Below are 115,343 nucleotides of genomic sequence, written 5' to 3'. Positions count from 1 at the left end.
GTTCGGTTGCGCAGCAATCGCAAAACCAGAGAGCACGGTTCACCTGACAGATTCCGGTTGCAGGACTCAGGGCCGCTTCGCAGCCCAACGGGGGCAAGCCCCCTCGCCACAGGGTTTGTGTGATGGCTACTTTTTGCGTAGTCGCATCAGCTCTGGCAATCCGATCTTAAGCAACCGCGCCGTCCGGCTCTTCGACAGTTCCTCAATGCCCTCGTGTTCGGTCAGGCGCGCCAGTTGCGCGGCCATGTTCATCACCAGTGCTTCGCGCGAATAAACCCCGCCACCGAGCTGGTAGACCGCCGCAATCAGCTCCCGCAGTTCCAGCGGCAGACGCCAGCGCGTGCGCAGCGCCGAACCGTAGCCCGCGCCGAACGCGGCCAGCGCCTCACCGACCTCTTCCCATTCATCCAGCTCGCCACCGGCCTGCTTCCATTCCTGCAAACAACGCAGCAACGCCAGATCGCCGAGGCGATGCAGCATCCCCGCGCAATAGCAGCGCTCCTGGTCCAGGTCCAGTAAACGCGCCAGGGTCCGGCCATATTCGGCCGTACGCAGCGACAAATCCCAATAACGTTCGGCATAGTCCGCCAACTGCGGATCACTGAGCCGCGCACAGCGCTTGAGGGCCAGGCCCAGAATCAGGTTCATGCTTTGCGCGGTGCCCAAGCGAAGCAGCGCCTGGGACAAGGTTTGCACCGCGGCGCCATGATGCTGGGCCGCACTGTTGGCGGCGGCGATCAGCACCGCAGTGATTTGCGGATCATTGCGGACCTCAGCTTCCAGCAGCGTCAGATCGAGACCATTGGGGTTAAGGCTGCGTTTAACCGCCAGTTGCACATCGGTCATCAACGGCGCGCCGTCCGTCTGCTCACGTCGACGTTCCAGATACACCGACAAGGTCATGCCCGGCGCCAGCGTGGGTGCCTCGCAGGACACTTCTTCCCCAGCGTTCAGTAGCAGTTCCTGCAAACGGTGAGTCAGGTTTTCCATATCCAGAGGTTTGGTCAGATACGCGGTGGGCGCCAAAGGCAAGGCTTCACGCACACTGGCACTGTCGTTGCGGTTGCTCATCAGAATGAACGGCAACGGCGGATTACGTTTGCGCTGACGCACGCTACGCAAGACGTTCAAGCCATCGATACCGGGCAATTCCCAGTCGACGATCACCAGATCGTAAGGCACGGTCGCCAGCAGTTCCATCGCCTGCTGGCCGTCGGCACACAGATCCAGCCGTGCGTCGCAACGCACATTCAACAACACCTGCTTGAGCAGGTCGCGGGACCAGGGGTCGGCCTCGGCAATCAGCACACGCGGTACAGCGGGTAAAACCACAGCGGTCATTCGCACACTCCAACGGCAATGCATGAACCTTAGTCAATGCTGGCCATTCGATACAACGCATTTATCCTTGATGTGTTTCAAGACCATAAAAAAACCCGCCGAAGCGGGTTTTTTGTCGATCAGGTCACACTTGGCGATCAGAGCTCAGAGAAACACTCTTCGATGATCGCCAGGCCTTTGTCCAGTTGCTCGTCCGGCGAAGTCAGCGGTACCAGGACGCGCAGAACGTTGCCGTAGGTGCCGCAGGACAGCAGGATCAGGCCCTTGTCGCGCGCCTTGGCCACAACCGCTGCCACTGCAGGCGCGTTCGGCTTGTGGCTGTCGCCGTCGACAAACAGCTCAACCGCGATCATCGCGCCCAGCGCACGGACTTCGCCGATCACCGGGTACTTGGCCTGGATGGCTTTGAGGCCAGTCACCAGACGCTCGCCAACCGCTTTGCAGCGATCCAGCAGGTGTTCTTCTTCGAACACTTCCATCACGGCCAGGGCCGCGGCGCAAGCGATCGGGCTACCCGCGTAGGTGCCGCCCAGGCCGCCTGGAGCAATGGCGTCCATGTATTCAGCCTTGCCGCACACACCGGCCAACGGGAAGCCGCCAGCGATGGATTTGGCGAAGGTGGTCAGGTCGGCGGACACGCCCATCTGTTCCATGGCGAAGAAAGTGCCGGTACGGCCAGCGCCGGTTTGCACTTCGTCAGCGATCAACAGAATGCCGTGCTGGTCGCACAATTCACGCAGACGCTTCATGAACGCTTTAGGCGCGACGTAGAAACCGCCTTCGCCCTGAACCGGCTCGATGATGATCGCAGCGATGTCACGCGGCTCGGCGTCGTTCTTGAAGATGCGTTCGATGCTGGCGATCGAATCGTCGACGCTCACACCGTGCAGTTCATTCGGGTACAGCGCGCGGAAGATGCCGCCTGGCATCAGGCCCATGCCGGCCGAGTAAGGCACGACTTTACCGGTCAGACCCAAGGTCATCATGGTACGGCCGTGGTAAGCGCCGGTGAACGCGATCACGCCAGCACGGCCAGTGGCGGCACGAGCGATTTTCACAGCGTTCTCTACAGCTTCGGAACCAGTGGTCACCAGCAGAGTTTTCTTGGCGAAATCACCTGGCACCTTGGCGTTGATTTTTTCGCACAGTTCTACGTACGGTTCGTAAGCCAGCACCTGGAAGCAGGTGTGAGTCAGCTTGTTCAGCTGCGCGGTCACGGCGGCGATGATTTTCGGGTGCAGGTGACCGGTGTTCAGCACGGCGATACCGCCGGCGAAGTCGATGAACTCGCGACCTTCAACGTCGGTCACGGTGGCGTTCTTCGCGGATTCGGCGAAGATCGGGTGAATCTGGCCAACACCGCGTGGTACAGCGGCTTCGCGGCGTTTCATCAGGGATGCGTTAGTCTTGCTCATAAAGTCCTCATTCACCGCTCATCGGGCGGCGTGGTTCAAGGAAAATGCGGCGGGGAGGCAACTACGGCAGCATGCGATGATCGACTGCCACAGCTTTCCCGGCCACAGAGAAAATTCCATTTGAAACGCAGAAAGGGACAGCGCTCTCGTGCCCTTTCCGCTTGAAGCAATGCCTTGCCGGCGCTTATCTATTAAGAGCTTAGATGCCCAGGCAGAGGTATTTGATTTCCAGGTAATCTTCGATGCCGTACTTGGAGCCTTCACGGCCCAGGCCCGACGCCTTGATGCCGCCGAACGGCGCGACTTCGTTGGAGATCAACCCGGTGTTGACGCCGACCATGCCGTATTCCAGGGCTTCAGCCACACGGAACACACGGCCCAGGTCACGGGCATAGAAGTACGAGGCCAGACCGAACTCGGTGTCGTTGGACATCGCGATCACTTCGGCTTCGTCCTTGAAGCGGAACAGCGGCGCCAATGGGCCGAAGGTTTCTTCCTTGGCCACGGCAGCGTTCTTCGGCACGTTGACCAGAATGGTCGGCTCAAAGAAGTTGCCTTCCATCACCTTGCCACCGGCCAGAACGGTTGCGCCTTTGCTGATCGCGTCAGCAATGTGTTCTTGAACCTTGGCCACGGCTTTTTCGTCGATCAGCGGACCCGTGGTGGTGCCTTCTTCCAGACCGTTGCCGATCTTGAGTTTGGCCACAGCCACTTTCAGCTTCTCGGCGAACGCGTCGTAGACCGAATCCTGAATGTACAGACGGTTGGCGCAGACGCAGGTCTGGCCGTTGTTGCGGTACTTGGAAATGATCGCGCCTTCGACGGCCTTATCCAGGTCCGCGTCGTCAAACACGATGAACGGCGCGTTGCCGCCCAATTCCAGGGAGACTTTCTTGATGTCCTTGGCGCATTCCGCCATCAACTGACGACCGATTTCGGTCGAGCCAGTGAAGGACAATTTGCGCACGATCGGGTTGCTGGTCAGCTCGCTGCCGATATCGCCAGCGCTACCGGAAACAACGCTGAACACACCGGCAGGGATGCCGGCACGCTGAGCCAGCTCAGCCAGTGCGAATGCGGAGAACGGAGTTTGCGAAGCAGGCTTGAGCACCATGGTGCAACCGGCGGCCAGGGCCGGGCCGGCTTTACGGGTGATCATCGCGGCCGGGAAGTTCCACGGGGTGATTGCAGCGGTCACGCCGATTGGCTGCTTGATCACGATCAGGCGCTTGTCTGGCTGGTGACCCGGAATCACGTCACCGTAGATGCGCTTGGCTTCTTCGGCGAACCACTCGATAAAGGAAGCGGCGTAAACAATTTCGCCCTTGGCTTCGGCCAATGGCTTGCCTTGCTCGAGGGTCATCAGGCGAGCCAGGTCGTCCTGGTTCTCGATGATCAGTTCGAACCAGCGACGCAGCTTGTTCGCACGGTCCTTGGCGGTCAGTGCACGCCAGGCCGGCAGCGCTTTGTCAGCGGCTTCGATCGCACGGCGGGTTTCGGCAGCGCCCATTTTCGGCACGGTGCCCAGAATTTCGCCCGTTGCCGGGTTATTGACCTTGATCGTCTGACCGTTGTCCGCATCAACCCAAGCGCCATCGATAAAGGCTTGCTGGCGGAACAACTGGGAGTCTTTAAGCTGCATGTCGGCTTTCCTTAACAGCACCGCGACCAGCGCGGAGCGAATTATGATTGTAGAAAGGCGCCCTATAGGCTGCCGTCAGGGAAATCATTCACCGGGTGTGGCGCATCAACCGTGGACATTTCGAACCACCAGCGCTGCAACACCCATCAAAGAGCGTTTGAAATCTCAAACGGATCGTAGGATCAAAGGGGGTAAAGGACAATAGGTCGTTCGAAAAAAGAACAAAAACGCCGCGTTTGTGGAAATTTTCAGATCAACGCGCCAAAAGCCTTCGCCCCAACAAAACCTTAGATCAACCACACCGAAGCGCCAAGCGAGGGTTTTGCAGGACGTTACAGCTTTATGGAATGCAGCGATTTCAACCGACACGCGCACTCACAATCCACGCCAAAACCCAGCATGGACGCCCCGAGCCGACCTAGGTATCATGGCGCCCGCTTGCACCAGTAGCTCAGCTGGATAGAGTACTGCCCTCCGAAGGCAGTGGTCGTGGGTTCGAATCCCGCCTGGTGCACCATTGATTTAAACGAGAAAGCCCCGGACTGTGATGGTCCGGGGCTTTTTTGTGGCCAATGAAAAGACAACCGAACGACGCTACTCCGTCGTCCAGTCAAACTCATCGTAATCGTCGTCATCCTCTTCTTCCTCCCCAGCCTCCTCCTCAAAAACCTCGTCTTCATCAACGACATCTTCTTCCGGCTGGTTCAGCAGAAACTCCTTACGCGCCTCGGTAATCGCCCGGCGTATTTCCGGGTTGTCGAGCAGTTGGGCAATGCGGTCAATTTTCGATGCCACGTTGTCCTCCAGCGTATTGGCAATGGCCCGATATTGCGCGTTTTTGCGGGGCAATGCCAAATGGCTGAGGGTTCAGGGGGTCATTTTTCCTGCAACTGTTCGAGTCGGGTGTCGAGATCGGCGTTCGGGTAGCGTTTGTGCAGGTTGTTGAACAGGCTGTCGGCCGCTTGCGACTGGCCGGATTCGCGCAGGCGCAGGACTTCGCGCAGTTGCGCGTCGAGGCCGTTGGCTGGCGCTGCGGCACGTTTGCTGAACTTGGTTTCGTCAGCGCTGAGCGCTTCGCTTTGCATCGGTTTGGCCATTTCCATCATCGGCGCCGGAGCCGGCATGGCACTGGCCGGGGCGGACAAGCGGTGCAGTTGTGCACCGCCCTCCTCGGCCATCGGCACGGCGAGACTTGGGGCCGGGGCGTAGTCGTACTGGCGCTGCGGTTCGGGCACGCGTTGCACCAGCGACAGCATCAAGGCGACGCCGACCAGACTGGCGAATGCCACTTGCCAGCGTGGTTTACGGCAGGCCTGAAGCCAGCGTTGCCCCAGCGTCGGTGACACGGCCGGGGTTTCTCGGCGTGCGGCATTCAAAATGAATGCATCGAGGTGCGCGGGCGGCTCGCCGTCATGCTGTTCGCGGACATGGTTGATCAGCGGATCTTCGGGTGTCTTGCGGGCGTCAGTCATGTCAGTACCTCCTCGGCCAGCAGCCGACGCAGTTTTTGCTGGGCGTAGCGTAAGCGGCTTTTGACGGTTTCCAGCGGTGTTTCGGTGAGGCTGGCGATTTGTGCCAGGTCAAGATCGCCGTGGGCGCGCAGCAGGAACACTTCGCGTTGTTCGGCGGGCAAGGCTTGCAGGGCGGTTTCGAGGCGCTGGGTGTCGCGGCTCAGGCTCAGCAGTTGCTCGGGGTCGGCGGCGTTGTCGATCACGGCGTGGGCCTGTTCGTCGTAGCTGTCGTGCAAAGGGTTGTGGATGCCATGTTTGCGCCAGTGGTCGATCAGTCGGTTGCGGGCAATCTGGTAAAGCCAGGTACGAAAATTCGCCCGGCCTTGTGGCTGACTGGTGCTGCGGATCAGGCTCAGCCAGGTGTCCTGGTAGACCTCTTCGGCGAGTTCGGCTTTGCCGCTGAGGCCGAGGAGGAATCGATAAAGTCCCTGGCGATGGCGGGCGTACAAGATCTCGAACGCCGGCCCGTCGCCCGAGCGATAGCGCGCCAGCAGCGATTCGTCGCTGCTGGCATCGGTGCTCATTTCAGGAGCAGTCATATCAGCGATGATCCCTTTCACTCGATCCGGTTGGCATTGGACACCTGATTCGATGCCGTGGAAGTACGCAGGCTCTGGGCCAACTCGACCAATTGCACGAACTCCGCGCGCAGACCAAAGCGGTCATCGCCCCGAGCGCCTCGGGCCAGGGCTTCGGTGTCTTTCAGGCTGAAATCGCCGGTGTAGCGTCCGTCCTTCAGTTGCTGAGAAAACGCTGCAACGGCCGCCGCAAATCGCAGGTCTTCACTGGCTGGCGCCGCGCTATTAACAATAGGATGCTCGATCAAGCGACTGTTCCCACCTTCAGGCAGTTGATATCGCACACGCAGCATCGCCATTTCCCCAGACTTCCCGGAAACGCCTGATGCAGCATCGCCATAGCGCAGCGGTTCCAGCCAACCCTTCTCGCCCTTCGGCACAATTTCGTACAACGCCGTCACTGTATGCCCTGCACCGATTTCGCCGGCATCGACCTTGTCGTTATTGAAATCTTCACGGTTCAACGCGCGATTTTCATACCCCAACAGCCGATATTCGCTGACCTGCGCCGGGTTGAACTCCACTTGCAGCTTCACGTTCTTCGCCACCACGTCGAGGGTCGAGCCGAGTTGATCCACCAACACTTTGCGCGCTTCACGCAGATTGTCGATGTAGGCGTAGTTGCCGTCGCCAGCGTCGGCCAGTTGTTCCATCAGGTGTTCATTGTAGTTATCCACACCAAAACCCAGGGTGGTCAGGGAAACGCCCGTCTTGCGTTTATCCACAGCCATTTGCTTGAGGCTGTCGAAGTCGCTGACGCCGACGTTAAAGTCACCGTCGGTGGCCAGCAGGATGCGGTTGATGCCTTTGGGGATGAAGGCCTGTTGCGCCATTTGATAGGCGAGCTCGATGCCCGACGCTCCAGCGGTTGAGCCACCCGCAGTTAATTGGTCGATGGCTGTACGAATTTTCGCTTTTTCCCGTCCGGATGTAGGCTCCAGCACCACACGTGTTTCGCCGGCATAGACCACCAGCGAAACCCGATCCTGTTCGCGCAGTTGATCGACCAGCAATTTCAGGGTGCTTTTGACCAGCGGTAAACCCTCACGGCGATCCATCGAGCCCGAAACATCTACCAGAAACACCAGGTTCGCCGGGGCCAGCTCGGCCACCGCACGGTCCGAGGCCTTGATGCCGATGCGCAGCAATCGGGTGTGCGGGTTCCACGGCGACGGCGCCAGTTCAGTGGTCACGCCAAACGGCGAGCCATCAGTGGGCAAGGCGTAATCGTAGGGGAAGTAATTGACCATTTCCTCCAGCCGCACGGCGCCTTCGGGCGGCAAACGCCCCTGATTGAGCAAGCGACGGACGTTAGCGTAAGCACCGCTGTCGACGTCGGCGCTGAAGGTTGAAACCGGCGTCTCGGCGACACTGTGGATCGGGCTGTCGGCAAGTTTTTGATACTGCTCGCGCGGCTCGTCGCGATAGCCCTGTGGATAACTGTCGGCACTCGGCATTGCCACGAAACTGGCCATCGGCGCCAGATGCGCCATGCGCTTGGCCATCGCCCCTCCCGCCATTAGCGCTTCGTGTTGAACCAGCACCTCAGGTTGCGCCGGTGGCGGCACCGCGGCGGATTCCGGAGGGGCGGGCACACCACAGCCACCGAGGGCCAGCAAAACACCGACCGCAACAGGGCGCAAGAAAGGCAGAGGAAGAGACATGGGGCTGACCTCGGGATGAAATTGAGCATTCATCCACTGAGACGGCCAGCCCTTCCGATTCGGGTTAATCCCGTTGAAAAAATTTACCGGGGATAAATCAAAACAGATTGAACGGCACGTTCGCCACCAGGCGGAACTCGTCGTAGCTGCCGTCGATCTGTCCGCCACTTGCCCGGTGGTTGTAGACAATGCTGCGCAACACGGTGTTTTTCAGCCTGCCGGACTGCACGACATAGGCAACCATCAAGCCGTTTTCGTTGTGCTTGGCACCGTCGAGCCCACGCACGTTGTAGCCGGTGTTGTGGCCGTTGCGATCACCGCTGTAATGCGTGCCGTCGATGCCCCAACCCTTGGCGTGCCAGAGGCTGGCGGTCAGGCCCGGGACACCATAAGTGGCCAGATCAAGGTCGTAGCGCAACTGCCAGGACTTTTCGTTCGGGCCGTTGTAGTCCGAGTACAGTGAGTTGGCCATGTAGTTGCCGGTGGACTCCCACACATAGTCAAAGTATTCGTCGCCGAACACCTGCTGCCACGCCGCGGTCAGGCCATGGGCGCCGTGGGCGGCCGTCATTGCCAGACTGTAGGCGTCGTTGTCGATGTAGCCCAAACGCTGTTCGCCCTGATCGCGGGTACGGTAGTAGTTGAAACTGGTTTTCAGGGCCAGATCCGCGCGATTGCCGACCACGTGGGTCGCGCCCAGATAATATTGTTGCCACATGTCTTCGAAACGCGAGCCGTAGGCGCTGAGTGTCAGCCCGGCCGGCGCGGTGGCGGTGCCTCCCAGGTAGCTGATGCGCGAACCGCTGTAGGCGCGATTGCCGAAGGTTGTAGTGAGGCGCTCGCTGCCGCTGCCGGTACGCGGGATGGCGCGCTCGAAACTGCCCGCTTGCAGCGCCAGCCAGTCGAGCTCGTTGCTGTTGATCGCAACGCCCTGAAAAGTCGACGGCAAGGCACGGTTGTCTTTGTAACGCAGGATCGGGTTTTCCGTGAGCATCCGGCCGGCCTTGAGTTCGCTGCTCGATACGCGCAGCTTCAAGTCACCCACCCCCAGACGACTCCAGGTCGGCAGGGCGTCGCCATCGCTGTCGACAAGCACACGGTCACCACCGTTGGCGACCGCGCCATGGCCACGCTCAAGCGTGACAGCGCTGAACAACGCCGCATCGACACCCACGCCGATCAAGCCCTCGGTGTAGCCGGAGCTGTAGTTGAGCATGGCGGTCTGCACCCACGTGACGCGCTCGCGGGTTGGCTCTGCGACGCCATCCTTTTTGATCACCAGGTGCGTGCTGCGCTGGGTGTGCTGATTGGAATAGTAGTGACGCAAATTAAGGTTCAGGTGGCTGCCATCCAGCAGCCCGGTGGCTTGATCCTGCGGCGCTACCGGTTCGGCGGCCCAGCCGGGCTGGACGACAGCCAGCATCGCGATCATTGCGCGAGGTGCATGTGATTTCATCGGAACGTGCCTGTAAAAATAAGGCGCACCGCGCAGGCGCCGGGCGCATGAGCGGTACACCACAACCATCGGGTATCAGCGAGGCGGCGCGGACGGCCAGTGTTTGATCGGACCGCGCCAGTTTTCGTAAGCCTTGGCGCACTTCAACAACCACTGATCGGCGAACCGTGGGGCAATCATTTGCAGGCCGATCGGCATGCCCTGCGTGGTAAACCCGCAGTTGATCGACAGGGCGGGTTGCTCGCCCATGTTCCACGGCACGGTGAACACTATGTGTTCGAAAGGCTGGCGCGGGTCGTTGCCCGGCGAAGGCCACTCGGCCGGGAAGCTGCTGACCTGATTGGTCGGCGACAACACCAGGTCCAGATCGTTGAACACCGTGGCGCAGCGCCGACGAATTTCGAACGTCTGGTTGAAACCTTCGACGGCTTGCACCGCGTTCATCTGCGCTGCCGTCGCGGCCCACTCTTCGATGTAGGGCAGAACCTTGCCGCGTTGCTCCGGGCTCAGGGCTTGCAACTGCGACAACTGGCGGGCACGCCAGAAGTCATCGAGACCATCGAGCAAGCGCCGATCCATCACCGGCCCGATCAATTCCACTTGTGCACCATTGGCTTCGAATAACCGTGCAGCCTGACGCACGGCGTCACACACTTCGCTGTCGGGCTGGAAGCCGCAACCGGGATCGAGCATCAGGCCAATTTTCAAACCTTGCATCGACGGCGTTTGCAGGTCCCAATCCAGCAACTGCGCCGCAAGGCTGGTAGCGTCGCGAGCATCCGGTTGCGCCAGATATCCCATCATCAATGCGCAGTCATCGACCGTGCGCGTCATCGGCCCGGCACAGCGACCGGTGTAATACGGATCAATGGGGATCCGCCCCAGGGTTGGCTTGAACCCCACCAGGCCACACCAGCCCGCCGGCAGCCGCACCGATCCACCGATGTCGGTACCGACATGCAGCGGGCCATAACCGGCCGCCGCCGCAGCGGCTGCGCCGGAACTCGAACCTCCCGGATTACAGGAAACGTCCCAAGGGTTGCGGGTGATGCCATGGAAACTCGACAGTCCCGACGACAGCATGCCGAAGTCCGGCACCGTGGTTTTGCCGAGGATGATCGCTCCGCTTTCACGCATGCGCGCAGCCGGCGGTGCGTCTTCGGTCGCGGCCACCAAGGTGCTGGCGCGAGACCCCTGAGGAATGCAATCGCCTTGGGTGGCGATCAGTTCCTTGAGCGTCACGGGCACGCCGTCGAGCCAGCCGCGCGGCGCGCCTTTGCTCCAACGTTCGCTCGACGCACGCGCCTGCTCGCGGACACGCTGCGGATTGAACGCGTAAAGTGCACCGATGCTCGGCTCCCAACGTTCGATGTGGGCCAGCAGGTGATCGTAATACTCCAGCGGGGACAACTCGCGACTGGCGAACAAGGCCAGCAATTGCGTCGCCGGTAAATCATGTAAATCCATCATCCAATAGCCATCCGTGCCAGACCCAGGGAGCCCATCCTGCAACGACTGCCTCAACGCTCCGGCACCAGCGACGGTGCGTTATGAACGGGCTCGCGCCCGCCAAAATACGTGGCGCAACCGACACCCACCGCGCCCATCACCACGCAGTACACCATGCACACCCAAGGGCTCCATGGCATCAGTGCGATCAGCAATAACGGTGTGGTGCTCGCCCACAGCGCGTAGGCAATGTTGTAGGTAAAGGAAATGCCCGACACACGGATATGCGCCGGAAACAGGCTGACCATCACCGACGGCACGGCGCCGACCACGCCGCAGCTCAAACCCGCCAGCGCATACGCCAGCCCCAGCCAACTGCCACCGCTGATCAGGCAGCCATAAAGCACGGCAATACCGACCGGCAGCAATACGCTGTAAAGCTTGACCGTGCGCCAGGCGCCGATGCGGTCGACGATCAACCCGGCGATCACGCAGCCAATATTGAGAAAGACGATGCCCAGACTGCTCAGACCAAACGTGTGGCTGGGGGTCATGCCAAAGCTCTTTTGCATGACGGTCGGGGTGATCACCACCAGCACCACCACCGCCGACGTCAGCACGCAGGTCAAAATGAAGGCCGGCCACAAGCGGTGCCGGTGCTCGCGCAACACGGTGCGCAACGGCAACTCGGCATCCGCCTCACGGCGTGCCTGCAACGCCACGAACACGGGCGTCTCGCTCAGCCAGCGACGCAGCCAGACGCCGATCACGCCGAACAACCCACCGAGCAAAAACGGCAAGCGCCAGGCGTAATCGAGAATTTCCGCGGGAGTAAACAGTTGCGCCAGCAGTGTCGCGGTCAGCGCGCCGAGCAAATAACCGAAGGTCAGTCCGGCCTGGAGAAACCCCAAGGCGTAGCCACGATGCCCCTCCGGCGCGTGCTCGGCGACGAACACCCAGGCGCTCGGCACTTCACCACCCACCGCCGCGCCTTGCAGCACCCGCAGGACCAGCAATAACAAGGGAGCGAAATAACCGATGTGTTCGTAGGTCGGCATGATGCCGATCAGCAGGCAAGGCAACGCCATCATCAGAATGCTCAGGCTGAACACCCGCTTGCGTCCCAACTGATCGGCAAAGTGCGCCATCAGGATCCCGCCCAGCGGTCGCGCCAGGTAGCCAGTGACGAAAATCCCGAAGCTTTGCAGCAGTCTCAGCCATTCCGGCATCTCTGGCGGAAAGAACAGTTGGCTGAGGGTCAGCGCAAAAAACACGAAGATGATGAAGTCATAGATTTCCAGGGCACCGCCAAGGGCGGCAAGGCCCAGGGTCTTGTAGTCAGACCTGGAAAACTGATGGGGTCGCGAGCCGTTAAGGGCAGTCATGGGCCAACTCTGAATAGACGAATGAGAGAGCGACGCCGGCCAGCGAAGTTCGCCATGAACCTGCCCACTCGTGCGCCACCTGATCAATTTCAGCAGCGCGATATCGTCCATGCAAAAGCGTCGTCGGACAACCAAACCCGAGCTCTGTGCTGCTTTTTAGTGGAAATCTGTACATTGAGTTTTCGTTCGATTAAACAATAATCAGGGCCTCCCTAACTCCCTGAATATTTGGCCAATCATGGAAGAAATTACCCGTAACTTCGTCGATTTTGCTAATCCAGACATAGAATCCATTGCCATCATCCGGGGACGCGTCCTTCAAGCCTTGCAGCAATATCTGCTCGAGCGCGACTTCAAACAGTTGATGCCGATCCTGATGTCGCCGATCACCGATCCGTTGAACCACGCGGTGTATCCGGCCGAAATCCAGTACGAAGAACGCCGTCTGAAACTGACGGCCAGCATGATCTTCCACAAGCAGTTGGCACTGACCGCCAAGGGCCACGAAAAAATCTTTATCGTTGCGCCGAACATTCGTCTGGAAAAGGCCGAGATCAAGGATTCCGAGAACCACCTGCTGGAGTTTTCGCAGTTCGATTTCGAGATCCGCGATGGCGACATGCACCAGGTCATGGCCCTGATCGAAGGCCTGATCAAGCATGTGTTCAGCGAAGTCAGCCAACACTGCGCCGCCGAGCTCGCACAGCTTGGCCGCCAACTGCCGCACTTCGCCACGGCGTTCCCGATCTACAGCTCCGACGAACTGCGCGCCGAGCATGGCGATGACTTCGAGAAAATCATGTCGGCGAAAGCGCATACGCCGTTCTTCGTCACCAACTACCGCCGCGAGTTTTACGATCGCGAAACCCCGGGCAAACGCGGTGCCTACAACAACTATGACCTGATCTATCCCGATGGCTACGGCGAAGCCCTTTCGGGTGCCGAGCGCGAGTTCGAATACGAGCAGATCGTCTACCGCATGAACGAGCTGTCGATGGACCTTGAGCCGTTCGCCAACTACCTGGAAGTCGCTCGCCGTGGCTTGTTGCACCCAAGCGCCGGTGGCGGCCTGGGCATCGAGCGCCTGCTCAAATTCATTTGCGGCAAGCGGCGCATCCGCGACGTGGCGCTGTTCGACCGCACCGTCGGTACCAGCTTCCTGTTCTGATCCGGACTGATTCACCACGCCTGCTCCCGCTCCGGCGGCGGCAGGCTGTGCCATGGAGAAACACAATGTCTGCACCACTGCGCATTCACTGGTGCTCACCGCTAGACAGCGGTCAGCAAAAGGCCTCGGAAAAGTACAACACCGGCGCCCTCGATTTTGCCGGTATCGTCGACTTTGCCCAGGAAGCCGATGAGCTGGGCATCGACTCGCTGTTGATGGGCATCAGCTATCACATGCCCGATCCATTGCCGATGATTGGCGCGCTGGTCCGCGAGACCGAGCGGGTCAAATTCATTCTGGCCTACCGTCCCGGCCTGGTGCCGCCTACCTTGTTCACGCAGATCGTCAACACCGTTTCGTGGATGTCCGACAAGCGCATTTCACTCAATCTTGTGGCCGGTATTTCGCCGGATGAGCAAGCCTATTACGGCGACTTCGTTGCCCACGACGGACGCTATGAGCGCACCGGCGAATTCCTCGACATCCTGCATCGATTCTGGAACGGCGAATCACCGCTGACCTATCACGGCGCCCACTACCGCATCGAAAAAGCTCAGTTGGGCCTGCCGTTCAAGGACGCTGAGCGTCCGCGTATTTACCTCAGCGGCGCCTCCGACATTGCTCAACAGATCGCCATCAAGCACAGCGATTGCTGGCTGCGTTACGGCGATACGCCTGAAGGCATTGCCGAGGCCAGCCGCACTGTTCTGGAGTCGGGTCGCTCGGTGGGTATCCGCATGCACGTGCTCGCTCGCGAAACCCGCGAAGAAGCGCTGGCGGCCGTCGAAAGCATGATGGAAAACCCTGACGAACAGCACCGTGAATGGGTCCGTGAATTTGTCGGCCGTTGCGATTCGGAAGCGGTGAAAACCTCGTTCCGCCTGGCGGAGAAAGCGCAGCACGACTGGCTGTCGCCGATGCTCTGGTCGGGCGCGGTGGCGTATCGCGGCGGCCCTGCGTTATGTGTGGTCGGGAGCTACCAGGAAGTCGCCGAATACTTGTTCGAGTACAAGAAAGTCGGCGTCAGCGAGTTCATTTTCTCCGGCTGGCCAACCCGCGACGAAATGCGCCGTTTCTGCAAGTACGTGCTGCCCTATTTGCGCGAACTGGAAATGGTCTGGGATCGCGATCATGCCTGAGGCCAGCGTCGATGCTCGCAGCAGTGCAATTCGCTGGTTCGGTGCCGGGCTGTTGTGCGCGTTGCTGGCAGAACAGACCGTGCTGTTTGCCGTGCCACTGATGATTTACCAACTGACCGGCAACGTGCGCTATTCCGGCGTCGCGTTTGCCCTTGAATGGTTGCCGGCACTGATCGCCTATCCGTTCGCCGGCCTGCTCGCCGACCGCTTCGGCGGTCGCCTGCTGTTTCGCGCAGCCAACACCGCGCGCGGCTTGAGTCTGGGCATCACTCTGTGGATCTGCTGGTATCAGCCGCAGTGGATGATCTGGGCATTGATCGGCAACGGTATCGTGCTCTCGGTGTTGATGGCGCCGGTGCGCATGGCGGTTGAAAAAAGCGTGCCGCTGATCGCCGGTCCCGAACGTCTCGCGCACTGTCAGTCGCTGGTGCAGAACATGGAGCTGCTGGCCATGGCGCTCGGCCCGGCACTCGCCGCCGGCCTGGCGATGTACACCGACAAACGCTGGTTGCTGGGCCTGGCAGCCGTGGCGCTGGTTGCCGCAGCGCTGTTCTGGAGAGGCCTGCCAACAGCACGAACACCTGCCAGCGGTCCGAGCAGCGTGTTCAAGGATCTGGCCCTCGGCTGGCGCCTGTTGCTCGGCAACCCGCCAGTGCTGACCCTGGCCGGCCTCAACTTCACCATCAACCTGGCATTCGCTGCGGTGCTGAGCGCCAACGCGTTTGTCATCAGTGGGGTATTCAGCGCCGCCGACGGTGTGTTCGGTCTGATGAACGCCGGGGCCGGCGCCTTGGGCCTGCTGAACTTCATTCTGGTGCCGCGGCTGTTGGCGCGCATGTCGATTTATCGACTGGGTGCGCTGGGCTTCGCCTTGCTGTGCCTGGGCTTGATTTGCATGGGCGTGGCCAACGGCGTGTTGCTGTATGCGCTGAGCTTTCTGCTGGCCATGGCCGGTTGTGCGTTGTTCAACGTGTTCAACCGTACGCAGCGGATCAAAGCGATCGAGAGAGCCCACCTGGGCAAAGTCATGGGGCCGTTTTATCTGGTCAACCTGCTGTCCTATCCGCTGGGCGGCCTGTTGACCGCCAGCGTCGGCCACGTTTACGGCGCACAGGTGCTGATTCTGGTGCTGGCACTGGTGCTGACCGTCCCCGGCACTCTGCTGTTCATCTTGACCACCCGGCGTTTCCAACTGGCCTTGGGTGGTCCGTCGCTCGCCATGGAGGCATCCCAATGAAAGCCCTGCCGCACTGCCTGCTCGCCACGGTCGAGTCCGACTCGCACATGTGGAACCTGGTGTATTTGCAACTGTGGCTCGCCGAGCATGGTTTGAACGTGAAAAACCTTGGCAGCTGCACGCCGATCGACGCCGTGCTCACGGCACTCGAGCAGCGCCGCACGCACCTGCTGGTGGTCAGCAGCGTCAACGGCCACGGCTACTCGCAAGGCCTGGAGCTGATTCGCCAGGTGCGCCGGAAGCACCCGCATTTGCCCTGCGTGATCGGCGGCAAGCTGACCACTTCCGAGGAGGAAACCCTGGTGGTTCGCCAACCGTTGATCGAGGCCGGCTACAACCAGGTATTCGTCGGCCCCGACGCGATCGACTCCTTCAGTGGCTACCTCGGCACGTTGCACGCACCCGCCGACGCTGAACCCGCACCCGCCATTAGCGTGCCGTCCTGGGGTTGATCCCCACCACGGCTGACTTCGCTCAATCAAGGATCACCACGATGCATATCGTTATCGTCAACCGCTGGCCGCGCTTTCGTGATGAGCGCCGCTGGGACAACGAACTGACTCGCTACGAAGACTTCTTCGATCATCAACAGCACCGCATCAGCTACGTGGTCGATGGCCTCGGCGCCCAAGGCGTGCTCGCCCCGGCGCAGCAGATTGCTCATCAAGTGCAGGTCGACGACGTCAATCAATATGAACAATTGCTGGGCGCGGTACAGGAAGTCATCGACCGCGTCGGCCCGGTCGATCAGTTGATCGCGCTGTCCGAGTTCACCCTGGAAATCGCCGCTCGCGTGCGCCAGACCCTGAACATTCCCGGGGATGGGCCGAACGAAGTGGCGGTATACCGCGACAAGGCCCGCATGAAGGAAATCCTTCAGGCCCAGGGCTTGCCGGTGCCGGCATTTGCGCGCTGCCACTCGGTTGAGCAGGCATTGCACTTTGCCCGCGAGATCGGTTTCCCGGTGATCGTCAAACCGGTGGACGGTGCCGCGAGCATGGGCGTGGAGAAGGTCGAAAACGAATCTGCGCTGCACGACCTGCTCAACACCATCGACCTCTCGCGTTACGAGATCGAAGCCTTCATGCACGGCCAGACTTATCACATCGATGGCTTCGCCGACGTCGATGGCAGCGTGCCGTTTCAAGTGGTATCGCGCTACATCAACAGTTGCCTGGATTTTACCAAGGCGCAGCCGTTGGGCTCGGTGATTGTCCAGGCGTCGCCGCTGCGCACGCGGATCGAAGCGTTCAGCCAACAGATCATGCGCGCACTGAATTTGCGCTGCACCGCGTTCCATCTGGAGATCTTCGTTGAGGCGGACGAGTCACTGGTGTTTCTCGAAGTCGGTGCGCGGGTCGGTGGCAGTGAAGTCCCGCACCTGATCAACAAGGTCTTCGGGGTCAATCTTTACGAGCACTGGCTGCGTCGCCTCGCCGGCGATCAGGTGCCGCTGCCGGCCAACGACGACGATCCAAGTGGCGGCTGGCTGGTCATTCCCAAACCCGCCCAGTTGCCGTGCCGCGTCGTGCACGCGCAAACGCTGCGCGGAACAGTGCCCAACCTGTGGCGCGAGTTGCTGCCCGAACCCGGACAAATCCTCGAAGCCGGGGGCAGCTATGACGCGTTGCACAGCGGACGTTTCATTTTTGTTGGCGGCAGCGAGAGCGCCACTGAAAGCAATATTCATCACGCCACCCAGACGTTCCAATTTCAGGCGGTACCGCTATGAACGCCACCTCCTCCCAAGCCTGGAACGACGAACCGTTGCTGGGTGAGCTGAATCACTATCTGCGCGCCGACGAACGTCGCGCCGTCGCGACCATCGGCGACCGCTTGATCGATGCCGCCGGCGGTCTCGACGGGCTGCCTGATTACAAACTGATGGTTGCTTACGGCGGTGGCAAGGACAGCTCGTATACCGTGGCGATGCTGCGCGCTACGCAGTTGCATCTGTCGGTGCTGCACGGCCGCACCTTCCAGTTGCGCATCGCCAACATGCGCCACGCCGGTGTCCCGGATGCGGTGATGGCAAACATCGATCGGGTCTACCGCGCCTTGCACCTGTTCGACGACCCTCGGGTGGAAATGCTGGTGGTCGATCACCAGCAGATCCGGCCGTTTGAGCGTCATCTGCCGTTCCCTGACGACGTGCAGGCGATGAACCGTTTCGACGTGTTAATGAATGGCCATCGCACCGCCGGCGACGGGCGGCCGACTTTCTGCAACAGCTGCAACCTGGCCGTGGCTGATTTCTACGGGCGGGCGGCGTGGTGGCAGGGCGGCGTCAATGCGGTGGTTACCGGCGATTCGCGCAAGGAACAGAAACACTATTTCACCTGGATCATGCGCCTGGCGCAGCGTCTGGGCCTGAATGTCGACGAGTGCCGCCGCCAGGGTTTTCGCGGACTTCTGCAAGCGCTGGATGGCGTGGCCCAGAGCTATTTCGTCGAGCTGTTCGGCGAAGGTTTCGATCAACAGCGCGAGGAGCGTCGCGTCGCCTGCGGTGATGAACATGCCGATCCGGCGTTCGTCAGCATTTACGATCTGGTCAGCTACAAGGTCGAGGATCACTGGGAACTGATTACTGAGTTTCTCGATTTCCGCTTCGAAGAACTGGCGTTCAGTTTCACCGAATCGGACTGTGCCAACCCGATGTTGATGGCGCACTTTCGTGGCCTCAAAGCCGAGTACGTGCAGGGCCGCAGTTACAACCAGGGCATAACCGAATACCTCGAACTGGCGCAGGCGCTGATGCGCAAAAGGAAATGCCCCAGCGCCTGATCGATCTGGCCATGGCCGCGTATGCCGACGAACAGGGCATGCAAGCACGCCGCACCCTCGCCGCGCGCTTCGCCGAGCAGGCGTTTGGCCTTGATGAAGCGCAATTGGTCTGCATGCAGTTTGCCCCGTTCGTTGACCGTGGCCGCGAGCTCTCCAGCTTTCTCGGGCTCTGCCACGCGCAGCATCTGGTCAACCTCGACGACCTGCACCGGATCCTCGCCGGCGAGCACAACGAGCCGACCCTCAGCCAATGGCTGAGTCAGGTCAGTGGATTGCCGTTGCCGGCATTGCGCAGCCTGTACGCGCATCAACGGATCGATTTTGACAGCGACGCGACGCTGATCGCCCGGGTTCGTGCCGGCGATCCGCACAAAGGCCGGATCAGCCGCTACGACCCGGCCACCGGCGAAACCGTAGTCGAACTGGTTTCGGGACGCTGAGGCATGACAGCGTTCAGCGGCGGCCATTTTCAACAATTCATCGAGCGTGCCCGCGCCCGCGACGAACTGGTGGTGCAACCGCGCATGGGCTTCGGCGCGCTCAATCAGATGCGCGCCGGACTGGCCAGTGTCGCCGCCCTGCCCTGCGCGGCCATCGGCACGATCACCCTCGACAGCTACACGCGAGTCGGCGATTACCAGAGTGCTTTGCAGTGCCTCAACAGTTCGGCGCCGATGAACGGTTTCCCGATCATCAGCCACCCGATAGAGGCGGTGCGCAGCATGCTCGCCGGGCTTTACGGCGCCGAATTTCCGATCCAGATCCGGCACGGCACCGCCAAACCGCAAAACGTGTTCCAACGCCTGGCCGCATTGGGGCTTGATGCTACCGAAGGCGGGCCGGTGTCGTATTGCATGCCGTACAGTCGCTTGCCGCTGGCCGAGGCGGTCAGCGCCTGGGCCGAAAGCTGTCAGCTCCTTGCGGGTGCGACCGAGCATGCGCACATCGAAAGTTTTGGAGGCTGCCTGTTGGGGCAGCTGTGTCCGCCCTCGCTGCTGATCGCCATGACGCTGCTCGAAGCGTTGTTTTTCCGCCAGCACGGGGTTCGCGGAGTCTCGCTCAGCTACGCCCAGGGCACTTCGATGGAGCAGGATTTCGGCGCGTTACGGGCACTGCGCGAGCTGGCCGCCGAGTATCTGCACGGCGCTCACTGGCATGTCGTGGTGTATTCCTACATGGGCGTATTCCCGACGACAAACCATGGCGCGCGGCGCTTGATTTGCGACAGCGCGCGCCTGACCCGCGCTGCCGGTTGCGAGCGGCTGATCGTCAAGACCGTCGCCGAATCGCGGCAGATTCCTTCCGTCGACGACAACCTCGATGCCCTGCGTATGGCCGCCGACGTGGCGGCCGGTGACCTACCGACGATCGATGCGAGCAGCGCCGGCTACTACGAGGAAACCCTGTTCGAAGCCCGACGACTGGTGGAAAGCGTGCTCAATCTGCATGCCGACATCGGCCTGGCATTGATCCAGGCCTTCGCCCGCGGCTTGCTCGACATTCCTTACTGCCTGCACCCGGATAACCCCGGCCGCGCCACCACCCGTATCGATGACAACGGCGCGCTGCGCTGGGGCAACATCGGTGGCCTGGCGTTGCCGCGCGCCAGCGGCTGGTCGCTGAACGGCCCCGGTGTCAGTTCCTCCGAACTGTTTCAGATGTTGCATTACACGGTGAATCGTTATGACCAACCCTTGCATTGATTCCAGCCTCGCACCGTTGATTCTGGTCGACGCGTACTCCACCGGCTCGCTGCTGGCCCGTTCACTGGCCGGGCAGCGCCGCCTGCTACATGTGCGCTCCCGCGCGCAGATGCCCGGCGCGTTCGCCGCGAGCTGCCCTCAGGAGCTGTTTGCCGAGGACTACAGCGTCGCCGACGAAGGCCTTGAGGCGTTGGTCGCCAGACTCGCCGCACAACAACCGGCGGCGGTGCTGACCGGCAGCGAATTCGGTGTCGAACTGGCCGATCTGCTTGCCGCCCGCCTCGGCCTGCCGGGCAATGATCCGGCCACCTCCGCCGCCCGTCGCGACAAATCACTGATGGCTGAACGCGTGGGCGAGGCCGGGCTGCCGGTAGCTGCGCAGTTGCGCACCAGTTCACTGCCCCGCGCGCTGGCGTGGTTCAAGGCTCGGGGCGGCGCCAGTGTTGTCGCCAAGCCACTCGACAGTGCCGGTTCCGACAACGTGTTCATTTGCCATGACGCGCAACAGTTGCAGGCCGCCATCGAGTCGATCCTCGGCGCCACCAACCTGATGATGCTCAACAACCAGTCCGTGCTGTTGCAGGAATACCTGAGCGGCGACGAATACGTGATCAACAGCGTCAGCCATGGCGGCGAACACTGGATCACCGACGTCTGGAAATGCACCAAGACGTTCGCCGCCGACGGCCGCAAAATCTACGACCGCGAAGACCTGCTGCCGGCCGAGGCCCGCGAGCTGCCGGCGATACTCGACTATGTCGAAGGCGTGCTCGATGCATTGGGCATCGTGCACGGCCCGGCGCATACCGAACTGATCCTGACCGCCAACGGCCCGCGCCTGCTGGAAACCGGCGCGCGCCTCTCCGGCCTGGCCTGCCCGCCAGCCCTGCAAGCCGCGACCGGCAATGATCAGGTGGCCCTGACCTGCCTCAGCTACGTGCAACCGCAACAACTGGCGCAATGGCCAAAACGCTATCGACTGTTGCAGCACGCCCGTGGTTTGAACCTGATCGCCCACCGCCCAGGCGTGTTCGCGCAAAGCACGGCGCGCCAGCGCCTGGAAGCCTTGCCGAGTTTTCATAACGTCAGATTCCGCTTCGGTGAAGGGGCAAGGATTGCCCCCACCGTCGACCTCAACAGTTCCCCGGGGGCGGTGTTTCTGCTGCACCCGCAACTCGAACGCATCGACGCCGACTACGACGCCTGGCGTGGATGGGAAAGGGATTGGTTGTAACCACATACAGCCCCGACCACGGGGCGCAACAAGGAAGAGAGCCATGAGCCTGCATACCCGAACCAAACGCCTGACCGTTCCCCAACTGGTAGCGATGAAAGGCCAACAGAAAATCGTCTCGCTGACCGCCTACACCCGCTCGATGGCCGAGTTGATGGACCCGTTTGTCGACTTCGTGCTGATCGGCGATTCCACCGCCATGGTCGGCTACGGTCGTACCTCGACCCTGGACATGAGCCTGGAAGAAATCATCGGCCATACCCGCGCGGTGGTGGCCAGCACCCGGCAGGCCTGCGTGATTGCCGACATGCCGTTCGGCAGTTATCAGGAATCGCCGCAACAGGCCTACCGCAATTGCGCCGAAGTGCTGGCCCGCACAGGCTGCGATGCGCTCAAGCTCGAAGGCGGCAAGGCCTTGGCCAGCACCGTGGAGTTCCTGGTGCAGCGCGGCATTCCGGTGATGGCGCACATCGGCCTGATGCCGCAATACGTCAACGTCATGGGAGGTTTCAAGACTCAAGGTTTGAATGATGCGACCGCTGCGGCCATCGAGGAAGATGCTCGCGCGCACCTCGCGGCCGGCGCGTTCAGCTTGTTGCTGGAAGGTGTGGCCGAACCGTTGGCCCGGCGCATCAGCGATTTCTCGCCGATGCCGACCATTGGCATCGGCGCCTCGCCAGCCTGCGACGGGCAAGTGTTGGTGACCGAGGATGTGCTGGGACTGGGCGGCGACTATGTGCCGCGCTTCGTCAAACCCTATGCGGACGTCGGCGCACTGATCAGCCAGGCTTGCGAAGCGTTCGCCAAAGAAGTCCGCGATGGCACCTTCCCCGAGCCCAAGCACTGCTACGGCGTCAATTGAACGCCGGGGCCTCAGCTCTCATCCTGGATCGCCTGAGTCAGCATCTTCAACGCGTGGATAATATCCTTGCTCCAGTCGATGGTGTAGCTCAGGCGCAGGTGATGCTGCCAGGCCCCTTGCTGGCTGAATATTTCGCCGGGAGCGATGACGATGCGTTTGGCCAACAGGCGCTCGAACACTCGGCGCATGTTCACCGGCCGCGTGGCTTCGACCCAGAATGCAGCGCCGCCCAGCGGCGCGACAATACGCAACTGGCCTTCGGTGTGTTCGTGCAGCATGTCTTGCATGCGTTGCATGCGACCGATCAACAGACTGCGCAACATCTGCGTGTGCTGATCGATCCGCCGCGTGGTGAACAACCGGGCAATCGCCTTTTGCCGAATTGGCGACAAACGAAAGGCCCGCTCGAGAAACAGACGATGCAGTTCAGGCCCCTGAAACCGACTCAATACATAGCCGTACGGGGCTTCCGAGCCGATGATCTTGTCGAACGTCGAAAACACCACCAGCCGCTCCGGGTCGGCAAAGTCCCGATAACGCGTGGCGTCCGGCTCGAAACAGAAATCGCCGTAGCTGTCATTTTCAAACAGCCAGACGCGCCGTTCGGCCAACCAGCGACAGATCAGCTTCTTGTCCTCGGCCGGCATCAGGCTGCCGTGGGGAATACTCACAGTCGACGACAACACGGCGAGGCTGATGGGCTCGCGCTGCAACAACAGCTGGAGCTGCGGCAAGTCGAAGCGGCCATCGTCACCCAGCGGCACTTCGATCACACGGATCTTCGCTGCGTGCAGTTGGCGCAAAATCGCCCACGAGCACGGCGATTCCACCAGTGCCACGGTGCCGGTCAACTGTAAGGCTTCGAGGGATAACTCGAGCACGCTGCGCAGGTCGGAACCGATATACACGTGCTCGGCACGCCAGTAGCAACGCGTCGAACGGGTGTAGCGATCAGCCAGAACGCTGCGCAACTCGATTTCGCCAAACGGTTGATAGAGCGGCGCATGAGAGCGCGGGTACTGGCGCGTCAGCTCGCGCTCGGTCATCAGCAAGGGGTTCTCCAGCGACAGCAACATGGCTGGCGCATCGCTGCTGAGCGCGAGCATGCCGGGTTGCCGGGCACTGGCGAAAACACTGTCGAGCAGGTTCGGCGATCCTTCGCTGACCAATGCCGAATGCATCGCTTTGGTGTAGTAACCGAGCTTGGGCCGGGCGTAGATGCGCCCCTGGTCTTCCAGGAGTGAATAGGCGTACTTGGTCGTCGACACCGACACGTTCAAACGCTGCGCCAATTGCCGCAGTGACGGCAGTTTCTGCTCTCCCTCGGGGCTGGCGGCTTCGATCAGTTCGACGAGATAGCTGTAAACGGCCTGATAGGCGAATGTCGAATCTTTACTTGGGTTCATGCTCAATCGCTTTAAATCCTGGTGCGTTAGGTACTGCGCCTGCTCCTTGAGGTCAAGACCACGGAGCAAACACTTGCACTCGGCCATCCATGCCAACGCTCGGACATCGTACAGACAGATGCCAGTCGGTCAAAAAGCGTAATCAGCAGTGGGCGTTTTCGATAGTCACACAATGTGCCCGGTGATGATCGGCACGGCGTTCTGCCTGGAAAAGCGTTGATCGCCAGACACAGGGTTGCTTCAGCAGTCCCGGTGACCCATTCCAGCGTTCAGGGTTGACCCGTTTGGACAGGGTAGCGCACACCAACATCCGTGCGATGCGAGGGAGAAGCCGTTATCACGAACCGGCGGATGGGCTTCAGCGTAATGGAAAGCGCTTCGATAGTGCTCGTTTCACCGGCCGATGCCAATCGTTAACGCGTGTCCCGGACGGAACACGCGGGTTGGAAAGTGCAATCAGCGGTGATAACGCCGCACCACGCTGCTGTTTTTCAGCACGTGATCTTTGATCTTTTCCAGCAATTGCACGCGGGTCAGGCCGGCAGGCAAGGCGTCCGGCGCCAGGTCCAGTGCGTAGATCTGGATGACGTAGTGGTGCGCGCTGTCGCCGGTCGGCGGGCAAGGGCCGACATAGGTCGTGACGCCTTTGGTGTTGGTGCCGCCGACGCCCTCAAAAGTGGACTTTGTGCCGACACCGGCCGGGATCTGGTGGGTGGTCGGCTTGATGCCGTAATGCACCCAGTGATCGACGCCCTGGCCTTTCTGGCCATCAGGATCATGCATGACGATGGCGTAGCTGAGGGTGCCTGCCGGGCCGGCGTTCCAGTTCAGGGCCGGGGACTGGTTGTGACCGCCACAACCAGACGCGTCGCTGGCAGCGGCCGAGGTGAACAGTCGATCGTCGGTGACGCCTGGGATGTTGAGGGTGAAACGTTCCTGGGCCTGCACGGGCATTTGCACGCAAAGGGCGACTGCAACGGCCGCCAGCCAAGGGTTCAGAGAGGTCAATCGGGTCATTACCAAAGCACCTTGTGCGGGTTAGGCCGTCGTCGGCTGGCAGACTATAGCCGTACCGTTCGCCCGTTGGCAGTGGCAATTGGGCTGAACCTCGCACTGTTGTGCAAACTCGTAAGAGAAATACCTGCGAGGAAGCCGAACATGCCCCTGCACCTTGTCGCCCGTAGCGCCGATGTACCTGAAGACCGTGGCCTGCAAGTCGAAATCGGCGACTGCAAGATTGTGTTGCTGCGCTCAAACGGCGAGCTACGCGCTTTTCAGGGCGAATGCCCACATGCCGGCGCGCCCCTGGCTGACGGTGCGTTGTGTCATGGACGCCTGATCTGCCCGTGGCACAAGGCTGCGTTTCGCGCTGAAGACGGCGCCTTGTGCGAACCGCCGGCCCTCGACAGCCTCAAGCGTTATCCACTGGAACTGCGCGGCGAAGAGGTTTGGGTCGATGACCAACCACTGCCGGACGCGCATACGCCGCCTGCCGACGATTCACGCACCTTCGTGATTGTCGGCGCAGGAGCAGCGGGCACGGCGTGCGCGGCAGCTCTGCGGGAGAAGGGTTTTAGCGGTCGCATCAAGATGATCGACCGAGAGCCTGACGCCGGGTATGACCGCACCGTGCTGAGCAAATTTGTCCTCGCCGGAGAAATGCCGGTGCAGGAAACCCCGCCGCTGCGCGATGAAAGTTTTTATAAAGAGCAGCGTATCGAGCGCGTTCAAGGCGAAATCAGCTCACTCGACGCCGCCAACCGAACCCTTCATTTCACTAACGGTGAAACCCTGCTTTATGACGCGGCGGTGCTCGCCACAGGGGCCGAGCCCAATCCGCTGGAGTTGCCCGGTGCCGACTTGCCTCAGGTATTTGTCCTGCGCTCAAAAGCCCAGGCCGAGCAGATCATGAGCGCGGCGACACCGGAGCAACGCGCGGTGATCATCGGCGACAGCTTCATCGCCCTTGAATGCGCCTCGGCGCTGCGCCAGCACGGCCTCGACGTCACCGTGCTCGCACGCCACGCCGTGCCTTTCGTCGCCCAGTTCGGCGAGGCCGTGGGCAAAGCCCTGCGTGCACTGCACGAACAAAACGGCGTGAAATTCATCAGCGAGCATGCGGCCACCGAGATCATTGGCGACGGCAAGGTCGAGGCGGTGCTGCTGGACAACGGCTTACGGATTTCTGCGGATCTGGTGCTGGCGGGGTCGGCGTGCACCCGGCCACAGAAGCGTTTGCTTCACTGCCACGGGAGAAAGACCAATCGCTGCGGGTCGATGACGGCATGCGCGTCAGCGACAGCCTGTGGGCGATTGGCGACATTGCCACCTTCACGCTCAACGGCCAGCCTCAGCGCATCGAGCACTGGCGCCTGGCCCAGCAACATGCGCGAATCGCTGCCGCGAACATGCTCGGAGGCGAAGAGCACTACCTCGACGTAGCGTTTTTCTGGACCTGGCATTTTGGCAAGAACTACGACTATCTCGGTCACGCCGAACATTGGGATGAGGTCGAGTTTCTCGGCGATCCCGAGCACCCGCCGTTTATTGGGCTGTTCGGCAGAAATGGTGTGCTGGTCGCGGCAGTCGCCTGCGAAAAAGAACGCGCCATGGCCATGCTGGCCGAACGCATGAAACAACCATTGCCGATGGAAGAAGCCTGGTCACTGATGATCCACTTGTAGGAGCTGCCGCAGGCTGCGATCTTTTGATTGATCGCTCCCACGTGGAGCTTGGGAGCGATCAACCGGTCAACGAGGCAGAGGGTCGCGGTTGTCATCGTCTTCGGCGTGCAGAAAGATCACTCGCGGGTTCTCCAGCGGCGCGAGCGGTGGTGGCAACTCTTGTTGTTCCACCGGCCAGAAGTGCGTCACTACACGACTGATATCGCCATCCTGATTGTTGTGAATGGTCATCGAGCCCGGGGTGCGCAGTTTTTCCAGACGATCACCGGTCAACTTGAAGCTTTTGCTCAAGCCGTGATCGTCCACAACCGGTGCCGGCAGCCGACGCTGGGCGAAGCTTTTGCTTTTGCGGTGCTGATAACGCGCCCAGGAAATCAGGACCACTGCGTTGAACAACGCCACCCACAGATAAATCTGCAAGGTCCCCAGCGCTTCGAATGCCGAGTTATCGATGCGCGGCCCGCCCGCGTGCGTTTCGATCAGTGGCCATAACCCACGTATTAGCAAAAACAGCAGGCCAACCCACGCCAACACGGTAAGGATCACGTCGATCACGATCAGAAAAGGACGCTGCCGGGTTCTGATGATTTTCATTTGATGACCTCTTCCTCATCGTCATTCAGCGGTTTGATGCCCCGGTCCGGACTGACCCAACGCGCGCGTTTCTGATGTTGGCCGAACAGCACTTTTGGAAAGCTGACCAGGGTGGTGAGCAAGCTGATGAGCCAGAACACCAATGGATACCAGACGACCCAGAACATGGTTTTCCAAAGGCCCTTCTCATAGCGCCGGTCAATCAGAATGCTGATCGCGAACTGCAACAGGCAGACCAGCGCCAGCAGCAACCCGGTAAAGGCCGGCGGTAATAAGTGATGCACAGCGATGGGATCGGGCATTTCGACAAATTTGCCCATTGCCCAGAAGATCACCGACAGCAGGAAGGTGAACGCCCAACCGGTGGACAGGCAATATTCGAACAGCAGCGGCCACAGGTAACGATGGCGGTACTGCCAGATGCCACGAATGTTTTTGAACAACACTTCGGCGCCGCCCTGGGCCCAGCGCAAACGCTGCTTCCACAGGCCGTTGAGGGTTTCCGGCATGAGGATCCAGCACAGGGCACGGGGCTCGTAGAAGATGCTCCAGTGGTCCAGTTGCAGTTTCCAGCTGATGTCGATGTCTTCGGTGATCATGTCCGGGCTCCAGTAGCCGACCCGGTTCAGGGCCGTGCGACGGAAGGCGACGATCACCCCGGAGACAGTAAAGATCCGTCCGAAGACCCGCTGTGTGCGCTTGATCAAGCCAATGATCGACGAGAACTCACCGACCTGAACCCGACCAACCAGCGTCGAACGAGTGCGGATTCGCGGGTTGCCGGTCACCGCGCCGAGGCGCGCGTTATCGAGCATCGGCGCCACCAGGTAGGCTGCGGTATTCGGCGCCAGCAACGCGTCACCGTCGATGCACACCAGATACTCACTGCGTGCGGCGATGGCACCCATGCGCAGGGCCACGGCTTTGCCCTGGTTTTCCGCCAGGTGCAGCACCCGCAATCGTGGGTCTTGCGCGGCCAGTGCGTCGAGTACGGCGGCGGTGTTGTCCTTGGAGCCGTCGTTGATCGCGATCACTTCGATATTCGGATAATGCTGGGCCAGCGCCGCGTGGATGGTGTCGGCGGCGTTTTCACCTTCGTTGTAGCAAGGGATCAGGATCGAAATCATCGGCTCACCGGCCAGCGGTGGCGGCAAGGTGTCGTCCTTCCACGGCCAGTGCCGCTCCCAGTGCAGCCAGAAATACAGGCCGCCGGCGATCCACAAGCCGGACATGAACAGTGGATAGAAGAACACGAAGTCCATCAGGAATTGCCCGGTGAGCAGGAAGATCAGCCCAAGGGGTATCCCGAGGACGATCGCCAGAACCAGCAGGGCCAGCATTCTATCCAGCATGTTATGGATTCCACTTGTTGGAGAGCGCAGGTCGCACGGTTTTCACGTCCGGCTGGTTCTCGAGGAAGTTATCCGGGTAGTAGCCGAAGCTGGTGGCGCCCTGCCGCTTGAGGCGGCCCATCCAGTCGCTCAGCTGCGCGCCATCGATGTCGGAATCGGTTTTCTTCGTCCAGTCCTTGGCCTGCAATTCGAACACCGTGCGCTGCAGCGCGCCGGGGCGAGACTTGACCGTGGCTACCAACGCTTCGAGCCATGGCCCGGATTGCGCCAGGCTTTGTTTTTCCATGAGTGGCATCGCCATCGGCGCCGTCCAGTCGTAGGTGCCGAGGAAGTCGTCGAGGTTCTGCGCGAACCAGGCTTCGCTCTGGGGATTGAGCATCGGCTCGGCAAAGATATTACGCGCGGTCAGTACCTGCGGGCCGCGAATGGCGCGAACCTTGGCGGTGAGTTCTTTGGTGAAGTCGATCAGGTAGCGGCTCTTGAACCGCGTCCAGCGTTGCAGCGCCGCTGGATCGTCCCGCAACGCGGCAATCGAGCCCGGCAGGCCGTTGGCGGCATACACCTTGAGCGCTTCGGGGCCGGCGTCTTCGAAGTCCGAGAGCACCGCATCGTCGTGGTAGAGGATGCCGTCGACCGAGGTCAGGCGAGCGACGTCTTCGTAGATTTCACCAATGATGCGCCGCACGTTCGGGTCGAAGGGCGACAGGCGTTTGTACTGGTCCGGGTCGACCGAGGTGGTGCCGGTTTTCGGGTCCCAGCGCGTCACGCGCGGCAGGTTCGAATCCAGGGCATAACTGAGCACCGGCATCCAGGCGAAGACTTTGACGTGGGCCCGGGTGCGCAACTGCCAGGCCACGCGATCAAAAATATCGGCGCGCACCGGCAGATGGCGGTTAGGGAAGTACAGCGAGTGCACCAGGCCGTCGCCTTGCGGATCGGCGAAAGCTTGCAGGAACACCGTATTGGCGCCCATGTCGGCCATGCGCTGGATCAGTTTGCCGAGGTTGATTTCCTGCTGGGCCGGGTCCGGGTCGTAGACGTTATCCAGGTCCACATGCACCACGCGCATCGGTGCATCGGCTTGCACCGCGACGATGCTGTTGGCGAAGTGCTCGCCGTCCGGATCGGAAGCCACCAGGAAGCGCGGGCTGCTCATCAGGTCGTCGAGGGCATCGAGGCCGTCGTCCAGGGTCAGGGCCATTTGATAGCCCTGGTCATTGATAATTTGCAACGTGCTGCCGTCCGCCGTGCCGTAAGGCCAGACCCAGACTCGCGGCTTGTAACCGACGGCCTTGCGGATTTTCTCCGAGATGGTCACGACGTCGGTGCGCATGCGCGCCTGGAAGGCTTCTTCCGTCTCGTAGCGGCCGGTGGTGGCGTCATAACGCCGGGTCGCTGCCGCGGGTTGCAGGTTGCCCTGAGGGTTGGCGAGGATGCCCTTGTGGCTGGCGTCGGTATGGGCGGCGATTTCCACCAGCCCGGACTTGGAGATTTCCCGCACCTGCTCCCAGGTCAGGAAGTCCGAACGCGGACGCATTTGCCCGGCGAAATCCACCTGCTGGTTCGCCGGTGTATCGATCCATACGCCGACCGGGGCCAGCAACGCATGCCAGTTATAGGCACGCAGCACCGGCAGCACGCGGGTGTAGAAGCTCGCATAGCCGTCGTCGAAGCTCAGCAGAATCGCCTTGGCCGGCAACTCCGGACCGCCCTTGTGGGCCGCCAGGATCTGATCGATGGTGACCGGTTTGTAGTCGTTCTCCCGCAGCCACGCCAGTTGTTCAATCATGCGTTCGGTACGCACGGCCACCACCGCTTGATCGGGGTCGCGGTCTTCAATGTCGTGGTAGGCAATCCCCAGCACGTGGTTTTTCGGCCACGGTGTTTCGTTAGCGGCAACAGGACGCTCGGACGGCGGCGCGAACGCCGGAGCTTGCTGGGCGCAGGCGCTGACCAGCAGCACTCCCAGCAGAAGGATGAAACGCGAGATAAAAGGCATCTTCAAACTCTTCTAGAAGCGGTAAGTGAGGTCGACGAGCAGACGCAGATCGGTTTCGCGATCGCCGTCATAAGGCCGGTTGATCACCGTCAACAAGCCGCCCACCTCGAATACATCGTTCCAGCTGTAGCGCTGGCCATAGCCCAGCAGGCCGACACCCCCGGTGCCGTAATCGCGCTGGCTGTAGGTGCCCGCACCGGCCTGGAACTGTTGGCTCCAGGAGGTTTCGTAGCGGTGATACAGAACGTGATTGACGTTCACCGTCGGCAGGACACTGAAATCGGATTTGGGGTTGAAGTACGGTACGTCCTCGGACATGGAGTTGTGGCTGGTGCCGACTTCCAGGCCGAGGTCAACTTGCACCTTCGGCGCGGTATAGACGCCCTCGCGCCCGGTCAGCAAGGCCTCGACGCGGTTGTTGCCGTCGCTGAAATGCGAGGGGCTGACCGCCAGTTTCCATTCGCGGCTTTCATTGGCGCGCCAGCGGATGAAACCGCTGCCGCCATTGGACGTCACATCGCTGTTCAACGCTCGCAGCGGGGTATCGGCCGAGAGGTAGGCGAGGCTGCCGCCGTATTGCCAGTGATCGTCAATGTCGCGGGCAATCGACAGGCGCGCGCCTTGCTTGTCGCCATAACCGAAGTCGTGATTGGAAACCTCCGCCTCCAGGGTCATGTCGCGGGTGCGGCGCTCGACACCAAGCCGTTGCGTGCGATCACGACCGGTGCCTTCCTGGAAATCTCCCGTGGCGTAGCCGACACCGGCAAATACGCGCCAGTCTTCATCGATGGGCGGGCTGTAGAGCACGGTTTCGATGCCGAAATCCTTGCTGCCGGCCACCGCACCGGCCCCGTTGCTGCCACCACCGTAACTCTTGCCGCCGTAGGTTTGCACCCGCAGCTCGGCCATGTCGTGCACGTCGCGCTGACGATCCAGACGCTGCACCTGACGGTTGTCTGGGAAACGCGCGACCACATCGTCGGTCAGCGCATCCATCTGCCGCCATTCCTGCAAGTCCATGGCGGTGTGGGCCTGAGCAACTTCCAGCCCGATGTCCCGCGGGACCATGCTCTCGGTTTCCTTGAGCTGGCTTTCCGCGCGGCGCGGCCAGGCTCGAGCGAGGTACAAGTCAGCCTGGGCCAGGCGCAAGCCAACGTTGCCCGGCGCCTGATCCACCAAAGTCTGTAAACGCTGCTCACCGGACGGCAGATCAGAGCCATACGTGCCGGCCTGGGCGGCGAGTTGCTGGGCGTCCATCCATGAGTCATTCGGGTTGCCGAAAGGCAGCCCCTTGAGTTCGACACGCGGGTTCTGGGACTTGGCCAGATTCTCCGCCACGGTGCGCGCTTCTTCCGCATGGTCGCTTTCAAGCAACGCGTAATACAGCGCCGTGGTGTCTTCGACACGATCGGCAGGGTCGGCATCAGGCGCCGCCAGCACTTGGCGATACAGGTCGGTAGCGATCTCGGGCTCGCGTCGATCCAGATAAGCACCCGCCACCCAACGCATGGCGTAGGTAGGAATTTTCACGCCTTCGCCGAGCAGTTTCTGATATTCGGTGATGACTTCAGCAGTGCGCGCACGAGCCTTTAGCGCGCCCATGCGATCAATGCGCCAGCGGATCACGTCATCGTGAGCCTTCGGATCCGGGGTCCAAGTGGTCAACAACTGGTCGTAACCGCTCAGCGCACGGTCGGCAATGACGAAGCGTTCTTTCTCGCTGCGGGTGGCGAACTCAGCCATGCGTACCTGTTCGGCGGCCAAATCACCTTCGATGACCCGCAGTTGCACCGGATCGATCAGCCCCGGCCGTTGGCGGGCCAGGCGCAGGGCCGGCTCAGGCAGGCGCGCACGTTGCAGGGCAAAGACGTATTCACGGGCAACGTCAGGCTTGCTCCCGGCCCGAATGAAGGCTTGGTCGTATTCAAACAGGGCGTCGTAGGTGGCACCGGCGCGGGTCAAGGCATAGGCCAGCGCCAGACGACGGGAAGGGTCGTCCGGTTTGGCGGCCACCAGCGCTTTGGTGCGGGTCACGGCTTCGTCAGGTTTGCCGGCGTCCGCCTGGGTCATGGCCAGACCGAGTTGCAAGTCCGGGTTCTGCGGCTCCAGCGCGAGGGCCTTGTTATAGACCTCGGTCGCCGAATCCCAGCGCTTGAGGTTGCGATAGGCGCGGGCGGTGGCGATCAACGCCTGAACCGGCAGTGCCCGATTGCGCCCCTGGGTCTCATAGACCTGCACCACTTCGGCGTCGAGGCCAGCCCAGCCGGCGATCTGCAAATGATCGCTGACCTGGCCGTTGGTGGCCTGGCTCACAGGTACCTGACGCAGTACGGTCAGCGCAGGCGTGTAGTTACCCGCACGGGCATCACGGACCATCTGGTCGTAGGGCGTGTCGGCAAACGCCAGCACGGGCCAGAGCAGCTGGCTGCAGAGTGCAATGCGCAGCAACGGGCTAAACCTACGAGGAACAACGGGACGAGAAAAACACAGCATTCGTCAGCATCCTTACATGGCCAGCCGGGCTGCTATGCCCTCCTTGCCCATTCGTAACGGAAAGCCGGATGGATAACCCGGCCAAGCTTTATCTAGGCAGTCTTGCACGCAAGCGTAGACCATTATTCAGAACACAATATTTATTCAGATTCGTTACATTCCCTGCTTCACGCCCCGGCAATTCTCAAACGCCAGACAGCAAAACGCCCGGCGTCTGCTTGCGCAGAGGCCGGGCGTCAGTGTGTCGCGCGAAGGTTACTGAACGACGCCAGCACCACCGAGTTTGCCCATCACGAAGCCGACAAATTCTTCGACGGTCATTTTCTGGCCGTTGAACTCCACCTGATTGTTGGCGTAATGCAGTTTGGAGACGACATTGGTGCCATCCAGTTTGGCCAACTGTGTGCCGATCGCCATGCTGGCGAACATGTCGCTGGTCGCCGTTGCCTGGTCGACGATGACCTTGGCGTCAGTCTGGCCATCCGCTTGTGCTTGCAGGCTGAGCAGGTCAACGAGCATTGGCTTGGACACTTGCAGGTTGATGTCCAACAGGGCGATCAACTGACGGACCAATTGATCCGGCGGCAGGTCCATGGACGCCGGTTTGGTCAGGTCGAGCACCAGGTTGGCGCGGCTTTCACCGTTGGCAGTGTTGAACGACAGGTTCTCCAGCGCGAATTGCGGGCCGGCGGCCAACAGTTTCTCCAGGCCGGACTTGACCTGCGCTTCTTCGGCCGGGGTCAGGTTCAGCTCTGGCGCGGGTTCACCGGCGGCAGTCGCGGCGGCGGCAGCCTGCTCGTACGGTTGCAGCTTGGTCTGGTAAATCTGCATCAACGACAGCGTCGACGGGATGTCGAGGTTCTTCAGGCTCATGGCCATTTGTGCCGAACCGACGGTTTTGCCGTTAAATGTCAGCTCGCCGACTTTGTAATCGGCACGCCCGGAAGCGCTGGTGCCCGACTCTTCAGTCTGGTTCTTCATCTCGAATTTGTTGACGCCGACGATCAACTGCTTGGCGCCGAAGGTGGTCTTGCTGCTGGTCAACTCGACGGTGTTATCGCCGGTGTAGTAGCCGTAGGTGCTTTTGACCAGGTTGCTGGCCAGGGTCAGGCCGTTCAGCTCGACGGTCACCGGCGCCTGATCTTCAGACACGGTGGTCAGTTTCAGGCTGTCCATGTAACCGCTGGCTTTCACTTTCTGCGCCTGGGCGCTGGCGGCGATGTCCATGTTCAGCCCAGAAAACTTCAGGCTGGACTTGTCATCCAGAGCCGTTTCCAGCGGCAGCAGTTCGAAAGTGCCGTTGGTGGAGTTGTCATAACCAATGTTAACCACGCCTTTGACCGGCGACAGGCCGTTGGCGGCGGCAAACCATTTTTCCGTGAGCGGGGTTTTTTCCAGCTCAAAGTGATTGGTGGCCATGACCGGCAACCACTTCAACGAAGCCAGACGCGAGAACGGCAGCGGGCCGTGCTCTACATGATCGACGAAGAGCAATTCGACCGGTGCGCCACCGAACATATCGCCTTCGCCCTTGAGGCGGTAATGAGCAGTGCTGCTGAAAACACCACGTTCCACGGACACCAGTTCCAGGGACGCCGTGCCGTTGGAACCCACCAGCGCAGTTTGCAGTTCTTTGTTGGCGTCAACGACGGAGGCGTTCAGCACGCCTTCCAGTTTAGTGCCGGTGTACCAGGCACCGCCGGCGCTGATTGCACCGATGGCAACGACAATTCCAAGAAGCACGCCTGCTGATTTATTCATGAATTACCCGATCAATGTCCGTTGTTGAAAGTGTGGTCGTCTTCCCTGAACCCATGACGGGTTGCGGTCACGACTGCGCAAAAGTGCGATGGAGATTAGCATTTGCGGGGCGGGAGGGCTTAATGATTAAAGGTGAAAGAGTGTCTATGGACCATTCGTATGGGTCGAGAGTTTCAGCGGCCGTAGGATCGCCATCGCGAGCAAGCTCGCTCCCACAATGGTTCGGTGGTGAACACAGATTTTATGAACACCAGAGAACAACTGTGGGAGCGAGCTTGCTCGCGATAACGTCAGCCCTTCCAACACAGATCAGGAATACTGCACTTCAATCTCATCCAGCTGATGATCAAAGCTTTTTAGCCGCGCCGTCCACGTATAGACCAGCACTTCAAAATCCCGATTGATCACCGCCCCGCCTGTCACTTCCGCGCGCGGGTCGCAGAAGTCCAGTTGATAGCGCTCACGGGCCATGGCGTTGGCGACGTCGGAGAGTTCGCGGGCGTTGTTGAGCCAGTGCCAGCCTTCCTCGGTGACTTGCTTGTCGAGGGCCAGGCATTGGGTTTTCAAGGCTTCGAGGCTTTTTTCCAGCGGTGTACCGGTGAGTTCGCCCATGACTTCCTGGAACGTGCGCCCCGGTTGCCAGTAGCTGCCCCAGAAATAACGGTCAAACACCGTTTCGACCCGACGCAGCGCGACTTTGGTGTCCCAGATCAGCACCAGGGTCTTGCCTTGTTCGAGGTGTCTTCGTTTGATGCGCGTGCCCTGGACCGACGCCCAAGCCACCACCACGATGGACATCACCGCGATCAGCGCCGACGCGCTGTCGAGGAACACCAAGGCCTTGTCGATCTGGTGGGCGAGCATGATGCCGTAGAAATAGGTGGCCGACAGCAAAACCAATGCTGCAATAGCGCACCAGAAGCCGGGAGCATAAGGGTTTTTCATTATTAGAGTCCCCATGACCAACGCGAGCCTTGATTGACGAGTTCGCTGCGCGACCCCGTCAAATCAAAGCATAGCAACGGCCTCAGGGTTTGCCGGGCTGTGACGCTTGCGTTCGTCCGCTTTCCCAACCGCCGCCGAGCGCCAGGAACAAATCGATCTGGCTCATCGCGACTTGAGTGTTGGCCGACGCCAGTTGCGCCGTGACATCGGTGTAAGTGCGGGTGGCTTGCAGGTCCGCCAGGAACGACGCGCGGCCGGCCGTGAAGAAGCGGTGGGTCTGGTCCGCCGCCAGTTTTGCCGATTGCTCGGCGTCGGCCAAGGCATCCCGGCGTTGCAGCAGCGCGGAGTACTGGGCCAGGCCGGTTTGAGTCTCGCGGATCGCGTTAAGCACCACGCCGTCGAAGTGCGCCAACGCGCCTTGGGTCGAGGCTTCGGCTTCGCGGATGCGTGCCCGGGAGCCGTTGGACGGTACGGTCCAGCTCAGCAACGGGCCAAAGCCCCAGCGATTGGTCTGCGGTTGGCCGAGGTGTTCCAGGGTGCCAACGGTGCCGATGCTCGCGCCGATGCTGATGTCCGGGTACAACTCGCCGGTGGCGATGCCGATACCGGCGGTCGCGGCGGCCAGTCGGCGCTCGGCCTGACGCACATCAGGGCGGCGTTTAAGCAGCGTGGCGCCGTCACCCACCGGCAACAATTGCGCAATCTTCGGCAACTCGGCGCAACTGCCGGTGCCGGCGGGCAGTTGATCCACCGGTTTGGCCAGCAGCATCGACAAACGGAACAACCCGGCCTGACGCGCCGCTTCATAACGCGGCATGTCGGCGCGCAAGGATTTGAACTGGGTTTGCGAACGGGTGACCTGGGTTTCATCGCCGCGCCCGGCATCGCGCAAGCGCTGGGTCAGCGTGGTGCTCTGGCCCTGCAGGTCGAGGGAATGCTGGGCAATTTCCCGTTCTTCGTTGGCCGCGCAGACTTGGGTATAGGCCCGAACCACGTCGGCCACCAGGGTAATGCGCGCCGTGTCGCTTGCCGCTTGGGTCGCATCGGCATTGGCCTTGGCCGCTTCGATGCCGCGCTGCAACGTGCCAAACAGGTCGAATTGATAAGAGGTGGTTATGCCGATGTCGCCGACGTTGGCCACCGGCACCTTCTCCGGCAACAGGAACGCTTCGCCAGACTCCTGCAAACGCTGGGCGCCCATCTTCACGCCGCCGCTCCAGCCGCCCGCCGCCTGGGCTTCGTCGACCTGAGCCCGCGCCTTGGACAGGTTCGCCGCCGCCACGCGCAAATCAGTGTTAGAGGCCATGGCCTGCTGCACCAATTGGTCGAGACGCGGGTCCTGATACAGGCGCCACCAATCGCTGGGCACCGGCGCCGAGACGACATCTTTGTCGCTCGCCGCCAGATTGCCCTGAAAGTCGTCACGGTGAACGGCAGCTTCGCCCGGCAAGTGATAATCCGGCCCGACCACCTGACACGCCGACAGCAACAGGCCTAACCCGGCGATCATCAGGGCCCTGCTCATTGCTCAGGCTCCTGCTTGCGATTGTCGACTGGCTGATCGTCGATGATCGATACCGTCGCGGTGCGCCCGGCAATCATGCGGAAATCCGCCGGCACGTCGTCGAAGGCGATTCGCACCGGAATCCGTTGGGCCAGCCGCACCCAACTGAACGCCGGGTTGACGTTCGGCAACAGGTTGCTGCCGCTGCTGCGGTCGCGGTCCTCGATGCCGGCGACGATGCTTTCCACATGCCCGCGCAAACGAGCACGGTCGCCGATCACTCGGATATCAACGCCTTGGCCGATGTGAATGCCGTCCAGTTTGGTTTCTTCGAAATAGCCGTCGATGTGGAAAGAATTGCTATCCACCACCGACAAAACCGGCCGCCCAGCCGTAACGAATTCCTGGGCACGCGGCGCACGGTCGTTGATGTAGCCGTCCACCGGGCTGCGGATCACCGAGCGATCGAGGTTGAGTTGGGCGCTGTCCACCGTCACCAACGCTTCGGACAAGGCCGATTGCGCACGGGCGACTTTCGACAGGCTTTCCTCAAGCTGCTCGCCCGGCACCAGATTGCCGAGGCCACGGTTACGCTTGGCCTCGCGCTGAGCCTGGGCCAGGGTTTCTTCACGATCGGCCACTGCCGCTTTCGCTTGGCGCAGGGCCAATTTGAAACGGTCCTGGTCGATGCTGAACAGCACTTGGCCGCGTTGCACCAACTGGTTATCGCGCACCTCCACTTGCTGGATCAGCCCGGAGACGTCCGGGGCGATCTGCACGATGTCGGCACGGATGTGCCCGTCCCGGGTCCAGGGCGCATACATGTAATACATCACCATGCGCCAGACCACGACGACAGCGAAGGTCACGATCAGCAAGGTCAGCAGCACGCGACCAATGGTCAAAAAAGGTTTTTTCATGTCATCAGGTATCGACTGAGTGAGTCCACGGCGCCGAGGAGCAAAGCGTAGAGAGCCACGTTGAACAATGCCCGGTGCCAGACCAGACGGTAAAAGTGCAGGCGCGTCAGCACCCCGTGCACCAACAGGTACAACACATACGTAATGCCCATCAGCACCAGCAGCGTGGGCAGGAACACCCCGCTGATATCCAGATCACCGATCATAAAGGCGCTCCATCGATGCCATGGGGAAGCGGTTCTTCGAGTTCGCCGGTGCCGACGAATTCAACGCCGGGCAACAACGCCAGACGCAGACCGCTCAAGGCGTGCAGCAAATGTAGACGGGCCTCGTCATCACACTCGGTGTTCAGGGCCCGACGTGTACGGTCGAGGGTCATCAACAAGGGGCTCGGCGCCGGCAAACGTTCGCCCGCCTTGAGGCAGGCCTTGAAGTACTCACCGACTTCGGCCACCACCTGTTGCAGCAGCACTTGCGGGACACCTTGCACTCGCGGCGTATACGCGAGCAGGTCGAGCAGGTTCAGGGCAACGCGTACTTCCCGCAGGGCGACGCCGGTGTCTTGACCGGTCAAACCCAGGCGCGGCAAGTGCTGCATCAACCGGTCGAGCATTTGCACACCGAGCTTGCGGTGTTCGGCCAGGTTGGCCGGTTCGGTCAGGCTGACAATGTCGCGCCAGCTAAAACGAGTCAGGCGTTTGGCCGCCAGTTCTGCGCCGAACGGCCGGGCAATCAGGGTCCAGACGAAGGCAAACAACAGCCCGATCGGCCCCGCCAGGTTGGAGTTGGCGAAGCTGAGGAAATCCGCGTCGTAGGCGCCCTGGATGCTGATGAAGGACGAGGTGTTAACCAGCGTCAGCAGCATGCCCAGGTAAAACTGCGGCTTGACCGTGAGTGTGCCGATGCAAATGAACGGCACGGCAAACGCCAGCACCAGCATCGGGAAGTCATGCAGGTTCGGCAGCACCAGAAACAGATACAGGCTGGCGAACAACACCGACATCGCCGTCCAGAAAAAGAACCGGTAGATCTGCGGTGCCGGATCGTCCATCGAGGCGAAAAAGCTGCACGCCACGGCCGCCAGAATCACAGCGCTGCCGCCGTCGGTCCAGCCGAGCAGAATCCACAGCACCGACGCAACAATGATCGCGCTGACCGTGGACATCGCCGAATAGAGCATCAGCCCACGGTCAAGGAACGGCGTCAGGCGACCGAGCCGCCAATGCCGATACACCGCGCGCCAACTGTCCTGGCTTTCGCACTGGATGGCGTATTGCAAGCTGCGGCAGTCTTGCCACAAATCGATCCACTCGCCGAGGCGATACAAAGCGTTGGAGAACAGCAATTGTTTGCGATCATCCAGCGCCTCGGCACTCGGTTGCAGGGCTTCGAGCTGCTCTTTCAGCGCTTGCCAGCGGTCGAGGTCGGCGTCTTTGTGATTGAGCCATTCGGTGGTCGCGGCCAGCAGCGGCGCGAACTTATCCACCAGCTCCGGGGTGCGGCGCTCAAGCGCATAGAGCGCGTCATCGAGGGCATCGATCACCGGCAGCAAGTGGATCATCCGCCCGCGCAGTTCCTTAGTATTGCGCACCGTTTGCGGCCGCGAGCCCTCGTGGGGCAACTGGCCGATCATCAGCTCCAGGCTGTTGAAGGTCGCCACCATGGCCGCGCGCAGGGTGCTGACTTCTTCCGGTTTCACGTCGCGAGTGAGGAAGCGCAGGCTGTAAGTCGAGGCGTCGGCGAACCATTTATTCACCGAATCGTTGAACACCGGCGCCAACCGCCGAGGCCAGAACATGGCGCCGACCACTGCTGCCACGGCGATGCCGAGGAAGATTTCTTCGGTCCGCGCCTCGGCGATGTCCCACACCGCCAGCGGGTTATCCAACACCGGCAGGGCAATCAGCGGCAACGTGTAACCGGCGAGCATCAAGGCGTAGCTGTTGGCGGTGCGCAGGTGCAAGGACAAGAACAGCAACGTCCCGGTCCACAGCGCGATGATTACCACCAGCACATAGGGGCTCTGGACAAACATCGGGACGAAAAACACCGCCGCCGCTGCGCCCATAAACGTGCCGACCGCGCGGTAAAGCGCCTTGGAACTGGTCGGGCCGACAAACGGGCTGGAAACGATGTAAACCGTGGCCATCGCCCAATACGGACGCGGCATCTGCATAAGCATGGCGATGTACAACGCGGTCATTGACGCGGCGAACGTACGCACGCCGTAGAACCAATCCCGCGCAGGGGGAACGCCTGTCCAAAAACCGTTCAAGGCTGGATCACCGACGGATGATTGGCCGCTTCAAACGCTCTGAGCACACGCAGCGCCGCTTCAAGATCGCTCTGGTCGATGCCTTCGAGCACTTCGTGGCGCAAACGCACGAGTTCGACTTCGACGGCTTGCACCAGCTCACGACCAGTGTCGGTCAGGCTCAGGCATTTGGCGCGGCGGTCATAGGCGTCTTCGGTGCGGCGTACGTAACCGGAATTGCACAACTGATCGAGCAACCGCACCAGGGACGGGCTCTCCATCCCCGCCGCCTGCGCCACCGTCACCTGCCGCACACCCTCCCCCAAACGCCCGATCATCAACAACGGGACGGCGCAGGCTTCGGAGATTCCATAATTGACCAGCGTGGTCTGGCAGATCTTCCGCCAATGCCTGGCGGCCACCACCATGGCACTGCTGATGTTCATCTGGAGAGCGTCGAGGTTTTTTGGCACGGGGGAATGACACACTGTTAGTTTGCTAACTATCAATATCGCATTCGAGGGGAAAGCTGGTCAAGTTTTGAAACAAATCTACCCGTTGGTCGTAAGCAGCGACTCAGAGTTCCTAAATGGGTACTAACGATGTATATACCTCGTTAGTACCGGAGCATTTCAAGGAATCAAAATGACAAAACAAGCTGTTTTTACAATGAAACTTGAGCCTGAACTGCGCGAGCAATTCATGGCTGAGGCAGAAGCCTCACATCGTCCCGCTTCGCAGATCATGCGAGAAATGATGCGTCAGTTTGTTCGGACTCAACAGGAAGCCCGAGAGTACGAAATCTTTTTACAACGCAAAGTCGACCTTGCACGAGAATCAATGTCTGCCGGTGACGGTATGTCTAACGAAGAAGTTGAAGCACAATTCGCCGTCAGGCGCAGGCAGGTAGAAAATCAAGGATGAGGATTATCTGGACGAAAAGGGCAGTACAGGACCGTGAAAATATTTGGGACTACCTCCACGCAGCAAACCCAAAAGCAGCCCTCGAGATGGATCGCCGCTTCACTGAAGCGGTTTCCCGAATATCCCAAAACCCCAAAATTGGCCCCGTCGGAATAATTGCGGGCACTCGCGAACTAATACCCCACCCAAGTTATCGTCTTGTCTACCAACCGAATCACGATGTGATCTGGATACTGACACTGGTTCACACGGCGCGGACCTGGCCTTTTCCCACTTAGTAGCTAGCCCGCCCGCCCCTTCCTCAACAACACATCCAACTGATCCACCACCTCCGCCCAATCCGCGTCATCCAGAATCTCATCGCGCAAAAACGCCGCTTGGCTCTCGCTCCAAAAAAACGCGTCCGCCAAATGCAATTCCGGCTTGAGCGGGGAGTGAGTGGCAATGAATTGGTCGATGCTGGTCGGGTCATTGTCCAGGCCGAGTTGTTTGAAGAGGGATGGGAGGCTGTGGGTTGGTTGTTCCATTGCTGAGCTCCTTCAATATGGGGGTTTGGAAGATTATTCGCGAGCAGGCTCGCTCCCACAGGAGACCTTGGGTGCTCACATTTTTGTGTTCACATGAAAATCCATGTGGGAGCGAGCCTGCTCGCGATGGCGTCAGCACTGGCGCTGAAAAACCTAATGACTCAACTCCCGCACCTCGGCATGCGGCACCATTTTCAGGAATTCGGGCATGCTCATGTGCAGCAGGTTGTGATGGTTGCCGGCCTCCAGATAGATATCTTGCTGGCGGGTCAGCAGCGGGTCGATGACCATGTCCAGCCCGTAGGAATCTCCCAGCGGCGGCACCGCGCCGCGCTCGCAGTCATCGAAGATGTGCGCCAGGTTGCTTTCGCGGGTGATCTGCCACTCGCCGCTGCTACGCACCTTGCTCAAGTCCAGATGCCGACTGGCCGGCAGCACGGCCATCAGGAAATGCCCGTGGTGATCGTCGAGGATCACCGATTTCGCCACCCGCTCGGCCGGAACTCCGGAAACGCGGGCGGTTTCCAGACTGCTGGACGAGTGCGGATGGGCGAGGATGTCGTACTCGCAATGCGCCCGAGTCAGGCTGCCTTGCACTTTTTTGGCCATACGCATGATCCACCTCGGTATTGCGCTGAACGTTTGTTCCTGTGTTTTTGAGTCTAGTTCGACAGGCCACCGACGAAGGGAAATCCGCTCACCGGACACATCCGCACATTGATCAGGACTCGGTCAGGGCAACGCTCAACTAGACTGAAAGAACCAGTCATGACTCTCGCGGAGGGTCACGTGAACAGCCGATGTTGTGCGTTTGCCTTGTTACTCCTGATCAGCGGATCGGTACTCGCTGCCGACACGCCGTTGCCAGCCATGAGCCCGATAGGGCTGTGGCTGATCGTGTTCGGCATCGCGTTTCTGGTGGCCGAGGCGACCTTGCCCAATTACGGCGTGATTGGTCTGGGCGGTCTGGTGATGTTCGTGATTGGCGCGGTGATTCTGACCAATGCCAGCGTTCCGGTGCCGTTGATGATCGGCCTCGGTCTGGTCAGTGCCCTGCTGTTGATCGCCCTGCTGATCCGCGCCCTTAAAACCCGCCCGCGCCGCCTCGTCAGTGGCGATGCCGGTTTATTGGGCAGCGTGACGCCGGTCACCGGTTTGCAAGGGACAAACGCCTACAGCGGCTGGGTGCAGTTGCAAGGGGAACGCTGGCAGGTACTCAGCGCCACACCGCTGCAACCGGGCCAGCATGTCCGCGTCGTGGCGCGCAAAGGATTACTGCTACAAGTGGCCGCGGCTGACGCGGCGCCGGTTGGAGAATAGTCATGGGCCTGCAAGTCGGTTTTGCCGCGCTGCTGCTGTTGGTGATTGCACTGGCGGGGTCGACCTTCCGCATCCTGCGCGAATACGAGCGCGGCGTGGTGTTCCAGCTCGGACGCTTCTGGCAGGTCAAGGGCCCCGGCCTGATCCTGCTGATTCCGGTGGTCCAGCAAATGGTCCGCGTCGACCTGCGGACCATCGTCCTCGATGTGCCGCCCCAAGACGTGATCACCCGCGACAACGTCTCGGTGAAGGTCAACGCCGTGTTGTACTTCCGCGTGCTCGACCCGCAAAAAGCGATCATCCAGGTCGAAGACTTCCTCATGGCCACCAGCCAACTCGCCCAGACCACGTTGCGGGCGGTGCTCGGTAAACATGAACTCGATGAGCTGCTGGCCGAACGGGAGCGGCTGAATGTCGATATCCAGCAAGTGCTCGATGCCCAGACCGACAACTGGGGCATCAAGGTGGCCAACGTCGAAATCAAGCACGTGGACCTGAACGAGTCGATGGTGCGCGCCATCGCCAAGCAGGCCGAGGCCGAGCGGGAACGACGGGCCAAGGTGATCCACGCCGAGGGCGAATTGCAGGCGTCGGAAAAACTCATGCAGGCGGCTGAAATGCTCGGTCGCCAGCCCGGCGCCATGCAATTGCGTTACATGCAGACCTTGAGTTCGATTGCCGGGGACAAGAGCTCGACAATTGTCTTTCCGCTGCCGATCGAATTACTTAAAGGGATGGCGGATTTGTCCGGAAAATCCTGAAAAGCAAAAGATCGCAGCCTTCGGCAACTCTTTCAGGGACACGTGCAGGAGCTGCCGAAGGCTGCGATCTTTCACGAGTTGCGCAGCAACTCCAGATCCACAAAAGAACGCTGAGCAAAATGACGCACTCGCTCTTTCATCAACGCCGAAGCCTCACGACGCTTGTCTTCACCATCGGCAACGAAGGATTGCGACGGCTGCTTCGCGTGTAAATCCACCGCCGCAAATACCTGCTGACGCTGTACATCATCCAGGCGAAAAAACCGCCCCAAGCGCCCCGCCATTGCATCTGGCAACTCGCTGTAATTCACCGGCAGCCCGCCAGAATCGCGGCAATGCGCCAATCCTGCCTCAAGCAACCGGCCCAAGCGTCGGGCGATGAAATCCTCGCGACCTGCGAACGGCAAACCATCCTCCAGCACGCAATCACCGAGCATGCCCGGCACCATGTGCATGCCAGGGCGACGCAAATGGGAGACGGCGATTTCCAAAGGATCGCGATACACAAACAGCCACGGCGTATCAGCAAAACATTCCTGCAACAGCGGCCATTCGCCGATGTTCCAGGCGTCGAGCTTGATCACCAGTCGCTGCTCGACACCGCGCCGTCGCTGCCCGTAGGCCGAGAGCAATCCACAGATCGCCGCCTGTTTTTGCGGGGCAGGCAAATCGCTGCGCAACAACGCATCCAGCGGTGGCGGTTCCGACACCACGATGTGATCGTCGAGTTGCGCGAGCATCTGACTGATCAGCGTCGAGCCACAGCGCGAGGCGTGCAGAATGAAAGCGCTAGGCGCCAGACCCGGACTCTGCGCGTGCCAATCGCCAAGTGCCGACAGCGGTGTCTGGCGACGAAACGCCTGATTGAACGGCAGTCGCAACGCATCATCGACCGCGTCGCGGAAAAACGGCTGGCGCAACGGCCTGTCACCGAACCAACACCAATCCACCTGCCATTGGCCGGCGACCGGCCAGACACGAATCGGCAACCAGCCGTCGAAATTCAGCCGTGCCATTGTTCAGTCCATTGCCGGCGACCGTCGCGCATCGCCGCGCGAAGTTCTTCGCGCGAGAACGGCAAGCCTTGTGCGGCAGCCAACTTCAGGGTTTGGGTGATGAACTGTTCAGGATCGTGCAGCTCCCGCAAGGCTCGCGACAGCGAAGCATCCTTGGCGACCAGCCGTTGAAAACACTGCAATGTCGATTCGGCCAACTGCGGTTCAGGGGTACTCGCCAAGCCCTCGGCAATCCGCTGTTCCAGCCACGCATCGGGCCGGCAATCGAGGACCAGATGAACCCGCGCCGATGTATCGCGGTTGTCCACGCGATGCGCTCGCGCCAGATCGAGAAACCAGCATTCCCCCGCCCTCATCGGGATCCGCTGGCCATCGAGCCAGAAATCCACCTCGGGCGGGCTGAGCAACGGGATGTGCAGGCGCAGATCGGCGTCCGGGCCATTGAGATCGTAGTCCCGATGTTCGTGAATCCGTCCACCCGGCCCCAGACGTAACAAGCGTGCACTGACGATTTTCAACGGCAGATCGCGCAGCCCTTGTTGCCAGCGATCATCCAGCAACCACGGTGCGCGACACAGCGGCGAGCCGCGTCCGGGGGATAACTCGGTCAGTGCATCGGCTGCCGAAATCAGCGCCACGCCGCTCCAGTCTCCCGAAAAGTAATCGGTATTGAAGTGACTGCGCCAAGCGTCATCGGCAATCGCCGCCAGTGCCCGCAACAACAGCGGCAAATCCACCGTCACCGGCAGACGCGAAAACGCCGGTCGGCTCATGCGTGTGGCAACACCGAACATTCGCCGAGCCAGGTCAGCAGGCGATCAAGGCAGGCTTCGACCGATTGCGCGCCGGTGTCGACCACCAAAGATGCCTGCAACGGTGGCTCGTACGGCGCCGACACCCCGGTAAACCCAGGCAGTTCACCGCGTCGCGCCCGGGCGTAATGCCCCTTCGGGTCGCGCTTCTCGCACACCGCCAATGCTGCGCTGCACCAGACTTCGCGATAGTCCTCACCCAAACGCCGGGCGAACACGTCGCGCAACTCTGGCAGCGGCGCGATCATCGCCAGAATCACGATCTGTCCGTTTTCCACCAGCAACGCCGCCAACTCGCTGGCGCGGCGAATGTTTTCGAGCCGATCCGCATCGGTGAATCCCAGATCGCGATTTAGGCCGACACGCAAACCATCCCCGTCGAGCACCACGCTTTGCACACCTCGTTCAAACAACTCGGCGTGCAGCGCTTGCGCCAGCGTCGATTTGCCCGCCGCCGGTAGCCCCGTCAGCAGAATCGCCGCACCGCGATGGCCGTTACGGGCCTCGCGTTGCGTGCGGCTGACGCTGGCGCTCGGTGCCAGCAGATCATTATTGCGCCGGAGCATGGGCCACCACTGGCACCGCAATGTCGCCCGACGCCCACGCGGCTTCGCGATTGGCCAACGCGGTGGCGATGGACTGGACCTGGGTGGATTGCACTTCATCCGGCATCGGATCGAGGCCGGCGCTGGCGAAGATTTGCCCATAAGCGTTACGCAGATCGGCGTAGGACAGGTCCCGACGCAGATCCGCCTGCAAGGTGTTCAGTTCACCCTGGATCAGGTCTAGCTCACCGATGCCTGCGGCCTGATGACGGTTACGCAACTGCTGCAGAATCTGCCCATCGATGCTCGACAGTTCCTGGTTGGTCTGGAACTGATGCATTGCTTCCTGGTAGTTCGCGTTGGCCACGTAGAGCTGGGCCAGCACGGCAATCGACATCGCCTGACGACGAGCCTTGGCCACTTCTTCGCCAGCCTTGGCCACATCGATCGCCGCCGGTGCGGAAATCACGTTGAACAGGTTCCAGGTCAGCTTCACCCCGTAGTCGGCCCACTTGTCGTTGACCAAAAACGAGTTGCTGTCGTAATGCCCGCCCGCCGAAAACTCCAGCCCCGGCAACAGCCGCAGCATGGCTTTACGGGTTTCCGCGGTGCTGATGCGCGTCTGGTAATCCTGCTCGCGCAGTTCCGGACGGGTGGCCAGGGCTTCATGTTCAAGGCTGGCCATGCCGACCTTCAACTGCGGAATCGAGTAATCATCCGGGGTCGCCAATTTCAGATCGGTGCCCATCGGCAGGTTGATCAGGGTCGCCAGTTCGGTTTTGGCCAGGGACAGTGCCCGGCGCTGCTCTTGCAACTGACGGGTTGCCTCGATCAGCGAGCGCTGATAACTCAACGCTTGCACCGGATCGCCAATGCGTTGCTCGCTCATGCTCTGGCTGTTGGTGCGCGCCGTGTCGACCCGTGCCATCAGGCTGTCGATCTGCGTGAGCAGACGTTCAGCAGCTACCGCTCGCCAATAGGCCGATCGCACGTCCTGGACGATGGTGTTGATCACCTTGCGCCGGCGTTCCTGAACGATCAGTCGCTGGTCGCCCTGTTGCTTGGCGCTGATGTAACTGACGCCGAAGTCAAGAACGTTCCAGACCATGGTCAGGTCGGCGACTTTACGGTCGCGGTCCTGGGAGGTCGACGGTTCCAGAGATTGGGTGCCGGTGCGCACGCTCTGGCTGCTGGAGGCACTGACGTTGTTACGCCCGGCGTAGCCCGCGTCCAGTGCCATGCGCGGCAACATGTCGAAACTGGCAAGGTCGAGTTGGCGCTTGGCCAGCGCCTCTTCCATGATCTTGAGTCGGCCTTCGAGGTTGTATTTCACCGCGCGGGCCATGGCTTGGTGCAGGGTCAGCGGACCACTGAGGGGTTCCTGACCTGAGTACATGCTCTGCAAATCGCTTTTGGCGCGTTGCTCACTGACGCTGCGTTCAATCGGTTCACTCTTGACTGCACATCCGCTGATCGCCAGCGCCAGCAGGCTGGCGCCGAACAACTTATGACTTCTTTTCATCCTTGGTTTGCCCCTGGGTGCCACACAGAATTAAATTTTTTCAGGCCTGCATTTCGCTGATGCCGACCTGTTTGAATGCCGCCGCCAGGCTGTCGACCTGACGTTGTTCAGTGTCTTTGAGCTGTAGCAGTTGCTGGGCCAGACTCGGCGCGCCAAACACGCCGTGCAGCCCTTGGGAAACATCCCCGCCGCGGATCGAATGATTGCCGAAGCTATTCAGCGAATCGCGCTCGGTACTGGTGTCCTGATTGAACAGACTCGACAACGTACTGGTGCTGAACACCCCGCCATCGCCGCCGCCAAAACCAAGGAAACCGTGCCCCGAACCATCGCCACCACTGTCGCTGCTGCTAAACACCTGCGCGATGTAGCTTGGCGCCAGCGCCCCACGACTCATGAAAATTTCGCCCAGTGGCCGGATGCCGTTGCCGATGATCCGGTCTTCGAACAACGGGGCAAAGGTCAGTGGCGAGCCAAGGTCACCTGTAGGTGCAGCGAAAATGATCGGTTGCAGCGGCAGGTTCTGCGGCGGTGGCGGCACCACCGGGTCGCTGCTGCGAATCAGTGGATCCGGGATCACGACGCTGGTCGGCGTGGTCGGCACGATGGGTGGAATGACCACCGGCACGGTGTTGATTGCAAAGTTGTTCGACTGGCTGGTACCGCTGCCGGCGTTGCCCGAACCGTCACTGATGCCCGCCATGTTCAAGCTGATCGCGTTGCTGCCATTGCTTAGGTTGCTGGTCGGCGTCAGCGTCGCGGTCCAGGTTTTACCGCCGTCGTTGCTCGCCAGATTGGACAAGGTGCCGTTGGCCGCATTGATGTCGGAGAGGTCGAAACCCCTCACCACTTCATTGAAGGCAAATGTCACCAGCGAATTCTGGCCAACGCCCAGGTTCGGGTTAGCCACCACCACCGTGGCGGTCGGCCGCTCGCCGTCGATCACGTAGTTGTTGGACACTGCCACGCCGGTGCCGGTATTGCCGGACAGGTCGGTGACGTTGCTGGTGTCCAGCGCAATGAAATTGCTCGGGTCGGTGATGTTCGCCGTCGGTGTGAAGGTGGCGGTCCAGGTCTTGCCACCGTCGCCGCTGGCCAGGTTGGTCAGCTCGCCGTTGGTCACGCTGAGGTCCGACAGGTCGAAATTGTTCACCGCCTCGCTGAAGGTGAACGTCACCAGCGTGGTCTGGCCGATGCCCAGGTTCGGGTTGGCGACCACAATTGTCGCCGTCGGCCGGGTGGCATCGAGCGCGTAGTTGTTAGAGATCGCGATCCCAGCGCCAGCATTGCCCGCAGCGTCCGTCACGTTGCTGTTGTCGAGCAGGATCAGGTTAGTGGTGTCGTTGATGTTGGCCGTCGGGGTCAGCGTGGCGGTCCAGGTTTTGCCGCCGTCACTGCTGAGCAGGTTGGACAGGTTGCCGTTAGCGACGCTGAGGTCCGACAGGTCGAAACCCGAAACCGCTTCAGTGAAGGTGATGGTGACCGTGGTGGTTGCACCGATACCCAGGCGAGAATCCGCCACGACAATGGTCGAGGTCGGCCGCGCGGTGTCGATGGCGTAGTTGTTGGAGTCGGTCACGCCCACGCCGCTGTTGCCCGAGGCGTTGGTCACGCCGCTGTTGTCGAGGCTGATCAGGTTGGTGGTGTCCGTCACGTTGACGGTTGGCGTAAAGGTCGCCGTCCAGGTAATTCCGCCGTCACTCGACGACACATTACTCAAGGTGCCATTGGCCACGGTCAGGTCGGCGTTGGTGAAGCCGCTTACCGCTTCGCTGAAAGTGATGGTCACCCCTGACGTTTCGCCGGCCTTGAGGGCGGTGTCGGTGATCACGATGGTCGAGGTCGGGATTTGGGTCTCGACCACATAGTTGGCGGAGTCGGTGGTGCCCGCACCGGCATTGCCGGCGAGGTCGGTGACACCCCTGTTGTTCAGCCTGATCAGGTTGGTGGCGTCGGTGACGCCCACGGTCGGGGTGAAAGTCGCGGTCCAGGTGATGCCGCCGTCGCTGCTGCTCACCGCACTTAACGTGCCGTTGGGGACACTCAGATCGCTGTTGTCGAAACCGCTGACCGCCTCGCTGAAAGTGATGGTCACCAACGAGGTTTCGCCCGGCTTCAGGGTGGTATCGCTCAACACGATGGTCGCGGTCGGACGCTGGCTGTCGATGGCGTAATTGTTGGAATCAGTGGTGCCTGCGCCAGCGTTGCCGGCCAGGTCCTGAACGCCGGTGTTGTCCAGCCGAACGATGTTGCTGGTGTCGGTAATGCCGGCCAATGGCGTCAATGTCGCGGTCCAGGTAATGCCACCGTCGCTGCTGCTGACGTTACTCAGGGTCGCGTTATCGATCAGCAGGTCGGCGTTGGTGAAACCGCTGACCGCTTCGCTGAAGGTGATGGTCACCAGGCTGGTCTGACCCAAGCCCAGCGCCGCATTGGCGACCACGATGGACGCGGTAGGACGCTGGGTGTCGATGGCGTAGTTGTTCGAATCAGTGGTGCCTGCGCCGGCGTTGCCCGAAGCGTTTTGTACGCCGCTGTTATCCAGAGTGATCAGGTTGCTGGTGTCGGTGATGGCGTTGTTCGGGGTGAACGTCGCCGTCCAGGTTATGCCGCCGTCGCTGCTGGTGACGGCGCTCAATGTGCCGTTGGCAATGGTCAGGTCGGCGTTAGTGAAACCGGTCACCGCTTCAGAGAAGGTAACGGTCACCAGGGACGTTTCGCCGATATTCAGTGCAGTGTCGGCCACCACAATCGTAGCCGTTGGCAGCACGGTGTCGATCGTGTAATTGGCCGAGTTGGTGGTGCCACTGCCCGCGTTGCCAGCAAGGTCGGCCACGCCAGCGTTGGCCAGGGTGATGACGTTGGTCACGTCATGCACGCCAACGGTCGGGGTGAACGTCCCGGTCCAGGTGATGCCGCCGTCGCTGCTGCTCACCGCACTCAACGTGCCGTTGGCGATGGTCAGGTCGGCGTTGCTGAAACCGGTCACCGCCTCGCTGAAGGTAATGGTCACCAGCGAGGTTTCGCCAGCGCTCAGGATCGGGTCTGCCAGGACGATGGTCGCGGTAGGCCGAACCGTATCGATGACAAAGTTGTTGGAATCGGTGCTGCCGCTACCGCTGTTGCCCGCCAGGTCGCTGACCCCTGTGTTGTCGAGGGTGATCAGGTTGGTCGCGTCATTGGTACTGACGCTTGGCGTGAAGGTCGCCGTCCAGGTGACGCCACCGTCGCTGCTGCTCACCGCCGTCAACGTGCCGTTGGCGATGGTCAGGTCGGCGTTGGTGAACCCCGTAACTGCTTCACTGAAGGTGATCGTGACCAGGGAGGTGTCGCCGATTTTCAGCGCATTGTCCGCCACCACGATGCTGACCGTCGGCCGCACGGTGTCGATGGCGTAGTTGTTCGAATTGCTGGTGCCCGTGCCGACGTTGCCGGAAGAAACTGCCTGTACGCCGGTATTGTCCAGGGTGATCAGGTTGGTCGCGTCGGTAATGCTGGCGGTCGGTGTGAACGTCGCCGTCCAGGTAATGCCGCCGTCGCTGCTGCTCACCGCCGTGAGCGTGCCGTTGGCGATGGTCAGGTCAGCGTTGGTAAAACCGGTCACGGCCTGGCCGAAGGTGATGGTCACCAGCGACGTTTCACCGATATTCAGCGCGTTGTCGGCCACAACGATGGTTGCGCTCGGACGCACGGTGTCGACGATGTAGTTGCCAGAGTTGGTGGTGCCGCTGCCGGCATTGCCCGCCAGATCAGCCACGCCGGCGTTGGCCAGGGTGATGACGTTGGTCGCATCGTTGACGCTCGCTGTCGGCGTGAACGTCGCGGTCCAGGTGACGCCGCCATCGCTGCTGCTAACCGAGCTCAACGTACCGTTGGCGATGGTCAGGTCGGCGTTGGTGAAACCGCTGACCGCCTCGCTGAAGGTGATGGTCACCAGCGAGGTTTCGCCGACGCTCAGGTCGCTGTCGGCGACCACGATGGTCGCGGTGGGCCGCACGGTGTCGACAATGTAATTGTTGGAATCGCTGGTGCCGACGCCCACGACACTGCCGGTGACGCTTTGCACCCCGGTGTTGTCCAGGGTGATGACGTTGGTGGTGTCCGTGATCGACGCGTTCGGCGTGAAGGTCGCGGTCCAGGTCACGCCGCCATCGCCGCTGCTCACCGCGCTCAGGGTGCCGTTGGGAATGGTCAGGTCGGCGTTGGTGAAACCGGTCACGGCAGTGCTGAAGGTGATGGTCACCAGCGAAGTTGCGCCGATGCTTAACGTCGGTGCGGCCACTACGATGGTCGCGGTGGGCGGCTCCACGTAAGCGGTGTTGAGCGTACCGCCGCTGGTGTAGATCGCCGCGTAGGCCAACGGAACAGTACCCGACACACCGCCACCGAGTTCCGTGCCGCCAGCGCCGCTGCCGGCAGCGTTGCCGCTGAGGGCGTTGAAGTTGGCGGCGGTGATCAATACCGTTCCGCCCTGGTTCCAGATCGCGCCGACGCCGCGCCCGCCATCGCCGCCGTTCAGATTGTTGCTGCCCAGACCGCTGCCGCCGCCACCACCGCCGCCTGCGCCGATGTTGTTGCTGATGACCGAGGTGCCGACGATTTTCAGGGTGCCGGTCGAGGCGTTGTAAATACCGCCGGCGGCATTGCCGCCGACGCCACCGACCTTGTCCCAGCCAGAACCGCCACCACCGCCGCCAATGGAAATGGTGCCGTTGCTGGCCGTGCCGCCATTGCCACCGTTGCTGTAATCGGCCGTGCCCACCCCGCCGACGCCGCCCGTCGTGGAGCCACCGCGACCGCCCATGTGCGTTGCGTCGTAACCGCCACCGTAACCGCCAACGCCGCCGCTGCCGGCCTGACCGCCCAGTGTGCCGGTGCCCGGCCCGGCAGTGCCGCCATGGCCGCCACCCTGACCGCCAAGGCCGCCGCCGCCGCCCCCACCGCCGCCATAGTTGGCGCCCGTGACACCACCGCCACCGCCACCGCCCGCCGCTGCATTGCCGGTGACCGAGACGTTGTTCAGCGTGAGAATACCGGCGTTGAAAATCCCGCCGCCCATGGCGCCGGTCGCCCCGTAGCCGCCATTGCCGCCGTTGCCCGAAACCAGGCCGCGAGTGATCACCAGACCATCAAGTGTCACGGTGCTGCCGGACGCGACTTCAATGACGCGGGTCTTGTATTGACCGCTCAGGGTCACGTCGGCCACGCCATCGTTGTTCAAATCACCGTCGATGGTGATGTTCTTGTTGACCAGCAATTCGGTGTTCAGGTTAACGATCATGCTGCCACTGAACGTCACGATGTCGCCGTTCTGCGCCAAGGCCAGTTCGGCGCGCAGGGAGTTGGTGCCGCTGTCGAGGTTGTTGGTTGCGGTCCAGGTGGCCAGGCCCCATTGGTACGCACTCATGGATTGAGCCGAGAGCACGTTGACGCTGTCGATGGTGCCGGTCGCGATTTCCAGGTTCCAGTCGCCGCCCACACCGGTGCGGTTGCTGGACGCGGCGACATCGCGGCCGGTCATGTTGGCAATCGAGTCGACAAAACTCACGCCGCGATCACCCTCGGCGGTGTAGCAGGCGTAGATCAGGATGTCGCCGCCGACGTTCATGTCCTTGCCGATTTGCCCCAGCACCGCGCTGCGCGCGCCGACGTTATCGGCGGACAGGTAGGTGCTGCCCAGCCACAGATCCCCGGCGTTGCCGTGGGCAATGATTTCCACCGTGCTGACACCCTGGTGGCTACCGAGGTAGTCGGCGATTTGCTGCAAGCCGTCCTTGCTGCCATCGAGTTGCACCACTTGGGTGCCGGGCGCGACACCTTTGAGCAGGCTGTCTGCGTCTTTGACCCGCGAATCGACGAACACCACGCTCTGCCCAGGTACCGCGACCGGTGTCGCGGCGGCTGGCGTTGCATCGGCCTGACCGTGAGTGTCCTTGCTGGCCACCGGGTGATCGGCGTTCGGTGCCTTGGCGGCATCGGCAGTCGGATGGCTTTCAGGCTGGGCGGCATCGGCCACCGTGGCCGCCACCGCGCCGTCGAACAGCATGCGCGGCTCCAGGGACATGATCATGGGCGCGGCCAGTGCCCTTGCGCCTTCGGTAATCCGCGACTTGCCTTTGCTCAACCACATGCTGCTCACCCGAACTCGAACTTTCTTGAGGCATCAATGAGAACGCCGCGATTAACTGATCGCGGCGTCGGCTTTCATACGAATGACATTGGCGGCGCTGGCTGAACCATCGAGCCAAAAGGACAACTCCGCGTATTGCTTGAACAAGTCCGGCGGCAGAATGGTGCGCCTGGTTTGCAGTTCAACCTTGGGTTTGACCTTGTGCAGGCCCGCGATCCCAAGGCCTTGATCGAATTCCGGCGCGTCATATGCCAGGTTGTTGAAATCGTGCTCGAACCACGGCTCTTCGATGAAGTCGTAAACCAGCCGCAGCACCCGCTCCGGGGCCTGGGTCAGCAGGTCGTAATCGACGATCAACAACGACTCGGCCTGTTCGCCGTAATACGCTTCCTTGAGCGCCGCCCAGGCAAAACCCACCAGGCGATTGCGCTGAGCGAGGGTTTCGCAACGGCTATAAACGGTGTTGCGCTCAGCCGCGTCGACAAACAGCTTGGTGTTTTCATAAGGATTGGCGCGGTACAGGCGTTCGAGACTGTCCATCACCCAGGCGACATTGCGCACACAGGCAATCACCTTGGCTTTGGGAAACAGGTCGTTGATGGCCGGCAGCCGCGAGCTCCACAACCGATTGGTGTCGAACACCACTGGTTTGTCGGCCTTGTCGGCGTAGAAAGAGTCGAACAATCCGCGAAGCAGACGGCGACGCAGGCCGGTATCGATCACCGCACCAAACTCGCTGCCGGCGCTGCATTGATCAAGGACGCTGCTGAAGAGAGAACCGACCGGGCTGGTCATACCGGCGTGAAAACGCGGATTCTGCAAAAGAATCGCAGAAAGCAGGGTGGAGCCTGAACGCGGCAAGCCGGAGATAAAGTGGAACTGCTGCAATCCCTTCACCGTAGTCGTAAGTCCATTTGTAGGACAAAGCGTAGTTCAACGGCAACCCTGCGACTAGTAGTGTTTTGACATCAAGTCAGAGCAAAAAGAACTAAAAAGTTAATTTTTAATCGCGAATTTTTAGGTGAAACGTTTTTGTTTCGGCCTACCTTATTCGCCGCTCGAATTCGCCGTGAATAATCGCGCCTGCACGCCCCCGGCGTGGACTTCTGCGCGAACCTTCCACGCCGCGGGCAATGGCAGAAACTCTGCCGGCTCGTCGAGCGCGCCGATCAGCCAGACCCGAGGACTGCCGGCCAGTTCGGCAAGGCTGTCGAGATAGACGTCGGCGGTCACCAGCGTGCCAAATCCATAATCGTTCGGCCGCGTCGAGTGACCATCGGCGGCGGGTGGCGTGAAGAGGCGCACGTGCGCGCCGGTGCGGTCGTAATAAACGTAACTGAGGTACCAGAGCATGTCGCTGGTGATGATTTGATCACCAGCCTGAAAATGCAGATTGACGTAATTCACCACCCGATCGAGCTGATCATTGCTGTCGACCGTGGCGTTGTTGCTGACTCCCACCCACTCGACCCCGACCAGCGACATCAGCACCGCCAACGCCAACACCCGCACGCGGCTGTACAAACGGTCGATGGCCAGTGCCACCAGCATCGGCAAGCCCAGTGCGTAGGCGGTCAAATAACGTTCAATGAACACCGGCGAGATGAACGACACCGCGAACACCAGCAGGATCGGCAGCGCGCCGAAAAGCGCCAGCAGGATACTGCCGCGAAATACGCTGCGATCCCGCGCCAGCGCCACGCCGATTATCGCCAGCAACGCCACCGGCAATGTGATGAACAGCCAGCGCGGCAACGTTCCGCCGTCGTCCTGGGTCAGCAGCGACCAGATCATCGACGGTAACGAACTCAACGTGACCGGATCTTCCCAGCCGACATCGCCATTGGCCTTGAGCGCATCCATGTGCTGAATCAGATCGATCAGGTTGGGCACCCAAGGCAAGTACAGCAACACAATCCCCAGGTTCGCCAGCCACCAGGCCGGACGCTGGATATGCCGCAGGCGATAACCGGGCTGCACCCGCACCACGGCCAGCCACAACCAGTGACTGATCACGCACAGCGCAGTGAAATAGTGGGTATAGAACGCCGCCGCCATCAGCAGCGCGTACACCACGAGATAGCCGTTACGCCGGGGTTGCCGGACCCAGTACACCAGCGCAATCGTGGCGCCTATCAGTAAAAGGCCGAGCCAGGAGTACATGCGCACTTCCTGGCTGTAACGCACCGCGGTGGGCAACAGCGCCAGCAGGATCCCGGCCAGCAACGCGGCGCGCCGGGTGGCGAGCAGATCCACCAGCCACACGCCCAGGCCGACCGTGATGATCCCCGGCAATGCACTCAGGGCGCGGATCGAAAAAATACCGTCGCCAAACCAGTCGATCCAGCCATGCAGCAGCATGAAGTACAGCGGTGGGTGTACATCGTGGGCGGCATGCGCCCAGATTTCGCTCAACGAGTGCTGGCTCAGCAACAGGCTGGAGCCTTCGTCTCCCCAGATCGCGGCGGCCGTCAGGTCGTAGAAACGCACCAGCGCCGCCAATACCATGATCGGCAGCAACCAATATTCTCTGGCCCAACGAATCACGCGCAAGCTGCCAAACCACGACCCTGGCGTCGCGTGTGGATCCTGGGTGTCGCCCACCGGCGTTACTCTGTTTACCGCCATTGCTGCCTCTCGCCGCGCCACGACACTACGACCGTATGAATCCGTAAACCTGCCAGTCACTTTAGGTCAGTCGCACAAGAATCGTCGATGCCGGTTTGCGCTTTCACGACATCCGGCAACCTTGCCAATCCGCGTCTACGCTCTGGCGTGGCGTGACCTGGCCACGGAGTGCCAAGGCAACAGCAGCAGCCTGAACCCACTAGCGGCCCGCCGACAACCAATCAGAAGGATGAGGACTTTATGGACGTTTACATGGGCACTGTTCTGACGTTTGCCTTCAACTATGCGCCCAGCGGCTGGGCCTTGTGCAACGGTCAGATCATCGGAATCAACCAGAACCAGGCGCTGTTTGCATTGCTGGGGACGGTGTATGGAGGCAACGGCCAGCAAACGTTCGGGTTGCCCAACCTGCAAAGCCGCCTGCCGATCTGCCAAGGCAACGGCCCCGGCCTGACACCGAGGGTGATGGGGGAAATTTCTGGCGCCGAGCAAGTCACCGCCACCCTCAACAACTTGCCGACCCACACCCACACCCTGGCCGGGCTCACGGCCACCACCACCGTGCAACTGGCCAACCCGGCCAGTAACCCGGCGGGCGCGCCGACTGCGACCAACGCCTACATCGGCGCTTCGGGTACCGGGCCGGGCCTGGCGAATATTTTTTCCGACGCTCAGGGCGCATCTCCGGTACCGCTCAAAGGCGCAGCCACCACCATCAGCGGGACCATCACGCCGACCGGCAATGGCCTGCCCCTGCCGATCATGAACCCGTATCTGGTGCTCAACTTCAGCATCGCCCTGCAGGGCATATTTCCTTCGCGCAACTGACCGATCGCCGGGGGATCTTCTCCCCCGGCCTCCCAACTGGCTGGAGCGAGACCATGCTGCAAACGGTTCAAAGCCAACATTTCCAGGCATTGCTCGGACGGATCGGCACCCTGCACCTGCCCGACGGCACTGCGTTGCAATTTCACATCGACCACCTTGAAGAAAAGCCCATGGCGAAAATGCGCTACAGCGAGCGCATGCCGTTCAGCGTCGAATTGAGCAGTCTGGAACCGACTGAGTTTGTCGACGGCTTGTGTGCTCTGGAGTTACCGGAACTGGGACGGGTCGAGGGTATCTTCGTCTCACGGGTGCCACCGATGGGCCGGGACCCGGCGATGGCTTACTTCCACGTCACCTTCAACTGACTCAATACACAACCCCTGTGGGAGCGGGCTTGCTCGCGAAGGCGTCAGTTCAGTCGACAAAAATGTTGCCTGACACGACGCCTTCGCGAGCAAGCCCGCTCCCACTGGTGTTTTGTATTTCAGATCCGGGCATCGAGGTTATCTAGGGCTCGGTTGACGCTCATTACCCCGAGCATCAACACCACAGACAAATCGGAATAGCCCTACACACAAAACAGAATCACCCGGCATTCAAGCTTGAGTTCGCTCGCCAAAGTTCCCCGTTTTGCAGAACGGGACACGGACGTGACCAGACTCATCCCTCAACGCGAACTCCACGGCCAACAGGTACTCGACATCCACCAAGCCATGGACACCTTTCGACAGGCACTCAATCGCCCGGATGAACTGCCGGGTTTCGATGCCTTGCTCGATGCAATGGGCCTCAATCAATCCAACTACCTGCAAGGCGCCAACCAGCGAAAACTCGTCGAAGCCATCAGCAACGGCGAGTGGGTCTTAGTGAAACCACGCGTTGTTACCGATAACGGCGGCGCCTCTTGGAACGCCTTCAAACCCAAACCCGAGCCACCTCCCGCCCAGCATCTGGTGGAAGAACACGCCTACGCCCTGCCCCAACCGGCAGAGTCGGGTTTTCACATTGTCCAAAAACCCATAACCCTCGAAGTGCTGGAGCGTGCGCTGTACGAAACGACACCCAGCGATGCCCTGCGCCGCGAATTCCGTTCGCTCAATCGTCACCTCGGCGAACAGGTCAAACCGGGGCAAATGGTCATCTTCAGCGACTCGCGCAACTACATGTGTCGACGCGAAGAGGCGCATATGATGGCGGCGGCGGAGAAAGTGAATGAAGCGCTTAAGGATCTGACGGATGAAGAGGCTTCGTTCATGGTTGAGCACCATGATGTGATTGAGCCATTTCTAGGGGTTTCTTCCGGCGGGCTGGGTGTCGCGTCGATCATGGTGGGGCAGCACATTGAAACGCTTGAGAACACGCTTAAAGAATTGAAGCGCCTGCACGAAGAGCAATATCGCCAATATGGCAATCTCAACTCACCGGAGTTTTTTGCCCAACGCAAAAGATTGATGACGAAGCTTGATGTCAGTTTGAGCCCGTTGGTTCGAAAGACAACGGGTATTCCGGATCACCCGAAACTTAAGCGGGCGCTAGGTTTATCTTCACGAAGAATCGTACATAACTGGAACAAGGCAGGTGCACCGACTCAATTGCCTGGCTACGCGACAAATATCCAGGGTGTGGCGCGAGCCGCAAAATACATGAAGGCCGGTGGATACGTGGCCATTGGCCTTGGCGCCAGTTCTGCGGCGATGAAGATTTACGAAACGTGTCGCACCGGACGTGAGGAGGAGTGCCGTCAGGCTAGATTTATAGAGGGATCGAAGCTGTCTGGAAACGTTCTAGGCGGAGTGATAGCGGGCAGACTGGCGCCGACTATAGCTCCAATGACATGTGCCGCAATTGGTGTAGGAACTGCCGGGGCGGGTGGAGTCGTATGCATGTTGGTTGTGAGTGGTGTACTAGCCGCGCAAATGGCAGATGGCGGTACCCAAGCCGGGGATGTAATCGGTGAGAAACTTTACGAGATGAGTAAATAATCCCCTTGAAAAATTGATGAATTACCGTGCGCTAAAATTCTTATATCAAGTTATGCCCATCCGTTTATGAATTCAGGACGCTGGATAAACGTTAAGGACTACACGTGATCCCCTCTCATCTTCATCTCATTTTTACCTGCTCATGGGCAGTAGTTCTGTTGCTCTTTATCCTGAGCGAAGCGTTGGTGTTGTTCGCAGCCTATTTTCGACTTAATCAGATGGAAGACCACTTCGTTACCTCTGATCTTGTAAGCATTAATAGGAAAAAAATGGGAAACGGACCATTGGGAAGAATGAGAAGAGTCAGGCAAATAAGAGCGCTGACAGGCCGCTTCGATCATTTTCAAATGCTGGACCCGCAAGCGATCATGGAAGCTGAGACTTTTCCTGATCGTCTGAAAAAATGGGTGAACATCTCAGGCTGTCTCTTCCGACTCGGCGTGGCTGGTGCGGCTCTATTTGTGTTTTGGCTGAGTTTCGAGTGGTTATGCACTGCCCTCTCAAAACCCGCCAGCGACCTGAAACTTGTCTTTATCGCAACGTTGATCGCCTGTCTGGTGCTGGCTTTTATGGCAGTGCTTGCAAAGGTATACATCAGCTTTGTCAAATTGGCAGAGATCGAATCCCTGCTCAGGAAGTCGTACTTTATCGCCCGAAATCGTCGAGTGATGGGAGACGGCGCCTATGGTCGATACTGTCGCTTGTCCCACGTTTCAACCATGCTTTTGCTGGATGATGATTTTTTGTCTTTCACTGATTCTCAGGCAATTAACGAGATTGTTCGCTTCCCCTCAAATCTACGTTGCCTGGTCATAATTCCGACGAGGATTCTTGCCTATTCTTTCCTGGGCTATTGCTCAATCCATATCGGTGGAAATGCGTTAGGTGTATTTGTCTGAAGCTGTACCCAGGTCGGAGCTGCCGAAGACTGCGATCTTTTGATCTTGTTGTTAAAAAAACAGAATCAAAAGATCGCAGCCTTCGGCAGCTCCTACAGGGGTTATTGGGGGTACCAGACGAGGCGTTCGGCGGCGGGGTTGCACTCCTCGACCGCAAACCCCAGCGCCAGGTAATGCCGACGCGCATGGGGGTTGCTCGCCCAGACCACCGTCGCCACCGGGCAGCGGATTTGCTGTGCGGCTTTTTGCACCCCTTGCAGCACCGTGCGGCCATACCCCTGGCCGCGAGCTTGAGGAATGAACGCCAGGTACAACACACGAATTTCATTGGGGCCGAAATCCGTGGTCAGCGCGCCGATGGGTGTGTCGAGTTTTTCCACCACGTAATGCATCGCGTTGGGATATTCAGCCTCGATCCCTTGCTCCTGTACCCAAAACTGCTGGGCCACCAGTTCTTCGACGCGTTCAGGCTCGCCGTCGATCCATTGCAGATCGGGCCTGGCCGCCTGATACAGACTTTGCAGAAAAGGCCCGTCACTGGCCCGCGAAGGCCGCACCACCAAACCGTCCGCCGCCACTGCACCGTTGTTCGCCATGCTGCTCTCCCTTAGAAACCACTTTCCCTCACACCCAGCGCCGCCATGCGCCGCCAGGCCGTTCCCAACAACGACTCACCGCTGCCCTGCAACACCACGATTCCGCGCAAGGGTTGTATCGGCATCGGCGCGTTGTCGAGCAGGCTAAGCCGCGCGCCGTATTGCGCTTGCACCGGCTCGGCCCGTTGCGACTGATCACGGCGTACGGCAATCGGCCCGTGATGGTCGGACGTCAGCGCTTCCTGATCAACATAAGAGACGCCATTGGCGTCGATGTCCGTCAGTTGCACGGCGACCGCCGGGTGCATCGGGTCGTCGGCGATAAAGCGCCCGTGCGCCCCCGGCGTCACACGCCAGAGGTCCGCCTCGGCCAGATAACCGCGCAACCGCGCGCCGTCTTCGACCACCCGCGCCAATGGGTCTTTGGTGGCCAGCCAACGACCGGGCACCAGTTGCGGCAGTAAATCGCGCACCGTGCCGGCGTGGGGTGCACGCAGCAACAGGCGCTCGCGCTGAGCGGCCAGCCCACGGTATTCGGCTACCGCTTCGGCCAGGCGCTGTTCGACGATATTGGCATCCGCTGCCGTTTCGCTGCGACCGGCCTGACGGCGCATCTGCAACTGCTGGATCTGAATTTCCTGACGGACAATAGCCTGGCGCGAGTCCAGATCCGGCGATTCCAGCTCGACCAGCACATCACCCTCGGCGACTACCTGACCGTCATGCACATTCACGCGTTTGACCCGCGACGCCACCGGCGCATGCAAGGCACTGGCGCGTCCGGCCTCGAGCATCGTCGGCAACTCCACCGCGCTGCGCCAGGGCAACACCAGCACCAACAGCACGCCGAGCAACGCCAGGCCACTGAGCAACACCCGCGGTCCGTGGGCCTGTTCCCGGCGGGTCCACCACTGGCGCCACTCACTCATGATCGGCAGAAAAATGAACCACACCAACTCCACCAGCATCAGGAAAATCCCCAATACCTTGAAGAACAGGTGGTAGACCGCCAACGCGATCCCGAAAAACAACACTGCACGCCACAACCATGAGCCATACCCCCACATCAACAAACGCCGCTGCATCTTCGGCGACCACGGCTCCGGCGCCGCTTCCCCATAGCCAAACAGAAACTCACGCAGACGCCAGCGGCACAGGGCAAAGGCCCGGCCTTGGAGGTTGTCCACTTCAAGAAAATCGCTGAGCAAAAAGTAACCATCGAAGCGCATGAACGGGTTGAGGTTGATCACCAGCGTAGTGATCCACGTGGCACTGGCAAGCATGAACGCCGCCGTGCGCGCCGGGCCATCCGGCAGCAGCGACCAGGCCAGCAGCGCGATGCAGGCCAGCAACAGTTCCGCCATAACACCGCCAGCACCAATCAGCAGCCGCGCGCGCCGATCGTTGACCCGCCAGGCGTCGCTGACGTCGGTATAAAACATCGGCAGCATCACCATGAACGCCACGCCCATGCTCTGCACCCGGCAACCGGCGCGCTTGGCCATGAACGCGTGGCCGAACTCGTGACACAGCTTGGCGAAGAACAGCGCCACGCCGAAGGACAAGGCACCACCGAGGCTGAACAAATGCGGGAACGTCGCCACAAAGCGCTGCCAGTCCCTCGACACCAGAAACACCCCCAGCCCCAAGGTGGCCGGTAATCCATAGCGCAACGCCCGCGGCCCAAAACGCTCCAGCCAAGGCCAGGCGCGATTGAGAAACGCGTCGGGGCGCCATAGTGGAATACGGAAAAACAGGTATTGATGCAGCAGGATTTGCCACAGGCTCTGCTTCTGCGCCAAAGCCTTGAGCCGGTAACTGGCGCGCTGCTGATCGTCCATGGCGCTGATCAAATCGTGACCGCGCAGAAACTCCAGCAACTGCTCAAGCTCCGTGCCGTCCAGCGGCAGGCCCGGTTCGCGATTGGCCGCGCGCAAGATTTGCTCGGCATCGCCCAGTGACCAGTGGCGCAACAGGCGCATCGCCGCCGTGCCTAGTTTGAAATAACGCCCGCGCACCGGATCGGCCAACGTCCAGCGCGGCGAGCCGTCCAATGCCGGCGCCGCGGGCGACAATTGCAGGTCGGCACGCAGGCTCGGCAGATGCATTTACAGGCCCACGCTCTGACGCAGGCCGGCCAGTGGCCGACGCAGCAGGTACAACGCCAGCGGTGCGCGATCGCCGAAGATTTTCGCCGTGCCGCGCAGGCCGATGCGCGGTGGGGCATCGGTGAAATTGGCGTCCAACCGGTACGCAAGCTGCCCGCCGGCGGTCGGTTGCGCCTCGTAGGCCGAGCGCTCCAGCGTGGCGAGGTGGCGCTTCAGCGGATCGCTGTCGAGAAACAGCGAGATTTCGGCCCCCGGTTCCAGCGAGATCGCGTCGCCCACCGCCAGTTCGATGCGCAATTCAGCCTGGTTCGGATCGGCAATTTCCATCAAACGTTCGCCGGTCTGCACCGGTTTGCCGGTCAAGCGTTCGGCATCGGCAAACACTGCGATGCCGTCGCGTTCAGCGCGCACTTCACTGCGATTGAGCAACTCGCGGGCGTAGTCGCGTTCGGCGCGTTTCTGCTCGACCCGCGCGGCCAATAAATCAATTTTCGAACTGGATTCAGCATCGGCGAACGAACGCTGGGAATTGGCCTTGAGCTCGGCTTCAGCCACACCCAGCGCACGATCAGCCACATCGGCCTGGGCCTTGAGGGTGGTGCTTTCGAAGCGCAGCAGCAGGTCGCCGGTTTTTACCGTCTGGTTGGGTTTGACCAGGAACTCGGCGATCACTCCATCCAGCGGAGCCGCCACCACGCGCCCGCCCAGCGGCACGACTTCGGCCGGCGCCAGCACCGATTGGCGCACCGGGATCAGCAGCCCGAGGAGTAACACCACGACCAATGCGACCTGACGTTTTCGGGTCCAGCGCAGGCGCCAGGGTTTGCGCGGTTGCAGCGCCAGCCAGGCGTGGCTGTAAGTGTCGCCCAGTTGTGACAGCAATATTTGCTCAGGCGGGTTCCACGCCACGTCGCGGGCCAGCCACAAACCGCCGAACACCTCGCCCTGATGGTCCACCAAGGGCAGCCAGAACACCTGGGCGCTGGAGAGGCTTTGCCAGTCGGCTTGAATCGATTCGCTCAGCAGCGTGGGGGAAATCGCTCGCGCCTGCTTCAACAGGTCGAGCTTGAACAACTGCGCCACCGCCTGCTCGACGAACGCCACGAATGGCGCGTTCGGGTCCACGGTGCTTACGCCGGTCACGGCTTGCACCTTGCCGGCAATCAACAACGCCGCGTGGCGAAAACCAAACAAGGCCTGGCCGTCATTGACCAGGCTGTAAGCCAGTTGCGCCGGGTTGCGAGCGGCGCGGGTCTGACGTTCAAGGTCGAGGAACCGGGCGAAGACCTGCTCGGCCCCGCCCGTTACCGGGGCGTTCACTTGAGCTCCGCGAAACGCGCCGTTCCGCTCATGCCGGCCAATAGGCCCGTGGCGTTGGGCAGCGTCGCCACCAACAGCAAGGTCTGGCTGCCTTCATCGATGCGCGCGCCGAGGCGCTTGACCGTGGCATCCAGCGGCTGACCGGTTTCATCGGGCACAAAACTGAAGGTCTGGCCGGGCTTGAGCTTGCCCATCCAGCGCGACGGAATCAGCAAATGGATTTCCAGGGTGCGGTTGTCGACCACATCCAGCAACGGCGCGCCGGCAGCCACGCTTTCATAACGCTGGACCTTGCGCTCGACAACCTGGCCATCAAACGGCGCAATCACGCTGCAACGTTTGACCTGCACTTGATAGACCTGGGACTGCGCCTGAGTCTCGCTGACCTTGGCCTCGGCCCGCGCCACTTCGAAACGCCCGACCGAATTCAACGCTGCCAATTGCTTGTTGTGAGCCAATTCTTCACTGGCCCCACGGGTGGCAGCCTGCGCCGCATTGAGCTGGGCCTGAAAGCCCGAGCAATCGAAACGCGCCAGGGTGTCGCCCTTCTTGAACGACTCGCCCTCACTGAACGGCAACTCGACAATACGCCCCGGCAACTCGCTGGCGAGCACCGCTTGATCCCGCGCCCGCAGCACGCCACGAGCTTCACTGCTGGCCTGCGAAGTGCTACCGACCGGACTGTTTTCCAACAGCGGATCGCCTGCCGCGGGTGTTTGCGCCTGTACTGCGCACGTTACAAAGGTCAATCCTAGAACCCAACTTCCAAAACGCGGCATGACCGTGACTCCCTGACGGATGAGCGGAGTCTACGACAGCGCGGGGTGGCGTCAAGCGAGTAGCCATCATTGGATAGAAATGTGTTGTTTCAAAAGAGAGGGCTGCTCCATGGTTGTTTAAGAAAGGTAGGCAAACACCGACTTCCTACACGAGTTGAGGAAGCTACCAATTGCTCATTGCGAAAGGGGTGATAGACAAGCGACCTAAGAGAATGAACGCAGGGCAAATGTACCTCTCCCTGCAACAACCTCTAATACAGAAGCCCCTAAATGGCTTGACCCCGGTTGGTATCAGCAACCAAAACTGGCGAGCCGGTGCTGGAGATAAACCAGCGGAGTGAGCCTGCAATTATTTGGTGGTTGACCTGCATGACGCGCTCAATCTAGGATTGCCTTACTCAACCCCGTACGTAGCGATTCAGTTCGCTGGCAGTTGGGGATGAAAAAACCGGCTTAGGCCGGTTTTTTCGTTTCTGAGGATTTTTTGTGCGTACCGCATTTTTCGTTGATGGCTACAACCTGTTTTACGGCTTGCTCGCTGGTACACCCTATAAATGGTTGGACCTGCGCAGCCTGCTGACGCACATAACCTTCATAGAAAACCCTCAAAGCTCAATCGTATCGATTGACTACTTCACTTCTCCAATCAAACCCCAGTTGGCAACCCGTGGCCGCGTTTCCAAAGAGGCTCAGGATGCATACATAAGGGCTTTGCGTGCCAGCAAGGTCGCCGTGCATTTCGGAAGACATCAATTAGAGCCAGCCAAAGCGCCAAGGTTTGTAGATAAAAACACCCATGCGTCACGTCAGGACAAAGTCGATATCTGGAAGTTGGAAGAAAAAGAAACCGATGTTCATATAGCAATCAGCATGTATCGCACTGCGAGCCGACAAACAATGCTCGAAGGTGCTGAGAGTATTGAGCAAATCATTCTGGTTTCCAGTGACACCGATATGACCCCTGCACTGAAGGCGCTTCGAACAGATTTTCCCGACCTGGTCATTGGAGTGATCCTTCCTTATCGGACTGGTTCTGTTCGCCCTCCTCCAGGTTCTTTGAAAGATAACTCGCACTGGTTGAGACGCTTTATTGCCAATGAAGAATTGCTCCTTAATCAGTTTCCAAACCGAGTGCCCACGCACAAGAAACCGGCGATCAAACCGGATTACTGGTAGCAAGTTTCGCTATCGGATAAACCGACTCCCAACCTCCACCCAACGCTCGGTACAACCCTACCATCGCCAGCGAAACCCCCGTCGAGCTTTCCACCCACTGCTCCTGCGTGGCCAGCAACGCGCCTTGCACGGTGAGGACGTTGACGAAATCGACCACGCCTTCGACGTATTGCTGTTGCGCGGTGCGCAGGGCGATCTGGTTCTGCCGTACGGCTTCGGCGAGGCTGTCGCGGCGCAGTTGGCTGGCGTTGTAGGCGGTCAGTTGATCGTCGATTTCATGCCAGGCGCGCAGCACGGTTTGCTGGTAGGCCAGCGCCGCTTCCTGTTGCTGGGCTTCGCGCAGGTTGAGCATGCCGCGCAGACGGCCGCCGTCGAACAGCGGCAGGTTGAATTGCGGGCCGATGCCGAACGAACGCGAGCCCCAGGAACCGAAATCGCTCAGTTGCATGGACTGCGAGCCGACGTTGCCCGACAGGGTGATCCGCGGATAGAAATCGCCCTTGGCCACGCCGATGCTTGCGGTCGCGGCATGCAGCCGTGCTTCGGCCTGACGGATGTCCGGGCGACGCTCGGCCAGTTGCGACGGCAGGCCGATGGCAACCTGACGCGGAGTCTGCGGCACCGGGGCGTCTGTGGATAACTCGGCTTGCAACGCTTGCGGCGGCTCGCCCATCAACAGGCTCAGGGCGTTGATCAGTTGAGACTGACGCTGCTCCAGCGCCGGCAGGCGAGACTCGATGGCCGCCACTTGTGCGGCCGCTTCAGCGACGTCCAGGTCCGTGGCTACGCCGTCGGCCAGGCGCAGTTGCGAGAGCTTCAGACTGTGCCGGGCGACGTCGAGATTCTGTTCGGTGACGGCTCGGGTGTTCTGCACACCGCGCAACTGGATGTAGTCCTGAGCGGTTTCGGCCAATACCGACAGCAACACGCCGCGACGGTCGTTTTCGGCGACTTCAAGGGTCGCGTCGGCGGCTTCAGTTTCGCGGCGCAAGCGGCCCCAGAAGTCCAACTCCCAAGACGCAGAGAAGCCGGCGTCCCAGAGGTTGAACGCCGAGTCGCCGTTTTTGCCCGACGGATCGCTCAAGCCCACACCGCTGTTGCGTTTGCGCGCGTAGCTGCCGGTGGCGGCGGTGTTCGGGTAACGATCAGCGGTGATCACCTGGCGGGCGGCGCGGCTTTGCTGCAAGCGGCTGCTGGCGAGTTTCAGATCGAGGTTATCGATCAGGGCCCGCTGGGTCAGGGCTGAGAGTTTCGGATCGTGGAAAATCTCCCACCAGCGTTCGTCCATGGTTTGGGCGACAGCTTGGCTGGCGGCAGGCTTTGCTGGCTTTGACCATTCGGTGATTTGCTGTGGCTCGGGTTTTTGGAAGTCCGGGCCGACGGTGCAGGCGGACATCCCCAAGACGAGCAAGGCGCAGAAAGTCAGTTGCGGCCACTGGCCTCTTCGCGAGCAAGCCCGCTCCCACTTTGAAATGCATTCCCCTGTGGGAGCGGGCTTGCCCGCGAAGGCGTCAGAATGATCAACGGAGATTTTCATCGTTGAACGACCTCATGCTTATCAACGCTGGCGGTATCAATCTGCGCCTCCACCGACATCCCCACCCGCAACCGCCCAGCCAACGGCTGGCCCGGTTCAAGAACGATTTTCACCGGAATCCGCTGCACCACTTTGGTGAAGTTGCCAGTGGCGTTATCCGGTTTGATCGAAGCAAACGTCACCCCGGTGGCCGGCGCGATACTTTCGACACGACCGCTCAACGCTTCGCCACCGAGGCTGTCGACACGAATCCGCACGTCCTGCCCCTGCTGCACATCCGTCAGTTGAGTCTCCTGGAAATTGGCGACCACATAAGCCTGAGCCAGCGGCACCACCGCCAGAATCTTGCTGCCCGGCGTCACATACGCGCCGACCCGCACTGCACGCTCACCGACCATGCCGTCCTGCGGCGCAACGATGCGGGTGTAAGACAGCTCGTAGCTCGCCATTTCCAGCGCCGCTTGCGACCGCTTCAGCCCACCTTCCGCCGCGTCACGCTGGGCGGTGAGGATCTCCACCTGCTTGCGTTCTGCCGCCAGTACCGCCATAGCGTTGGCCAGCCGCGCGGTGGCCTGATCGATATGGGTCCGCGCCTGTTGCGCGTTCTGCACCGTACCGGCGCCCACGCCCGCGAGGTGGTTGTAGCGGTTCAGTTCATGCTCGGCGAAGGCCATTTCGGCCTTGGCCGACACCACCGTCGCCTGAGCCTGAGCGATCACCGATGCCTGGCGCTCAAGGGTCGCCCGAGCGTTTTGCAGTTGCGCCCTGGCCACCAGGGTTTCGGCGTCGGCGGCCTGGGCGGCGGCGCGCAAATCCCGGTCATCGATCAACGCCAGTAACTGCCCCGCCTTGACCTGCTGGTTGTCCTCGACCAACACCTCTTTGATAAACCCGGCGACCCGCGGCACCACCAGGGTGAAGTCCGCAGAGACAAAGGCGTCGTTGGTGCTCTGTTGCGTGCGCTTGCCGAACAGTCCTGGCGCGACCAGGTAAATCAGCACGCCGACCGCGATCGCTGCGGCAACGCCGACAGCCACTTTTTGCTTTGGATAAGTCGTCATAAAAACCTTCTGTTTCAATGAAGCGTTCAAGTCGGCGCGCGCGGCGGATAGATCCGCGTCGGCAGCCAGAAAATCAGCAGGATCAGCGCCACCGCGACGCCGGCCATGCACAGATAAAGATCGGAAGACGTCAGCACCACGGCCTGCTCATGCAGCCGATGGGCAAGGCCGGCATCGCTGCGGTCGGCCAGGGGAGAGTTACCGAGGCTGTCGACCAACATGGTCGAGTGGAAATGCAACCGTGAGGTGGTCAGCGCATCGAGTACGCCGGTGGCGATCACCGCGGCCAGGCCTTTGACGGTGTTGAACCAGGCCGAGGCGAACGGCCCTTCCATCGGCGTGATGCTGCCGGTGGAAAGCATCAGCAGCGGCAACACCGCCATAGGCTGACCGAAGATTTGCAGCAGTTGCAGGAGGTAGAAATCGTCGCGAATCCACGCCGAGGTCAGTTGCGAACCACCGAGGCAGGACAACGCCAGCATGCTCAGGCCAATCCCCAGCACCCAACGGCAATCGACCCAGCGCAGGTTGCACAGCGCCGCCACCAACGGCAGCGCGATCAATTGCGGCAGCGCTGCCAGCAGCATGATCGGCGCGGTCTGAATCGGCCGATAACCCTGGACCTGCGCCAGGTAACTGGAGGGAATGATCACCACCGCCAACAGCACCACCAACACCCCGGCAAGGGTCATCAAAGCAAACGACAGGTTGCGGATGCCGAGCATCTGCAACTTGAAAAACGGAATCGGCTGCGACCATTCGTTGATCAGGAACAGCACCAGCAACAGCAACCCGCCGCCGAGCAAAAAGCAGATGAGGCTCGATTCGAACCAGTCCAGCCGATTGCCCTGCAAGATGCCGATCACCAGCATGCAAATCGCCGGAAAGCCCAATAGCAAACCACGCCAGTTGAACTGCTTTAAGCGCTCCAGGCGCAGTGGATCCTGAGGCAAACCGTAGGCCACCGCCGCCATGGCAATCAGGCACGGCCCGATGATTTGCCAGAACGTCCATTGCCAGCCGAAGTACTCGGTCCACAACCCGGCCAATGGTGTGCCGAGGCCGGGGCCGAAAGTGGCCGTCAGCGCGTAACCGGCCAAGCCATAGAGTTTGAAATTCGGCGGCAGGAAACGCAGCGCAACGGTCATCAGCATCGGCGGCAATGCCCCGCCGGCCAGGCCTTGCAAGATGCGCATGAGCAACAGGCTTTCGTAATTCGGTGCGAACGGGCACAGCACGCCGAGCAAGGTGAACAGACTGATCGCGCTGAGGGTGAAACGCCGCAACGAGAACGTCACCGAGCACCACGGCGCAAACGCCATCGCCGCCACCGAGGTCGCGGTGTAACTGGCGACCAGCCAGGTGCCTTCGTCGTAACCGATGGCCAGCGCGCCGCGAATGTCGGCCAACGCGACTTTGGTCACCATCTCGTTCAGGCCGGACACCAGCACCGCCAGCAACACGCCCACCAGACCGATGATGATCCGCAGACCGAAGACCGGTGGCGCAGCCGCCGTCGCCGGGTTGGCCGCAGCGATGGGCGCCGTGACCGTCAGGGATGTCATGAAATAGCTACTCCGGGAAGAAAAATACCGGAGCATCTTAGTCGGGCTTTGTACTGACTAAAATTGACTTATTGGCAGTTTATAAGTGCGCCAGACACAACTATCCACTGTAGGTGTGAGCCTGCTCGCGATGGCGCTATTTCAGTCGATATTTTTGGCGACTGATACACCGCTATCGCGAGCAGGCTCACTCCTACAGGGGTTTTGTGTTGGTTCGCAGATTATGGCTGGGCGGCCAGCCAGGTTTCGTCGCAACAGGCCTTGAGGGTTTCGCGCATCCAGCGGTGGGCCGGGTCTTTGTCGTAGCGCGGGTGCCAGGCTTGAGTGAGCATTAGCGTCGGCAATGGAATCGGCAGGGTGAATGAACGTAGTTTCAGGCCCAGACGCCGTACGCTCAGCAGTGCTTCCTTGGGCACAGGCAGCAACAGATCGGAATCCGGCAACGCAAACATCGCCGCATGGAAACTCGGCGCAATCACCGCCACCCGCCGCTCCAGCCCCAAGGCATTGAGCGCCGTGTCGATCGGCCCACGGGCAATGCCGCGACGGGACATGCTGATATGGGAGAACCCGGCGTAACGCTCGGCGGTGATTTCTTCGGCAAACAGCGGATGATCTTCCCTGGCCAGGCCGACGAAGTGAGTAGCAAACAGGTTCTGAATCTTCACTTCCGGCATCGACGGGCGATTGTTGCTGATGCTCAGGTCGATCCGCCCTTCACGCAACGCCTCATCGTCCCCATCGCCTTCCGGGACGAAACGCAGCTCGCAGTGCGGGGCCTGACGCTCCATGGTGTCGAACAGCTTGCCGCCGTAAACGCCGACGAAAAAGTCATTGGCGCGAATACTGAAGCGACGGCGTAATGTGCCCAGCTCCACCGCATCGGCCGAGCGGAACAACAGCGCCGCTTGCTCCACCACGTCCCGCACCTGCTCGCGCAATGCCAGTGCCTTGGGGGTCGGCACCAGTCCACGGCCGGCGCGCACCAGGATCGGGTCGCCGATGGCCTCGCGGATTCGGGTCAGGGTTCGGCTCATGGCCGCCGGGCTGAGGTTCATCCGTCTGGCGGCGCCAACCACGCTGCCCTCGTCGAGCAATGCGTCGAGGGCGACCAGAAGGTTCATGTCCGGGAGTTGCATGCTGAGCACTCGTAGCGGATCTGGATTGATCCGGACGCAATGCTAGCAGAGGGCTGAGCCCTTAGTTGTTGATCGGCTTCATTTCAAAATGCAATTCGTTGATGCGCTCTGCGAGAGGATCAGGGGTCTCCGCTATCCTTGGCAAACAGTCCTGTAGCTCAAGACTTTCCTTACTGGGAAGCGTCACTTCTTGCACGATGTCAGCAACACGAGGTCCGAAATAGAGGAAAGTTTCCGGAATAATCTCTGCAATTGAGATACGACGCTGCTCCGGCCCCACAAACAAAACGTGATACTGCTTTGAATCAACTCCAGCGCAATTGAAATTCGAACTGAAATCAGCCGCATGGGCGACTCTGTACAGGATCTGTAGACGTTTGGTCTCCGAGAAAAAATGGTCCACGTAAAACGCGCTCATACCTGTCATGAAACAAATCAGAGCGGCAGAAAAAATCACTGCCAATGGATTTTGATGTGTCTCGGACCAAAACTCACTGTCTCGTACTTTGACGAAAAGATAGATCGCGGCGACAACCGCCCCTGCAACCAGGGGCCAAAACAGAAAAATCATCAGTTGAACAACAGTACCGGCCACTAACGTCATAGGAAGGGCTGATGCATCAAAGGGAAAAATACTGTTGATATCACTTATCGCCTTCATTCTGGCAAAGTAGGTGGCTGCACCAATGAGTATCGTCCAGAAGAAAGCGGAGACTGCGTAATTACCGAAGTGTCTCAGAATCTTTTGTTCGATCAGAATTACGACGCCAAATATGGCAGCGATCATCGAAGCGCACGTTACGGCCAAAACCCAACCCGGTGTCAGCAGGTCATTTGAGGATATGACGAGGCTTGTAACAAAAAGAAAAAACGACAGTGACAAAACCCACCCTACAACATTGGGTTTACCTGCATTCATATTCGATTCAAACCCTTCTCTGGCCAAAGAAGAAATTCCTTTTAAATGTGGATTTCAATGCACCTTTAACGGCCCCCTGCCACAAAACTTAAACATTGAAATACCAACATAAAAGAAGCTTTAACCAATCAGCGCTGCATGCCCCACCGCTTCACCGTTACCCGCTCCAGCGTGTCGAACACCAGGTTCTCCACCAGCAACCCAATCAAAATCACCACCGCCAACCCGGCAAACACTTTGTCGGTGTACAGCTCATTGCGATTCTGAAAAATGTACCAACCCAAACCACCCTTGCCGCTGGTGGCGCCAAACACCAATTCAGCCGCGATCAGCGTGCGCCAGGCAAAAGCCCAGCCGATTTTCAGCCCTGCAAGAATCGACGGCAGCGCCGCCGGAATCAGGATGAACAACACGAAACGCATGCCCTTGAGGCCATAGTTGCGGCCGGCCATACGCAGGGTTTCCGAGACGCCGAGAAACCCGGCGTACGTGTTCAACGCCAAGGCCCAGAGCACCGAGTGCACCAACACGAAAATCAGGCTGTTCTGCCCCAAACCAAACCACAGCAGCGCCAGCGGCAACAGCGCAATCGCCGGCAACGGGTTGAACATCGAGGTCAGCGTGCTCAGCAGGTCGCGACCCAACTGCGTCGAGACCGCCAGGGTGGTCAGGGCAAACGCCAGCACGATGCCGATCAGGTAACCCTTCAGTAAAACGATCAGCGAGATCCAGACTTTGCTCAGCAACTCGCCGCTGAGCAGACCGTCATACAGGGCGCTGCTGGTTTGCAGAAAGCTCGGCAGCAGCAGGTCGTTGTTCTGAATACGCGCGACGACTTCCCAAAGCACGGCCAGCAATATCAGGATCAGGCTTTTTCGCAGCCAGCCTTGCTGCCAGAGGCGTTGGCCAAGCGGCAGTTCACGCTCCAGCGGTACGCTGGTCAGCGGCTGCAAATCAGTTTCGAATTCTTCACGCGGGGACGATAGATGGCTCATCGGGCAATCCTCTCAATGGCTCAATAAGCGATGCGTATGTCGGAAAAATCCAGCTCACGCTCGGTTTCCGGGGACTGGCCTTCATCGAACAACAACCGATGAATCCGCCGCGCCGACTCCTGAAACGCCACGCCACCGAGGCTGTGCAAGTCGTACTGATGACTGTGGACTTCCGCCCGTACCCGACCCGGATGCGGGGACAACAGCAGGATCCGATTGCCCACCACCAGCGCTTCTTCGATGGAGTGCGTCACAAACAACAGCGTGAACCGCACCTCTTCCCAGAGCAGCAGCAATTCTTCCTGCATCTTGCGTCGGGTCAACGCATCGAGGGCGGCGAAGGGTTCGTCCATCAGCAGGATTTTCGGCTGCATGGCCAGCGCCCGAGCAATCGCCACCCGCGCCTTCATGCCGCCGGACAAGGTGTGCGGGTAGGCATCGGCAAACGCCGCCAGCCCGACCTTGTCCAGATAGTGCAGCGCCCGTTCTTCGGCTTCTTTTCGCTTCAGGGTTTTCGACGCCAGCAATGGAAACATCACGTTCTGTTTGACGGTTTTCCACGGCGGCAGTTGATCGAACTCCTGGAACACCACGATCCGGTCCGGGCCCGGCGCATGGACGGTTTGGCCCTGAAGACGAATCTCGCCCTCGCACGGCTGGATAAACCCGGCGACGGCTTTGAGTAACGTTGATTTGCCGCACCCGGATGGGCCGAGCAGCACAAAACGGTCTGCCGGATCGATTTCAAAACTGACCTGATGGGTGGCCCGAACCACCCGCTGCGGCGTGCGGTATTCCAGGCTGACTTGGTCGACCGACAACAGCGCTTGGGCTGCTGCGGCCGGGTTGCTGGCCGTGTGGCCTTGCAAGGGGGCGTTCATCTTGATCAGCTCCCTTGCAGCGGTTTGGCGTCCTGGAAGAAGTAATCCTTCCACGACTCCGGTTTGTTTTTGATCGCGCCGACGCGGTAGAGGAATTCGGCCAACGGGTAAGTGTTCTTCGGCGTGACGCTGAATTCGAACTGCGGGTTATCGATGATTTTCAGCAGTGTGGCGCGGTCGATTTTTGCCTTGGTCACGCGGATGTAAGTGTCAGCCGCTGCACCTTTGTCGTTCTGGGCAAACTCGGCGGCTTCGGTCAGGGCTTCAACGAAGGCTTTATACGTTTTCGGGTTCTCGTCGCGGAATTTCTCGGTGGCAAACAGCACCGTCGGCGAGTTTGGACCAAGCACGTCGTAGGAGTTGAGCACGATGTGCACGTTCGGGTTTTCCAGGGCCTGATCCTGGAACGGCGGGTTAGAGAAGTGCCCGGACAATTCCGTGCCGCCGGCAATCAGCGCTGCGGTGGCGTCTGGGTGTGGAACGGCGACGGTGTACTTGTCGAGACGATTGAATTCCTTGTCACCCCACTGCTTGGCCGCCGCGTATTGCAGAAAGCGCGACTGCACCGAGACCCCGACCGCCGGCACCGCGATGCGGTCCTTTTCGGTGAAGTCAGCGATGGTTTTGACGTTTGGATTGTTGCTCAGCAGGTAATACGGGAAGTTGCCGAGAGAGGCCACGGCTTTGACGTTCTGCTTGCCGTGGGTGCGGTCCCAAATAGTCAGCAACGGCCCGACGCCGGCACCGGCAATGTCGATGGAACCGGAGAGCAACGCATCGTTGACCGCCGCGCCGCCCGAGAGCTGCGTCCAATCGACCTTGATATCGACGCCTTCCTGCTTGCCGTACTTCTCGATCAGGTTCTGATCGCGCACTACGTTGAGCAGCAGATAAACAATGCCGAACTGCTCAGCAATGCGAATTTCACCTTCGGCGTGGGCCACGGTCGGCGCCACCAGGCTGCCGGCGATCAGGCTGAAGCCCAGGCCGATGGCAGCCGCCAACGGCGCAAATGGAAGACGTTTGGACATGATCAATCTCCGACAAATCAGAAAGGCGCGTCGCCCTGGATGGTGGTGCGAAACAGCTTGCGGCGCAGGTAGCTTGGGCAGCCGGCGGCAAGGTGAATCAGCGAACGGTTGTCCCAGAACACCAGGTCGTGGGGCTGCCACTGATGGCGGTAGATGTTTTGCGGCAATACGCTGTGGGCGTAGAGCTCGTCGAGCAGTTGTTTGCTCTCGTCTTCCGGCAAACCGACGATTCGGGTGGTGAAGCCTTCGCTGACGAACAACGCCTTGCGGCCGTTTTCCGGGTGAGTGCGGATGATCGGATGAACCACTTCGGCCACTTGGGCGAGTTGCTCCGGGGTCAGGGTCGGGCGCCAGTTGCCTTCGAATTTGGTTTCGCTGTAGCGCGCCGTGTAGGAATGCGCGGCCGAACGACCTTCAACCGCTTTGCGCAGCGCGTCGGGCAAGCCGTCCCAGGCTTTGTGCATGTCGGCGAACAGCGTGTCGCCGCCCTCGGACGGCAGCTCCTGGGCGTGCAGCATCGAGCCCAGGCTTGGCAGTTCTTTATAAGAAAGGTCGGAGTGCCAGAATTTGCCGGCGTCACCGAGGCCGACGGACACGCCGTTTTCGATGATGTTGGAAACGATGAGGATTTCCGGGTGGCCGGTCAGCAGGAATTGCTTGAGCACATGAATCTGCAACACGCCGAAGCGACGGCTGAAGGCGATTTGCTGCTCGGGGGTAATGCGCTGGTCGCGGAACACCACCACGTGATGATCCAGGTGCGCGCGGTGGATGCGGGCGAAGTCCTGGTCATTGATCGGGCGGGACAAGTCCAGGCCGATGATTTCGGCACCGACGGCGCCGCTGAACGGGCGGATGTCGAAGGTTTGCGGCGCGATGCTTTGAGATGCAGAGACGGCTGACATTTAAATCACTCCCACGCACGGCACGCTCAAGGGCGCGCGCGTCGATCAGAAACTCACGGAGGTCCCGTGTTGGTTCGTGTCGTGCGGCGCGCCGATTGGTCGGCAGGTACGCAGGGGAGTGACTTTATAGGTATAAGAATTGAAATTTAAATACCGTTAGTGAATAACGATATGGCGAATGGTGAGGAATGAACTGGATGGTGAGTGACAGTTTTTGTCACTTATGGGCAGGATGTGGCGAATGGGGCGGACGCCTTCGCGAGCAAGCTCGGCTCCTACAGGGCTGGGTTGAACGCAATTTTGCGTTCGACACATAACCTGTAGGAGCCGAGCTTGCTCGCGATGAGGCCGGCAGCAGCGCTGAAAATCTACCGCTCGTGCAGCGCCTCAGCCCGCGCCCGAATAATCGGCTTGAGCAGATAGCTGAGAATGGTCTTCTTGCCGGTGATGATGTCCACCGAAGCGACCATCCCCGGAATGATCAGCAGCGGCTTCTCATCGGTGCCGAGGTGACTGCGATCGGTGCGCAGTTTGATGATGTAGTACGTGGTTTTCTTGTCTTCATCGGTGATGGTGTCGGCGCCGATCTGCTCAAGCTTGGCTTTGAGCCCGCCATAAATGGTGTAGTCGTACGCGGTGAATTTCACCGTCGCCTCTTGCCCTGGGTGCAGGAAGGCGATGTCTTGCGGGCGGACTTTTGCTTCCACCAGCAAGGTGTCGTCCAGCGGCACGATTTCCACCAGGTCGACGCCCGGCTGGATCACGCCGCCAATGGTGTTCACCAGCAGTTTGTTGACGATGCCGCGAACCGGCGAGGTCACCAGCGTCCGGCTGACCCGGTCTTCCAGCGCTTTGCCGGTGGCCTGGGCCTTGTTCAGGTCGGTGCGGGCTTCGTTGAGCTGAGTCAGGGCTTCGCTGCGGAATTTGCCGCGAGTCTCATCGATCTTGCGCTGCACTTCCTTGATCGCCGATTCGGCGCGTGGAATGGCCAGGGTGGTCGCGTCGAGTTGCCCGCGGGTTTCCACTTCGGCGCGTTTGAGTCGCAGCACTTCCACCGGCGATACCGCGCCCTGAGCCACCAACGGTTCGGACATGTTGATTTCCTGGCGTTGCAACGCCAGGCCACTGCGGTACTGCGCCTGCTTGGAGGTGAACTCACGCAGCTCTTGCTGACGCTGTATCAACTGCTCCTGCAAACCACCGATCTCGTCGTGCAACTGCTGGCGACGGCTGGTGTACAGCGACTCTTCGCTCTTGGCCTGGTTCGGCACAGCCTTGAGCACATCGGCTGGAAAATTCAGCGGACGGTCATCCACTTCGGCGCTCAAGCGCTCAACCCGCAGCAGCATCGACAGGCGATCTGCCTCGGTTTCGCCGACATTGGAAGCGAACCGCGTGTCGTCCAGGCGAATCAGCGGCGCGCCGGCCTCGACGATTTGCCCTTCCTTGACGTACAGCTCGGAGACGATACCGCCCTCAAGGTTCTGGATTTTCTGGATCTTGGACGATGGAATCGCCTTGCCGTCGCCCTTGGTCACTTCGTCGATGACCGCGAAGTTGGCCCAGAGCATCAGGAACACGAAGAAGCCAATGATCGCCCAAATGGTCAGCCGCACCACACGCGGCGCATCTTCGATCAGCGCTTTGTTCACTTCCGGCAGCGGTTGGCCTTGCAGCGAGGCGGAGCCTTTGAAGTAACGGCGGATAGAGTCTTTGAAACCTGGCTTATGCGACACTGATCTGCCCCTTTTTCAACGCTTCCATCACCACGGCTTTCGGGCCATCGGCGAGAATCTGCCCACGGTCGATCACCAACAGGCGATCCACCAGCGACAGCAGCGACGCACGGTGCGTCACCAGCACCACGGTTTTGCTTTCAATCACCGCAGCAAGGCGTTGTTTGAGACGTTCTTCGCCGGTGTTATCCATGGCGCTGGTCGGTTCGTCGAGCAGCAGGATCGGCGGGTTGAGCAACAGCGCACGAGCCAGGGCGACGTTCTGGCGTTGGCCGCCGGACAGGTTCTGCCCACGCTCGCCGACTTGCAGCTCATAACCTTGCGGGTGCAGACGGGCGAATTCGTGGACACCGGCCAGTTCGGCGGCTTGCAGCACCAGTTCGTCTTCTACATAGCGCGCACCCGATACCAAATTGTCGCGCAGCGTACCGGCGAGCAACTGAATGTCCTGGGGCACATAACCGATGTTGTGGCGCAGTTCGCTGACGTCGATCTGACGGATATCAACACCATCCACCAACAGGGCGCCGTCGTCCGGTTGATAGAGGCCCACCAGCAGTTTGGCCAGGGAGCTTTTGCCCGAGCCGCTGCGACCGATGATGCCGATTTTCTCGCCGGGCTTGATGCTCAGATTGATGTTCTTCAGCGCCGGGTTCTGCTGATTCGGGTAGGTGAAGTTCAGTTGACGGCACTCGATGGCGCCTTGCAGCACCTTGCGGCTCAGTGGGCGCTCGTCGAAATTGCGCTCTTGCGGCAATTCCATCATCTGGTCTACCGAAACCATCGTCACCTTCGCTTGCTGGTAACGGGTCAGCAGGCCGGACAACGAGGCCAACGGGCTAAGCGCGCGACCGCTGAGCATGTAGCAGGCAATCAGACCGCCCATGCTCAGGTGGCCGTCGATGATCTGGTACACGCCGAAGACGATCATGATCACCCCGGCCAGTTGCTGAATCAGCAAGGTGATGTTCATCGCCAGGCCGGAAAGCATTTTCACCCGCAGCTCGAGGCGGCTGAGGGTGCCGATGGTCTGCTCCCACTGGTACTGACGCTCGCTTTCAGCGTTGTTGACCTTCACCGCATCGAGGCCGGCGAGGGTTTCGATCAGGCTCGACTGACGCTCGGCGGCGAGGGCCATGGTTCGTTCCATGGTCGCCACCAATGGCTTCTGCAGCGCATAACCGATCAGCAAGGCAATCGGGAACGCCAGCACCGGGATCCACACCAGGTGCCCGCCAAGGATCGCGATGACCATGAAGATCAACAGCGTAAACGGCAGGTCGATCAGGCTGGTCAGCGTCAGCGACGCAAGGAAGTCGCGCAGGCTCTGAAACTCGTGGATGTTCTGGGCGAAGCTGCCAACCCGGGCCGGGCGGTACTTCATGGCCATGCCGACGATGCGTTCGAACAACGTGGCCGAGATGATCAGGTCGGTTTTCTTGCCGGCCAGGTCCAGGCAGAGGCTGCGCAGGCTCTTGAGGATCAGGTCGAACAGGTAGGCGCCGGTGATGCCGATCGCCAACACCCACAGGGTCGATTCGGCCTGGTTCGGCACGACGCGGTCGTAGACGTTCATCACGAACAGCGGCGCAGCCATGGCGATGATGTTGATCAGAAAACTGGCGGCGATGGCGTCGGCGTACAGCCAGCGCGAGCGCTTGAGGGTGTCGCGAAACCACGAACGCGCACGGGGGATCAGCGTGCCGTGGTTGACGTCGAATTTGTGTTGGGGTTGAGCGAAGAAGACTTTGCCGATGTAGTCGTCGGCCAGCAGTTCACGGCTGACGACGCTTTCGCCGCCATCGGTTTCGCTGAGCAGCACACGGGCCTGGTCTTCACCGTGCCAGCCAAGCAACACGGCACTGCGACCGTCCTTGAGCAGCAACAACGCCGGCATGGCAATCGCCGGAATGTCTTCCAGCTTGCGTTGCAGCACCCGGCCTTGCAGACCGGCGCGAGCGGCTGCGCGGGGCAGCAATTCGACGCTCAGGCGCTGCTTGGGCAACGGCAGACCGGTGGTCAGCATCGCGGCGCTGGCCGGTTTCTGGTGCAGCGTGCACAGGGCTAGCAGGCCATCCAGTAACGGATCGTCATGCAGCGCGCGTGGATCATGAATGAGTTGAACTCGACTGACTTCTGATTCCACGCTCGGCACTCTTGGCTAACAATTGAACAATGAAGGTTCTGCTCAATTCATACCGGGCAGTTGGACCTTTGGCTTCACGTCGTTCTGCACGACGGATGCCAACGGTGCGACCACTCCCTGGCTCTTGAGCAACTCGCCCATGGTCGCCTTGATTCGGTACTGAGTAAATAACTGAATGTTTTTGATATCAGCCAAGCGACGGGAAGCGGTGAACAGTTCGTTTTCACTGTCGAGCAAGTCGAGCAAAGTGCGCTGACCCAGGCTGAATTGCTTCTGGTACGCGACACGCACGGCGGTGCTGTGATCGACGTATTGCTGGGCGATCGGCACCTGAGCGTTCGCATTGTTCAGGGCGTTCCAGGCCAGGCCCAACTCTTCGTTCAACACGCGCAAGGCGTTGTTGCGGATATCCAGCGCCTGGTTGGACAGGTAGGACTTGGATTCCAGGTCAGCCTTGTTGCTGCCGCCGGAGTACAGGTTGAAGCGCATGCGCAGCATGGCTTGCCATTCGTTGCTGGAACCGGGCTGTCCGTCGAGGTTGTTGTCGGCAGTACGGCCCAACTCAGCATCGAAACGTGGGTAGAACGTCGACTTGGCGGTTTCGTATTGCTTTTCGGCAGCGGCAATGTCGGATTCGGCGGAACGCAGGACCGGGCTGTTATCCAGCATCTGCTGGCGGGCTTCATTCAGGTTGGCTGGCAACAGCGCCATGAACGGTGCCGGGCGCTCCAGTTGATCGGGCAGCTGGCCGACGGCGCTGAGGTAGTTGGTCTCGGAGTCCGCCAGGTTCGTTTGTTCGGTGATCAGGTTGTTGCGGGCCTGGGCCATACGCGCTTCTGCCTGGTCAAGGTCAGCGCCGCTGCCCACTCCGCGGGAGGTGCGCAGTTTGATCTGGTCGAAAATCCGTTCGTGGCTTTTCAGGTTTTCGTCGGCCAGGCGCACGAATTCGCGGCGAGTCAGTACGTCTAGATAGACCTGAGCGACGGTCAGCGCGGTGCGTTCGGACGTTCCCAGCAATGAATAGGCGCGGGAGTTAACGGTGGCTTGTTGGCGCCCTACTTCGCTGGACGTCGCAAAACCGTCAAAAACCATTTGCGACAGACGCACGCTCGATTCCCCGCGGTTCAGGGTTTCCCAGCGACTGCTACCGGTGTCGGCACGGGTAGTGGCGTTGTCAGAGCCTTCGCGACCATAACCGCCCAGCAGATCGACCCGTGGCAGGTATCCACCTTTTGCAGCCTTTAACTGATAATCCGCGGCCAATCGACTGTTAACCGCTGCCTGGATTTCCGGATGGACATCCAGCGCCTGTTGCATGGCTTCCGGCAAGGATTGGGCTTGGGCAAAACTGGCGGCAAAGGCGAAGGGTAAGGCCTTGAACAGGTATGAACGCATGTTGGAAATATCCCAGGACTTCTTGTCTTGAATCACAGCAAATAGTAGCGCTGCGTCGGATGATGGCAACCGGAATGACCGTATGTCGGAAAGTTCAAAACAGGAACTGGATCACACGCTGTAGGACAGGTCGCCGCGTTAAATATCAATGTGACATTACTGGGGCGATTGTTTAGGATGGCACCCATAAGGTCAATAGTTTGGCATAAAGTTAATAACGAAAGAATATAGCCAAATTATTGACGGATCGTAGCGTCAATCTTGTGCGTTAATTTTCAAAAAAGTACGTCCAGACTGCTTTGGCAAGTTCGCCATCAGGTCCATGGAAGTCAACTGAACGTGACACCCGGAGAGTCTTCAATGAGCAGTGTTGTTGCCATCGTCAAAAGCATTGTTGGTCAGGTTTTCGCGGTGTCCCCAGAGGGTGTCCGCCGCGTACTCATTGAAGGCGACCGGCTGTTTGTCGGCGATCAGGTAGACACCGGTGCCGCTGGCGCCGTCACGCTCGAATTGGCCGATGGCCGCACCCTGGACCTGGGCCGCGACACTCAGTGGAGTGGCACCGATCCGGACTCCACCACCAACTTGGCAGAAGCCACTGCACAAGCCGCGCCATCGGTTGAAGAACTGCAGCAAGCCATCGCTGCCGGCGCCGACCCGACGACTGCATTTGAAGCGGCCGCAGCCGGTCCGGCAGCAGCGGGCACGGGTGGTGCGGCCGGTGGCGGTCACAGTTTCGTGGTATTGGATGCAACCGCTGGCCGGGTAGACCCGACCATTGGTTTCCCGACCGCGGGCATCGGCTCTGCCGCGCTGGCCACACAAAACATCGTCGGTGCCCAGACCACCAACAACGCCACCGTCGTTAACGCCTCGACCCTGAGCCTCAGCGCCACGCCGACTATCACCGAAGCCGGCGGCGTACTGGTTTACACCGCAACCCTGACCCAGGCACCGACCAGCGACCTGACCATCTCCCTGTCCAACGGCTCGGTGATCGTGATTCAGGCCGGCCAGACCACCGGCACCGTCAACGTGACACTGGCACCACACGACACCGTCTATAACGACGCGACTCAGATCAACGTTACGGTCACTGGCACCACCGGTGGTGCCGGCATCCTCGTCACCCCGCCGACCGTGCCGGCCGTGACTCAGGTCACCGACACTATCGACACCACTACCGTCACCTTGACGGCGGGCGGCACCGTCACTGAAGGCGGGCAAATCACCTACACCGCAACACTGACCAATCCGGCTCAGACCCCGGTTACCGTGACCCTGTCCAACGGTTCGACCATCACCATCGACGCCGGCAAAACCACTGGCACTGTGAACGTTCCGACGCCAGCCAATGACGTCTATAACAACGGCAGCACCGTCACCACCACGATCACCGGCGCAACGGGCGGCAACTTCGAACAGCTGACCCCGAACCCGGCTCCAGCCGTGACGACCATCACTGATTCGGTGGACAACACCGGCCTGACACTGACAGCCAGCGGCTCTGTCACCGAGGGCGGCCAGATCACTTACACCGCTACCTTGACCAACCCGGCTCAAACGCCAGTTACCGTGACGCTGTCCAACGGTTCGACCATCACCATCGACGCCGGCAAAACCACTGGCACTGTGAACGTTCCGACGCCAGCCAATGACGTCTACAACAACGGCAGCACCGTCAGCACCACGATCACCGGCACTACGGGCGGCAATTTCGAGAACCTGGCGCCGAACCCGGCCCCGGCGGTCACGACCATTACCGACTCTGTCGACAACACCGGGCTTACCCTGACAGCGACCGGCACTGTTACCGAAGGCGGCCAGATCACCTACACCGCGACCCTGACCAACCCGGCGCAAACGCCAGTGACCGTGACCCTGTCCAACGGCTCGACCATTACCATTGAAGCCGGTAAAACCACCGGCTCGGTGCACGTCGATACCCCGGCCAATGACGTCTATCAGAACGGCAGCACCGTCAGCACCACAATTACCGGCACCACGGGCGGCAACTTCGAGAACCTGGTACCGAATCCAGCACCAGCGGTCACGACCATCACGGATTCGATCGACACCACCACTGTTACGCTGACAGCGGATTCGACTGTCACCGAAGGCGGCCAGATCACCTATACCGCCACCTTGACCAACGCGGCGCAAACGCCAGTTACCGTCACGCTGTCCAACGGTTCGACCATCACTATTGAAGCCGGTAAAACCACTGGCTCAGTGCACGTCGACACCCCGGCCAATGACGTCTATAAAGACGCCGGCAAAGTTGAAGTCACTGTCAAAGATGCCGCTGGCGGTAACTTCGAGAACCTTGTTCCGAGCACCATGCCAGCCGTGACCGAAGTGACCGACACCATCGACACGTCGACCGTGAAACTGAGCGCCGATACGTCGGTGGCTGAAGGCGGCACTGTCACTTACACCGCCACCGTGGGCGCGCCAGTGACCGGCTCGCCTGTCGTGGTGACGCTGGCCAATGGTCAAAGCATCACCATTGAAGTGGGTAAAACCACCGGCACCGTGACCACCACTGCGCCGAACGACGCGCTGGTCGGCAATGCACCGCTGACCAACTCGATCACTGGCGTGACCGGTGGCAACTACGAAGACCTCGTGGCCGACAAGACCCCGGTTTCGACGGCCGTTACGGACGTCGCCGACACCACCAACCTGACGCTGAGCGCGACCGGTTCTGTGGCCGAGGGCGGCTCGATCATTTACACCGCGACGCTGACCAACCCGGCCGGCACGCCGGTCACCGTGACCCTGTCGAACGGCGCCGTGATCACCATCGACGCAGGCAAAACCACTGGCACCGCAACTGTTCCAGCGCCAGCCGACGACGTCTATAAAGACGCCGGCAAAGTCGAAGTGACCATCAAGGACGCTACCGGCGGCAACTTCGAGAACCTCGTACCGAGTACTGTTCCCGCCGTTACCGACGTCACCGATACCATCGACACGACGACGGTCAAACTGACTGCCACCGAATCTGCTGCTGAAGGTGGCACCGTCACCTACACCGCCACCGTCGGCGCACCCGTTACCGGTTCGCCTGTCGTAGTGACCTTGGCCAACGGCCAGACCATCACGATCGACATCGGTAAAACCACTGGCACCGTGACCGCCATTGCACCGAACGACGCGTTCAACGGTCATGCGCCACTGACTAACTCGATCACCGACGTTAGCGGCGGTAACTACGAAAACCTGGTGGCCGACAAAACCCCGGTTTCGACTAACGTCACTGATACCGTAGACACCACGACCCTCAGCCTGAGCGCGACTGATACCGTAGCTGAAGGCGGTTCGATTGTTTACACCGCGACACTGACCAATGCTGCCGGCACACCCGTGACTGTCACCTTGAGCAATGGCTCGGTGATCACCATCGACGCCGGCAAAACCACGGGCACCGTCACCGTCGCAGCCCCGGCCGATGACGTTTATAAAGACGCCGGCAAAGTTGAAGTCACCGTTAAAGATGCCGCTGGCGGTAACTTTGAGAACCTGGTGACCAATCCGGCTGCGGCCGTGACCAACGTCACCGACACCATCGACACCTCGACCGTTACCTTGAAGGCTGATCCATCCGCAGCTGAAGGTGGCACCGTCACTTACACCGCCACCGTCGGTCAGCCAGTGACAGGTTCGCCAGTCACCGTAACCTTGGCCAACGGCCAGACCATCACGATCGACATCGGTAAAACCAGCGGCACCGTCACAGCCGTTGCACCGAACGACGCGTTGAACGGTCATGCGCCACTGACTAACTCGATCACCGACGTTAGCGGCGGTAACTACGAAAACCTGGTGGCCGACAAAACCCCGGTCAGCACCACTGTGACCGACACGGTTGATACCACCACGCTGAGCCTGAGCGCGACTGATACCGTAGCTGAAGGCGGTTCGATTGTTTACACCGCTACCCTGACCAACGCCGCCGGCACCCCGGTGACCGTGACCTTGAGCAACGGCTCGGTGATCACCATCGATGCGGGTAAAACCACGGGCACCGTGACCGTCGCAGCTCCGGCCGATGACGTCTACAAAGACGCCGGCAAAGTTGAAGTCACCGTCAAAGATGCCGCTGGCGGTAACTTCGAGAACCTGGTGACCAATCCGGCTGCGGCCGTGACCAACGTCACTGACACCATCGACACCTCGACCGTCACCCTGAAGGCTGATCCATCCGCAGCTGAAGGTGGCACCGTCACTTACACCGCCACCGTCGGCCAACCAGTGACTGGCAGCGCGGTCATCGTGACCTTGGCCAACGGCCAAAACATCACCATCGACATCGGCAAAACCAGCGGGACCGTCACCGCGATTGCACCGAACGACGCGCTCAACGGTCATGCGCCACTGACCAACTCGATCACCAACGTCAGCGGCGGCAACTACGAAAACCTGGTCGCCGACAAAACCCCGGTTTCGACTACCGTCACTGACACCGTTGACACCACCACCCTGAGCCTGAGCGCGACAGACTCGGTCGCTGAAGGTGGCCAGATCACCTACACCGCCACCCTGACCAATGCGGCCGGCACACCCGTGACCGTCACCCTGAGCAACGGCTCGGTGATCACCATCGACGCTGGCAAAACTACCGGTTCCGTCACCGTCGCAGCTCCGGCCGATGACGTTTACAAAGATGCTGGCAAAGTTGAAGTCACTGTCAAAGACGCGGCTGGCGGTAACTTCGAGAACCTGGTGACCAACCCAACGCCAGCGGTCACCAACGTTGCCGACACGATCAACACCACGCACCTGACCCTCAGCGCTGAAAGCTATGTGCTCGAAGGCACGTCGATCACCTACACCGCGACCCTGACCAACGCCGCGCAAACCCCGGTGACCGTCAACCTGAGCAACGGCCAGACCATCACCATCGAGGCCGGTAAAACCACTGGTTCGGTGACCATCGCGGCGCCGAGCGATGACGTTTACAAAGACGTCAGCAAGCTCACCGTGACCATGACCGATGCCACAGGCGGCAACTTCGAGAATCTCGATGTCAGCAAAACCCCGGTCAGCACCACCGTCAATGACACCATCGACAAAACCACGCTGACCCTCAGCGCCAGCGACACCGTCAGCGAAGGTGGCCAGATCACCTACACCGCGACCCTGAGCAATCCGGCCGGCACCGCCATGACCGTGACCCTGGCCAACGGCGCGGTGATCAACATCGCCGCCGGCGCGACCACCGGCTCGGTGAACTTCGCTGCGCCAGCAAACACCCCGTACATCGATGGCGGCAAAGTACAGACCGCGATTGCCAGCCACAGCGGCGGCAACTTCGAGCAGGTCGATGCCAACCGTTCGGCAGTGGTCACCACCGTCACCGACACCGTCGACACCACCAATATCAGCCTGAGCGCCACCGGTTCGGTCGCCGAGGGCGGCTCGATCGTCTACACCGCAACCCTGACCAACGCAGCCGGCACGGCCATGACCGTGACCCTGAGCAACGGCGCGGTGATCAACATCGCCAAAGGCGCGACCACCGGCACCGCGACCGTTGCGGCGCCGGCGGATGACGTCTACAAGGACGCCGGCAAGGTCGATGCAAGCATCACCAAGACCACCGGCGGCAACTTCGAGAATCTGGTAGTCGACAAGACTCCAGCGGTCACCAACGTGACCGACACCATCGACAACAGCACTGTTTCGCTGACCGCTACTGCCAGCGCCGCTGAAGGCGGCGTGGTGGTTTACACCGCGTCCGTGACCGCGCCAGTGACCGGTTCGCCGGTGGTTGTGACCCTGTCCAACGGCCAGACCATCACCATCCCGGTCGGCGCCAGCAGCGGCAGCGTCAACTTCACCGCACCGAACGATGCACTCGCCGGCGGCAATACGCTGAGCGTGAAAATCGACGGCACCAGCGGCGGCAACTACGAAAACCTCGTGGCCGACAAAACCCCGGCCGTGACGACAGTCACTGACACCGTAGACACCACCACGGGCCTGAGCCTGAGCGCGACTGATACCGTGGCTGAAGGTGGTTCGATTGTTTACACCGCCACCCTGACCAATGCGGCTGGCACCCCGGTAACCGTGACCTTGTCGAACGGCTCGGTGATCACCATCGATGCCGGTAAAACCACGGGCACCGTGACCGTCGCAGCCCCGGCCGATGACGTTTATAAAGACGCCGGCAAAGTTGAAGTCACCGTTAAAGATGCCGCTGGCGGTAACTTTGAGAACCTGGTGACCAATCCAGCTGCGGCCGTGACCAACGTCACCGATACCATCGACACCTCGACCGTGAAGCTGACGGCCGACACCTCGGTGGCCGAGGGCGGCACCGTTACTTACACCGCCACTGTTGGCGCCCCGGTGACTGGCTCTCCGGTCGTCGTGACTTTGGCCAATGGCCAGAACATCACCATCGAAGTCGGCAAGACTACCGGCACCGTAACCACCACTGCGCCTAACGACGCCTTGGTTGGCCAGGCACCATTGACCAACTCGATCACCGGCGTCAGCGGCGGCAACTACGAGAACTTGGTGGCAGACAAGACCCCGGTTTCGACGGCTGTTACGGACGTTGCCGACACCACCAGTCTGACGCTGAGCGCGACCGATTCTGTGGCCGAGGGCGGCTCGATCGTTTACACCGCGACCTTGACCAACGCTGCTGGTTCGCCGGTGACCGTGACGCTGTCGAACGGCGCCGTCATCACCATCGAAGCGGGTAAAACCACCGGCACCGTGACTGTCGCAGCACCGGCCGATGACGTCTACAAAGACGCTGGCAAAGTTGAAGTCACTATCACAGGCGCCACTGGCGGCAACTTCGAGAACCTCGTTCCGAGCACGGTTCCAGCCGTGACCAACGTCACCGATACCATCGACACCACCAGCGTCAAACTGACTGCCACCGAGTCTGCTGCTGAAGGTGGCACCGTCACTTACACCGCGACGGTTGGCCAGCCAGTGACCGGCTCGCCGGTCACCGTATCGTTGGCCAACGGCCAGACCATCACTATCGACATCGGCAAAACCAGCGGCACCGTTAACGCTGTTGCACCGAACGATGCCCTCAATGGTCACGCCCCACTGACCAACTCGATTACTGGTGTAAGCGGCGGCAACTACGAAAACCTGGTCGCCGACAAGACGCCGGTTTCGACCACCGTTACTGACACCATCGACACCACCAACCTGTCGTTGACCGCAACCAACTCGGTGGCCGAAGGTGGTCAGATCACCTACACCGCAACCCTGACCAACGCGGCCGGCACCCCGGTGACCGTGACGCTGAGCAACGGCTCGGTGATCACCATCGACGCCGGTAAAACCACGGGCACCGTGACCGTCCCAGCTCCGGCCGATGACGTGTACAAGGATGCCGGCACCGTTCAAGCCACCATCAAAGGTGCCACTGGCGGTAACTTCGAGAACCTGGCGACCAATCCGGCTGCGGCCGTGACCAACGTCACTGACACCATCGACACCTCGACCGTGTCGCTGACCGCCACCGCGAACGTCGCCGAAGGCGAAACCGTGGTCTACACCGCGACCGTGACCGCACCAGTAACCGGTTCGCCAGTCGTGGTGACCTTGTCCAACGGCCAGACCATCACCATCGCCGTGGGTGAAACCACTGGCAGCGTAAACTTCGTCGCGCCGAACAGTCCGCTGGCGGGCGGTAGCTCGCTGAGCGTGACCATCGACGGCGCCACTGGCGGCAACTACGAAAAACTGGCTGTCGACGGCAAGTCCGCCGACACCTCCGTTTCGGATACCGTCGACACTACGAACTTGAACCTGACCGCCAGTGACTCGGTGGCTGAGGGTGGCTCGATTGTTTACACCGCGACGCTGACCAACCCGGCGGGTTCGCCGGTGACCGTTACTTTGTCGAACGGCGCAGTGATCACCATCGAAGCGGGCAAAACCACTGGCACCGTGACCGTGGCGGCTCCGGCTGACGACGTTTACAAAGACGCAGGCAAAGTCGAAGCAACCATTTCGACCGCTACGGGTGGCAACTTCGAGAACCTGGTGCCAAGCACTGTTCCTGCGGTGACCAACGTCACTGACACCATCGACACCACGACCGTCACCCTGAACGCTGATCCATCGGCGGCTGAAGGTGGCACTGTCACTTACACCGCGACTGTTGGCGCGCCGGTTACCGGTTCTCCAGTTGTGGTAACGCTGGCCAATGGTCAGAACATCACTATCGAAGTCGGTAAAACCACTGGCACCGTAACTACCACGGCGCCGAATGATGCGTTGACCGGTCATGCTCCGCTGACCAACGCGATCACTGGCGTGACTGGCGGTAACTACGAAAATCTCGTAGCGGATAAAACTCCGGTTTCGACCACTGTCACCGATACCGTCGACACCACCAACCTGTCGCTGACCGCTACGAACTCGGTCGCCGAGGGCGGTTCGATTGTTTACACCGCAACCCTGACTAACGCTGCTGGCTCGCCAGTCACCGTGACTCTGTCGAACGGCGCTGTCATCACCATCGAAGCGGGTAAAACCACTGGCACTGTGACCGTCGCCGCTCCGGCTGACGACGTTTATAAAGATGCGGGCAAAGTCGAAGCAACCATTTCGACGGCCACGGGTGGCAACTTCGAGAACCTGGTGCCGAGCACTGTTCCGGCGGTGACCAACGTCACTGACACCATCGACACCACTACAGTCAAACTGACCGCGACCGAGTCGGCGGCTGAGGGTGGCACGGTCACCTATACCGCGACTGTCGGCGCGCCGGTTACCGGTTCTCCAGTTGTGGTAACGCTGGCCAACGGTCAGAACATCACCATCGAAGTCGGTAAAACCACTGGCACCGTAACTACCACGGCGCCGAATGATGCGTTGACCGGTCATGCTCCACTGACCAATGCCATCACAGGCGTAACCGGCGGCAACTACGAAAATCTCGTTGCCGACAAGACTCCGGTTTCGACCAACGTCACTGACACCATCGATACCACCAACCTGTCGCTGACCGCTACGAACTCGGTCGCTGAGGGTGGCTCGATTGTTTACACCGCAACCCTGACCAACGCTGCTGGTTCGCCAGTGACCGTGACTCTGTCGAACGGCGCTGTCATTACCATCGAAGCGGGCAAAACCACCGGCACCGTGACTGTTCCGGCTCCGGCTGACGACGTTTACAAAGACGCAGGCAAAGTCGAAGCAACCATTTCGACGGCCACGGGTGGCAACTTCGAGAACCTGGTGACCAATCCAGCTGCGGCCGTGACCAACGTCACTGATACCATCGACACCTCGACCGTTACCCTGAAGGCTGATCCATCCGCGGCTGAAGGTGGCACCGTCACTTACACCGCGACGGTTGGCCAGCCAGTGACTGGCAGCCCGGTCACCGTGACCTTGGCCAACGGCCAGACCATCACCATCGACATCGGTAAAACCACTGGCACCGTGACCGCCATCGCGCCTAACGACGCGTTGAACGGTCATGCGCCACTGACCAACTCGATTACTGGTGTAAGCGGCGGTAACTACGAAAACCTGGTCGCCGACAAAACCCCGGTTTCGACTAACGTCACTGACACCGTAGACACCACAAACCTGTCGCTGACCGCTACGAACTCGGTCGCCGAGGGCGGTTCGATTGTTTACACCGCGACGTTGACCAACGCTGCTGGTTCGCCAGTGACCGTGACTCTGTCGAACGGCGCAGTGATCACCATCGAAGCGGGTAAAACCACTGGCACCGTGACTGTTCCGGCTCCGGCTGACGACGTTTACAAAGACGCAGGCAAAGTCGAAGCAACCATTTCGACGGCCACTGGTGGCAACTTCGAGAACCTGGTGCCGAGCACTGTTCCGGCCGTCACCGAAGTGACTGATACCATCGACACCTCGACGGTAAAACTCACCGCAACCGAGACTGCCGCTGAAGGCGGCACCGTCACTTACACCGCGACTGTTGGTGCGCCGGTGACTGGCTCTCCGGTCGTCGTGACTTTGGCCAATGGCCAGAACATCACCATCGAAGTCGGCAAGACCACTGGCACCGTAACCACCACCGCGCCGAATGATGCGTTGACCGGTCACGCGCCACTGACCAACGCGATCACTGGCGTGACTGGCGGTAACTACGAGAATCTCGTAGCGGATAAAACTCCGGTTTCGACCACTGTCACCGATACCGTCGACACCACCAACCTGTCGCTGACCGCTACGAACTCGGTCGCCGAGGGCGGTTCGATTGTTTACACCGCGACGTTGACCAACGCTGCTGGTTCGCCAGTGACCGTGACTCTGTCGAACGGCGCAGTGATCACCATCGAAGCGGGTAAAACCACTGGCACCGTGACTGTTCCGGCTCCGGCTGACGACGTTTACAAAGACGCAGGCAAAGTCGAAGCAACCATTTCGACGGCCACGGGTGGCAACTTCGAGAACCTGGTACCGAGCACTGTTCCTGCGGTGACCAATGTTACCGATACCATCGACACGACTATCGTCAAACTGACCGCAACCGAGACTGCCGCTGAAGGTGGCACCGTCACTTACACCGCGACGGTTGGCCAGCCTGTGACTGGCAGCGCGGTCATCGTGACCTTGGCCAATGGTCAAAACATCACGATCGACATCGGCAAAACCAGCGGGACCGTCACCGCGATTGCACCGAACGACGCGCTCAACGGTCATGCGCCACTGACCAACTCGATTACTGGTGTAAGCGGCGGCAACTACGAAAACCTGGTCGCCGACAAAACCCCGGTTTCGACTAACGTCACTGACACCGTAGACACCACAACCCTCAGCCTGAGCGCGACTGATACCGTAGCTGAAGGCGGTTCGATTGTTTACACCGCGACGCTGACCAATGCTGCCGGCACACCCGTGACCGTCACGCTGAGCAACGGCTCGGTGATCACCATCGATGCGGGTAAAACCACCGGTTCCGTGACCGTCGCAGCTCCGGCCGATGACGTCTATAAAGACGCCGGCAAAGTTGAAGTCACTGTCAAAGATGCCGCTGGCGGTAACTTCGAGAACCTGGTGACCAATCCGGCTGCGGCCGTGACCAACGTCACCGACACCATCGACACCTCGACCGTCACCCTGAAGGCTGATCCATCCGCGGCTGAAGGTGGCACCGTCACTTACACCGCGACGGTTGGCCAGCCAGTGACCGGCTCGCCGGTCACCGTATCGTTGGCCAACGGCCAGACCATCACTATCGATATCGGTAAAACCACGGGCACCGTCACCGCGATTGCACCGAACGACGCGCTCAACGGTCATGCGCCACTGACCAACTCGATTACTGGTGTAAGCGGCGGCAACTACGAAAACCTGGTCGCCGACAAAACCCCGGTTTCGACTAACGTCACTGACACCGTAGACACCACAACCCTCAGCCTGAGCGCGACTGATACCGTAGCTGAAGGCGGTTCGATTGTTTACACCGCGACGCTGACCAATGCTGCCGGCACACCCGTGACCGTCACGCTGAGCAACGGCTCGGTGATCACCATCGATGCGGGAAAAACCACCGGTACCGTGACCGTTGCTGCTCCGGCTGACGATGTTTACAAAGACGCGGGCAAAGTCGAAGCAACCATTTCGACTGCCACTGGTGGCAACTTCGAGAACCTGGTGCCGAGCACTGTTCCGGCGGTGACCAACGTTACCGATACCATCGACACGACTACCGTCAAACTGACCGCGACCGAGTCGGCGGCTGAGGGTGGCACCGTCACCTACACCGCCACTGTTGGCGCGCCGGTTACCGGTTCTCCAGTTGTGGTAACGCTGGCCAATGGTCAGAACATCACTATCGAAGTCGGTAAAACCACTGGCACCGTAACTACCACGGCGCCGAATGATGCGTTGACCGGTCATGCTCCGCTGACCAATGCCATCACGGGCGTAACTGGTGGCAACTACGAAAACCTGGTGGCCGACAAAACCCCGGTTTCGACTAACGTCACTGACACCGTCGACACCACAAACCTGTCGCTGACCGCAACTAACACCGTCGCTGAAGGCGGTTCGATCGTCTACACCGCAACGCTGACCAATGCTGCCGGCACACCCGTGACCGTGACCCTGAGCAACGGCTCGGTGATCACCATCGACGCGGGCAAAACCACCGGAACCGTGACCGTCCCGGCTCCGGCCGACGACGTCTACAAAGACGCCGGCACCGTTCAGGCCACCATCACCAAGGCCACTGGCGGTAACTTCGAGAACCTGGTGCCGAGCACGGCTGCGGCCGTGACCAACGTCACCGACACCATCGACACCTCGACCGTGAAGCTGACTGCCACCGGCACTGCGGCAGAAGGCGGCAACGTCGTCTACACCGCGACGGTTGGGGCGCCAGTGACTGGCTCGCCTGTCGTAGTGACCTTGTCCAATGGTCAGCAGATCACCATCGAAGTGGGTAAAACCACTGGCACCGTAACCACCATCGCACCGAATGATGTGCTGACCGGTCATGCGCCACTGACCAACTCGATCACCAACGTGAGCGGTGGTAACTACGAAAACCTGGTGGCCGACAAAACCCCGGTCAGCACCACTGTGACCGACACCATCGACACCACCAACCTGTCGTTGACCGCAACCAACTCGGTGGCCGAAGGTGGTCAGATCGTTTACACCGCAACCCTGACCAACGCGGCCGGCACCCCGGTGACCGTGACCTTGTCGAACGGCTCGGTGATCACCATCGACGCCGGCAAAACCACGGGAACCGTGACGGTCGATGCACCAAAAGACGACGTCTACCTCGACGCCGGCAAGGTCAGCGCCACAATTACCACCGCGGCCGGCGGCAATTTCGAAAGCCTCGTACCGAGCACGGCTGCGGCCGTGACCAACGTCACCGACACCATCGACACCTCGACCGTCACCCTGAAGGCTGATCCATCCGCGGCTGAAGGTGGCACCGTCACCTACACCGCGACGGTTGGCCAGCCAGTGACTGGCAGCGCGGTCATCGTGACCTTGGCCAACGGCCAAAACATCACCATCGACATCGGCAAAACCAGCGGGACCGTCACCGCGATTGCACCGAACGACGCGCTCAACGGTCATGCGCCATTGACCAACTCGATCAGCAACGTCAGCGGCGGCAACTACGAAAACCTGGTGGCCGACAAAACCCCGGTCAGCACCACCGTGACCGACACCATCGACACCACCAACCTGTCGTTGACCGCAACCAACTCGGTGGCCGAAGGTGGTCAGATCACTTACACCGCAACACTGACCAACGCGGCTGGCACCCCGGTAACCGTGACCTTGTCGAACGGCTCGGTGATCACCATCGATGCCGGTAAAACCACGGGAACCGTGACCGTCGCAGCACCAGCCGATGACGTCTACATCGACGCCGGCAAGGTCAGCGCCACAATTACCACCGCGACCGGCGGCAATTTCGAAAGCCTCGTACCGAGCACGGCTGCGGCCGTGACCAACGTCACCGACACCATCGACACCTCGACCGTTACCCTGAAGGCTGATCCATCCGCGGCTGAAGGTGGCATCGTCACTTACACCGCGACGGTTGGCCAGCCAGTGACTGGCACGCCGGTCACCGTGACCTTGGCCAACGGCCAGACCATCACCATCGACATCGGTAAAACCACTGGCACCGTGACCGCCATCGCGCCTAACGACGCGTTGAATGGTCATGCGCCACTGACCAACTCGATCACCAACGTGAGCGGTGGTAACTACGAAAACCTGGTGGCCGACAAAACCCCGGTCAGCACCACGGTGACCGACACCATCGACACCACCAACCTGTCGTTGACCGCAACCAACTCGGTGGCCGAAGGTGGTCAGATCACTTACACCGCAACCCTGACCAATGCGGCTGGCACCCCGGTAACCGTGACCTTGTCGAACGGCTCGGTGATCACCATCGACGCCGGTAAAACCACCGGCACCGTGACCGTCCCAGCGCCAGCCGATGACGTGTACAAAGACGCCGGCACCGTGCAGGCAACGATCACCAAAGCAACCGGTGGCAACTTCGAGAACCTGGCGACCAATCCGGCTGCGGCCGTGACCAACGTCACCGACACCATCGACACCTCGACCGTGAAGCTGACCGCGACCGGCACCGCGGCTGAAGGCGGCAACGTCGTCTACACCGCCACCGTGGGTGCAGCCGTCACCGGTTCGCCTGTCATCGTGACCTTGGCCAATGGTCAAAACATCACGATCGACATCGGCAAAACCAGCGGGACCGTCACCGCGATTGCACCGAACGACGCGCTCAACGGTCATGCGCCATTGACCAACTCGATCAGCAACGTCAGCGGCGGCAACTACGAAAACCTGGTGGCCGACAAAACCCCGGTCAGCACCACTGTGACCGACACCATCGACACCACTAACCTGTCGTTGACCGCAACCAACACCGTCGCTGAAGGTGGCCAGATCACCTACACCGCAACCCTGACCAATGCGGCTGGCACCCCGGTAACCGTGACCTTGTCGAACGGCTCGGTGATCACCATCGATGCCGGTAAAACCACGGGCACCGTGACCGTCGCGGCTCCGGCCGATGACGTTTACATCGACGCCGGCAAGGTCAGCACCTCGATCACCAATGCCACCGGTGGTAACTTCGAGAACCTGGCCACCAGCAACACGCCTGCCGTGACCAACGTCACCGATACCATCGATAAAACCGAAGTCAGCATCACCGGCAGCACCTCGGTGACTGAAGGCCAGACCGCCAGCTACACCGTCAACCTGACGCACCCGGCGCAAACCGACGTGACGCTGAAAATCGTCTACAGCGGCACTGCCACCGACGGTTCAGACTTCACCGGCGTGTACACCGTGAAAATCCCGGCCGGTGCCAGCACCGCCACCTTCAACGTGGCGACCCTTGACGACAAGATCACCGAAAACACTGAAAATTTCGTGGTCAAGATCGACTCGGCTACGGGCGGCAACTTCGAGAGCCTGGCAGTCAGCGCCACCAACGGCAGCGTCAGCACGACGATCATCGACAACGATGCGCCGCCGGTCATCGACCTCGATGCCAACAACTCCAGCGGCGCCACCGGTGCCGATTACAAGGTGACGTTCACCGAAGGCACCACTGGCCAGGGTGTGTCGATTGCCGACACCGACCTGAAAATCACCGACCCGGACAGCACCATGCTGACCGGCGCCACCATCGTGCTGACCAACCGTCAGGACGGCGATGCGCTGAACCTGGGCAACAGCGTCAACGGCATCACCATCAATGCCAACAGCACCAATGGCACTGTCACGCTGACCCTGTCGGGCAACGCGACGCTCGCTGATTACATGCAGCAGATCAAGAACATCAGCTTCACTAACAGCAGCCACGACCCAAGCACCGTGCCACGGATCATCACCGTGACCGTGACCGATGGCGGCAATTACTCGAATGTCGCGACCACCACCGTCAACGTGGTGGCCGTGAACGACGCGCCAACGGCTGCACCGGTTAACGTCACCGGCACCGAAGACACCCCGCTGATCCTCGGCTGGTCGACCTTCGGCGTCAGCGATGTCGACAGTCCGGCCGCGAGCCTGGGTGTGAAAATCACCGGCCTGCCGGGCGACGGCAAGTTGCAGTACCTGAACGGCTCGACCTGGACCGACGTCACCGTCAACCAGACCGTCACCAAAGCTGACATCGACGCTGGCAAGCTGCGCTTCACCCCGGATGCCAATGAATCCGGCACTAACGGCTACGGTGGCACTGGCCTGGGCAACAATCAGGCGGACTACGCGCAGATCAAGTTCCAGCCAACTGACGGCCAACTGCTGGGCAACACCGGCACGGTGAAAATCGACATCACCCCGGTCGCCGATGCACCGTCCCTGAACGTTGCGGACAACAGCGTCAAATCCACCGGACTGGTCAAGGAAGTCTGGACCGGCCTGTCGGGCCTCGGTACCGATGGCAGCGGCGCACCGACCGCCACGCTCAAATCGGTCATCGATGCCGCCGGTACGCCAAACACCATCGGCAACGTCACTAACGTGCAGTCCGACGGCAGCGTGGCCGCCGGTACGGCGTCGAAAACCTTCGGCCTGATCTACCTCGAAGCCGGCAAAACCTACACCTTCACCGGTACCGGCGATGACAGCCTGTTGGTGACCGTCGGCGGCAAAAACGTCGCGGCCACCACGTGGGGCGCGGGCGGTCAGTTGAGCGGCTCGTTCACCCCGACCACCAGCGGCTACTACACCCTGGACATCTACCACCACAACCAGAACGGCCCGGGCAGCTATGACGTCAACCTGTCGGTCAATGGCGGCACCGCCATCGACCTGAGCAGTGCCGGCGTGCCGCTGTACACCGGCGTGGCGGATCTGGCGGCGGCTGGCGTGACGGTTTCCGACCTGCACGGCACCAATGGCGAAGGCTACTACGACGGCTACAAACTCAACGAAGGCTTCGAAGGCACCAACGTTCACCTGTCCGCGATCAATACTGCACTGACCGACACCGACGGCTCCGAAAGCCTGAGCGTGAAAATCAGCGGTATCCCGGCAGGCTCGGTCCTTACCGATGGCGCCGGTCACACCTTCACCGCCACCGCGACCGCCGGCGAAGCCAACGTCACCGGCTGGAACCTCGGCACGCTGACCGTCACCCCGCCGACCTACTTCAACGGCCAGTTCAACCTGACCGTTACCTCGACTTCCACCGAGGCGCTGGGCGGTTCTGCCATCACCACGGCGCAGATCCCGGTTACCGTTTACCCGGCGACGTACAACGCGATCACCGCCACGGCAGCCAGTGACACCATCACCGGCACCGACGGCAACGACATCATGATCGCCGACATCGGCGGCCTGACCGTGGTGCCGGGCACCAACTACAACATCGCCTTCATGGTCGACAGTTCGGGCAGCATGAGCGCGGCGTCGATCAGCGCGGCCAAGGACTCGCTGACGTCGGTGTTCAACACCCTGAAGCAGAGCATGGGCGGCAACTCGGGCACCGTGAACATCTTCCTCGCAGACTTTGATACCCAGGTCAACAAGTCGGTGTCGGTCAACCTGAACGATCCGAATGCGCTGGCTACCCTCAAGACAGTCCTGGACTCGATGTCGTCCGGCGGCGGTACCAACTACGAGGACGTGTTCAAAACCACGGCCAACTGGTTCCAGAGCGCTGATGCCGTGGCTAACACTGGGGCGAAGAACCTCACGTACTTCATCACTGACGGCCAGCCGACCTACTACCAGAGCGGCGAGCAGACCAACCCGACGCTGTACGGCAGCGTGAAGCTCGACGATGTGGTGAAAACCAGCAACTACAAGACCGGCGACACCTTCAGCACGTACATCGACAGCACGCACTACTTCACCATCAGCAGCAACGGTGCGGCGCAGTTGCAGACGTACACGTCGAAATGGGGCTGGAGCACCTCCAACCTGGGCACCGTTCACGCTCAGGGCGACGGCACCTACGAGTTGTCGAACCTGGCGGGCAGCGGCAACAGTACCAGCCAGACCACCGTCGACAACGCCAACAGCAGCTTCGCGATACTGAACGGTCTGTCGCATGTCGACGCCATCGGCATCAACAGCGGTGTGGGCCTCAGCGACCTGAAACCATACGACTCGGACAATAACCCGCAAACCAACATCGACCCGAAAGACCTGGCCAACTCGATCATCGGTCACACCGAAGCGACGCTGCCAGGTTCCGACACGGTCAGCGGCGGTGACGGCAATGACATCCTGTTCGGCGACCTGGTGAGCTTCACCGGCATCGCCGGCGAGGGCTACCAGGCCATGCAGGCGTTCGTCGCCCAGCAAACCGGCGTGGACGTCAGCAAAGTCACCACCAGCAACGTGCACCAGTTCATCACCGAGCACTATCAGGCGTTCGACGTGTCCGGCGCCCATGACGGCAACGACACGCTGCTCGGCGGCGCAGGCAATGACATTCTCTTCGGCCAGGGTGGCGACGACGTCCTCGATGGCGGCAAGGGCAATGACATCCTGCTCGGCGGCACCGGTAACGACACGCTGATCGGCGGTCCGGGCAACGACACCCTGATTGGCGGCGCGGGTGCCGACACCTTCGTCTGGAAGGCCGGCGACACCGGCAACGACGTGATCAAGGACTTCAATGCAGGCGAAGGCGACCGCATCGACCTGCGTGATTTGCTGCAGGGCGAGACCGGTAGCACCATCGACAACTTCCTGAAGATCACCACCGTTGATGGTGTGTCGTCGCTGCAAGTCAGCTCGGCGGGCAAGCTCAACTCCACAGACGCTGTGGCGGCGGCCCCGGACGTGACGATCAAACTGGAAGGCAACAACTGGTCCACCGCCAACATTCACTCGTTGATTGCCGGCAGTGACCCAACCATCAAAGTCGACCACAACAACACCTGATCCAACGTAAAACGGCCGCCCTTCTGGGGCGGCCGTCACGTTTGCGCCCATCTCACCGGTGACGATTGCGTCGCCGCACCGCATACTCGCCTGCGTTGGCTATGCTGCTGACAGCATGACGCCGGTCCATTTCTGAGGGATGCTCAATGTTTTACGTGCAACGCGATGCGCAAGGTCAATTGGTGCGCGTGGAAGCCGCGGCCTACGCCGAGGCCACGGAAACACTGCCGGCTGATCATCACGAAATTCAGGCCTGGTACGCCAACGAAGTGATGGAAACCAGCCTCAAACAGCTTAAGCAGAGCGACCTGGAAATGATCCGGGTACTCGACGACTTGATTCAGGTGCTGACCAGCAAAGGCGTGATCCGCGTCACCGACCTGCCGGCCGCCGCACAAGCCAAACTGATGGACCGGACCCAGGCCCGGGAAGCGTTGGGCGGGTTGAGTCAGTTGATTGATGATGAAGAGACAGGGTTGATCTGATCCGCTCAGAATCAAAAGCCCCTCACCCCAGCCCTCTCCCGGGGGAGAGGGAGCTGACCGAAGTGTCTGGCGTCATACATCGACCTGAAAAACCGAGTCGATTATGGATTCGAAACAAGTTGCTCACGTCGGTGTATCTCCCGAATATCCCCCAATCAGTCCCCTCTCCCTCCGGGAGAGGGCTAGGGTGAGGGCCGTTTTTCAATGACTCAACGCCAGGGCTTAGGCTCACCAAACAACTGCCCCTGAACCCCATACAACCCCATCTCGCGAATCACCGACAACTCGCCTTCAGTCTCGACCCGCTCGGCAATCAACGGCAGATCGATGCTGTGCGCTGCTCGCTGAATCGCCTCGATGAACAAACGCTTGTCACTTTCCAGATCAATCGCCCGAATGTAGCTGCCATCAATCTTCAAATACGCCAAGCCCAGTCGCGCCAGGTTACCGATCATGCTGAACCGTCCACCAAAGCGCTGCAGGCTCAGGGAGAACCCAAGCTCGCGCAGGCGTCGGGTCAACTGTTCCAGCACCGCTTGCTCCGGCAATTGCTCCTCACCAATCTCCAGGGTCAGCCGCTCACCCTGATCTGAATGCTGGCGCAGGATTTCAAAAATTTTATTCAGCGCCTGCGGGTCCGCCAGCGTCGCCGAAGACAGGTTCAGCGCCAGCGACTCTTCATGCCCGGCCATTTGCCCAAGCACCAATTCCAACATCAGCCGATCCAGTCGTGCCGTCCAGCCAAAGCGCTCCAGCCACGGCAGGAAACGCCCAGCGGGAATGGTCTGGCCCTGATCATCGATCAATCGCGACAGCACTTTGTAATGCAGCACCAGCGCGGTGTCCTGACTGGCTACGACCGGCTGGAAGTACAACTCAAACCGCTGCTGATTCAACGCCCTATCCAGCAGTTTGTGCCACGCATGATGGTCATCGCCGACACTGGCCGAAGCACTGTGATCCAGACACGCCCAGCTCTGTTCGCCCTGACCTTCGGCCTGCGCCAGCGCCTGATCCGCCAGCCCGAGCACCGCTTGCGGCGAGTCGCCATGAACAAATGGCGCCAACCCGATAGACGCCACGGAAGCCACGTCGGTCGCACCGGTCGCATGCAAACTGGCCAATGCGCTGTCGAGGTTCTGCGCCAGTTGCAGCGCTTCTTCACGCACCAGTCCCGGCGCCAGCACGGCGAATTCACCACCGCGAATCCGGGTGACGAGGTTCTGGGTTTCCGGGTACTTGGCACACTCGCGGGACAACTGCTCGCCCACTGCTTTCAACAAATCATCGGTGCGCTGACCACCCAGACGCTGGTTCAAACCGGCCAGATCCTTGACCCGCAACAACAGCAGATAACCGGAACTGGCCTGCTCCGGGTTGCTCACCCGGGCGTTCAATTGCATTTCGAAATAGCGTCGGTTGGCCAGGCCCGTGAGGTTGTCCTGATAGGACTCGATGCGCAGTTTTTCACTGCGCTCGGCCTGTTCCTGGAACAGCGCCTTGAGCTTCTCGACCATCTGGTTCATCGCTTGCACCACCCGGCGCAATTCCGGTGTGCGCGGCAGCTCCGGCAGGCTGAGGAATTCGCGACGGGCGATGGCGTGGGATTGCTTGACCATGTAGTCCAGCGGTTTCAATTGCCGGCGCAACAACAGCGCACCCAACACCGCACTCACCGCGCCACAGATCAGCAACCAGCCCAGGCTACCCAGCGCGCTCTGCCAAAGCTTGGCCAGGGCAAACATCGGATGGCTGACCACCTCGACTCGCGCCGCCTGCTCCCAGCCACGGCTGACCAGCGCATCACCACCCGCGGCTTCGAGGCCGATCAATTTGATGAACCAGTCCGGCACGTTGTTCACCGCCGGAATACCGCTGCGCTCGACGATGGTTTTATCAGTCTTGAGGTCAACCACACGGATGCTCGCGTAGTAGCCGCTGTCGAAGATCGAACTGACCAGCAACTCGACCATCGCCGGGTCGTCGATGTTCGGTGTCAGGGACAGCGCCAGCGCCGTGGCCGCGTCCTGGGCGTGGGAACGCAACTGATTGACGTACTGGGTGCGCGAGCTCTCCAGGCTGACCATGAAGCTGCCGGTGAAGGCGACCACAAGGAACAGACAGATAGCGATCAACAGCTGTTTGAACAAAGACATCTAAGCGCGTGCTCCTAGTTAGTCGTCTCGACCGGAAATCCTTCGGCCTGCATTTTCTTCAACACATCCTGCCAACGGGACAGGCGCTTGGTGTCACCGACTTTCTTGTTGCCCTTGGCGCCAGGCAGGTACAAGCCTTCGGCATTGAAAGAGTAGACCGGCAGCAAATCGGTTCGCTGGCTGGCCGGCTTGATCTCGTTGATCAGGCTGTCGAGCACCAGCGGCATGGCCTCAGGCGTCGAATAGTAGGTCAACACCATGTGCGCCCGGTTCAGGCGCAATGCCTTGACGTAGGTGATGCGCAGCTTGTCACTGGAAACACCGAGATGGCGCAGGCTGAAGTACTTGGCGATGGCGTAGTCTTCGCAGTCGCCGGCGCCCTTCCACAAGGCTTCGATGGGGGTTGCCCAGTAATCTTCCTGATGCCACAGGTCGATGTCTTCTTCGTAGCGCATTTGCTTGTTGAAGAACAGATTGACCACTTTGAGCTGTTCCAGCTCGCCGACCTGTTTCTGGGTAGCCAACAAATGCTGCCAGGCATCGATGCGTTGCTGCCCCTCGCCCAAAGGCCCATACAACGCCTGGGCACGACGGCTGATCAGGGAAAAATCCCAATCGGCATGCAACCCGCCCAGCATGACGCCGGCCAGCAGCAGCGCGCAGCACAACCAGCGCAACATCCGAGGGATCGCGAAACGTACCGCCAATGCGAGGCATCCAGGGTAGGCAGGAGGGAATCGGTTGATGGTGAAGGTTAGCCCGACAAAAGACAATGGCACCCTGAGATCATCGGTGCCGCGCTAAACTTGTGTAATACGGTATTCCTTTACACGATTTGACAACCTGTAGATCAATCACTAGCTTCTTTGGATCCAATCAAGTCGAAAGACAGGGGGCGTATTCGTGACACAGAAGCCCAAACCGCTGCACAGCATCAAAGTCGATGGGCCGATTCCCGCACATTTGGCCCGCGCGATCATTGAAGAAACCCTGCGCGCAGCAATCCTCGACGGTCGCCTGCCATGCGGCACGGCCCTGCGCCAACAAGATCTGGCCGACCTGTTTGGCGTCAGCCGCATGCCGGTGCGTGAAGCCCTGCGCCAGCTCGAAGCGCAAGCGCTGCTGAACGTCACTGCGCACAAAGGCGCCGTGGTGGCGGCGTTGATTCAGGACGATGCAACGCAAACCTATGAGCTGCGGATCCTGCTGGAATCCGAAGCGTTGCGTCAGTCGATTCCGTTGCTTGCGGCTACCGATATCGAGCGCGCGGCCAACCTGATCGATGAACTCGAAAACCAGCAGGACTACAGCGAAATCGGCCGGCTCAATCGTTTGTTCCACATGACGCTGTACAGCAAGGCACCCAACAAGCGTCTGTTGCGCCTGGTGGAAGACGGCCTTAATGAAGAGGAGCGTTTCCTGCGCTTCAACCTTGAAGCCATGGGGCTGGGCAAGATTTCTCAGGATGACCACCGCGCCATGCTGCAAACGGTGCGTGATGGAGATGTCGAGGGATCGGTGACGTTGCTGGTGCAACACCTCAACCGGGGCGTCGAGGTGATCACGCGCTTCCTTGCCAGCCCTGCCGGGCAAAGCCGCAAAACCACACGCTAGGATCGTCAGCAGGCTCACGCCTACAGTGACCGGGAAACCCGATTCACGTGTAGGCGTGAGCCTGCTCGCGATGAACGAAAACGCGGTCTCGCGTTTGAAAATCAGATTTTGAAACTGTCGACCAATTGCTTCAAGCGGTTGGCCTGCAACGACAAGGCATCGCAATCCTTCAACGTTTCATTGAGGTTGGCCACACTTTGCTGGTTCAGCAGGTTGATCTGGTTAACATCGACGTTGAGGGTTTCCACCACCGCCGTCTGTTCTTCGGTGGCCGCGGCTACCGACTGGTTCATGCCGTCGATTTCGCCGATGCGCTGGGTCACGCTGACCAGTCGCAGACCGGCCTGATTCGCCACTTCGACGCTCTCTTCACTGGAAACCTGGCTGGCGTTCATGGTGGTCACCGCTTCGCGAGAACCGATCTGCAGCGAGGTGATCATCTTGTGGATCTCCTCGGCCGATTCCTGGGTACGGTGTGCCAGGTTGCGCACTTCGTCCGCCACCACCGCAAAACCACGACCGGCTTCACCGGCACGGGCCGCTTCGATGGCTGCGTTCAATGCCAGCAGGTTGGTTTGCTGGGAGATGCCTTTGATCACATCCAGAATGTGCCCGATGTTGTCGGTGCTGGCATTCAGGGTTTCGATCTGGGTGCAGGACAGGCTGATTTTCTGCGACAGCTCGGTCATGGCCAGAATGGTTTTTTCCACCACCTGACGACCGTCATCGGCCTGCTCGCTCGCGCCGCTGGCGTGCTGTGAAGCGTCTGCCGCGTTGCGGGCGATTTCCTGGGTTGCGGCACCGAGTTCGTTGATCGCGGCGGCCACGCTGTTGGTACGAGCGCTTTGTTCGTCGGAACCGATGATCGAGGCGTTGGACGACGCCATCACCCGTTGCGACAGGTCATGAACCTGGCGGGTCGCCGAAGACACTTCGGAAATCGACGCGTGAATCCGCTCTACGAACTGGTTGAACGCACCACCCAGCTCACCGAACTCGTCTTTGCTTTCCACGGCCAGACGACGGGTCAGGTCACCTTCACCTTGGGCGATGTCTTTCATCGCGCGGCCCATGGTGGTCAGTGGACGCATCAGCACGTTGATCAGCAAGCTCAGCAGCACTGCAATGGCGCTCACGGCGATAAACATCGCAATCAGTGCCGAGGTGCGGAATTGGCTCAAAGGCGCGTAGGCCTTGTCCTTGTCGATCGACAGACCGATGTACCACTCGGCACTCGGCAAACCCGTCACCGGGGTGAACGAGAGGATGCGGTCTTGCTTGTTCAGGGTGACTTCCTGGTTGCCCTTCTCGATGCGTACGTTGGTGTTCGGGTAAATATCTTTAAGGTTCTTCATCACCTGATCTTTATCCGGGCTGACGATCACTTGACCGTCGGCACTGACCAGGAACGCGTGGCCGATACCGCCGAAGTCCACCGAGTTGATGATCTTCACCAGGGTTTCGAGGCTCAGGTCGCCGCCAACAACGCCGAGCAACTCGCCGTTCTTTTTCACCGGCAGGGCGATGGTCACTACCAGTCCACCCACCGCGGCCATGTAAGGCGGGGTCAACATGGTCTTGTCGGCAGTGACGGCTTGTTTGTACCAGGGACGCTGACGCGGATCGTAGCCATCCGGCATCTTCGCGTCAGGGCGTTGGGTGAATACGCCATTCGCCTGGCCGACATAGGTGAACTGGAAGTTCGAGGTGAGGGCAGGTTGATCCACCAACCCTGGCAGATCGGCATTCGCACCTTGGTGGGCGACGTTCTGTGCCAGGTTTTCCAACACCAGCACACGGCCGCTCATCCAGTTCTGCACGCTGCTGGCGGTCAAGTCGCCAGCTTGCTGGACGGAGGACTCGAGATTTTCCCGGATCGTATTTCGCTGTAAATAGTCGTTGTACAAAGTGAACAACGCGAAAGCCAGCACTACGACGCCAGAAGCGGCCAGCAGGATTTTATGGCTGAACTTAAGATTCATTTCAGGGGACTTCTTATGGAAAAAGTGGGGATGCGTTCCGGATTGCAACATTCCATGTAACAGCGCAGACGGCTTTCTGAAGCCGCTCTACTTTGGTGCACGCATGTCTCACTAGTCTTTCGGCACGTTGGCGGGAAAACTTAGGGCTGCGATTCAAATGCACGGTATTTCTCGCAGATTCCCGCCGAACGGTGATCTAGAGCATCCGCGGCCTGATTTTTTAGGACTGATGTTCGAGCGGCAGTTGCAAATCCTGTAACCCTTGATAACAATGCGACTAATTATCATTTGTGACGTTCGGGCTGTCGCGTTCATGTCCTCTCCTGAGTTTGCAGTGCAGGCGCTCTACAGTAATCATCACGGCTGGCTCAATGCCTGGCTGCGCGCCCGGCTGGGTAATGCCGCGGATGCGGCTGATCTGGCGCAGGACACTTTCGTGCGTCTGCTGCAACGCACCGAACGCCTCGAACTCAAAGCGCCCCGCGCCTTTCTGCGAACCATTGCTCGCGGCCTGGTAATCGATCACTGGCGCCGCGAAGAGATCGAACGCGCCTATCTGGAAACCATCGCTCACTTGCCCGAAGCCGAGACGCCAAGCGCCGAATCCCGAGCCCTGGTGATCGAATTGCTGGAAAACATCGCGCGTATGCTTGAAGGACTGAAGCCGAAGGTGCGTCAGGCATTTCTGTTGGCGCAGTGCGAAGGTTTGAGCCACAGGCAGATTGCCGAGCAGATGAGCGTTTCCTTGCGCACGGTGGAGCGTTACGTCGCCGATGCGCTGTATCACTGCTATGTGCTGCGGTATGAAAGCTGATGCCTGTGGATAACCTCTCACTCGGCCGACGCGCCGAACCGCAGCAAAAAGTGGTCAAGCAGGCCATTCACTGGTTGCTGCGCCTGCGTAATAACCACGGCAATACACGGCTCAATCGTCAGTGTGAACAGTGGCGCGCCGAACATCATGAGCATGAGTTGGCCTGGCAACGGGTGCAGTCGTTGCAGGCAGAATTGAGCAATAACCTGCGCGCAGTGCCCGGTGCGCAAGTAGCGTTCAACACTTTGGAAAACAGCGCTCAGGGCTTGGGTCGTCGTCAGGCCTTGAAGCTGCTGTCCGGGGCATTGCTGATGGGCTCGGCCGCCTGGCTAGCGAAAGACACTGCTGCCTGGCAGCAGTGGAGCGCCGATTACGCCACGGCAACCGGCGAGCGGCGCAGTTTCCAGTTACCGGACGGCACGCGGATCGAGCTCAATACCGCCAGTGCGGTGGATCTGGATTACACCGCGCAACAACGGCTGATCAAACTGACCCGTGGCGAAATCATCGTCACTTGTGGCGGCGCAGATGAGGGCGCCTCGTTCGACCGACCGCTGCGCGTACAAAGTCGCCACGGCATCTACGAGCCGCAAGACGCGCGGTTCATCCTGCGTCAGCAAAGCGATTGCACGCGGCTCAGCGTCACCAGTGGCCAAGTGGCCATTCACGCCGGCGGGACTTCCATCGAGGCACTCGCCGGGCAGAGTTATCTGATCGATCACCATCAAATACGCCCGGCGCCGGCGCTGGATATGGATGTCGGCGCGTGGGTCGATGGCATGATCGTCACACGCAATATGCGTCTCGGCGATTTTCTCAATGAAGTCGGGCGTTATCGTCAGGGCTTTCTGAACTGTGCGGCGAACGCCGCTGACTTGCGCCTGTCCGGCGTATTTCGGCTGGAGGACACCGATAAGCTTTTGGCGATTCTGCCGCAGACCTTGCCGGTGCAACTGCGCTATCGCACCCGCTGGTGGGTGAGCCTGGAACGTACGGTTTGAAATTTTTTGGCGGGTTTTTGCAGTCGGTCCGGCTTAGTCAGTAAGCACTTCAACTCAAGCGTTTGCGACTTCCTACGGAAACCTACAATGACTGTCCGCGCCACCGGTAAGAACCCTCTGAATTTCAATGTCGAATCGGGCTTGTTGCGCCACGCCGTCCGGGCTGCGCTGTTTTCCACCGCACTGGGCGTCGGTGTGCTGCCGAGCCTGAGCCTCGCGGCCCCTACCAATGCCAGTGAATTGAGCCATCGCTACAACATCGTTGCCGGGCCGTTGGCTGAGGCGCTGAATCAGTTCGCGCGCCAGGCGGGCATTACCTTGTCGATGACGCCGCAGCAGACGCAGGGCCGGCAGTCGCCGGGTGTACAGGGGGAATACTCGACTGATCAGGCACTAAGCCATTTGCTCGGAGGTTCCGGTCTGGAGGCAATCAGTCAGGATGGCAGCAGCTATATCCTGCGTCCGCTCGCCGAAACCGAGGCGCTGGCCTTGCCGACCACCGACATCAGAGGCTTCGCCCTCGGCAATGCGTTGGGCAGCATGGACGGCTACAACGCGACACACAGTCAGATCGCCACCAAAACCAGTACCGCACTGCTGGAAACCTCGCAAAGCGTGTCCGTGGTGACGCGCGAGCAAATGGACGATCAAGGCTCGCAAACCGTTTCACAAGCGATGCGTTATACCCCTGGCGTGCTGACCAATCCGTATGGCGCCACGCACCGTTACGACTATGTGGCGATGCGCGGTTTCAACGACGGTTCGGTGGATAACATCTACCTCGACGGCCTCAAGTCGATGGGCGATAGCGGCACCTACAGCACCATGCAGGTCGACCCGTATTTCCTCGAGCGCGTAGATATTCTCAAGGGCCCATCGTCGGTGTTGTATGGCCGCAGTTCACCGGGTGGTCTGGTCGCACTGACCAGCAAGAAGCCTTTGTATGAGGCCTACCATCAGGTTCAGGCTACAGTCGGCACGCAGGGGCAGCGCGGGGTCGGTTTTGACTTCAGCGGCCCCGTCGATGACGACAAGCGGATCGCCTATCGCCTGATCGGTTTGACGGATCAGTCCGACACGCAATTCGACCACAATAAAGAAAAGCGCTTTGCACTGGCGCCGACCGTCAGCATCGATTTCAACGAAGATACTTCGCTGACACTGCAGGCCTATCTGCAACACGATCCGGATGGCGGCTACCACGGCGGCGTGCCGGCAGATGGCACGGTCCATCAACGCAATGGCAACCGAATCTCGCCGCACTTCTTCGAGGGTGAGCCGAGCATTGATGGCTACTCGCGTGATCAGCAGTCGTTCGGTTATCAATTCGAACACCGCTTCAACGACGTCTTCACCGCGCGGCAGAACTTCCGTTACCTGGACTCCAAAGTGAGCATGGATCAGGTCTACGCCTATGGCTGGACCACGCCAACCAGCAACGAGCTGAATCGCTACTACACCGGCGGTGATGAGCGTCTTCATGCGTTCATCGTCGACAACATGCTCCAGGCGGAATTTTTTACCGGCGCGACCAAACACACGGTACTGATGGGCGCGGACTATCAGCGGCGTAAAACCGTGGTTGACTGGACCAGCGGCGGCCTCGCACCGATCAACGCGTTCAACCCGGTGTATGGCAATTCGGCAATTGATATGTATGGCGAGACCAGCTATCTGCGTCGCCTGGAGCAGACCGGGGTGTACCTGCAAGACCTGATCGAAATGGACAAATGGCGCTTCTCGCTCGGCCTGCGCCAGGACTGGGTCGAGACGTCGGATGAAAACCGCATCGCCGAAGCGGGCCGTCCGGTCGGTACCGAGATCAACGACCGTCGCACCAAATTGACCGGCCGCGCCGGAGCTTTGTATCTGTTCGATAACGGCTTGGCGCCTTACATCAGTTACTCCGAGTCGTTCAACCCGAACTCGTACGCCGACAGCGCTGGTAATCCGTTGGCGCCGACCGATGGTACGCAGTGGGAAGCGGGCCTTAAATACCAGCCGCCGGGCACTGACAATCTGTTCACCGCCTCTGTGTTCCGCATTGATCAGGAAAACCTGGCGACCAAACTGCCGCAGGAAAACTTCTATCGCGCTGTCGGCGCTGTGCGCTCCCAGGGGCTGGAACTGGAAGCGCACATGCAGTTGACCGACAACCTGAAAGTCCTCGGCAGCTACACCTTCACCGACATCGAATATTCGAAGTCGATGGTCAGTACGCTGAGCACCGCGACCGATGTGATCGAAAACAAAGGCAACTCGCCGACGCAGGCGCCGCGACACATGGCGTCATTGTGGGCGGACTACAAGTTCGACAGCGCAGCGCTGGATGGCCTGCGTCTGGGCGGCGGCGTGCGCTATGTCGGCTACAGCTGGGCGGATGCGGAAAACACCCTGAAAGTACCGTCTTACACACTGTTCGACGCCTCGATCGGCTATGACCTGGGCAAGGTTGGTTTGAAGGGCGTGGACGTACGCCTGAATGCGAACAACCTGACCAACGAGTCTTATGTGGCTTCCTGCGCCAGTCTGAACTTCTGCTACATGGGTGAAGAGCGCAATGTCGCGGCAACGGTCAGCTACCAGTTCTAAACGTTTGTCCTGTGCATAAAAAAGCCAGCCCCTGAAGTTCGGGGGCTGGCTTTGTCGTCTCTGTGGGGAAATTTTCATGCGCGCGTTTTTAGTGTTGTTGCATCGCTATATCGGCTTGGCGACCGCGGTGTTTTTGTTGCTGGCCGGAATCACCGGAAGCATTCTTGCTTTCAATCATGAGCTGGATGAATGGTTGAATCCGCAGTTCTACTCAGCGCCTGCTCAGGGATCACGATTGCCACCGGGCGAACTGGTTGATGCGGTGCAGTCCGCGCATCCGAAGTTGCAGGTCTGGTACATGGAGTATCCGCATGAGGCTGGCCATACGGCGCTGCTGGCAGCGGTGCCGCGTAATGATCCAGCAACTGGCAAGCCGTTTGATGAGCGTAATCAGGTGTTCTATCTGGACCCGGTGAATGCGCAGCAGAAAGGTCAGCGTTACTGGGGTGAGTGCTGTTTTCAGCGGGAGAATTTCGTCCCGTTCATTCTTGAGTTTCATTACAACCTGACATTGCCGGGCAACTGGGGATTGTGGTTGATGGGGTTGGTTGCCATCGCTTGGGTGATCGATTGCTTTGTAGCGTTATGGCTGACGCTACCGCGTGGAAAGCCGTTCTGGAAGAAGTGGTCGACGGCGTGGAAGGTCAAGGGCGGGCATGCTTATAGGCTTAACTTCGACCTGCATCGTGCGGGGGATTGTGGTTGTGGCTGTTGTTGCTGCCGATCGCCATCAGCAGTGTGGCGATGAACCTGCCGAGTCAGGTGTTCAAGCCTGCTGTGTCGCTGTTTTCACCGATTGAGCCGAGCGTGTATGAGGCCCGAGGACGAATGCCTCCTGCGGAGTTAGGCGTGACGCAATTGAGTTATCAACAAGCATACGAGAGGGCGTTACAGGAGGGGAGACGATTAGGACTGACAGCGGCAATCGGGGAGTTGTATTACAGCTTTGAGTACAACTTCTACGGTGCCGGATTTGGCCAACACGATACGGATGCGCATGGCAAATCCTGGTTGTTCTTTCACGGCACGGACGGTCGGTTGTTAGGGCAGGAAATCGCAGGACAGGGAACGTTGGGGGAGCAGTTCTATCGGTTGCAGTTACCGATACATGGAGGACGGATCATTGGCGTTGCAGGGCAAGTAATGATCGCGGTGTTAGGTATTTTGATTGCGGGATTGTCAGGGACTGGCGTCTACATCTGGTGGCGCAAATGGCAGGCTCGACGTATCAGCAAGGCACGCAAAGCAGTTTGATGATGGATTTATACAGGCCCTGAAACGACAAAACCCCTGACTGCGTTAGCAGACAGGGGTTTCGGAATTTAATCTTGACGATGACCTACTCTCACATGGGGAAACCCCACACTACCATCGGCGATGCATCGTTTCACTGCTGAGTTCGGGATGGGATCAGGTGGTTCCAATGCTCTATGGTCGTCAAGAAATTCTGTGACCAGCCCGTTACCGCAGTAACGTGCCAGCAAAAAATGGTGACTTCTACTAAAACAAAACCCCTACCTGCATACGCAGATAGGGGTTTCGGAATTTAATCTTGACGATGACCTACTCTCACATGGGGAAACCCCACACTACCATCGGCGATGCATCGTTTCACTGCTGAGTTCGGGATGGGATCAGGTGGTTCCAATGCTCTATGGTCGTCAAGAAATTCGGTAGCCAGGTCGTTCTCCTTACGGAGTACGCTCCAGCGAATGGGTATGTGATAGATCGTGGTGTTTTGTGAGTGTCTCGAACTTTCGGTTCGTTTCGTCTTCACACACCGCAATCTGGTGCTCTTTCGCTTTTCAGCTCGAAGCAAGCAAATTGCTTGGGTGTTATATGGTCAAGCCTCACGGGCAATTAGTATTGGTTAGCTCAACGCCTCACAGCGCTTACACACCCAACCTATCAACGTCGTAGTCTTCGACGGCCCTTCAGGGGACTCAAGGTCCCAGTGAGATCTCATCTTGAGGCTAGTTTCCCGCTTAGATGCTTTCAGCGGTTATCTATTCCGAACATAGCTACCCGGCAATGCCACTGGCGTGACAACCGGAACACCAGAGGTTCGTCCACTCCGGTCCTCTCGTACTAGGAGCAGCCCCTCTCAAATCTCAAACGTCCACGGCAGATAGGGACCGAACTGTCTCACGACGTTCTAAACCCAGCTCGCGTACCACTTTAAATGGCGAACAGCCATACCCTTGGGACCGGCTTCAGCCCCAGGATGTGATGAGCCGACATCGAGGTGCCAAACACCGCCGTCGATATGAACTCTTGGGCGGTATCAGCCTGTTATCCCCGGAGTACCTTTTATCCGTTGAGCGATGGCCCTTCCATACAGAACCACCGGATCACTAAGACCTACTTTCGTACCTGCTCGACGTGTCTGTCTCGCAGTCAAGCGCGCTTTTGCCTTTATACTCTACGACCGATTTCCGACCGGTCTGAGCGCACCTTCGTACTCCTCCGTTACTCTTTAGGAGGAGACCGCCCCAGTCAAACTACCCACCATACACTGTCCTCGATCCGGATAACGGACCTGAGTTAGAACCTCAAAGTTGCCAGGGTGGTATTTCAAGGTTGGCTCCACGCGAACTGGCGTCCACGCTTCAAAGCCTCCCACCTATCCTACACAAGCAAATTCAAAGTCCAGTGCAAAGCTATAGTAAAGGTTCACGGGGTCTTTCCGTCTAGCCGCGGATACACTGCATCTTCACAGCGATTTCAATTTCACTGAGTCTCGGGTGGAGACAGCGCCGCCATCGTTACGCCATTCGTGCAGGTCGGAACTTACCCGACAAGGAATTTCGCTACCTTAGGACCGTTATAGTTACGGCCGCCGTTTACCGGGGCTTCGATCAAGAGCTTCGCGTTAGCTAACCCCATCAATTAACCTTCCGGCACCGGGCAGGCGTCACACCCTATACGTCCACTTTCGTGTTTGCAGAGTGCTGTGTTTTTAATAAACAGTCGCAGCGGCCTGGTATCTTCGACCGGCATGGGCTTACGCAGTAAATGCTTCACCCTCACCGGCGCACCTTCTCCCGAAGTTACGGTGCCATTTTGCCTAGTTCCTTCACCCGAGTTCTCTCAAGCGCCTTGGTATTCTCTACCCAACCACCTGTGTCGGTTTGGGGTACGGTTCCTGGTTACCTGAAGCTTAGAAGCTTTTCTTGGAAGCATGGCATCAACCACTTCGTGTTCTAAAAGAACACTCGTCATCAGCTCTCGGCCTTAGAATCCCGGATTTACCTAAGATTCCAGCCTACCACCTTAAACTTGGACAACCAACGCCAAGCTGGCCTAGCCTTCTCCGTCCCTCCATCGCAATAACCAGAAGTACAGGAATATTAACCTGTTTTCCATCGACTACGCTTTTCAGCCTCGCCTTAGGGACCGACTAACCCTGCGTCGATTAACGTTGCGCAGGAAACCTTGGTCTTTCGGCGTGGGTGTTTTTCACACCCATTGTCGTTACTCATGTCAGCATTCGCACTTCTGATACCTCCAGCAAGCTTCTCAACTCACCTTCACAGGCTTACAGAACGCTCCTCTACCGCATCACCTAAGTGATACCCGTAGCTTCGGTGTATGGTTTGAGCCCCGTTACATCTTCCGCGCAGGCCGACTCGACTAGTGAGCTATTACGCTTTCTTTAAAGGGTGGCTGCTTCTAAGCCAACCTCCTAGCTGTCTAAGCCTTCCCACATCGTTTCCCACTTAACCATAACTTTGGGACCTTAGCTGACGGTCTGGGTTGTTTCCCTTTTCACGACGGACGTTAGCACCCGCCGTGTGTCTCCCATGCTCGGCACTTGTAGGTATTCGGAGTTTGCATCGGTTTGGTAAGTCGGGATGACCCCCTAGCCGAAACAGTGCTCTACCCCCTACAGTGATACATGAGGCGCTACCTAAATAGCTTTCGAGGAGAACCAGCTATCTCCGAGCTTGATTAGCCTTTCACTCCGATCCACAGGTCATCCGCTAACTTTTCAACGGTAGTCGGTTCGGTCCTCCAGTTAGTGTTACCCAACCTTCAACCTGCCCATGGATAGATCGCCCGGTTTCGGGTCTATTCCCAGCGACTAGACGCCCTATTAAGACTCGCTTTCGCTACGCCTCCCCTATTCGGTTAAGCTCGCCACTGAAAATAAGTCGCTGACCCATTATACAAAAGGTACGCAGTCACAGAACAAGTCTGCTCCCACTGCTTGTACGCATACGGTTTCAGGATCTATTTCACTCCCCTCTCCGGGGTTCTTTTCGCCTTTCCCTCACGGTACTAGTTCACTATCGGTCAGTCAGTAGTATTTAGCCTTGGAGGATGGTCCCCCCATATTCAGACAAAGTTTCTCGTGCTCCGTCCTACTCGATTTCATGACTAAGAGATTTTCGCGTACAGGGCTATCACCCACTATGGCCGCACTTTCCAGAGCGTTCCGCTAATCTCAAAGCCACTTAAGGGCTAGTCCCCGTTCGCTCGCCACTACTAAGGGAATCTCGGTTGATTTCTTTTCCTCAGGGTACTTAGATGTTTCAGTTCCCCTGGTTCGCTTCTTAAGCCTATGTATTCAGCTTAAGATACCTAACTTATGTTAGGTGGGTTCCCCCATTCAGACATCTCCGGATCAAAGTCTGTTT

Annotated in this window: 74 protein-coding genes, 1 tRNA gene, 3 rRNA genes and 3 pseudogenes (1 of these 81 only partly in view); 27 read left to right on the top strand and 54 right to left on the bottom strand. The window is 60.1% G+C overall.

Features of this window, described 5'->3' with window-relative positions:
* Positions 1–126: 126 nt before the first annotated feature.
* From JFT87_RS05675 to gabD, 3 genes are all read right to left on the bottom strand, one after another.
* Positions 127–1,341 carry a response regulator gene (locus JFT87_RS05675; RefSeq protein WP_201199561.1) on the bottom strand — a complete coding sequence of 405 codons (1,215 nt, stop codon included), beginning with the start codon at positions 1,339–1,341 and terminating at the stop codon, positions 127–129.
* A gap of 137 nt (positions 1,342–1,478) precedes the next feature.
* On the bottom strand, positions 1,479–2,756 hold the full coding sequence (gabT, locus tag JFT87_RS05670) for a 4-aminobutyrate--2-oxoglutarate transaminase (protein ID WP_201199559.1): 1,278 nt from the start codon (positions 2,754–2,756) through the stop codon (positions 1,479–1,481).
* 199 nt (positions 2,757–2,955) lie between these two features.
* On the bottom strand, positions 2,956–4,398 hold the full coding sequence (gene gabD, locus JFT87_RS05665; RefSeq protein ID WP_201199554.1) for an NADP-dependent succinate-semialdehyde dehydrogenase: 1,443 nt from the start codon (positions 4,396–4,398) through the stop codon (positions 2,956–2,958).
* Positions 4,399–4,838: 440 nt separating this feature from the next.
* Here gabD and JFT87_RS05660 point away from each other — a divergent pair.
* Positions 4,839–4,915, top strand: a tRNA-Arg gene (locus JFT87_RS05660).
* Between the two features lie 77 nt (positions 4,916–4,992).
* Here the strand turns inward: JFT87_RS05660 and JFT87_RS05655 are convergent.
* From JFT87_RS05655 to JFT87_RS05625, 7 genes are all read right to left on the bottom strand, one after another.
* Complete coding sequence (locus JFT87_RS05655) at positions 4,993–5,253, bottom strand: hypothetical protein (RefSeq protein ID WP_201199551.1); 261 nt, start codon at positions 5,251–5,253, stop codon at positions 4,993–4,995.
* Positions 5,254–5,273: 20 nt separating this feature from the next.
* Positions 5,274–5,870 (bottom strand): hypothetical protein, encoded by a 597-nt coding sequence (locus JFT87_RS05650; RefSeq protein WP_201199546.1) that lies wholly within the window; start codon positions 5,868–5,870, stop codon positions 5,274–5,276.
* Positions 5,867–6,448 carry an RNA polymerase sigma factor gene (locus JFT87_RS05645; protein WP_201199544.1) on the bottom strand — a complete coding sequence of 194 codons (582 nt, stop codon included), beginning with the start codon at positions 6,446–6,448 and terminating at the stop codon, positions 5,867–5,869. Before JFT87_RS05645 ends, JFT87_RS05650 begins: the two co-directional genes overlap by 4 nt.
* A 17-nt stretch (positions 6,449–6,465) precedes the next feature.
* Positions 6,466–8,151 (bottom strand): vWA domain-containing protein, encoded by a 1,686-nt coding sequence (locus JFT87_RS05640; RefSeq protein ID WP_201199542.1) that lies wholly within the window; start codon positions 8,149–8,151, stop codon positions 6,466–6,468.
* Positions 8,152–8,248: 97 nt separating this feature from the next.
* Positions 8,249–9,583, bottom strand: coding sequence for an OprD family outer membrane porin (locus tag JFT87_RS05635; RefSeq protein WP_446739724.1), 1,335 nt, complete (start codon positions 9,581–9,583; stop codon positions 8,249–8,251).
* Between the two features lie 99 nt (positions 9,584–9,682).
* Positions 9,683–11,077 carry an amidase gene (locus tag JFT87_RS05630; protein WP_201199538.1) on the bottom strand — a complete coding sequence of 465 codons (1,395 nt, stop codon included), beginning with the start codon at positions 11,075–11,077 and terminating at the stop codon, positions 9,683–9,685.
* 50 nt (positions 11,078–11,127) lie between these two features.
* Complete coding sequence (locus JFT87_RS05625) at positions 11,128–12,441, bottom strand: MFS transporter (RefSeq protein WP_201199536.1); 1,314 nt, start codon at positions 12,439–12,441, stop codon at positions 11,128–11,130.
* A gap of 238 nt (positions 12,442–12,679) precedes the next feature.
* Between JFT87_RS05625 and JFT87_RS05620 the strand changes: the two genes are divergently transcribed.
* From JFT87_RS05620 to panB, 9 genes and pseudogenes are all read left to right on the top strand, one after another.
* Positions 12,680–13,609: an asparagine synthetase A gene (locus tag JFT87_RS05620; RefSeq protein WP_201199534.1), complete on the top strand. Its 930-nt coding sequence runs from the start codon at positions 12,680–12,682 to the stop codon at positions 13,607–13,609.
* A 65-nt stretch (positions 13,610–13,674) separates the two neighbouring features.
* Positions 13,675–14,748, top strand: coding sequence for an LLM class flavin-dependent oxidoreductase (locus JFT87_RS05615; protein ID WP_201199532.1), 1,074 nt, complete (start codon positions 13,675–13,677; stop codon positions 14,746–14,748).
* On the top strand, positions 14,741–15,985 hold the full coding sequence (locus JFT87_RS05610; protein WP_201199530.1) for an MFS transporter: 1,245 nt from the start codon (positions 14,741–14,743) through the stop codon (positions 15,983–15,985). The genes JFT87_RS05615 and JFT87_RS05610 overlap by 8 nt, the downstream gene beginning before the upstream one ends.
* The gene (locus tag JFT87_RS05605) at positions 15,982–16,437 is read left to right on the top strand and encodes a cobalamin B12-binding domain-containing protein (protein WP_201199528.1); all 456 of its coding nucleotides are present in this window, start codon (positions 15,982–15,984) and stop codon (positions 16,435–16,437) included. The genes JFT87_RS05610 and JFT87_RS05605 overlap by 4 nt, the downstream gene beginning before the upstream one ends.
* A 41-nt stretch (positions 16,438–16,478) precedes the next feature.
* On the top strand, positions 16,479–17,717 hold the full coding sequence (locus JFT87_RS05600; protein WP_201199526.1) for an ATP-grasp domain-containing protein: 1,239 nt from the start codon (positions 16,479–16,481) through the stop codon (positions 17,715–17,717).
* A pseudogene (locus JFT87_RS05595) lies at positions 17,714–19,209 on the top strand (hypothetical protein). The gene JFT87_RS05600 and the pseudogene JFT87_RS05595 overlap by 4 nt, the downstream one beginning before the upstream one ends.
* Positions 19,210–19,212: 3 nt before the next feature.
* Positions 19,213–20,472, top strand: coding sequence for a methylaspartate mutase (locus JFT87_RS05590; protein ID WP_201199524.1), 1,260 nt, complete (start codon positions 19,213–19,215; stop codon positions 20,470–20,472).
* Entirely contained in the window at positions 20,453–21,706 is a 1,254-nt protein-coding gene (locus JFT87_RS05585; protein WP_201199523.1) for an ATP-grasp domain-containing protein, read from the top strand. Before JFT87_RS05590 ends, JFT87_RS05585 begins: the two co-directional genes overlap by 20 nt.
* Positions 21,707–21,749: 43 nt before the next feature.
* Positions 21,750–22,568 carry a 3-methyl-2-oxobutanoate hydroxymethyltransferase gene (gene panB / locus JFT87_RS05580; RefSeq protein WP_201199522.1) on the top strand — a complete coding sequence of 273 codons (819 nt, stop codon included), beginning with the start codon at positions 21,750–21,752 and terminating at the stop codon, positions 22,566–22,568.
* A gap of 11 nt (positions 22,569–22,579) precedes the next feature.
* Here panB and JFT87_RS05575 read toward each other — a convergent pair whose 3' ends face one another.
* Both JFT87_RS05575 and JFT87_RS05570 read right to left on the bottom strand, forming a co-directional pair.
* Positions 22,580–23,974: an aminotransferase-like domain-containing protein gene (locus JFT87_RS05575; protein WP_201199521.1), complete on the bottom strand. Its 1,395-nt coding sequence runs from the start codon at positions 23,972–23,974 to the stop codon at positions 22,580–22,582.
* A gap of 456 nt (positions 23,975–24,430) precedes the next feature.
* The gene (locus JFT87_RS05570; RefSeq protein WP_201199520.1) at positions 24,431–24,991 is read right to left on the bottom strand and encodes a YbhB/YbcL family Raf kinase inhibitor-like protein; all 561 of its coding nucleotides are present in this window, start codon (positions 24,989–24,991) and stop codon (positions 24,431–24,433) included.
* Between the two features lie 141 nt (positions 24,992–25,132).
* Here JFT87_RS05570 and JFT87_RS05565 point away from each other — a divergent pair.
* Positions 25,133–26,658: pseudogene (locus JFT87_RS05565) on the top strand (FAD-dependent oxidoreductase).
* A gap of 66 nt (positions 26,659–26,724) precedes the next feature.
* Here JFT87_RS05565 and pgaD read toward each other — a convergent pair.
* From pgaD to JFT87_RS05510, 11 genes are all read right to left on the bottom strand, one after another.
* A complete protein-coding gene (pgaD, locus tag JFT87_RS05560; protein WP_201199519.1) occupies positions 26,725–27,252 on the bottom strand; it encodes a poly-beta-1,6-N-acetyl-D-glucosamine biosynthesis protein PgaD in 528 nt (175 codons plus the stop codon).
* Positions 27,249–28,604 (bottom strand): poly-beta-1,6-N-acetyl-D-glucosamine synthase, encoded by a 1,356-nt coding sequence (gene pgaC / locus JFT87_RS05555; RefSeq protein ID WP_201199518.1) that lies wholly within the window; start codon positions 28,602–28,604, stop codon positions 27,249–27,251. The genes pgaD and pgaC overlap by 4 nt, the downstream gene beginning before the upstream one ends.
* Before the next feature lies 1 nt (position 28,605).
* Positions 28,606–30,603, bottom strand: coding sequence for a poly-beta-1,6-N-acetyl-D-glucosamine N-deacetylase PgaB (pgaB, locus tag JFT87_RS05550; protein WP_201199516.1), 1,998 nt, complete (start codon positions 30,601–30,603; stop codon positions 28,606–28,608).
* Between the two features lie 12 nt (positions 30,604–30,615).
* A complete protein-coding gene (pgaA, locus tag JFT87_RS05545; protein ID WP_201199514.1) occupies positions 30,616–33,096 on the bottom strand; it encodes a poly-beta-1,6 N-acetyl-D-glucosamine export porin PgaA in 2,481 nt (826 codons plus the stop codon).
* Positions 33,097–33,351: 255 nt separating this feature from the next.
* Positions 33,352–34,857: a YdgA family protein gene (locus tag JFT87_RS05540; protein WP_201199505.1), complete on the bottom strand. Its 1,506-nt coding sequence runs from the start codon at positions 34,855–34,857 to the stop codon at positions 33,352–33,354.
* 309 nt (positions 34,858–35,166) lie between these two features.
* Entirely contained in the window at positions 35,167–35,802 is a 636-nt protein-coding gene (locus JFT87_RS05535) for an NADH:ubiquinone oxidoreductase subunit N (RefSeq protein ID WP_201199503.1), read from the bottom strand.
* An 82-nt stretch (positions 35,803–35,884) separates the two neighbouring features.
* Positions 35,885–37,327: an efflux transporter outer membrane subunit gene (locus JFT87_RS05530; protein WP_201199502.1), complete on the bottom strand. Its 1,443-nt coding sequence runs from the start codon at positions 37,325–37,327 to the stop codon at positions 35,885–35,887.
* A complete protein-coding gene (locus JFT87_RS05525; RefSeq protein ID WP_201199501.1) occupies positions 37,324–38,226 on the bottom strand; it encodes an efflux RND transporter periplasmic adaptor subunit in 903 nt (300 codons plus the stop codon). The genes JFT87_RS05530 and JFT87_RS05525 overlap by 4 nt, the downstream gene beginning before the upstream one ends.
* Positions 38,223–38,432 (bottom strand): DUF1656 domain-containing protein, encoded by a 210-nt coding sequence (locus JFT87_RS05520; protein WP_008059581.1) that lies wholly within the window; start codon positions 38,430–38,432, stop codon positions 38,223–38,225. Before JFT87_RS05520 ends, JFT87_RS05525 begins: the two co-directional genes overlap by 4 nt.
* Positions 38,429–40,501 (bottom strand): FUSC family protein, encoded by a 2,073-nt coding sequence (locus tag JFT87_RS05515; protein ID WP_201199500.1) that lies wholly within the window; start codon positions 40,499–40,501, stop codon positions 38,429–38,431. Before JFT87_RS05515 ends, JFT87_RS05520 begins: the two co-directional genes overlap by 4 nt.
* Positions 40,498–40,926 (bottom strand): MarR family winged helix-turn-helix transcriptional regulator, encoded by a 429-nt coding sequence (locus JFT87_RS05510; protein WP_201199494.1) that lies wholly within the window; start codon positions 40,924–40,926, stop codon positions 40,498–40,500. The genes JFT87_RS05515 and JFT87_RS05510 overlap by 4 nt, the downstream gene beginning before the upstream one ends.
* A gap of 199 nt (positions 40,927–41,125) precedes the next feature.
* On the opposite strand from JFT87_RS05510, the gene JFT87_RS05505 reads away from it, so the two are divergent.
* Together JFT87_RS05505 and JFT87_RS05500 are read left to right on the top strand one after the other, a co-directional pair.
* Positions 41,126–41,404, top strand: a complete 279-nt coding sequence (locus JFT87_RS05505; protein ID WP_201199492.1) for an antitoxin of toxin-antitoxin stability system — start codon at positions 41,126–41,128, stop codon at positions 41,402–41,404.
* Positions 41,401–41,682: a type II toxin-antitoxin system RelE/ParE family toxin gene (locus JFT87_RS05500; protein WP_201199490.1), complete on the top strand. Its 282-nt coding sequence runs from the start codon at positions 41,401–41,403 to the stop codon at positions 41,680–41,682. The genes JFT87_RS05505 and JFT87_RS05500 overlap by 4 nt, the downstream gene beginning before the upstream one ends.
* A gap of 3 nt (positions 41,683–41,685) precedes the next feature.
* On the opposite strand, the gene JFT87_RS05495 is transcribed toward JFT87_RS05500, so the two are convergent.
* The gene (locus JFT87_RS05495; RefSeq protein ID WP_201199489.1) at positions 41,686–41,931 is read right to left on the bottom strand and encodes a DUF2789 domain-containing protein; all 246 of its coding nucleotides are present in this window, start codon (positions 41,929–41,931) and stop codon (positions 41,686–41,688) included.
* Positions 41,932–42,084: 153 nt separating this feature from the next.
* Entirely contained in the window at positions 42,085–42,546 is a 462-nt protein-coding gene (locus JFT87_RS05490; protein ID WP_201199488.1) for an aminoacyl-tRNA deacylase, read from the bottom strand.
* 153 nt (positions 42,547–42,699) lie between these two features.
* Here JFT87_RS05490 and JFT87_RS05485 point away from each other — a divergent pair, with 153 nt between their 5' ends.
* A complete protein-coding gene (locus JFT87_RS05485; RefSeq protein ID WP_207202554.1) occupies positions 42,700–43,251 on the top strand; it encodes an NfeD family protein in 552 nt (183 codons plus the stop codon).
* A 2-nt stretch (positions 43,252–43,253) separates the two neighbouring features.
* Entirely contained in the window at positions 43,254–44,012 is a 759-nt protein-coding gene (locus JFT87_RS05480; protein ID WP_201199487.1) for a slipin family protein, read from the top strand.
* A gap of 71 nt (positions 44,013–44,083) precedes the next feature.
* On the opposite strand, the gene JFT87_RS05475 is transcribed toward JFT87_RS05480, so the two are convergent.
* The 7 genes from JFT87_RS05475 to JFT87_RS05445 form a co-directional block, all read right to left on the bottom strand.
* Complete coding sequence (locus JFT87_RS05475; protein WP_201199486.1) at positions 44,084–45,028, bottom strand: sulfotransferase family protein; 945 nt, start codon at positions 45,026–45,028, stop codon at positions 44,084–44,086.
* Entirely contained in the window at positions 45,016–45,801 is a 786-nt protein-coding gene (locus tag JFT87_RS05470) for an aspartyl/asparaginyl beta-hydroxylase domain-containing protein (protein ID WP_201205081.1), read from the bottom strand. The genes JFT87_RS05475 and JFT87_RS05470 overlap by 13 nt, the downstream gene beginning before the upstream one ends.
* Entirely contained in the window at positions 45,798–46,406 is a 609-nt protein-coding gene (gene cysC, locus JFT87_RS05465; RefSeq protein WP_201199485.1) for an adenylyl-sulfate kinase, read from the bottom strand. The genes JFT87_RS05470 and cysC overlap by 4 nt, the downstream gene beginning before the upstream one ends.
* Entirely contained in the window at positions 46,390–47,907 is a 1,518-nt protein-coding gene (locus tag JFT87_RS05460) for a TolC family protein (RefSeq protein WP_201199484.1), read from the bottom strand. Before JFT87_RS05460 ends, cysC begins: the two co-directional genes overlap by 17 nt.
* A 40-nt stretch (positions 47,908–47,947) precedes the next feature.
* Positions 47,948–54,037 carry an Ig-like domain-containing protein gene (locus tag JFT87_RS05455; RefSeq protein ID WP_201199482.1) on the bottom strand — a complete coding sequence of 2,030 codons (6,090 nt, stop codon included), beginning with the start codon at positions 54,035–54,037 and terminating at the stop codon, positions 47,948–47,950.
* Between the two features lie 51 nt (positions 54,038–54,088).
* Positions 54,089–54,934, bottom strand: a complete 846-nt coding sequence (locus JFT87_RS05450; protein ID WP_201199481.1) for a sulfotransferase family protein — start codon at positions 54,932–54,934, stop codon at positions 54,089–54,091.
* Positions 54,935–55,084: 150 nt separating this feature from the next.
* Entirely contained in the window at positions 55,085–56,665 is a 1,581-nt protein-coding gene (locus JFT87_RS05445) for a glycosyltransferase family 39 protein (RefSeq protein WP_201199480.1), read from the bottom strand.
* 240 nt (positions 56,666–56,905) lie between these two features.
* On the opposite strand from JFT87_RS05445, the gene JFT87_RS05440 reads away from it, so the two are divergent.
* The 4 genes from JFT87_RS05440 to JFT87_RS05425 all read left to right on the top strand — a co-directional run bounded on the left by JFT87_RS05440 (position 56,906) and on the right by JFT87_RS05425 (position 60,374).
* Positions 56,906–57,493, top strand: coding sequence for a phage tail protein (locus tag JFT87_RS05440; RefSeq protein ID WP_201199479.1), 588 nt, complete (start codon positions 56,906–56,908; stop codon positions 57,491–57,493).
* A gap of 53 nt (positions 57,494–57,546) precedes the next feature.
* Positions 57,547–57,858, top strand: a complete 312-nt coding sequence (locus JFT87_RS05435) for a DUF6916 family protein (RefSeq protein ID WP_201199478.1) — start codon at positions 57,547–57,549, stop codon at positions 57,856–57,858.
* Between the two features lie 285 nt (positions 57,859–58,143).
* Entirely contained in the window at positions 58,144–59,475 is a 1,332-nt protein-coding gene (locus tag JFT87_RS05430) for a hypothetical protein (RefSeq protein ID WP_201199477.1), read from the top strand.
* A gap of 104 nt (positions 59,476–59,579) precedes the next feature.
* Positions 59,580–60,374, top strand: coding sequence for a hypothetical protein (locus tag JFT87_RS05425; RefSeq protein ID WP_342367167.1), 795 nt, complete (start codon positions 59,580–59,582; stop codon positions 60,372–60,374).
* A gap of 101 nt (positions 60,375–60,475) precedes the next feature.
* On the opposite strand, the gene JFT87_RS05420 is transcribed toward JFT87_RS05425, so the two are convergent.
* Genes JFT87_RS05420 through JFT87_RS05405 form a run of 4 tightly spaced genes read right to left on the bottom strand, consistent with a single transcriptional unit; the run spans position 60,476 to position 65,177 of the window.
* Positions 60,476–60,970: a GNAT family N-acetyltransferase gene (locus JFT87_RS05420; RefSeq protein WP_201199476.1), complete on the bottom strand. Its 495-nt coding sequence runs from the start codon at positions 60,968–60,970 to the stop codon at positions 60,476–60,478.
* A gap of 11 nt (positions 60,971–60,981) precedes the next feature.
* Positions 60,982–63,078 (bottom strand): HlyD family efflux transporter periplasmic adaptor subunit, encoded by a 2,097-nt coding sequence (locus tag JFT87_RS05415; protein ID WP_201199475.1) that lies wholly within the window; start codon positions 63,076–63,078, stop codon positions 60,982–60,984.
* On the bottom strand, positions 63,079–64,398 hold the full coding sequence (locus JFT87_RS05410) for an HlyD family efflux transporter periplasmic adaptor subunit (RefSeq protein WP_201199473.1): 1,320 nt from the start codon (positions 64,396–64,398) through the stop codon (positions 63,079–63,081).
* Positions 64,395–65,177, bottom strand: a complete 783-nt coding sequence (locus JFT87_RS05405) for an efflux RND transporter periplasmic adaptor subunit (protein WP_201199462.1) — start codon at positions 65,175–65,177, stop codon at positions 64,395–64,397. Before JFT87_RS05405 ends, JFT87_RS05410 begins: the two co-directional genes overlap by 4 nt.
* A 486-nt stretch (positions 65,178–65,663) precedes the next feature.
* Here JFT87_RS05405 and JFT87_RS05400 point away from each other — a divergent pair, with 486 nt between their 5' ends.
* Entirely contained in the window at positions 65,664–66,353 is a 690-nt protein-coding gene (locus JFT87_RS05400; RefSeq protein WP_201199461.1) for an NYN domain-containing protein, read from the top strand.
* On the opposite strand, the gene JFT87_RS05395 is transcribed toward JFT87_RS05400, so the two are convergent.
* The 12 genes from JFT87_RS05395 to JFT87_RS05340 form a co-directional block, all read right to left on the bottom strand.
* Positions 66,334–67,890: an efflux transporter outer membrane subunit gene (locus JFT87_RS05395; protein WP_201199460.1), complete on the bottom strand. Its 1,557-nt coding sequence runs from the start codon at positions 67,888–67,890 to the stop codon at positions 66,334–66,336. The two genes, JFT87_RS05400 and JFT87_RS05395, sit on opposite strands and share 20 nt — an antisense overlap.
* Positions 67,887–68,951: an HlyD family secretion protein gene (locus JFT87_RS05390; RefSeq protein ID WP_201199459.1), complete on the bottom strand. Its 1,065-nt coding sequence runs from the start codon at positions 68,949–68,951 to the stop codon at positions 67,887–67,889. Before JFT87_RS05390 ends, JFT87_RS05395 begins: the two co-directional genes overlap by 4 nt.
* 26 nt (positions 68,952–68,977) lie before the next feature.
* Positions 68,978–70,516 carry an MFS transporter gene (locus tag JFT87_RS05385; RefSeq protein WP_201199458.1) on the bottom strand — a complete coding sequence of 513 codons (1,539 nt, stop codon included), beginning with the start codon at positions 70,514–70,516 and terminating at the stop codon, positions 68,978–68,980.
* 221 nt (positions 70,517–70,737) lie between these two features.
* Entirely contained in the window at positions 70,738–71,655 is a 918-nt protein-coding gene (locus tag JFT87_RS05380) for a LysR family transcriptional regulator (protein WP_201199457.1), read from the bottom strand.
* A gap of 61 nt (positions 71,656–71,716) precedes the next feature.
* A complete protein-coding gene (locus tag JFT87_RS05375) occupies positions 71,717–72,601 on the bottom strand; it encodes a hypothetical protein (RefSeq protein ID WP_242487237.1) in 885 nt (294 codons plus the stop codon).
* A 101-nt stretch (positions 72,602–72,702) separates the two neighbouring features.
* On the bottom strand, positions 72,703–73,569 hold the full coding sequence (locus JFT87_RS05370; protein ID WP_201199456.1) for an ABC transporter permease: 867 nt from the start codon (positions 73,567–73,569) through the stop codon (positions 72,703–72,705).
* Positions 73,570–73,589: 20 nt separating this feature from the next.
* A complete protein-coding gene (locus JFT87_RS05365) occupies positions 73,590–74,450 on the bottom strand; it encodes an ABC transporter ATP-binding protein (RefSeq protein ID WP_201199454.1) in 861 nt (286 codons plus the stop codon).
* A 5-nt stretch (positions 74,451–74,455) separates the two neighbouring features.
* The gene (locus JFT87_RS05360; protein WP_201199452.1) at positions 74,456–75,481 is read right to left on the bottom strand and encodes an ABC transporter substrate-binding protein; all 1,026 of its coding nucleotides are present in this window, start codon (positions 75,479–75,481) and stop codon (positions 74,456–74,458) included.
* Positions 75,482–75,498: 17 nt separating this feature from the next.
* Positions 75,499–76,386 carry a TauD/TfdA dioxygenase family protein gene (locus JFT87_RS05355; RefSeq protein WP_201199450.1) on the bottom strand — a complete coding sequence of 296 codons (888 nt, stop codon included), beginning with the start codon at positions 76,384–76,386 and terminating at the stop codon, positions 75,499–75,501.
* A 368-nt stretch (positions 76,387–76,754) separates the two neighbouring features.
* Positions 76,755–78,122, bottom strand: a complete 1,368-nt coding sequence (locus JFT87_RS05350) for an HlyD family type I secretion periplasmic adaptor subunit (protein WP_201199448.1) — start codon at positions 78,120–78,122, stop codon at positions 76,755–76,757.
* Positions 78,112–80,268, bottom strand: a complete 2,157-nt coding sequence (locus JFT87_RS05345; protein WP_201199447.1) for a type I secretion system permease/ATPase — start codon at positions 80,266–80,268, stop codon at positions 78,112–78,114. Before JFT87_RS05345 ends, JFT87_RS05350 begins: the two co-directional genes overlap by 11 nt.
* 42 nt (positions 80,269–80,310) lie before the next feature.
* Positions 80,311–81,663 (bottom strand): TolC family outer membrane protein, encoded by a 1,353-nt coding sequence (locus JFT87_RS05340; protein WP_201199446.1) that lies wholly within the window; start codon positions 81,661–81,663, stop codon positions 80,311–80,313.
* A 360-nt stretch (positions 81,664–82,023) separates the two neighbouring features.
* Between JFT87_RS05340 and JFT87_RS05335 the strand changes: the two genes are divergently transcribed.
* Together JFT87_RS05335 and JFT87_RS05330 are read left to right on the top strand one after the other, a co-directional pair.
* The gene (locus tag JFT87_RS05335; RefSeq protein WP_201199445.1) at positions 82,024–100,059 is read left to right on the top strand and encodes an immunoglobulin-like domain-containing protein; all 18,036 of its coding nucleotides are present in this window, start codon (positions 82,024–82,026) and stop codon (positions 100,057–100,059) included.
* Between the two features lie 146 nt (positions 100,060–100,205).
* On the top strand, positions 100,206–100,544 hold the full coding sequence (locus tag JFT87_RS05330) for a tryptophan synthase subunit beta (protein WP_201199444.1): 339 nt from the start codon (positions 100,206–100,208) through the stop codon (positions 100,542–100,544).
* Between the two features lie 209 nt (positions 100,545–100,753).
* Here JFT87_RS05330 and lapD read toward each other — a convergent pair whose 3' ends face one another.
* Together lapD and lapG are read right to left on the bottom strand one after the other, a co-directional pair.
* Entirely contained in the window at positions 100,754–102,700 is a 1,947-nt protein-coding gene (gene lapD / locus JFT87_RS05325; protein ID WP_201199442.1) for a cyclic di-GMP receptor LapD, read from the bottom strand.
* 14 nt (positions 102,701–102,714) lie between these two features.
* Positions 102,715–103,407, bottom strand: coding sequence for a cysteine protease LapG (gene lapG, locus JFT87_RS05320; protein WP_201192596.1), 693 nt, complete (start codon positions 103,405–103,407; stop codon positions 102,715–102,717).
* 196 nt (positions 103,408–103,603) lie between these two features.
* On the opposite strand from lapG, the gene JFT87_RS05315 reads away from it, so the two are divergent.
* Positions 103,604–104,314 (top strand): FCD domain-containing protein, encoded by a 711-nt coding sequence (locus tag JFT87_RS05315; RefSeq protein WP_201199441.1) that lies wholly within the window; start codon positions 103,604–103,606, stop codon positions 104,312–104,314.
* Positions 104,315–104,415: 101 nt separating this feature from the next.
* Here JFT87_RS05315 and JFT87_RS05310 read toward each other — a convergent pair whose 3' ends face one another.
* On the bottom strand, positions 104,416–106,296 hold the full coding sequence (locus JFT87_RS05310; protein WP_201199440.1) for a methyl-accepting chemotaxis protein: 1,881 nt from the start codon (positions 106,294–106,296) through the stop codon (positions 104,416–104,418).
* A gap of 313 nt (positions 106,297–106,609) precedes the next feature.
* Between JFT87_RS05310 and JFT87_RS05305 the strand changes: the two genes are divergently transcribed.
* From JFT87_RS05305 to JFT87_RS05290, 4 genes and pseudogenes are all read left to right on the top strand, one after another.
* Positions 106,610–107,110 (top strand): sigma-70 family RNA polymerase sigma factor, encoded by a 501-nt coding sequence (locus JFT87_RS05305; protein WP_201199439.1) that lies wholly within the window; start codon positions 106,610–106,612, stop codon positions 107,108–107,110.
* A complete protein-coding gene (locus tag JFT87_RS05300) occupies positions 107,110–108,111 on the top strand; it encodes a FecR domain-containing protein (RefSeq protein ID WP_201199438.1) in 1,002 nt (333 codons plus the stop codon). Before JFT87_RS05305 ends, JFT87_RS05300 begins: the two co-directional genes overlap by 1 nt.
* Before the next feature lie 87 nt (positions 108,112–108,198).
* Positions 108,199–110,703 carry a TonB-dependent siderophore receptor gene (locus JFT87_RS05295; RefSeq protein WP_201199437.1) on the top strand — a complete coding sequence of 835 codons (2,505 nt, stop codon included), beginning with the start codon at positions 108,199–108,201 and terminating at the stop codon, positions 110,701–110,703.
* Positions 110,704–110,779: 76 nt separating this feature from the next.
* Positions 110,780–111,957 (top strand): annotated as a pseudogene (locus JFT87_RS05290) (PepSY-associated TM helix domain-containing protein).
* A gap of 72 nt (positions 111,958–112,029) precedes the next feature.
* Here JFT87_RS05290 and rrf (JFT87_RS05285) read toward each other — a convergent pair.
* The 3 genes from rrf (JFT87_RS05285) to JFT87_RS05275 all read right to left on the bottom strand — a co-directional run.
* A 5S ribosomal RNA gene (gene rrf, locus JFT87_RS05285) occupies positions 112,030–112,145 on the bottom strand.
* Positions 112,146–112,253: 108 nt separating this feature from the next.
* Positions 112,254–112,369: ribosomal RNA gene (gene rrf / locus JFT87_RS05280) — 5S ribosomal RNA — on the bottom strand.
* Positions 112,370–112,542: 173 nt separating this feature from the next.
* Positions 112,543–115,343, bottom strand: a 23S ribosomal RNA gene (locus tag JFT87_RS05275) (it continues 90 nt past the right edge of the window).

This window comes from Pseudomonas sp. TH15 (genome assembly GCF_016651105.1).
Taxonomy (GTDB): Bacteria; Pseudomonadota; Gammaproteobacteria; order Pseudomonadales; family Pseudomonadaceae; genus Aquipseudomonas.
This window is presented reverse-complemented; position numbering and strand designations above follow the sequence as displayed.

Bases quoted from the DNA above. Each gene is read 5' to 3' on its own strand.
- JFT87_RS05675 (WP_201199561.1), bottom strand. From the start codon at position 1,341: ATGACCGCTGTGGTTTTACCCGCTGTACCGCGTGTGCTGATTGCCGAG.
- gabT (WP_201199559.1), bottom strand. From the start codon at position 2,756: ATGAGCAAGACTAACGCATCCCTGATGAAACGCCGCGAAGCCGCTGTA.
- gabD (WP_201199554.1), bottom strand. From the start codon at position 4,398: ATGCAGCTTAAAGACTCCCAGTTGTTCCGCCAGCAAGCCTTTATCGAT.
- JFT87_RS05650 (WP_201199546.1), bottom strand. From the start codon at position 5,870: ATGACTGACGCCCGCAAGACACCCGAAGATCCGCTGATCAACCATGTC.
- JFT87_RS05645 (WP_201199544.1), bottom strand. From the start codon at position 6,448: ATGACTGCTCCTGAAATGAGCACCGATGCCAGCAGCGACGAATCGCTG.
- JFT87_RS05640 (WP_201199542.1), bottom strand. From the start codon at position 8,151: ATGTCTCTTCCTCTGCCTTTCTTGCGCCCTGTTGCGGTCGGTGTTTTG.
- JFT87_RS05635 (WP_446739724.1), bottom strand. From the start codon at position 9,583: ATGATCGCGATGCTGGCTGTCGTCCAGCCCGGCTGGGCCGCCGAACCG.
- JFT87_RS05630 (WP_201199538.1), bottom strand. From the start codon at position 11,077: ATGATGGATTTACATGATTTACCGGCGACGCAATTGCTGGCCTTGTTC.
- JFT87_RS05625 (WP_201199536.1), bottom strand. From the start codon at position 12,441: ATGACTGCCCTTAACGGCTCGCGACCCCATCAGTTTTCCAGGTCTGAC.
- JFT87_RS05620 (WP_201199534.1), top strand. From the start codon at position 12,680: ATGGAAGAAATTACCCGTAACTTCGTCGATTTTGCTAATCCAGACATA.
- JFT87_RS05615 (WP_201199532.1), top strand. From the start codon at position 13,675: ATGTCTGCACCACTGCGCATTCACTGGTGCTCACCGCTAGACAGCGGT.
- JFT87_RS05610 (WP_201199530.1), top strand. From the start codon at position 14,741: ATGCCTGAGGCCAGCGTCGATGCTCGCAGCAGTGCAATTCGCTGGTTC.
- JFT87_RS05605 (WP_201199528.1), top strand. From the start codon at position 15,982: ATGAAAGCCCTGCCGCACTGCCTGCTCGCCACGGTCGAGTCCGACTCG.
- JFT87_RS05600 (WP_201199526.1), top strand. From the start codon at position 16,479: ATGCATATCGTTATCGTCAACCGCTGGCCGCGCTTTCGTGATGAGCGC.
- JFT87_RS05590 (WP_201199524.1), top strand. From the start codon at position 19,213: ATGACAGCGTTCAGCGGCGGCCATTTTCAACAATTCATCGAGCGTGCC.
- JFT87_RS05585 (WP_201199523.1), top strand. From the start codon at position 20,453: ATGACCAACCCTTGCATTGATTCCAGCCTCGCACCGTTGATTCTGGTC.
- panB (WP_201199522.1), top strand. From the start codon at position 21,750: ATGAGCCTGCATACCCGAACCAAACGCCTGACCGTTCCCCAACTGGTA.
- JFT87_RS05575 (WP_201199521.1), bottom strand. From the start codon at position 23,974: ATGAACCCAAGTAAAGATTCGACATTCGCCTATCAGGCCGTTTACAGC.
- JFT87_RS05570 (WP_201199520.1), bottom strand. From the start codon at position 24,991: ATGACCCGATTGACCTCTCTGAACCCTTGGCTGGCGGCCGTTGCAGTC.
- pgaD (WP_201199519.1), bottom strand. From the start codon at position 27,252: ATGAAAATCATCAGAACCCGGCAGCGTCCTTTTCTGATCGTGATCGAC.
- pgaC (WP_201199518.1), bottom strand. From the start codon at position 28,604: ATGCTGGATAGAATGCTGGCCCTGCTGGTTCTGGCGATCGTCCTCGGG.
- pgaB (WP_201199516.1), bottom strand. From the start codon at position 30,603: ATGCCTTTTATCTCGCGTTTCATCCTTCTGCTGGGAGTGCTGCTGGTC.
- pgaA (WP_201199514.1), bottom strand. From the start codon at position 33,096: ATGCTGTGTTTTTCTCGTCCCGTTGTTCCTCGTAGGTTTAGCCCGTTG.
- JFT87_RS05540 (WP_201199505.1), bottom strand. From the start codon at position 34,857: ATGAATAAATCAGCAGGCGTGCTTCTTGGAATTGTCGTTGCCATCGGT.
- JFT87_RS05535 (WP_201199503.1), bottom strand. From the start codon at position 35,802: ATGAAAAACCCTTATGCTCCCGGCTTCTGGTGCGCTATTGCAGCATTG.
- JFT87_RS05530 (WP_201199502.1), bottom strand. From the start codon at position 37,327: ATGAGCAGGGCCCTGATGATCGCCGGGTTAGGCCTGTTGCTGTCGGCG.
- JFT87_RS05525 (WP_201199501.1), bottom strand. From the start codon at position 38,226: ATGAAAAAACCTTTTTTGACCATTGGTCGCGTGCTGCTGACCTTGCTG.
- JFT87_RS05520 (WP_008059581.1), bottom strand. From the start codon at position 38,432: ATGATCGGTGATCTGGATATCAGCGGGGTGTTCCTGCCCACGCTGCTG.
- JFT87_RS05510 (WP_201199494.1), bottom strand. From the start codon at position 40,926: ATGAACATCAGCAGTGCCATGGTGGTGGCCGCCAGGCATTGGCGGAAG.
- JFT87_RS05505 (WP_201199492.1), top strand. From the start codon at position 41,126: ATGACAAAACAAGCTGTTTTTACAATGAAACTTGAGCCTGAACTGCGC.
- JFT87_RS05500 (WP_201199490.1), top strand. From the start codon at position 41,401: ATGAGGATTATCTGGACGAAAAGGGCAGTACAGGACCGTGAAAATATT.
- JFT87_RS05495 (WP_201199489.1), bottom strand. From the start codon at position 41,931: ATGGAACAACCAACCCACAGCCTCCCATCCCTCTTCAAACAACTCGGC.
- JFT87_RS05490 (WP_201199488.1), bottom strand. From the start codon at position 42,546: ATGCGTATGGCCAAAAAAGTGCAAGGCAGCCTGACTCGGGCGCATTGC.
- JFT87_RS05485 (WP_207202554.1), top strand. From the start codon at position 42,700: ATGACTCTCGCGGAGGGTCACGTGAACAGCCGATGTTGTGCGTTTGCC.
- JFT87_RS05480 (WP_201199487.1), top strand. From the start codon at position 43,254: ATGGGCCTGCAAGTCGGTTTTGCCGCGCTGCTGCTGTTGGTGATTGCA.
- JFT87_RS05475 (WP_201199486.1), bottom strand. From the start codon at position 45,028: ATGGCACGGCTGAATTTCGACGGCTGGTTGCCGATTCGTGTCTGGCCG.
- JFT87_RS05470 (WP_201205081.1), bottom strand. From the start codon at position 45,801: ATGAGCCGACCGGCGTTTTCGCGTCTGCCGGTGACGGTGGATTTGCCG.
- cysC (WP_201199485.1), bottom strand. From the start codon at position 46,406: ATGCTCCGGCGCAATAATGATCTGCTGGCACCGAGCGCCAGCGTCAGC.
- JFT87_RS05460 (WP_201199484.1), bottom strand. From the start codon at position 47,907: ATGAAAAGAAGTCATAAGTTGTTCGGCGCCAGCCTGCTGGCGCTGGCG.
- JFT87_RS05455 (WP_201199482.1), bottom strand. From the start codon at position 54,037: ATGTGGTTGAGCAAAGGCAAGTCGCGGATTACCGAAGGCGCAAGGGCA.
- JFT87_RS05445 (WP_201199480.1), bottom strand. From the start codon at position 56,665: ATGGCGGTAAACAGAGTAACGCCGGTGGGCGACACCCAGGATCCACAC.
- JFT87_RS05440 (WP_201199479.1), top strand. From the start codon at position 56,906: ATGGACGTTTACATGGGCACTGTTCTGACGTTTGCCTTCAACTATGCG.
- JFT87_RS05435 (WP_201199478.1), top strand. From the start codon at position 57,547: ATGCTGCAAACGGTTCAAAGCCAACATTTCCAGGCATTGCTCGGACGG.
- JFT87_RS05420 (WP_201199476.1), bottom strand. From the start codon at position 60,970: ATGGCGAACAACGGTGCAGTGGCGGCGGACGGTTTGGTGGTGCGGCCT.
- JFT87_RS05415 (WP_201199475.1), bottom strand. From the start codon at position 63,078: ATGCATCTGCCGAGCCTGCGTGCCGACCTGCAATTGTCGCCCGCGGCG.
- JFT87_RS05405 (WP_201199462.1), bottom strand. From the start codon at position 65,177: ATGCCGCGTTTTGGAAGTTGGGTTCTAGGATTGACCTTTGTAACGTGC.
- JFT87_RS05395 (WP_201199460.1), bottom strand. From the start codon at position 67,890: ATGAAAATCTCCGTTGATCATTCTGACGCCTTCGCGGGCAAGCCCGCT.
- JFT87_RS05390 (WP_201199459.1), bottom strand. From the start codon at position 68,951: ATGACGACTTATCCAAAGCAAAAAGTGGCTGTCGGCGTTGCCGCAGCG.
- JFT87_RS05385 (WP_201199458.1), bottom strand. From the start codon at position 70,516: ATGACATCCCTGACGGTCACGGCGCCCATCGCTGCGGCCAACCCGGCG.
- JFT87_RS05380 (WP_201199457.1), bottom strand. From the start codon at position 71,655: ATGCAACTCCCGGACATGAACCTTCTGGTCGCCCTCGACGCATTGCTC.
- JFT87_RS05370 (WP_201199456.1), bottom strand. From the start codon at position 73,569: ATGAGCCATCTATCGTCCCCGCGTGAAGAATTCGAAACTGATTTGCAG.
- JFT87_RS05365 (WP_201199454.1), bottom strand. From the start codon at position 74,450: ATGAACGCCCCCTTGCAAGGCCACACGGCCAGCAACCCGGCCGCAGCA.
- JFT87_RS05360 (WP_201199452.1), bottom strand. From the start codon at position 75,481: ATGTCCAAACGTCTTCCATTTGCGCCGTTGGCGGCTGCCATCGGCCTG.
- JFT87_RS05355 (WP_201199450.1), bottom strand. From the start codon at position 76,386: ATGTCAGCCGTCTCTGCATCTCAAAGCATCGCGCCGCAAACCTTCGAC.
- JFT87_RS05340 (WP_201199446.1), bottom strand. From the start codon at position 81,663: ATGCGTTCATACCTGTTCAAGGCCTTACCCTTCGCCTTTGCCGCCAGT.
- JFT87_RS05335 (WP_201199445.1), top strand. From the start codon at position 82,024: ATGAGCAGTGTTGTTGCCATCGTCAAAAGCATTGTTGGTCAGGTTTTC.
- JFT87_RS05330 (WP_201199444.1), top strand. From the start codon at position 100,206: ATGTTTTACGTGCAACGCGATGCGCAAGGTCAATTGGTGCGCGTGGAA.
- lapD (WP_201199442.1), bottom strand. From the start codon at position 102,700: ATGTCTTTGTTCAAACAGCTGTTGATCGCTATCTGTCTGTTCCTTGTG.
- JFT87_RS05310 (WP_201199440.1), bottom strand. From the start codon at position 106,296: ATGAATCTTAAGTTCAGCCATAAAATCCTGCTGGCCGCTTCTGGCGTC.
- JFT87_RS05305 (WP_201199439.1), top strand. From the start codon at position 106,610: ATGTCCTCTCCTGAGTTTGCAGTGCAGGCGCTCTACAGTAATCATCAC.
- JFT87_RS05300 (WP_201199438.1), top strand. From the start codon at position 107,110: ATGCCTGTGGATAACCTCTCACTCGGCCGACGCGCCGAACCGCAGCAA.
- JFT87_RS05295 (WP_201199437.1), top strand. From the start codon at position 108,199: ATGACTGTCCGCGCCACCGGTAAGAACCCTCTGAATTTCAATGTCGAA.